This is a genomic window from Anaerococcus sp. Marseille-P3625 (assembly GCF_900232825.1).
Classification (GTDB): Bacteria; Bacillota; Clostridia; order Tissierellales; family Peptoniphilaceae; genus Anaerococcus.
In genome coordinates this window covers 1-115,343 of sequence record NZ_OCTP01000010.1, presented here as the reverse complement: position 1 = coordinate 115,343, position 115,343 = coordinate 1, and the positions used below count along the sequence as shown (strand labels likewise).

Annotated in this window: 105 protein-coding genes, 1 tRNA gene, 2 rRNA genes and 2 pseudogenes; 3 read left to right on the top strand and 107 right to left on the bottom strand. The window is 30.1% G+C overall.

All coding sequences use genetic code 11. The features are described 5' to 3' along the window. Nucleotides 1-183: 183 nt before the first annotated feature. From CS884_RS01865 to murB, 35 genes and pseudogenes are all read right to left on the bottom strand, one after another. Nucleotides 184-1,890, bottom strand: a complete 1,707-nt coding sequence (locus CS884_RS01865) for a DNA topoisomerase 3 (protein WP_099320397.1) — start codon at nucleotides 1,888-1,890, stop codon at nucleotides 184-186. A gap of 69 nt (nucleotides 1,891-1,959) precedes the next feature. After that, nucleotides 1,960-2,100, bottom strand: coding sequence for a hypothetical protein (locus CS884_RS10565; protein WP_170111634.1), 141 nt, complete (start codon nucleotides 2,098-2,100; stop codon nucleotides 1,960-1,962). A gap of 216 nt (nucleotides 2,101-2,316) precedes the next feature. After that, a complete protein-coding gene (locus CS884_RS01860; RefSeq protein ID WP_099320396.1) occupies nucleotides 2,317-3,195 on the bottom strand; it encodes a CD1107 family mobile element protein in 879 nt (292 codons plus the stop codon). Nucleotides 3,196-3,210: 15 nt separating this feature from the next. Beyond that, a complete protein-coding gene (locus CS884_RS01855; protein WP_099320395.1) occupies nucleotides 3,211-5,565 on the bottom strand; it encodes a leucine-rich repeat protein in 2,355 nt (784 codons plus the stop codon). Further along, a complete protein-coding gene (locus tag CS884_RS01850; RefSeq protein ID WP_099320394.1) occupies nucleotides 5,562-5,819 on the bottom strand; it encodes a hypothetical protein in 258 nt (85 codons plus the stop codon). The genes CS884_RS01855 and CS884_RS01850 overlap by 4 nt, the downstream gene beginning before the upstream one ends. Before the next feature lie 19 nt (nucleotides 5,820-5,838). Next, nucleotides 5,839-8,802, bottom strand: coding sequence for a C40 family peptidase (locus tag CS884_RS01845; RefSeq protein WP_099320393.1), 2,964 nt, complete (start codon nucleotides 8,800-8,802; stop codon nucleotides 5,839-5,841). Nucleotides 8,803-8,811: 9 nt separating this feature from the next. Continuing rightward, nucleotides 8,812-9,777 carry a site-specific DNA-methyltransferase gene (locus CS884_RS01840; protein ID WP_099320392.1) on the bottom strand — a complete coding sequence of 322 codons (966 nt, stop codon included), beginning with the start codon at nucleotides 9,775-9,777 and terminating at the stop codon, nucleotides 8,812-8,814. Then, complete coding sequence (locus CS884_RS01835; protein ID WP_099320391.1) at nucleotides 9,749-12,244, bottom strand: VirB4-like conjugal transfer ATPase, CD1110 family; 2,496 nt, start codon at nucleotides 12,242-12,244, stop codon at nucleotides 9,749-9,751. The genes CS884_RS01840 and CS884_RS01835 overlap by 29 nt, the downstream gene beginning before the upstream one ends. Then, nucleotides 12,241-12,579: a PrgI family protein gene (locus tag CS884_RS01830; protein ID WP_002838958.1), complete on the bottom strand. Its 339-nt coding sequence runs from the start codon at nucleotides 12,577-12,579 to the stop codon at nucleotides 12,241-12,243. Before CS884_RS01830 ends, CS884_RS01835 begins: the two co-directional genes overlap by 4 nt. Then, nucleotides 12,579-12,836: a hypothetical protein gene (locus CS884_RS01825; protein WP_099320390.1), complete on the bottom strand. Its 258-nt coding sequence runs from the start codon at nucleotides 12,834-12,836 to the stop codon at nucleotides 12,579-12,581. The genes CS884_RS01830 and CS884_RS01825 overlap by 1 nt, the downstream gene beginning before the upstream one ends. A 17-nt stretch (nucleotides 12,837-12,853) precedes the next feature. Then, nucleotides 12,854-13,717, bottom strand: coding sequence for a VirB6/TrbL-like conjugal transfer protein, CD1112 family (locus CS884_RS01820; RefSeq protein ID WP_099320389.1), 864 nt, complete (start codon nucleotides 13,715-13,717; stop codon nucleotides 12,854-12,856). A gap of 1 nt (nucleotide 13,718) precedes the next feature. Continuing rightward, nucleotides 13,719-13,817 (bottom strand): annotated as a pseudogene (locus tag CS884_RS01815) (Maff2 family mobile element protein); the annotation flags it as partial. Nucleotides 13,818-13,973: 156 nt separating this feature from the next. Next, a complete protein-coding gene (ltrA, locus tag CS884_RS01810; RefSeq protein ID WP_099320160.1) occupies nucleotides 13,974-15,833 on the bottom strand; it encodes a group II intron reverse transcriptase/maturase in 1,860 nt (619 codons plus the stop codon). Nucleotides 15,834-16,553: 720 nt separating this feature from the next. Next, nucleotides 16,554-16,682, bottom strand: a pseudogene (locus tag CS884_RS01805) (Maff2 family mobile element protein); the annotation flags it as partial. Further along, nucleotides 16,683-17,006, bottom strand: coding sequence for a single-stranded DNA-binding protein (locus tag CS884_RS01800; RefSeq protein WP_099320388.1), 324 nt, complete (start codon nucleotides 17,004-17,006; stop codon nucleotides 16,683-16,685). A gap of 191 nt (nucleotides 17,007-17,197) precedes the next feature. Next, nucleotides 17,198-18,061 carry an Abi family protein gene (locus CS884_RS01795; RefSeq protein WP_099320387.1) on the bottom strand — a complete coding sequence of 288 codons (864 nt, stop codon included), beginning with the start codon at nucleotides 18,059-18,061 and terminating at the stop codon, nucleotides 17,198-17,200. 151 nt (nucleotides 18,062-18,212) lie between these two features. After that, nucleotides 18,213-20,015, bottom strand: a complete 1,803-nt coding sequence (locus CS884_RS01790; protein ID WP_099320386.1) for a VirD4-like conjugal transfer protein, CD1115 family — start codon at nucleotides 20,013-20,015, stop codon at nucleotides 18,213-18,215. 44 nt (nucleotides 20,016-20,059) lie between these two features. Next, nucleotides 20,060-20,263: a hypothetical protein gene (locus CS884_RS01785; RefSeq protein WP_019107276.1), complete on the bottom strand. Its 204-nt coding sequence runs from the start codon at nucleotides 20,261-20,263 to the stop codon at nucleotides 20,060-20,062. 188 nt (nucleotides 20,264-20,451) lie between these two features. Further along, nucleotides 20,452-20,943 (bottom strand): PcfB family protein, encoded by a 492-nt coding sequence (locus CS884_RS01780; RefSeq protein ID WP_004837287.1) that lies wholly within the window; start codon nucleotides 20,941-20,943, stop codon nucleotides 20,452-20,454. 14 nt (nucleotides 20,944-20,957) lie between these two features. Next, nucleotides 20,958-21,815 carry an ATP-binding protein gene (locus CS884_RS01775; RefSeq protein ID WP_099320385.1) on the bottom strand — a complete coding sequence of 286 codons (858 nt, stop codon included), beginning with the start codon at nucleotides 21,813-21,815 and terminating at the stop codon, nucleotides 20,958-20,960. A gap of 14 nt (nucleotides 21,816-21,829) precedes the next feature. Continuing rightward, the gene (locus CS884_RS01770) at nucleotides 21,830-22,804 is read right to left on the bottom strand and encodes a replication initiator protein A (RefSeq protein ID WP_099320384.1); all 975 of its coding nucleotides are present in this window, start codon (nucleotides 22,802-22,804) and stop codon (nucleotides 21,830-21,832) included. 86 nt (nucleotides 22,805-22,890) lie between these two features. Further along, entirely contained in the window at nucleotides 22,891-23,181 is a 291-nt protein-coding gene (locus tag CS884_RS01765) for a CD1845 family protein (protein WP_008901366.1), read from the bottom strand. A gap of 43 nt (nucleotides 23,182-23,224) precedes the next feature. Next, nucleotides 23,225-23,473 carry a hypothetical protein gene (locus CS884_RS01760; RefSeq protein ID WP_099320383.1) on the bottom strand — a complete coding sequence of 83 codons (249 nt, stop codon included), beginning with the start codon at nucleotides 23,471-23,473 and terminating at the stop codon, nucleotides 23,225-23,227. A gap of 88 nt (nucleotides 23,474-23,561) precedes the next feature. Then, nucleotides 23,562-24,434 (bottom strand): sensor histidine kinase KdpD, encoded by an 873-nt coding sequence (locus CS884_RS01755; RefSeq protein WP_099320382.1) that lies wholly within the window; start codon nucleotides 24,432-24,434, stop codon nucleotides 23,562-23,564. Continuing rightward, the gene (locus CS884_RS01750) at nucleotides 24,422-25,075 is read right to left on the bottom strand and encodes a response regulator transcription factor (protein ID WP_099320381.1); all 654 of its coding nucleotides are present in this window, start codon (nucleotides 25,073-25,075) and stop codon (nucleotides 24,422-24,424) included. Before CS884_RS01750 ends, CS884_RS01755 begins: the two co-directional genes overlap by 13 nt. A gap of 145 nt (nucleotides 25,076-25,220) precedes the next feature. After that, complete coding sequence (locus CS884_RS10765; RefSeq protein WP_257875725.1) at nucleotides 25,221-25,910, bottom strand: hypothetical protein; 690 nt, start codon at nucleotides 25,908-25,910, stop codon at nucleotides 25,221-25,223. Nucleotides 25,911-25,925: 15 nt separating this feature from the next. Further along, nucleotides 25,926-26,228 (bottom strand): hypothetical protein, encoded by a 303-nt coding sequence (locus CS884_RS10760; RefSeq protein WP_257875724.1) that lies wholly within the window; start codon nucleotides 26,226-26,228, stop codon nucleotides 25,926-25,928. 63 nt (nucleotides 26,229-26,291) lie between these two features. Continuing rightward, nucleotides 26,292-27,539 (bottom strand): 23S rRNA (uracil(1939)-C(5))-methyltransferase RlmD, encoded by a 1,248-nt coding sequence (rlmD, locus tag CS884_RS01735; protein ID WP_099320379.1) that lies wholly within the window; start codon nucleotides 27,537-27,539, stop codon nucleotides 26,292-26,294. Next, nucleotides 27,539-29,317 (bottom strand): pyruvate kinase, encoded by a 1,779-nt coding sequence (gene pyk / locus CS884_RS01730; protein WP_099320378.1) that lies wholly within the window; start codon nucleotides 29,315-29,317, stop codon nucleotides 27,539-27,541. Before pyk ends, rlmD begins: the two co-directional genes overlap by 1 nt. An 11-nt stretch (nucleotides 29,318-29,328) precedes the next feature. Then, entirely contained in the window at nucleotides 29,329-30,288 is a 960-nt protein-coding gene (gene pfkA / locus CS884_RS01725) for a 6-phosphofructokinase (protein WP_099320377.1), read from the bottom strand. Nucleotides 30,289-30,297: 9 nt separating this feature from the next. Beyond that, the gene (locus CS884_RS01720; protein WP_099320376.1) at nucleotides 30,298-33,750 is read right to left on the bottom strand and encodes a DNA polymerase III subunit alpha; all 3,453 of its coding nucleotides are present in this window, start codon (nucleotides 33,748-33,750) and stop codon (nucleotides 30,298-30,300) included. Nucleotides 33,751-33,765: 15 nt separating this feature from the next. Then, on the bottom strand, nucleotides 33,766-34,662 hold the full coding sequence (gene whiA, locus CS884_RS01715) for a DNA-binding protein WhiA (protein ID WP_099320375.1): 897 nt from the start codon (nucleotides 34,660-34,662) through the stop codon (nucleotides 33,766-33,768). 8 nt (nucleotides 34,663-34,670) lie between these two features. Beyond that, entirely contained in the window at nucleotides 34,671-35,387 is a 717-nt protein-coding gene (locus CS884_RS01710) for a tyrosine-protein phosphatase (RefSeq protein WP_099320374.1), read from the bottom strand. A gap of 1 nt (nucleotide 35,388) precedes the next feature. Then, on the bottom strand, nucleotides 35,389-36,237 hold the full coding sequence (gene rapZ, locus CS884_RS01705; protein ID WP_099320373.1) for an RNase adapter RapZ: 849 nt from the start codon (nucleotides 36,235-36,237) through the stop codon (nucleotides 35,389-35,391). Next, entirely contained in the window at nucleotides 36,237-37,139 is a 903-nt protein-coding gene (gene murB, locus CS884_RS01700) for a UDP-N-acetylmuramate dehydrogenase (RefSeq protein WP_099320372.1), read from the bottom strand. Before murB ends, rapZ begins: the two co-directional genes overlap by 1 nt. A 263-nt stretch (nucleotides 37,140-37,402) precedes the next feature. On the opposite strand from murB, the gene rpmB reads away from it, so the two are divergent. Next, on the top strand, nucleotides 37,403-37,591 hold the full coding sequence (gene rpmB / locus CS884_RS01695) for a 50S ribosomal protein L28 (protein WP_099320371.1): 189 nt from the start codon (nucleotides 37,403-37,405) through the stop codon (nucleotides 37,589-37,591). Between the two features lie 109 nt (nucleotides 37,592-37,700). On the opposite strand, the gene rpe is transcribed toward rpmB, so the two are convergent. The 55 genes from rpe to nadE all read right to left on the bottom strand — a co-directional run bounded on the left by rpe (nucleotide 37,701) and on the right by nadE (nucleotide 95,370). After that, nucleotides 37,701-38,363, bottom strand: coding sequence for a ribulose-phosphate 3-epimerase (gene rpe, locus CS884_RS01690; protein ID WP_099320370.1), 663 nt, complete (start codon nucleotides 38,361-38,363; stop codon nucleotides 37,701-37,703). Continuing rightward, entirely contained in the window at nucleotides 38,357-39,226 is an 870-nt protein-coding gene (gene rsgA / locus CS884_RS01685) for a ribosome small subunit-dependent GTPase A (protein ID WP_099320369.1), read from the bottom strand. The genes rpe and rsgA overlap by 7 nt, the downstream gene beginning before the upstream one ends. Further along, the gene (gene pknB, locus CS884_RS01680) at nucleotides 39,223-41,184 is read right to left on the bottom strand and encodes a Stk1 family PASTA domain-containing Ser/Thr kinase (protein ID WP_099320368.1); all 1,962 of its coding nucleotides are present in this window, start codon (nucleotides 41,182-41,184) and stop codon (nucleotides 39,223-39,225) included. The genes rsgA and pknB overlap by 4 nt, the downstream gene beginning before the upstream one ends. Before the next feature lie 9 nt (nucleotides 41,185-41,193). Continuing rightward, nucleotides 41,194-41,916 carry a Stp1/IreP family PP2C-type Ser/Thr phosphatase gene (locus tag CS884_RS01675; RefSeq protein WP_099320367.1) on the bottom strand — a complete coding sequence of 241 codons (723 nt, stop codon included), beginning with the start codon at nucleotides 41,914-41,916 and terminating at the stop codon, nucleotides 41,194-41,196. Between the two features lie 2 nt (nucleotides 41,917-41,918). Beyond that, nucleotides 41,919-42,944 carry a 23S rRNA (adenine(2503)-C(2))-methyltransferase RlmN gene (gene rlmN / locus CS884_RS01670; protein ID WP_099320366.1) on the bottom strand — a complete coding sequence of 342 codons (1,026 nt, stop codon included), beginning with the start codon at nucleotides 42,942-42,944 and terminating at the stop codon, nucleotides 41,919-41,921. A 1-nt stretch (nucleotide 42,945) separates the two neighbouring features. Next, a complete protein-coding gene (gene rsmB, locus CS884_RS01665; RefSeq protein WP_099320365.1) occupies nucleotides 42,946-44,229 on the bottom strand; it encodes a 16S rRNA (cytosine(967)-C(5))-methyltransferase RsmB in 1,284 nt (427 codons plus the stop codon). Then, complete coding sequence (gene fmt, locus CS884_RS01660) at nucleotides 44,226-45,155, bottom strand: methionyl-tRNA formyltransferase (protein ID WP_099320364.1); 930 nt, start codon at nucleotides 45,153-45,155, stop codon at nucleotides 44,226-44,228. Before fmt ends, rsmB begins: the two co-directional genes overlap by 4 nt. Next, complete coding sequence (gene def, locus CS884_RS01655) at nucleotides 45,148-45,624, bottom strand: peptide deformylase (protein WP_099320363.1); 477 nt, start codon at nucleotides 45,622-45,624, stop codon at nucleotides 45,148-45,150. Before def ends, fmt begins: the two co-directional genes overlap by 8 nt. Nucleotides 45,625-45,666: 42 nt before the next feature. Then, nucleotides 45,667-49,128, bottom strand: a complete 3,462-nt coding sequence (smc, locus tag CS884_RS01650) for a chromosome segregation protein SMC (protein ID WP_257875754.1) — start codon at nucleotides 49,126-49,128, stop codon at nucleotides 45,667-45,669. A gap of 47 nt (nucleotides 49,129-49,175) precedes the next feature. Further along, on the bottom strand, nucleotides 49,176-50,261 hold the full coding sequence (locus CS884_RS01645) for an elongator complex protein 3 (RefSeq protein WP_099320361.1): 1,086 nt from the start codon (nucleotides 50,259-50,261) through the stop codon (nucleotides 49,176-49,178). Continuing rightward, a complete protein-coding gene (rnc, locus tag CS884_RS01640; RefSeq protein WP_099320360.1) occupies nucleotides 50,254-50,967 on the bottom strand; it encodes a ribonuclease III in 714 nt (237 codons plus the stop codon). Before rnc ends, CS884_RS01645 begins: the two co-directional genes overlap by 8 nt. Continuing rightward, the gene (locus CS884_RS01635) at nucleotides 50,967-51,191 is read right to left on the bottom strand and encodes an acyl carrier protein (protein ID WP_099320359.1); all 225 of its coding nucleotides are present in this window, start codon (nucleotides 51,189-51,191) and stop codon (nucleotides 50,967-50,969) included. The genes rnc and CS884_RS01635 overlap by 1 nt, the downstream gene beginning before the upstream one ends. After that, on the bottom strand, nucleotides 51,184-52,164 hold the full coding sequence (gene plsX, locus CS884_RS01630) for a phosphate acyltransferase PlsX (RefSeq protein WP_099320358.1): 981 nt from the start codon (nucleotides 52,162-52,164) through the stop codon (nucleotides 51,184-51,186). The genes CS884_RS01635 and plsX overlap by 8 nt, the downstream gene beginning before the upstream one ends. A 44-nt stretch (nucleotides 52,165-52,208) precedes the next feature. Beyond that, the gene (gene rpmF, locus CS884_RS01625) at nucleotides 52,209-52,388 is read right to left on the bottom strand and encodes a 50S ribosomal protein L32 (RefSeq protein ID WP_099320357.1); all 180 of its coding nucleotides are present in this window, start codon (nucleotides 52,386-52,388) and stop codon (nucleotides 52,209-52,211) included. A 72-nt stretch (nucleotides 52,389-52,460) separates the two neighbouring features. Then, complete coding sequence (locus tag CS884_RS01620; RefSeq protein WP_099320356.1) at nucleotides 52,461-53,651, bottom strand: acetate/propionate family kinase; 1,191 nt, start codon at nucleotides 53,649-53,651, stop codon at nucleotides 52,461-52,463. A gap of 60 nt (nucleotides 53,652-53,711) precedes the next feature. Then, the gene (locus CS884_RS01615; protein WP_099320355.1) at nucleotides 53,712-54,257 is read right to left on the bottom strand and encodes a hypothetical protein; all 546 of its coding nucleotides are present in this window, start codon (nucleotides 54,255-54,257) and stop codon (nucleotides 53,712-53,714) included. Further along, nucleotides 54,254-54,745, bottom strand: coding sequence for a prepilin-type N-terminal cleavage/methylation domain-containing protein (locus tag CS884_RS01610; RefSeq protein ID WP_099320354.1), 492 nt, complete (start codon nucleotides 54,743-54,745; stop codon nucleotides 54,254-54,256). Before CS884_RS01610 ends, CS884_RS01615 begins: the two co-directional genes overlap by 4 nt. After that, on the bottom strand, nucleotides 54,717-55,082 hold the full coding sequence (comGE, locus tag CS884_RS01605) for a competence type IV pilus minor pilin ComGE (protein ID WP_099320353.1): 366 nt from the start codon (nucleotides 55,080-55,082) through the stop codon (nucleotides 54,717-54,719). Before comGE ends, CS884_RS01610 begins: the two co-directional genes overlap by 29 nt. Continuing rightward, complete coding sequence (locus tag CS884_RS01600; RefSeq protein ID WP_099320352.1) at nucleotides 55,057-55,509, bottom strand: prepilin-type N-terminal cleavage/methylation domain-containing protein; 453 nt, start codon at nucleotides 55,507-55,509, stop codon at nucleotides 55,057-55,059. The genes comGE and CS884_RS01600 overlap by 26 nt, the downstream gene beginning before the upstream one ends. Beyond that, a complete protein-coding gene (locus tag CS884_RS01595; protein ID WP_180753284.1) occupies nucleotides 55,506-56,222 on the bottom strand; it encodes an A24 family peptidase in 717 nt (238 codons plus the stop codon). Before CS884_RS01595 ends, CS884_RS01600 begins: the two co-directional genes overlap by 4 nt. Next, a complete protein-coding gene (locus CS884_RS01590) occupies nucleotides 56,212-56,595 on the bottom strand; it encodes a type II secretion system protein (RefSeq protein WP_099320350.1) in 384 nt (127 codons plus the stop codon). Before CS884_RS01590 ends, CS884_RS01595 begins: the two co-directional genes overlap by 11 nt. Nucleotides 56,596-56,603: 8 nt before the next feature. After that, the gene (locus CS884_RS01585) at nucleotides 56,604-57,701 is read right to left on the bottom strand and encodes a type II secretion system F family protein (RefSeq protein WP_099320349.1); all 1,098 of its coding nucleotides are present in this window, start codon (nucleotides 57,699-57,701) and stop codon (nucleotides 56,604-56,606) included. Nucleotides 57,702-57,703: 2 nt separating this feature from the next. After that, nucleotides 57,704-58,264: a ribosome recycling factor gene (gene frr / locus CS884_RS01580; RefSeq protein ID WP_099320348.1), complete on the bottom strand. Its 561-nt coding sequence runs from the start codon at nucleotides 58,262-58,264 to the stop codon at nucleotides 57,704-57,706. Next, nucleotides 58,264-58,980 (bottom strand): UMP kinase, encoded by a 717-nt coding sequence (gene pyrH, locus CS884_RS01575; RefSeq protein WP_099320347.1) that lies wholly within the window; start codon nucleotides 58,978-58,980, stop codon nucleotides 58,264-58,266. The genes frr and pyrH overlap by 1 nt, the downstream gene beginning before the upstream one ends. A 220-nt stretch (nucleotides 58,981-59,200) precedes the next feature. Beyond that, the gene (gene recA / locus CS884_RS01570) at nucleotides 59,201-60,274 is read right to left on the bottom strand and encodes a recombinase RecA (RefSeq protein WP_099320346.1); all 1,074 of its coding nucleotides are present in this window, start codon (nucleotides 60,272-60,274) and stop codon (nucleotides 59,201-59,203) included. A gap of 9 nt (nucleotides 60,275-60,283) precedes the next feature. Continuing rightward, nucleotides 60,284-60,814, bottom strand: coding sequence for a CDP-diacylglycerol--glycerol-3-phosphate 3-phosphatidyltransferase (gene pgsA, locus CS884_RS01565; RefSeq protein WP_099320345.1), 531 nt, complete (start codon nucleotides 60,812-60,814; stop codon nucleotides 60,284-60,286). Beyond that, nucleotides 60,811-63,123, bottom strand: a complete 2,313-nt coding sequence (locus CS884_RS01560) for a DNA translocase FtsK (protein ID WP_099320344.1) — start codon at nucleotides 63,121-63,123, stop codon at nucleotides 60,811-60,813. Before CS884_RS01560 ends, pgsA begins: the two co-directional genes overlap by 4 nt. Before the next feature lie 96 nt (nucleotides 63,124-63,219). Continuing rightward, a complete protein-coding gene (locus CS884_RS01555) occupies nucleotides 63,220-64,323 on the bottom strand; it encodes an ABC transporter permease (protein ID WP_099320343.1) in 1,104 nt (367 codons plus the stop codon). Next, complete coding sequence (locus CS884_RS01550) at nucleotides 64,310-65,407, bottom strand: ABC transporter permease (protein WP_099320342.1); 1,098 nt, start codon at nucleotides 65,405-65,407, stop codon at nucleotides 64,310-64,312. The genes CS884_RS01555 and CS884_RS01550 overlap by 14 nt, the downstream gene beginning before the upstream one ends. 1 nt (nucleotide 65,408) lies before the next feature. Then, nucleotides 65,409-66,347 carry an ABC transporter ATP-binding protein gene (locus tag CS884_RS01545; RefSeq protein ID WP_099320341.1) on the bottom strand — a complete coding sequence of 313 codons (939 nt, stop codon included), beginning with the start codon at nucleotides 66,345-66,347 and terminating at the stop codon, nucleotides 65,409-65,411. 147 nt (nucleotides 66,348-66,494) lie between these two features. Continuing rightward, on the bottom strand, nucleotides 66,495-68,660 hold the full coding sequence (pnp, locus tag CS884_RS01540; protein WP_099320340.1) for a polyribonucleotide nucleotidyltransferase: 2,166 nt from the start codon (nucleotides 68,658-68,660) through the stop codon (nucleotides 66,495-66,497). A gap of 43 nt (nucleotides 68,661-68,703) precedes the next feature. Next, nucleotides 68,704-68,970 carry a 30S ribosomal protein S15 gene (rpsO, locus tag CS884_RS01535; protein WP_099320339.1) on the bottom strand — a complete coding sequence of 89 codons (267 nt, stop codon included), beginning with the start codon at nucleotides 68,968-68,970 and terminating at the stop codon, nucleotides 68,704-68,706. Nucleotides 68,971-69,077: 107 nt separating this feature from the next. Further along, nucleotides 69,078-70,016, bottom strand: a complete 939-nt coding sequence (locus CS884_RS01530; protein ID WP_099320338.1) for a bifunctional riboflavin kinase/FAD synthetase — start codon at nucleotides 70,014-70,016, stop codon at nucleotides 69,078-69,080. Continuing rightward, nucleotides 70,006-70,890: a tRNA pseudouridine(55) synthase TruB gene (truB, locus tag CS884_RS01525; protein ID WP_099320337.1), complete on the bottom strand. Its 885-nt coding sequence runs from the start codon at nucleotides 70,888-70,890 to the stop codon at nucleotides 70,006-70,008. The genes CS884_RS01530 and truB overlap by 11 nt, the downstream gene beginning before the upstream one ends. Then, nucleotides 70,883-71,845: a bifunctional oligoribonuclease/PAP phosphatase NrnA gene (locus CS884_RS01520; RefSeq protein WP_099320336.1), complete on the bottom strand. Its 963-nt coding sequence runs from the start codon at nucleotides 71,843-71,845 to the stop codon at nucleotides 70,883-70,885. The genes truB and CS884_RS01520 overlap by 8 nt, the downstream gene beginning before the upstream one ends. Continuing rightward, entirely contained in the window at nucleotides 71,835-72,218 is a 384-nt protein-coding gene (gene rbfA, locus CS884_RS01515) for a 30S ribosome-binding factor RbfA (protein ID WP_099320335.1), read from the bottom strand. Before rbfA ends, CS884_RS01520 begins: the two co-directional genes overlap by 11 nt. Beyond that, nucleotides 72,218-74,476, bottom strand: coding sequence for a translation initiation factor IF-2 (gene infB / locus CS884_RS01510; RefSeq protein WP_099320334.1), 2,259 nt, complete (start codon nucleotides 74,474-74,476; stop codon nucleotides 72,218-72,220). The genes rbfA and infB overlap by 1 nt, the downstream gene beginning before the upstream one ends. 10 nt (nucleotides 74,477-74,486) lie before the next feature. Continuing rightward, nucleotides 74,487-74,753 (bottom strand): RNase P modulator RnpM, encoded by a 267-nt coding sequence (gene rnpM / locus CS884_RS01505; RefSeq protein WP_099320333.1) that lies wholly within the window; start codon nucleotides 74,751-74,753, stop codon nucleotides 74,487-74,489. After that, nucleotides 74,754-75,956, bottom strand: a complete 1,203-nt coding sequence (gene nusA, locus CS884_RS01500) for a transcription termination factor NusA (RefSeq protein WP_099320332.1) — start codon at nucleotides 75,954-75,956, stop codon at nucleotides 74,754-74,756. 9 nt (nucleotides 75,957-75,965) lie between these two features. Next, entirely contained in the window at nucleotides 75,966-76,415 is a 450-nt protein-coding gene (gene rimP / locus CS884_RS01495) for a ribosome maturation factor RimP (protein ID WP_099320331.1), read from the bottom strand. 130 nt (nucleotides 76,416-76,545) lie between these two features. After that, complete coding sequence (locus tag CS884_RS01490) at nucleotides 76,546-77,190, bottom strand: ABC transporter ATP-binding protein (protein ID WP_099320330.1); 645 nt, start codon at nucleotides 77,188-77,190, stop codon at nucleotides 76,546-76,548. 8 nt (nucleotides 77,191-77,198) lie between these two features. Next, nucleotides 77,199-79,424, bottom strand: coding sequence for a hypothetical protein (locus tag CS884_RS01485; RefSeq protein ID WP_099320329.1), 2,226 nt, complete (start codon nucleotides 79,422-79,424; stop codon nucleotides 77,199-77,201). 115 nt (nucleotides 79,425-79,539) lie between these two features. Then, complete coding sequence (locus tag CS884_RS01480; protein WP_099320328.1) at nucleotides 79,540-83,640, bottom strand: PolC-type DNA polymerase III; 4,101 nt, start codon at nucleotides 83,638-83,640, stop codon at nucleotides 79,540-79,542. Beyond that, complete coding sequence (gene ispG, locus CS884_RS01475; protein ID WP_099320327.1) at nucleotides 83,630-84,691, bottom strand: flavodoxin-dependent (E)-4-hydroxy-3-methylbut-2-enyl-diphosphate synthase; 1,062 nt, start codon at nucleotides 84,689-84,691, stop codon at nucleotides 83,630-83,632. The genes CS884_RS01480 and ispG overlap by 11 nt, the downstream gene beginning before the upstream one ends. Before the next feature lie 9 nt (nucleotides 84,692-84,700). Continuing rightward, nucleotides 84,701-85,714: an RIP metalloprotease RseP gene (gene rseP / locus CS884_RS01470; RefSeq protein ID WP_099320326.1), complete on the bottom strand. Its 1,014-nt coding sequence runs from the start codon at nucleotides 85,712-85,714 to the stop codon at nucleotides 84,701-84,703. Between the two features lie 9 nt (nucleotides 85,715-85,723). After that, nucleotides 85,724-86,500, bottom strand: a complete 777-nt coding sequence (locus tag CS884_RS01465; RefSeq protein ID WP_099320325.1) for a phosphatidate cytidylyltransferase — start codon at nucleotides 86,498-86,500, stop codon at nucleotides 85,724-85,726. Next, entirely contained in the window at nucleotides 86,497-87,195 is a 699-nt protein-coding gene (locus CS884_RS01460; protein WP_099320324.1) for an isoprenyl transferase, read from the bottom strand. The genes CS884_RS01465 and CS884_RS01460 overlap by 4 nt, the downstream gene beginning before the upstream one ends. Nucleotides 87,196-87,456: 261 nt before the next feature. Continuing rightward, a complete protein-coding gene (locus CS884_RS01455) occupies nucleotides 87,457-88,638 on the bottom strand; it encodes a GspE/PulE family protein (protein ID WP_099320323.1) in 1,182 nt (393 codons plus the stop codon). Beyond that, entirely contained in the window at nucleotides 88,638-90,167 is a 1,530-nt protein-coding gene (locus CS884_RS01450; RefSeq protein WP_099320322.1) for a YifB family Mg chelatase-like AAA ATPase, read from the bottom strand. The genes CS884_RS01455 and CS884_RS01450 overlap by 1 nt, the downstream gene beginning before the upstream one ends. Before the next feature lies 1 nt (nucleotide 90,168). Next, nucleotides 90,169-91,068, bottom strand: coding sequence for an RluA family pseudouridine synthase (locus CS884_RS01445; RefSeq protein ID WP_099320321.1), 900 nt, complete (start codon nucleotides 91,066-91,068; stop codon nucleotides 90,169-90,171). 116 nt (nucleotides 91,069-91,184) lie between these two features. Then, a complete protein-coding gene (locus tag CS884_RS01440) occupies nucleotides 91,185-91,916 on the bottom strand; it encodes a hypothetical protein (protein ID WP_099320320.1) in 732 nt (243 codons plus the stop codon). Nucleotides 91,917-92,089: 173 nt separating this feature from the next. Beyond that, nucleotides 92,090-92,638: a GNAT family N-acetyltransferase gene (locus CS884_RS01435; RefSeq protein WP_099320319.1), complete on the bottom strand. Its 549-nt coding sequence runs from the start codon at nucleotides 92,636-92,638 to the stop codon at nucleotides 92,090-92,092. 62 nt (nucleotides 92,639-92,700) lie between these two features. Then, nucleotides 92,701-92,774: transfer RNA gene (locus CS884_RS01430), tRNA-Arg, on the bottom strand. Beyond that, on the bottom strand, nucleotides 92,760-93,566 hold the full coding sequence (locus CS884_RS01425; RefSeq protein WP_099320318.1) for a metallophosphoesterase: 807 nt from the start codon (nucleotides 93,564-93,566) through the stop codon (nucleotides 92,760-92,762). The genes CS884_RS01430 and CS884_RS01425 overlap by 15 nt, the downstream gene beginning before the upstream one ends. Continuing rightward, on the bottom strand, nucleotides 93,559-95,370 hold the full coding sequence (gene nadE / locus CS884_RS01420; protein ID WP_099320317.1) for an NAD(+) synthase: 1,812 nt from the start codon (nucleotides 95,368-95,370) through the stop codon (nucleotides 93,559-93,561). The genes CS884_RS01425 and nadE overlap by 8 nt, the downstream gene beginning before the upstream one ends. A 136-nt stretch (nucleotides 95,371-95,506) precedes the next feature. On the opposite strand from nadE, the gene CS884_RS01415 reads away from it, so the two are divergent. Then, complete coding sequence (locus tag CS884_RS01415; RefSeq protein ID WP_099320316.1) at nucleotides 95,507-96,721, top strand: FprA family A-type flavoprotein; 1,215 nt, start codon at nucleotides 95,507-95,509, stop codon at nucleotides 96,719-96,721. Between the two features lie 127 nt (nucleotides 96,722-96,848). On the opposite strand, the gene CS884_RS01410 is transcribed toward CS884_RS01415, so the two are convergent. From CS884_RS01410 to CS884_RS01370, 9 genes are all read right to left on the bottom strand, one after another. After that, nucleotides 96,849-98,213, bottom strand: a complete 1,365-nt coding sequence (locus CS884_RS01410; protein WP_308216798.1) for an aldehyde dehydrogenase family protein — start codon at nucleotides 98,211-98,213, stop codon at nucleotides 96,849-96,851. 44 nt (nucleotides 98,214-98,257) lie between these two features. Continuing rightward, nucleotides 98,258-99,466: a MalY/PatB family protein gene (locus tag CS884_RS01405; protein WP_099320314.1), complete on the bottom strand. Its 1,209-nt coding sequence runs from the start codon at nucleotides 99,464-99,466 to the stop codon at nucleotides 98,258-98,260. 68 nt (nucleotides 99,467-99,534) lie between these two features. Beyond that, nucleotides 99,535-99,906 (bottom strand): RidA family protein, encoded by a 372-nt coding sequence (locus tag CS884_RS01400; RefSeq protein WP_099320313.1) that lies wholly within the window; start codon nucleotides 99,904-99,906, stop codon nucleotides 99,535-99,537. A 44-nt stretch (nucleotides 99,907-99,950) separates the two neighbouring features. Further along, nucleotides 99,951-100,958: a D-alanyl-D-alanine carboxypeptidase family protein gene (locus CS884_RS01395; protein WP_099320312.1), complete on the bottom strand. Its 1,008-nt coding sequence runs from the start codon at nucleotides 100,956-100,958 to the stop codon at nucleotides 99,951-99,953. A 244-nt stretch (nucleotides 100,959-101,202) separates the two neighbouring features. Beyond that, nucleotides 101,203-103,383, bottom strand: coding sequence for an RNA degradosome polyphosphate kinase (locus tag CS884_RS01390; RefSeq protein WP_099320311.1), 2,181 nt, complete (start codon nucleotides 103,381-103,383; stop codon nucleotides 101,203-101,205). Nucleotides 103,384-103,388: 5 nt separating this feature from the next. Then, nucleotides 103,389-104,297, bottom strand: coding sequence for a rod shape-determining protein (locus CS884_RS01385; RefSeq protein ID WP_099320310.1), 909 nt, complete (start codon nucleotides 104,295-104,297; stop codon nucleotides 103,389-103,391). Then, nucleotides 104,298-105,047 (bottom strand): glutamate racemase, encoded by a 750-nt coding sequence (gene murI, locus CS884_RS01380; RefSeq protein ID WP_099320309.1) that lies wholly within the window; start codon nucleotides 105,045-105,047, stop codon nucleotides 104,298-104,300. Next, on the bottom strand, nucleotides 105,040-105,876 hold the full coding sequence (ispE, locus tag CS884_RS01375; RefSeq protein ID WP_099320308.1) for a 4-(cytidine 5'-diphospho)-2-C-methyl-D-erythritol kinase: 837 nt from the start codon (nucleotides 105,874-105,876) through the stop codon (nucleotides 105,040-105,042). The genes murI and ispE overlap by 8 nt, the downstream gene beginning before the upstream one ends. 303 nt (nucleotides 105,877-106,179) lie before the next feature. Then, the gene (locus CS884_RS01370) at nucleotides 106,180-107,880 is read right to left on the bottom strand and encodes an FIVAR domain-containing protein (protein ID WP_099320307.1); all 1,701 of its coding nucleotides are present in this window, start codon (nucleotides 107,878-107,880) and stop codon (nucleotides 106,180-106,182) included. A gap of 175 nt (nucleotides 107,881-108,055) precedes the next feature. On the opposite strand from CS884_RS01370, the gene CS884_RS01365 reads away from it, so the two are divergent. Beyond that, nucleotides 108,056-108,883, top strand: a complete 828-nt coding sequence (locus CS884_RS01365) for an exodeoxyribonuclease III (RefSeq protein ID WP_099320306.1) — start codon at nucleotides 108,056-108,058, stop codon at nucleotides 108,881-108,883. A gap of 54 nt (nucleotides 108,884-108,937) precedes the next feature. On the opposite strand, the gene CS884_RS01360 is transcribed toward CS884_RS01365, so the two are convergent. From CS884_RS01360 to CS884_RS01325, 8 genes are all read right to left on the bottom strand, one after another. Continuing rightward, nucleotides 108,938-110,032 (bottom strand): hypothetical protein, encoded by a 1,095-nt coding sequence (locus tag CS884_RS01360; RefSeq protein ID WP_099320305.1) that lies wholly within the window; start codon nucleotides 110,030-110,032, stop codon nucleotides 108,938-108,940. Nucleotides 110,033-110,173: 141 nt separating this feature from the next. Further along, nucleotides 110,174-111,277 (bottom strand): tRNA 2-thiouridine(34) synthase MnmA, encoded by a 1,104-nt coding sequence (mnmA, locus tag CS884_RS01355; RefSeq protein ID WP_099320304.1) that lies wholly within the window; start codon nucleotides 111,275-111,277, stop codon nucleotides 110,174-110,176. Next, on the bottom strand, nucleotides 111,267-112,340 hold the full coding sequence (locus CS884_RS01350) for a cysteine desulfurase family protein (RefSeq protein ID WP_099320303.1): 1,074 nt from the start codon (nucleotides 112,338-112,340) through the stop codon (nucleotides 111,267-111,269). The genes mnmA and CS884_RS01350 overlap by 11 nt, the downstream gene beginning before the upstream one ends. 193 nt (nucleotides 112,341-112,533) lie before the next feature. Further along, a complete protein-coding gene (locus CS884_RS01345; protein WP_099320302.1) occupies nucleotides 112,534-112,758 on the bottom strand; it encodes a YdbC family protein in 225 nt (74 codons plus the stop codon). A gap of 8 nt (nucleotides 112,759-112,766) precedes the next feature. Beyond that, entirely contained in the window at nucleotides 112,767-113,882 is a 1,116-nt protein-coding gene (locus tag CS884_RS01340) for a GH25 family lysozyme (protein ID WP_099320301.1), read from the bottom strand. Between the two features lie 109 nt (nucleotides 113,883-113,991). Continuing rightward, entirely contained in the window at nucleotides 113,992-114,747 is a 756-nt protein-coding gene (locus CS884_RS01335) for a hypothetical protein (RefSeq protein ID WP_099320300.1), read from the bottom strand. Between the two features lie 123 nt (nucleotides 114,748-114,870). Next, nucleotides 114,871-114,987 (bottom strand): 5S ribosomal RNA (gene rrf / locus CS884_RS01330). A 247-nt stretch (nucleotides 114,988-115,234) separates the two neighbouring features. Next, nucleotides 115,235-115,343 (bottom strand): 23S ribosomal RNA (locus CS884_RS01325); the annotation flags it as partial.

The window sequence follows — 115,343 nt, the reverse complement described above, 5'->3', positions numbered from 1 at the left end:
TTCCACCTTTAACGGTAGCGGGACACCATCTTTATCTGATAAGAGTATAACGTATATTTATAGTTATGTCAAATCAGTAAATTTCCTAATTGCTATTCTTTTATCATTTAATTATACCCTATTTCTTTCAAAAATCACTCCTTTCTTCATTCCTATAACCGTATTCAATTTTTTATAATTAATTTACTTATAATATTTACATATAGTATTTTTTATTTCTTCTTCAATTTCTTTTAAAAAATTCTCTTTATATTCCTTACCCTTTGCTATATCACTTAATCTCATTTCCCATTTTGCTGTTGTCTTTGGAGATTTAAACTCATCTATAACTATAGTCACTAGGTTTAATCCCTTTCTAGTTGATATTAGATTTTTCTTTTCTCTTTTTATATAACCTTTGTATATCAAATTTTCTATTATTCCCGCTCTTGTAGCAGGAGTACCAAGTCCTTTTCTCTCAACTTCAACATCATTAACTAATTCATCATTCCCAGCTATTTCCATTGCTTTTAAGAGTGTGTCTTCAGTGAAGTGTTTAGGTGGATTTGTATACTTCTCTTTTATATCTTTATTTTCAATATATAAAAAATCTCCTATTTTTACATCAGGAAGTTGTATATCTTCTTTCTTCTTTGATTTATATTCTTCTAAATATTTTGTAAATCCTTCTTCAGCAATTATTTTATAAGTGTTTATAAATTCAAACCCGTCAAATTCAGCCACTATCTTTGTTGTATTTTCTACAAGAGGATATCCAAAACTTGCATAGAGTTTATTTGTTATAAGTCTATATACTTTGGCTTCACTTTCCGGAAGATCTGAAATATCCTTATTTAACGAACTTATCGTTGGAATTATTGCATGATGATCTGTAACTTTTTCAGTATTAAAAACAACCTTAATTCTTTCTGTATCAAAATCATTTTTCCCTATAATATTATTTACAGTGCTTTCTATCATGTCTACTGTCAAATATCTTGAATCTGTTCGTGGATAGGTAATATACTTCTTTTCATACAGGCTTTGGGCATAATCTAGGGTTTGTTTTGCACTGTATCCAAAATACTTATTACATTCTCTTTGAAGTGTTGTTAGATCAAAGGGCAGATTAGGCTTTGTAATCTTTTCTTTTTTAATTACATCGGTTATTTCAATTTTTTCTCCGATTAAATTTTTAAGCTGCTCTGCCACTATCTTGTCATCAATTCTATCTGTCGACAGTGTAAATCCATTCATAGAAATCTCCACTGTATAATATTTTTCTTTTTTAAAACTATTTATCTCATCATCTCTATTCACAATCATTGATAAAGTTGGTGTTTGTACTCTGCCTACACTATAATTTTCATTATATAGACAGGAGTAAAGTCTACTTATGTTCATTCCAACAAGCCAATCAGCTATGGCACGAGCTTTAGCTGAATCAAAAAGATTATCATAATTACTTCCATCTTTTAAGTTGCTAAATCCTTCTTTTATGGAAGAGTCTTCCATTGAGGAAATCCAAAGACGTTTCATTTTCTTCTTACAATTTGCCATCATATATACAAGTCTAAAGATAGCTTCTCCTTCTCTACCAGCATCACAAGCATTAATAATGGTGTCAACTTCATTACTATTCATTAGTCTTTTAAGAATATTAAACTGTTTTTTAGTTGTCTTCGTTACCTCATACTTGTATTCTTTTGGGATAATAGGTAAATCTTCAATTCTCCACTTCTTATATCTTTCATCATACACATCAGGATTTGCCATTTGTACTAAATGTCCAACACACCATGAAACAATGTATCCATCCCCCTCATAATATCCATTATTTCTATTTTTTGCTCCTATAACTTTTGCTATTGATGCTGCAACACTTGGTTTTTCTGCGATTACTAATTTCATTTTTCCTCCTTTAATTTTTTAATAAAAAAATGAGAGATTAAATTTTCAATCCCTCATCTTTTTATAGCTCTACTGATTTTTTATTTTTTCTATAATATTTATTCCATTATCTATTACATCTTCAAACTTTATGTCTCTAGCATAAAGATTTTTCTTCGAATAAGAATTCCATCTGTATAAAAAAGCTTGATCCGTTTTTAGCATTCTCATTAAACTTATGATTTTATCTATATCAAATTCTTAATTATACAATCAATCATTTCAACTTAGCTTTACTTATATATTAAGTTTGTGCTGTCGTTTTGTTCATCGTTTTTTATTAAAGTTCCAGAATTCTAATTGTACTTTTCTATCATATGTTTATAAATTTACACGATAATTGAGTTTATTGTTGTCCTTAATCTACTGCTTAAATCATTGAGAAGATTAAAATTCATCTTCATCTGGAATAATTTCTGTATCTTCCTTATCTTCAAGATCATAATCCTCCCCTTCAGATTCATAATCATCTTCTAATTCATTATAATCTTGCTCATCTTCAAAACTTGCTTCTTCATTTTTTTTATAGATTTTGAAGTAATATCCTGCACCCATTACACCAACAATAATTAAACCCATAAATAAATAAAGTCCTACCCCTGATTTCTTTTCTTCTTTCTCCTCTTTCTTCGGTTTTTCCTCCACCGGTTCTTCTTTTTTCACTACTTCTTCTTTTGGCTTTACTTCACTTTCTCCTTCAATCATATTTAGTAGATCTTGTTCTCCAACTTCTGTTAGTAATTGTACATTTTCTTGATTTTCCGAATGATCTACAATGAGGTGCATAGTTTTTCCACTCTTTGTTTGAAAGGTTAAAAATTGTCTAACATCTATTGGATTTTCCTTTTTTTCATCTCTTGATGTTTGATCTTCTACTTTCGGTGTAATATCCTGTCCATTTTTATCTACATTTTCTATAACTGTTCCTCTTGCCTTATTTTCTTTTGTAGCTAATGGATTAATTGCTTTAATATTGCCACCTTTAACAAGTTTAGATGGCTTTTCTTTTTTATCTACTTGCTCATTTTTTATGTTATTTTCTTGTATTTTCGGCACTTCCTGATAAGGAATTTTTTGACTCTCATTAGATGGTTCATATATATCTTCATCAAATAAGCTTTCTAATTCTTTACTTTTTTCTGGCAAATAAATATCATTTGACTGATTTTTTATTTCATTATCATTGCTCTTAGCTATGGATATGCTTGGCATACTTAATAGTAAAAGGAGTAGCACTAAGGCTACCCCTAATCTTTTTTTCTTCATAGTTATCTCCTTTTCTTACTTTATATTCTTAAAGACATAAACTGCCTTTCTGCTATTATCCCATTCTATACTTTGATCTTTTTCATCTCTTATATCCCCACAGCTTGCATTAAAAGCTTTAGCTATATTGGAAATAGATGCGTGAATTCTTCCATTTATAATTACAGGTTTAGTGTCAGAATGATAAATGTTTCCTTGACTATCTTTCATAACACCAGTATCTATATTTAATCTTAGAGTTTTTTTAGGTAAGGCTGTATTTTCTTTATTTGAAAAAATAGCCTCTCTCTTACTATCATCATATTCTACATTAAACCCAAGAGTATAGGCTGCATATCTAACAGGTAGCATAATGCGATTATCCTTAATATATGCTTTTACATCCATATACACAGTAGTTTTCTTTCCATCTTTTATAATGTTATAGAAGTTTTTGTCTACTTGAAAAACTGCAAATTCTTTTTCATCTTTAACTTGTTTTTTGTTTTGTTGTTCCTCTTGCTTTTTCATCTTATTAAGATCAAATTGATTTAGGATATTTTTGTCATCAGCTTTTAAAAGTTCGTCCCACTTTTTGTCTTGAGATTTCTTATCTTCTTTCTTCTCTTTATTTTCTTTTTGAAGTTTTAGAAGTTCATCTAATTTTTTAGATAAGTCTTGGTTTAGGTTTTTGTCTTTTTCATCTTTAGCTTGTTTTTCAAGTTCTTCTTTCGATTTTTTATTTGCTTCCTCGATTAACTTCTTTGCTTCTTCGATTTTCTTATCTAATTCTTCTTTTAGCTTTTTAATTTCTTCTTCAGAAGCTTTTTGTTTTTCTTCTAGTCCTTTAATCTTATCTTCTAATTCTTTTTTTGTATTTTCAGAAGATTCTTTTAAACTATCAATAGTCTTTTGAAGCTCTTCAATTTTTTTACAGCATTCTGACTTAGAATTTTCTGTCTCTTTCTTTTTAGACTCAAGGTCTTTTATCTTAGTATCTTTTTCATCAAGAGCTTTTTCTAAGTCCTTAATTCTATTGTCTTTATCTTCAATTTCTTTAGTCTTCTTTGCAAGTTCCCCTTCTAAAGACTCGAGCTTTTCTTGCATTTCTTTAATTTTATTTTCGTTTTTATCGGTCTTTTCTTTCTCGACTTCTAACTCCCATTTTGTAGATGAATAATCTTCTTTTAGTTTTGCATTTTCATCTTGTAATCTTTTTAATTCATCTTTAAGCTGAGTAATTTCTGCTATTAGTTCATCATTGTTAGAATTTTTAAGTTCCTCAATTTCTTTATTCAATTGAGCAATCTTATTATCTTTATTTCTAATCTCTTCTTCTAGCTTAGCTTTTTCTTGTTTTAGTTTCTCTCCATTATCTTTGCAAGATTCTAACTTTTCCTTTAACTCATCTATCTTTGATTGGTCTTCTTGTTTTTTATCATTTAAATCTTTGATCTGATTTTCTAAATCCTTAATGTTTTTAGTTAAATCATCAATCTTATTGTCCTTTTCATCAATATCTTGTCCTGTTAAATCTGTTTGAGTATCAACGGAATATTTATTTGGATTGTATATAGTCATCTTTCCTTGATACATATCATTGTTATAATCAAATTCAAGTTCTACACTATCTACATTCTTATCAAAGACAAACTCTCCATTTTCATAACTTAATCCATTAGGAATAGATTTAAATCCTTGATTTCCGTTGAAACCAAAATGATTTTCGTAAAATGGATTTTGTTTTGGTCTATATTCAACTTCTTGATTATGGAATACTCCCTTACTGTTAATATTTGGATTGCCTAAAACTTTTATAGTGTGCAATTTATTTCTCGAAAAAGCATACTGTTCAATTGTCTTCACAGACTTCGGTATAGTTATTTCTTGGAGGTTATTTCTTTCAAAAGCATTATGTTCAATATTTACCAAAGTATCAGGTAAAGTCACTTCTCTAAGTCCACAATTGAAAAATGCTAAACCACCAAGATAAGTTAGACTATTTGATAGTTTTACCTCGTCTATACTTGCATCGTAAAAGGCAGCATAGCCTAAATGCTTAACAGAATCAGGAATAATTACTTTATCCCAATGTTTGCCACGTCCAAATTCTCTTTTATATCTAAGTTCATCGTTTGAATGACTTAAAGAATAATTTCCATTTATAGACTTCGTTCCTTCAGGAAATACTAGAACATTTGTCTTTTCTTTCTTTTCTAAGCCTTTATCACTAAAAGCAATTATATTTCCCTCAGAGGAATACATAAAATCATCTTCCGTCCATTCTACCTTAGCATCTGTATTTGCATATACAGGACTTACAGCCACTATATTCACTAGACTTACAAGTAGCATTATCACAGCTAAAATTCCACTGGTTATTTTTTTCATAAATTTTCCTCACTTTCATTTGTATCTTTTCTTTTAAGTTCTTGTCTTTCTCTATTTTCTTCTTCCTTATTTTTTCTAACAATAAATAAAAATTCATCAAGAGATATTTTTCGACTTCGAAATTCCTTGATGACCTCTAAATTTTCTATTTCTTCTTGTTCCTCTGCTAATAACTGAAGTTCTATTTCAATTTCTTCTTTTTTCTTTCTTAAATTCTTCTGTTTTTCTATGTTTCTATTTAATTTTTTATTCATAGATTTTTACTCCTTCCCCTTATTTTGGTCTACCAAAGGAATAAAAGTGATTTTTCCAATATCTTGAGTTTATACTGGTATATTGGATAGGATCTCCTGCATGGAGCATCATTCCATTTCCGGCATATATCCCTACGTGAGAAATTGGCGTACCCGAATTATATGTGCCTTTAAAGAAAATAATATCACCGGGTTTTGCCTCGCTTGGAGATATTGGATTACAATAATTTTTATAAATAAGCCAAGCTGTAGTTCTTGGCATTCTCTTTACACCAGACTTTGTAAATGACCAACATACAAAACCTGAACAGTCAAAGTTAGATGGTCCACTTGCTCCAAACACATATCTTTTACCTATATGTTTTTCTGCTTCATTAAATAAGGCTTTGGCAGTTTCAGAATCAAAAGCAAGACCGGGATTTCCAAAGTTTGGATTGTCTATAATCTCTCCCAAGTTCCCATAGCTTGATCCAAAATATCCACTCATATTTCCCTGACTCTCAAGTAAAGCTAAATAATGAGCCATATTTGTTTCATAGTTTGCAAATTCTTCTCTTGCTATTTCATCAATACTTTTCTTTTTTATAGTTAATGTTAGAATTCTATAGGTATATGGATTTCCTTCACTGTCATATTTTGTAATAGACTTTGAAGTATATTTTTTCTCATACATTTGATTAAATAGTTTTTTTAATTCCTTTTGTATCTCTTCAGCTGACTTAATCTCTCCATATCTTGCTGTTAAATAGCTAAAAAGCTCGTGTAGATCATGACCGACAGAATCTCCTTTTATATGATATTCATCATAATTTGGATAATTTTCTTTAATACTATCTATTTCATCTTGTAATGCATATTCATAACTTGTAAATTCATTATTAATATCCATTAAAACTTCTTCTTTTGATAGATAGCTTGTAGCTATAACATTACTTGTTAATCCTGAAGTAAGACTGCCAACATTGCTAATTCCTTGAAATAGCATAAAAAAAAGTCCTAAAATACAAAGGGCAATTAAAATTTGCTTATATCCTTTGTTTTTTAAAACTTCCAATGTTTTCTTTCCAATATTAGCGAAAGATTTCTTTATTCTATTTACTAAACCTTCCCCGTGTTTCTTCCTAAAATCTCTCTGAAACTTCTTTTTCATAAAAAATCGATTCAATTTATTAGAGTTTTGATAAGCTTTAGTCTTCTTCAATTCTTCAAAATTTCTTTGAAAGAGAAGTTTACTTTCTTTCTTATAAATTTTTCCTTCTAAAGATTTTATTTTTCTTTGAGTTTTTAAAGGTTTTTTTCTTCTAAAATGGCTAATTTCTCTACCTACAACTTCGGTAGTTCTACTAAGCTTATAAGCAGCGTTAACGCCTGCATTATCATCTTTCCCACTATATAGATAGTTTGCCGTCATAGCACTCGCAAAAGTAATAGGTTTTTCTAAACCCGCTTTTTTTGACTTTTTCTTATCCTTAATTAACTCTTTTTCCTTTTTATTCTTTTTCTCATATAGTTTTGATATTTTATCTTCCTTTTTATAAAACTTATCTTTTTCACTTTTGTTATCTTTTTTAGAATGGAATTTAGTTTTATTTTTTGTATCTACCTTATTTTCTTCAGATACATTTTTAGAATCCTGTACTTCTTTTTTTGTCCTGGTGTATTCTTTCTTTGGATCAAAGTTGCTTTTCTTTATAGTATTATCAAAAGCGTCTTTTATTTGTCTTTTCTTTCCCTTGTTTTTATTAGAAATGCCACTATGATTTAAATCAAGTTCATCTACTTCAAGATTCTCATTTTTTATTACGTTTTTTTCCTGTTTGAAGATTTCTTTTTTCGTGCCTATTTTTTCTTGATTCTTTTTATTTATATTATATTTATCTTTATTTTTTTCAGATTCACTTTTAAATCCTTCAGATAGGCTATCCTGTCTAAATTTCCCACTAGAAACCCTACCCATTAGCATATTTTTTTCTTCTGAATTTCTAACTTTGCCTTTGAAATATTTGCTATTTTGTTTTTTATTAGTATTCAGGTCTTGAATTATTTTTTTATCTTCTTCATTTGCCTTATATGATAGATCTTTTCTTCTAAACTTCCCATTTAAAGATTTTAATTCTGCTTTTTCCCCTTTATCCTTAAACTGACTTTGAGATTGATAATGTTTTTTAAAGGTGTTTTTTTGAAAGCTTTCTTTCCCTTTCTTACCAAGAATAGAATAACCATCCCAATTTTTTCTTTGCACATCAGAAGATGGTAAATACTTATAGTCATCTCTTGTATCCCTATAGGATACATTGCTATCACTAAAGTTCATGTCATAGCGATCTATGACACCATCATTATCTGAGTCCTGTGATAATGGATCATATGTTGAACTTACCTCTCTATTAAAATTCTTATCTTCTTTTCTAAATCTCCTTATTTTTTTCTCTGGCACATCATTAAAACTTTCACTCTCAACGTTTTTCTTCCATTTTAAATTACTATTCCCCTTGCAATTTTTTTGAGGAGAAATGCTACTTTTTATATTAGAGTTAGTTGAAATTACTCCATCATTAAAATCTTCTTTAAAATTACTTAGCCTATATTCTGTTTCTTGCCCGTGATATTCACCATATCTACTTTCCTCATTTTCTTCCATTTTTCTATGCTGCCGTTGCGAATATTCCGGCTGATATTCATTATGATATGAGGCTTCTGCAAGTTTTTCCTCATGGATTTTTCTTTGTCTTCTTTCTCTATTTGGCTTTTCTTTTTCTTTGAATAAATTCTGACTATTTTCTTGCAAATGATCTGAGTAATATTTAGAGTTTTCAACATTATTGTCTATGTTGTTCCTGCTTTTTACTTTATTTATTTCTTTTTTTGAAAAATCTGATGGTCTCTCTGTATTACTGAATTTTTCATTACTTTCTTCTTTCTTTTCTGATATAAGCTTGGTCTTTGGTACATCTCTTGGGTTTACTTTCCCTTTCTTTTTCATATACACCTCCTATTTAATATTTTTCTCAATCCTTTCTTTAGCTATTTGACAGTAATCTTTGTTTATGTCGATTCCAATATATTCTCTGTCCATCCTAATAGCTACCATTCCAACAGTTCCTGAACCCATAAAGGGATCAAGAATCAAGCCTTTTTTAGGACATCCTGCTTTTATACAAAGTTCTACCAGTTTTGGTGGAAATACCGCATAGTGTTTTCCTTTAAATGCACTGGTGTTAATAGTCCAAATATCTCTATTGTTTCTAAACTTAGGGACATTATCTCCTATATATTCTCCATACTCTCTTGCTTCATTTATGCTCTGTATTTTAGCTCCTGTACCTTCTTGTAAATACTTATTATTTTTTCCTCTTGCCCTCATATATCTTTTCTTGCTTATTTCTTTTATTGGTTCTTTCATAGCGTCAAAGTTATAGAAATACTTTCTTGCTTTTGATAGTAGGAAGATATGTTCATAAGACCTTGATGGTCTATCTCTACAAGACTCAGGCATGGCATTTTCCTTATGCCAAATAATATCGCTTCGTAAATACCAACCGTCCTCTCTTAATTTTAAAGCTAGTTGCCAAGGTATCCCCATTAAGTCTTTTGCCTTGTAGCCACTGAGTTTTTCTGTAATAGACTCTTTTTGACCACTTCTTCCTTCTATGTTTTTAGGATCTTTATATTCTTTTTTGCTTCTTGTCCCTGCATAAGAATCTCCAATAACTACCCAAAGTGTTCCTTCTTTTTTTAATACTCTTTTTACTTCTCTAAAGACTTCAATTAATTTATTTAAATATTCCTCCGGACTTTCTTCTCTTCCAATTTGTCCTTCTGCTTTATAATCTCTAAGTCCATAATATGGAGGAGATGTAATACAGCAATCAAATGTTTTGTCTGGAAATTCCTTTAGAGCAGAAATTGCATCTAAATTAATAATATAGTTAGTTTTTAACTTCTCTCTGTCTATCAATTTCTATCCCTTCCTTTAATTCTTCTGGTTTAGTTGTCATTAACTTATACAATTTTGTATCTTTAGGAAATCTATCTACAAAAGGTACTATTGTGTTTCCGTAGAATAGTAATCCCTCTCCCTCATTGGAATTTGTGACGTAGGATAACTGATAAAGAGATATATTTAACTTGTTCGCTAAAATTTCCCTATCACCACTAGCTTGATTAAGCATTAAGATAAAATCAGTGTTATCAAATATATTTTCTATTTCGGGACTGGCTAAAAGGTCCTTTACATTTTGTGTTAATCCTGTTGGAATCCCGCCCCATTTTCTAAATCTCTTCCAAATTTCTATGGAATATGAGGCTGTTTGTTCTTCTCTTAAAAGCAAATGGAATTCGTCACAGTAATATCTGGTTTCCTTCTTATTTCTATTAATAGTTACTCTATTCCACACTTGATCTTGAACAATTAACATACCTATTTTTCTAAGTTGCTTTCCTAATTCCTTAATGTCATAACAAAGAATTCTATTTCCTGTATCTACATTAGTCCTATGGTTAAATACATTGAGGCTGCCTTTGACATAAATTTCCATTTCTACCGCTAATTTTTTCCCTACATTTTCTTCTTGTTTTAATAGTAAATTATATAAATCTTCTAAAATTGGCATATTTTCAGAAATGGGATTGTCGAAGTAATCCTTATATAATATTGGAAGACATCTATCAATTACTGAAGTTTCTTCTGCACTTAACCCTTCCTTTCCTACTACAAGTTCAAACAGTGAAAGAATAAAGTCAGACTTTAAAGATAAGGGATTGTCTTCATCGGCATAGTCTACATTTATATCCAACGGGTTTATATAATCCTTACTTGTTGGCGATATTTTTATAACTTCTCCACCTAGTGCCTTAGTTAAATTTCCATACTCACCTTCCGGATCACAGATAATGATGTCATCTTGTGTAATTAAAAAAGCATTGGTAATTTCTCTTTTAGCCGAAAAAGATTTACCACTACCAGGCGTTCCAAGTATTAAACCGTTTGGATTCTTTAAAAGCTTTCTATCTGTCATAATGATGTTACGACTTAAAGCATTTAATCCGTAGTATAAGCTCTCTCCTTCTAAGCACAACTCTTCTGTTGTAAAAGGAATAAAGACTGCTGTAGAGCTAGTTGTAAGTCCTCTTTTTATTTCGATTTCATTTTTCCCAAGTGGTAGGGAGGAAATTAGCCCTTGTTCCTGTCTATAGTTAAGATTTTTCAATACACAATTATGCCTACCTGCTATTGAATTTAGTTGAAAGATTATATTACTCAATTTCTTTCTACTTTTTTCCATATTTGTAAACAAAATAGTTATGACAAACATTCTCTCATTATGATTTTGAAGTTCTACTAACAGTTTCTTAGCATCATTACCGTAGGTAATTAAATCGCTTGGAAGAATATCAATGTCATATCCTGATCTTATAGCCTTCTTATTTTCTTCAATTTTCATTTTATCCAAGTCCGTTATTTTTCTTTTAATCATCTTTATAGCTTCTGTTTGATCAATGGAATTTATATGAAATGTTACAATCATATTTTCTTCAACCCCTAAAAATTCTGATAATAATCTATCTGATAATTCAGGTGCTAGAATTTGTAGAAAGTTTACTTCTCCAAAGTATTCTCCAATTTTAAATTGATTGTTAGATGAAAAGTTAAATGATGCTGGTACTATATAATCCTTAGTAGATAGTCCACTATATTTTAGGTCTTCAAAGGAAAAAACAAAATTCTTATTCGGATTTAATATATCGTGAATAACCTTTAACCTTTCATATCCACTTAATACATAAGCTTTTACTCCCATCTGCTTAAAGTTATTTAATATATCCATTTCCATTCTTTCAAGTCTTGTAGTTGCCTCTTTTAAATCTTGTGCTTGTAAGCTAAAGGTGATATACATATATTTAGTAAGTCCATTATTTCCTTTTTGACTCTGATTTTTTAGCATTTCCCTGTACTCTTTTCGTATTTCATTATATGAATCGTTTCTATCCGGAACATTGATATTTTTTTCTACTTCTTCATTTTTTCCTATGCGATTAATATATGAAAGTTCTATATCAACACTTGGATCAAAATAGTTTAAAAAACTTGAAAATTCATTAAATATACTTTCCTTATCTTCTTCTGTTGAAAGCTGGTAGTTAATATCTAAAAAACGTATCATTTTATTAAATTTGTTCTTCTCAACTTGGCAAATCCCATTTCTCAACATTCTTAAATAAGGGATTGTTTCCTGAACGCTCTTTTTCTTCTTCCCACCAAAAAAGGAAAGCTTCTTTTTGGGCTTCCCTTTTTCTTTAGAAATATTTGCTTTTTTTATCTTTTTTTGACTTATACTAATGCTTTTTAAATCTTCTTTTTGTTTTTTTAAATTTCTTTTTTCTTGATTTAATTTTTTCTGTTGTTTTTTCTGTATTTGATTCATTTACTCCTTTCCTTTCTTTGTTTCTTTATATCATAAATACATTCTGTCTTGTATATCCTTATACTTGTCTGTCTTTTCTTATCTATAATATACTTTAAATATTTTTCAAAATAGATCCCGTCCTTTTCATAAAGAGTTGCAAATATTATAGGAAAAGACACACCTATCATAATTAACATAGATAGGTCATTAGGAAGCACTTTTTTTACCATTAAATATACTGGAAAGCCTATTAGACCTGCAATTGTAAATCCAATTAATTGTCTTTTTGTTAGATTTAGAGCTACCTTTGTTTTTACTTTTGTTAAGTCCTTTGGGACATTTACATAAGCCATTATTCTAAACCCTCTAAGTAAAAGCCATATATATCTTCTCTGTTCAGATCTTCTAATGATTTCCCCATATTCACTGCTATTTCTAAGACTTTTTCATTCGTTTCTTCTCTATTATCTAAAACTTCCAATGCTTTTCTTATAATCATTCTATTTTGTATTTCTCTTGTAATATATCCCCCTATTAAAAGTATTGGGAGTCCTATTGTTCCAAGTGTTTTTAAATTAATTTTTTTGTCCTTTTTTCTTCTAATTTTCATCATCTTCTCCTTTTTTATTAATGAGCATTTAAAATTGATTTTGCAATACTTCCTGATTTCATCATAGTTATACCAAGTATTAATGTGTATCCTAGTAATTCAAAAATACTTTTGTGTATGTCTGATATATTTAAAGCCTTAACAAGTACGGCATAAATTCCTACGCATATAAGCAAGAATAAACCTTGCAAGCCAAGTGCGAAGAGCCCTCTTATATAGTTTGTTCCAATACTTCCCCATTCTTTATTACCCATTGTGGCAAAAGGTATGGCGCAAACTGAAGTATAAATATATATTTCTATCATCCTGCCGTATAGAATAACTGTAATGAGTATTGATATCCCTTGAATTATCATCTTTACAATTGATGTCTCTAGTACTATAGTCATTAATTTTCCTATTGACTCTCCTTTTAGGCTATCTACCATATTAGCTATATCACCTGGAGAAACTTTTGCACTAGCATTTGCCACACCTGCTGCCTTTCCTATTAAATTCTGTGCCACATCAAATACTGCCATAGAAAAGTCAAAAGCATGAGATACAAGCCATACTGCTATCCACATTTTTATCATATATTTAAAAAAATCAAAGGTATCTGTGTCATGCATATTATTTTTGTTCATTACCATTTGAATTAATTCAATACATAGTACAGCCGTTATGATAAGACCTGCTATGGGAAGTATAACATTTTCTGAAATAGACTTTATGAAGTGAAAAACCTCCGAGTTCCATCCACTCGGAGTCTTTCCTACCTCATTTGCTATCGTTGATACTTTGTCATTTATATCAAGGAGCATTCCGCTTAAATTTTCCTTGATCATATCAATAAGTATCTCCGAAAAAAACTCTTTGATCTTATCTACTATATTAAACATTTTATTTTAACACGTTTGCTAATAGCGGTATTAGTTTTAAACCTATGAGTACAATTCCCCCTCCAGCCATAAGCTGCTTAATACCTTGAGATTTAGCACCAGATTGCGATAGGTAAGCCTACAGTTTCAGTGTTTCCAGCTTTTCCCCCGCTTAGCACCGTGCATGCGACTTTCACCGCACACGGCGCCCCATCGCAAGAAAGATTTTCACGTTTTAATTAAGATTTACACACTTCTCAACAACTAGTTATTTCTTTTAAATGGTTGGCAATCCTATCATTTTTCTGAGTTCATTACATTTCTCAATTTGCTTACCTGTTAAGGCAAGTTCTTTTACATATTTTAGAATTGTATCTTCTTTTGTTGCATGGATTAGTATATGCACTTTTTCTGTTACAAGAATTAGATTGCTGTACTTGTCTGTACCACCTTTTTCAAGTGGTAGTTTATGGTGGCAATGTATATCACTTGGTGTTAATTTATTCCCTGTTACAAAACATCTTCCATATTGAGCTGCAAAGAGCGAAATCCTATTGTCTGCATACTCTATACTCTTATCAAGTACAGGGTGTTTCATTAACCAAACAAGAGTGTCTATATCAATTTGTAGATTTTTATGAATTAAAGATCTACCCTCTACAGTGTACTTGTTTATATCTTTTTTCTTGTGTTTTGCGTCCTTAGTTTGGATATACCCCACTGGAATTAATGGGCGTCCGTTAAGGAAGCGAAGTTGTTTACTTTTTCCATACTTATCTTTGATAAATCCTTTATTTAATGTCCCATTGGTCTTTAAGTCAAGCCTGTTGTTCATTTGCTTTTTAATGTGAAAGGCTATTTTAGCAAAGTCTATACTCACATTTGTTGCTATTTGGTAATAATTATGCAAGCCTGAAACAGTAGCATTATACCTAGCTATTGCTTTGTACTGCTCTTTCTCATTTGCAGGTCTCTTTATATCCGCAACACATTTAGAAATATTTTCTTTTGCATTTTTCAGTGCCTTATCACTTATATGCGACTGTACAACAAACTTTTTGCCTTTTGGTTTAACCTTAAGCTTGAAGCCTAAGAACTCCGAGTACCTTTGTTTTAGATTTGTTATTTTAGATTTTTCTTCACTTACATTTAGTTTTAATCTGTCTTGCAACCATTTTGTAACTGCCTGATAGGTTCTTTTTGCATCGTAGTAATTACGGCAAAATATCTTGAAATCATCGGCATACCTTACAATGTATATTTCTTTTAGGTTGCTTGTTCTTAAAGCTCTGTAGGTATGGCTTTTTATCTCTGTTCCTTGACTGTTCGTTCTCTGTTTATATGGATAATGCGTGGGCATTGTCAGCCATTGAGAAGAAACCCACCAATCTAATTCGTTCAAGACTACATTAGATAGTAGCGGTGATAATATACCGCCTTGTGGTGTTCCCTTTGTTGGTGTAATTACCTTTTTATCGGGCATAACTATGTCTGCTTTCAGCATTTCCTTAATGATACAAAGTAGCTTTTTGTCTTGGATACCCAAATTCCAAAGTTGCCTTATGAGCTTTGCATGATATACATTGTCGAAAAATCCTTGTATATCAATATCAACTACATAGTGTAAGTGCTGTATCTGCATTAGTCTCGCACATTCTGCAATAGCGTGTTCCGTACTCCTGTTAGGTCGAAACCCATAGGAGCTGTCATGAAACTTGGCTTCACATATTGGCTCTAAAATTTGTAAAATACATTGTTGTACAATTCTGTCTACAATAGTCGGTATTCCTAAAGGTCTTATTTTCCCATTAGGCTTTAGTATCTCCACTCTCTTTACAGGGCGTGGTTTATACCAATGAAACTGTTTTTGTATGAGAGAAATGTATTCTTCTTCATTTAGCCTTGATAGATGTTTTATTGTTCTTCCATCTACTCCTGCTGTGTGACTGCCTTTATTTCCTTTTATACTTCGATAGGCTAGTTTTATATTTTCTCTTGAAGTTATTAACCCCATTAAATTTGAAAATACTTTATCCTCACTGCTATCTTTATATAGATTATCAAGGACTTCTTGCAAGTCATAATATTCCGTATAACGGATTTTATTTTGTTTTAATCTTTGTTTCGAAGTGGACACAGGCACCATCTCCTTTCGGATTTGATTTTCTTTGTCATACTCGAAGCTGTGTTTATCTTAATTTCAGTTCTTGTTCTTTCTTGTGACTAGTGGCTATCCCTCCACGAGCTTATTATTCTCGCTTCATAGGTACTATGCCACCACTTTCACCAAGATAAAAAATAGTTATATGATCTTTTTCTTATCATTTTCCCATTTAACACTTCACTAGCATTAGACTGCTTCCATGTTCTTGGTTTACCACGTTCCAACAATCCTATCATTGAATACGTTTAGGTTCTTCCTCTAAGCCTGTGTTTAGCTCTCGCCTTATCGCCTGTAACGATATATGGACTTTCATAACAACCATTCTTACTAATCCACAAACACACCATCTTTGATGGTAATTGCCGTTAGACAAATTCAAACGTCTAGACTTGTACATTCGGAAGTGCGTCAGTGTTTTGGTATACACATTCTCACCATGCGTATTCGACACCCGGCATATAGGTAGCACCATTTACCTCTAAACAGGTTTCGTATAACTATATAGCTATTTACGGCTACTCTCTGCCGACTTCACCGAGCTTTTGACAATAAATTAGTCTAATATTTATTGCCAATCGGAGTATCAGTGTAGGCATTTTAGGGCGTTACTCCATCGTTCTACCTATCAGATTGTTAGTTCTCCTAAGTTTCGAACTTTATGTCCTTCGACTTAGTGCATAAGCTTTTCACTTATGAACGTGTCGCACGGTTGTCATTCCCATAACCTTCCATCAGGTTGATAACACCCCATGCTCCAAGCCCTGCACCAATTGCTGTAACTAATATTTTTAATACATTTACTGCTTGTGTAAAAAATTCCATTTATATTTCCTCCTCTTTTTCTTCTTTTTTAATTTTATTTATGTGCTTTACGATAAAATTTTTAAATGTCTTGTCTTCTTTTTTTGTTTCCTTAAAATATCCAAAAATATGGATGTATTCTCCACTTTTAAATTCCTTCACACTTTTTGCCTTTTCCCCGTAGAGATTACAGTAGATATATTCTTTTTTAGCCTTTCCTTCTTCTTTGTTCTTTCTAACTATTGTGAAATTAGCTACCTCTTTTTCTCCTTCCTTTGTATCTATTGCAGTTGTTTTTATTTCTCCTACTAGATTTCCATTAATATTTAGCATTTCTCTTTCCATTTGTTCTATCTCCTTTATTCCATAAAAAAAGCGATAGTTTTCTCTATCGCTTCTACTTCTAATTCATTAATATTTCATTTTTCTCTGTATCTTATTTTTTCGGCTCATCTCGTATATATTTCATTCTTCCTCCTTTGGGCATAAAAAAACACCGAAATGTTTTTTTTCGGTGTAAATTTCTCTATTTAATTTTATGGTTTTAGTAATTCTTTCCAGTTTTCTATAAAGCCAACATGTCTTAATTCAATATTTTCATATCTTGCTATTAGTTCTGTTAGATCATGATAAAATTTTTTGTAATTTTCTTCTTCAGAAACTATTTTAAGATTTACTAATGTAGCAAATATTGTGTTGTTTGAAATATTCTTTTTTAAATATTCTTTATATAGCTTTGGTGATTTTGTAAGCTTTGCTCCATATAGCCTGCCATAATGGGCACATATATTTCTTATATAGGCAAAGTTTTCTATCCAAGATTCAAAGTAATGGTAGTCTGTATGAAAGACTTTTGCAATTTTACTTTTATCTTCATTTTTCATATTCTTATACATTTTAGATAAAGTTCCAAAACTTGCTACTTCTATCACTGCATAGAGTGGAATTTCTCCACCTTCATAATTGTCTTTAAAGTTTTTTATAAATGGTGAGCGTCTATTTCTTTTAACTTCCCTTGCTAATTCTTCTAGTACCCTTTCTTGTTCCTTTTGTTTCTCAAAATTATCCATATCTTTATATGAAAAGTTCCCATATCTTAAAGAAAAATAGTTTGTGATAACTGCTCTTAAAGAAACTTCAATATGTTCTATTATTTCAAATATAAGCTGTCTAAGTTCTCTATCAAATTTATATAAACTTACAATATCTTCAAAACTTGTTCCTGATATATATCTTCCATCTTTTTTTAATGTGATACTATAAGCTTTAATCAGCCTATAATAGGATATTCTTCCAAGAATTTTCTTAGCATAAGTTTTATCTTCTACTAAAAGTCCTAAGTCTATTAAGTTTTTTACTTGATTTTCTATACTAATCGGTTCTTGATGAATTTTTTTCATTTTTTCTCCTAAAATCAAATGACCCGACTTGGTCCGCATTGTTAAGAGGCGTGTCGGGTACTGTTGAAATTATTATATGTTATAAAATATTTTTTGTCAAGTATTTCCTTTTAATCTTTCCTAAATATCTATCTTACTTCTAATTTTAAATTTATTCATCTAATATTTCAACTACCATACTCTCTTTTAACTTAACCTCATCTTTTCTCTGCAGGTATTTCTCTATGTCAAATATATTTCTCTTATCATAATCTTCCAATAACTTGTAATTCTTATGCTTTGTAATATCAAATTTATCAGATAAGAAAGGTCTTACTCCTCTTAGTTGGTATATACACTTACCACCATCCATTACAGTTATTTCATCTTGACTCATAAGTTCCTTACCGGTTTTTTGATAATTTAGCCCAAAACTCTTTTGATTTGATCTTGTTTCTGATGTGTTATATAGGTCTATGGTTTCTTTGCCTAGGCTTTCAGATAATTCTTTTAATGTTGTTCTTTCTTTGCCCCCTAAAAATAATGTAGAATCACAATTGCCAACTATGGTATCGGCATTATCTTTATAGATACTTTTTAGTTGTGATTGTGCCTGTAATATTATACAAGCTGATATTTCTCTACTTCTAATAGTTGCTATCAGCTTTTCAAATTTAGGAATTAAGCCGATATTTGCGAATTCATCAAGTAGGCATCTCACATGAACAGGAAGTCTTCCGCCATATTCATCATCTGCTTTATCACATAATAGATTAAATAATTGTGAGTACATTATTGATACTACAAAGTTAAATGTATCATCTGTATCCGATATTATTACGAATAAAGCTGTTTTCTTTTCTCCAAGTGTATCAAGCTCCAGTTCATCTTCTTTCATAAGATCTCTTAGTTCTTCGATATCAAATGGAGCAAGCCTTGCTCCACAGGATATAAGGATTGATTTGGCAGTTTTTCCTGCTGCAAGTTTGTATTTCTTGTATTGTTTTACTGCGAAATGATTTGGCTTTTCTTTTTCTAATGCTTCAAACATATAGTCTACTGCATTTTTAAAATTTTCATCTTCTTCTCTTACCTCACTTGCATCTATCATAGCAAGTAAAGTTGTAAAGTTCTGTTCTTCTTTAGGAGCTTCATACCAGATATATCCTATAAGTGCTGTGTAATAGAGTTTTTCAGCTTTCACCCAAAAATCCTCAGTTGATTTTTCTCCTTCTCCCTTAGTATTTGCAATTATTGTTTGTACTAATTTCAAAATATCTTTTTCACTTTTCAAGTATGCAAAGGGATTATATCTCATGGATTTTTTAAAGTTTATTGTGTTTAGTATTTTTATCTCATATCCATTTCTTTCCAACATTTTCCCACATTCCAAGACTAATGTTCCTTTTGGATCGGTTACTACATATGAAGAGTGCATTTGCATGAGATTTGGCTTTACAAAAAACCTTGTTTTACCACTACCAGAACCTCCAATTACCAATACATTTTTATTTCTCGCATATTTTGGATTTTTAGGTCTATTGTTCATGGTAAGTCTTTCAGTTTGAGTTAATAGCACATTGTTTTCAAACTTCTTGTCAATGTATGGCTCAATGTCTTTTTCATTTCCCCATCTTGCCGACCCATATTCTCTGCCCTCTCTAAACTTTTTTGCATTTTTCTTTTTCTGTATAAGGATTAACTTAATAACTACTGATAGAATTAGACTGGGTATCAGGTTTTTTATTTTTAATGATGGAATATATTTTAAAGTATCTATTTGACTAAAAGCTACTAGAATTCTATCTATTATATCTCCTCCTACATAAGAGTTGACATGGCTTGCAAAGATATTTCCTAAATAAAAAAATAAGAGGTAAGGAAGATTTTCTAATACAAATTTCTTCTTATCTCTTATCTTAAAAACATTTTTTATATCTTTTATTATTTCATTTAGTATTTTCGAATTAATCACTTCCTCTCCATAAAAAAGAGTAGATTTCTCTACCCATTAGTATCTTATTTATCTTTTTTATATCTTATTACTGGAACTTGTTTTATTTTTTTACCTATCTTTTTTCTTTCCAAGACAAAAATCATATTTTCATTTCTTTTAAAATATCCTAAATCTTTATGATAGCTTATACCACACTTACAATGTAGTAGGCCTATAAATTGTTGTTTCATCTTTCTTTTACATTTTGGGCAAATATTTTTCTTCATTTCATACACTTATACTTTACTTTCAAAGGTAGCTTTTAGTTTCTTTCCTAATGCTTCTGCTCTCATTTTTTATCTATAGATAAGAGAAATTCTTCTACTGGATGATTCCCTTCTTCTTTTTCATAGTATTCAACAATAAAGCTATTCATGCCTTCTCATCATATATATTATATATCCAAGTGCTTTTATTATAAACTTTGTTCCTGATGTTTATGTTTAACCTTATCTCTGTCAATAGTATCTTTGACTTTATCCTTGAAGTTATTAAGCCTTTCTATTAAAGATTTTCTTTTTCTTGACTTATCTTTAGTAAATTTCTGGACTGTTTTTTTAAAAGCTTGTTCCATTACTTTTATATCTTTTGCTTGAAAAAAGATAATGTTGTTTCCATTTTCTAAATCTTTCTTTATGGAAAATTTAACCCCATATCTTTTTAATTCTTTTTTCAATGCTTTTAAGTCTATATCATTTAATTCTAAGGTTTCTACTTTACCTTTTTTTACAAGGTCTTTTACTTTTACTTTTTTAAATTTTTCTAAGGGTCTTGAATGTTCTGTCTGCGCTTTATGTTTATTTATTTCTAATATTTTCTTCATCAAATTTATAACTTGCTTGGCTGTAACTATCCCCGCTTTTTTTACTATGGCTATTGTTCTGCTATTTATATCATCATTTTGCATTCACTCACCTACTTTCATTCTTTTTTTAATATTTCATAGGCTAATTTTGATTTCTCCTTCATTTTTTCTATTCTTCTATTTTCTCCTGTAAATATAATGGGACTGCATATTTCAAGTATCCTTGAGTAAATTCTTTTATCTTTTATAGTTTCAGGATTAGTTAAAGCTGATATATTTAAGTTTGTTGTTATAATTAGAGGTTTCCCACTTCTATATCTACTATCTATTATGTTAAAGATATGCTCAGCTGCAAAATTTGTATCTCTTTCCATTCCAAAATCATCAATAATTAATAGTTCCTTTCGATTTAGATTGTTTATATACTTACTTTTATCAATCTCAAAGTTAGTCATATCATTTAAAATTACAGAAAAATTTGTCATTTTGACTGATATTTCTTTTTCTAGTAAAGCATTTGCTATGGCACTTGCAAAATAAGTTTTTCCACAACCAACATTTCCTGTAAGAATTAGGCCTATATTGTTTTCATATATTTCATCAAATTTTTCAACATAGTTTTTTGCTACTCTTTCATGCTCACTATCTTTGTCCATATTTTTAAAATTCCAATTTAATAGGATAGGATCAGAAAAACACTCTTTTTTTAAGTGTTCAATTTTTAGAAGTCTTTTATTTTCTTTTCTTTTTTCTTCCTCTAATTTTTGTCTTTCTTTTTTACATTGACATAAAATACCAACTTTTTTTATTTCTCCAAAGAAGTCTATTTCTTTTTCAATTGGTGTTTTACATTTTGCACAATATTTTAATCCTGTTTCTTGATCTATATAACTCCTATTTTCTTCATCTTTTGATGGACTATTTGTTTCTGCATTTTTTATTTTCTGTTCTAAGATTTCTTTTATTAATTCCATATACGCCTCTCCTATCAAGTATTTAAAAATTCTCTCCAAATATCCTCATCGTTACTATAGTCATAGTTTTCTCTTTTCTGATCTTCTCTCTTTATGACTTCTATGTTTCTAATACTTTCATCTGCATTGTATAAGAGAGTCAGTAGATAGGCATTAATGTTTCTAATATCCTTTGGAGCATTTTCTCTTAGGTATTTCAAAACATAGTCTATGTGTTTATAGTTAAGGCTTAGAAATTTTTCTTTAAAATTTTCATTGGATATATGCCTCCCTCCTATTTTAATGTTTGTAAAGCTAGTTAAGGCTTTTACAAGTACATTTATCATCACATTTACTTGCTTCTTTTCTTCTATTCTTACTTTTTCAAAGGTTTCATAAGATATATTCTTTTTTATAGTTTCTTTTAATTCCTCCTCCAAAGTTTTTTTTGATTTTTCTCCTAGCTTTTCTAAGGGGGATATGGGGGTGATATTATTAAAATCAGTATTATTAGTTTCAGTATTATTAATATTAGTATTATTAGAGTCCTCTTTTGAAACTTCTTGAGATTTATTTTCTAAACTTCCTGAAGTTTGTTTTTTAAACTTCTTGAGGTTTGCTTTTGAAACTTCTGTAGTTTTATTATTTTCTGTGTAAATAAAGTTCTTTACATAGAGTAAATTTGGCTTTCCAAGTCCTAACCTCTTTTTTTCTAATAATCCTATTTCTTCAATTTCTTTCATTACTTTGACCGATTTATTTCTCCCCCAATTTAATACTTCCATAATTTCTTCTATGGTATAGATGATGTATACCTTGTTTTCTTCATCTAACCATTTATTCTTAATTGACAAGCTCATTCTATCGAGTAGAATTCCATAAAGAATTTTTGCTTCTACGGATAGTTTTTTAAAATTTAAGTCGGTAAATAAAGTTTTGGGAATCCTAAAAAATGAATATTGTTCTGCTTCATTGCCATAATAGTATTCAAATTTAACTATTTCTTTCATCATAACCCCCTTTCTTTTCATATAAAAAGAGATAGCTTTGATTTTGCTATCTCTTTTTCATCGTTTTAATCTATTTATTTTTATATTTAAATTGCTTTTATTCTTTCATTCACCCCTTCTATCACTTCTATAATAAAATATCCTAGCACTGGTAAACCATAAGGACTAAAAAGATATGCTAGTATAATTGCCTCTATAGCAAGTGCTTTTTCTCCATGATAAACAGATCCTAAAAATCCCATAATAGCGATAAATGAAATCAGTTTGAAAAATATTGTGCTGAGACCTAATACAAACGTTAAAAATAGAGTGATGATACTTAACGCTATACTAATAGGAAACAATATGATTTTGAAAAAAACTCTAAATATTATCATATTCTCTTCAATCCTTATTACTTATGTTTTCTTTTCTTTTTTGTTAATTTAATAAAAAAGATGACAGACTTAATCCTAAATCGTCTTGTTTAAAAGTTTTGTGGAAGCCTTTAAACTTTGATTTTAATGGATTTATTGTATCTGTCATCATTATATCACTGTCCCCAGATCCGCTTGCTCCAATTATAGAAATAAATTCTCCCTTTTTTACTTCGAAAGATACTCCATCAAGAGCTCTCGCTTCCACATCATTTGTTTTATAATATCTTTTTAAATTTTCTACTTTTAACATATCTATCACCTCTTTACATTTAATATAACATTCACATCTTACAAAGTGCTTACAAGACTTCTTACAGTTTTGTAAGAAAAAAGACTTCTCATAAGGGGAAGTCCACTGAAAATTTTATTCTATTTTCGTTCAAAGATGCCTTTATATTTCCACCATGTTTATCTATAATTTCTCTGGCTATAAATAGACCTAAACCCAAACCGTCCTTTGAAACTGAATTTTTTCCTCTATAAAATCTTTCAAATATCTTTGGCAAAGTTTCTTCTGATAAGTCTTGGTACTCATTTTCTATGTCTAAATTATAGTTTAGGTAAGATTTATAAACTAAAACATTAATAGTAGAACCATTTGGCGAGTATTTTATAGCATTATCTACAAGATTGTGGATAGCTTCTTTAAGCCATCTTTCGTCCAAATTGAAAATTAAGTCTTCGTCTTTTAAATTTATGCTTATACATTTTTGATCTAATATTACTTTAAATTCTCTCAAAACATCTTCTACTATATTTTTTAAATTTGCTGGATGTTTTTGTAAGGAAATAATATCGGATTCAAGCCTAGAGGATTTTACCAGGTTTTGAATTAAAAATTCTAGCTTATTAAGTTCATACTTTATAATTTCAAGATACTCATCTTTCGGATCATCTTCTAAAAGACTAATGTATAGAGAAAGATTGGTTATTGGCGTCTTGGTTTGGTGTGATATATCTGCTATTAAATCTTTTGTTTTGCTTTTTTCTGAATTTATTTTCGCTTCTTTTACTTGGCTTGCGTATAAAAATTTAATGAGCTTTGATTTTATTTTAGATAATTCCTTTTCATCAAATTCGGTAATTTCTAAATTTCCATCCAAAGCCTTATCAATATAGTCTGAGAGTTCACGCATTTCATTTCTCAAGACAATATATTTATATAGAATAATTCCAATTATAAGAACTAAAAGACCTATTAAAAATTCCATTTATATCCAACTCCAAAGACTGTTTCTATTGGGTCATAGGGTTTTAATTTATTTCTTATTCTAGAAATGTTGACACTCAGTGTATTTTGATCAATAAATTCATCATCTATTCCCCAAATAAAATCAAAAAGTAGTTCCTTAGTAATAACTTGAGACTTATTTTTTATCAGATAGTATAAAATTTTTGTCTCTGTCCTTGTGAGATCTATGTTTTTATTATCTACATGGAAAATATTTTCATTGAAATTAAAGTCTAGACCATCTTTCTTATAAATATTTAAATCACTAGACACTATTTTTTCAAAGGCTCTTTTTATCTTTGCTTCTAGGATTCCTAAAGAAAAAGGCTTGGTTAAATAATCATCTGCACCTAAATTTATGGCTGAAATGATATATGCTTCAAGATCTATTGCTGATAAAACTATAATAGGAATAGATGAAGTTTCTCTAGTGTATTTTATTATTTCAAGACCATCTCCATCTGGTAAGTTCATATCAAGTAAAATCAAATCCGCATCATCAATAAAATTTTTAGCTTCACTAATTGTGTTTACAGAAAAAATTTCATATTCTTTATTTAAGGCTATGGAAAGTCCTTTATTTAAATTTTTGTTATCTTCAATTATTAATATCTTTTTCAATGAAATGCTCTCCCTCAGTTACAACCCTAATTATAGCAGGATAAAATCATTATATTAAAATAACCATTCAATTAACTAAATACATAGATATGAAATTGGTCAATAACTTAACAACTGCCATAAATTTATTTTCTAATGATCTCAATTACAACCAAATAAAGTCATATATTAAATCACAATTATCCATAAACCATTCATACCAAGATATAGGTTTTTTTGATACTATTCTATTTGAATATTCATATTCTATGAATTTAATTAAAGTGAGACGAACATTATATATAATATCTTCATAATTATTCATATGAATCTCATTAAAATCCCACCATAAACTCTTAGCAGGGTGAGCACCAAAATCGCATCTTAAATCATATATATAATCTAAGTATTTAATATTTAAATCGTTAATATATAAAACTTCCTTAAGAAGGATATGCATATCTTTTCTTTTTTTTGTAGGTAACTTCTCTTTTATTTTTATAAACTGAATTATTATATCAATACAATTATCTAGACAAATAATTGCCTCTTCTTCAAATAAATTAGTAATTAATCCTAAAGATTTAGAATAGTAGAAAATAGCCCTATTTACGTAAGGATCAAGTGCATTAATTTTACTCATTATATAAACAAACATTTTATAATTAGTATTAAGATTATTATGTTTTCTATTTATACCATCAGTAAATTTCTTATAATCTTCATCTATATTATAGTGACCGTATCTAAACATTGATTGTCCCATAAATGAGCTTGATATACCATATACTAATGCTAATGCTCCAATAATATTAATAATATAGCTTCTATAAACATATTCATTTGAAAAATACATATAATCAGATATGAGTTAAGAAATATATCTATTTGAAGATATATTCCTCCACCCTTTAGACCAATCGGGTGATATTAATCCTACTATAAGCTCGTTTTCATAAAAATCATATTTGCAAGATATATCTTCTGATATATAATTAAAACCTATTGTTTCATCACAGCTTAAATCTCTAATCATCATGAGCCTATTCCCTTCCATATCTTTTAATATTAAAGGTATTTTATTTAAAGAATTTTTAAGTTCCTGCATATTAATATCACTATTTTGTTTTATCACGTTATTTATAAATTTATTTTTAAATTCTAAAAAGCTCATTAATATCCTTTAGTTAATATATAATTTACCAGTTATTTAGTTTTGTAAAATTTAAACTAAATCTCATTTTGACATCAATACGACACTCTCCACATGCATTGTTTGAGGGAACATATCCACTGCTTTAATTTTCTTTAGCACATATCCCCTATCCATAAATCTTTTGATATCTCTTGCTAGTGTTTGTGGGTTGCAGGATATGTAGACTATTTTTTGTATTTTTGAGTCTGTTATTGCTTTTATTAGGTCTTTGTCTAGGCCCGCTCTTGGAGGATCTAATGTTATGGCGTCTATTTTTTCATTTTTTATGAATTTTTCGTCTATGTATTTGGCGTTTTTGGCTAGGAATTTATAATTTTTAAGTCCATTTCTTTTTGCATTTTCATTTGCATCTTTGATGGCATTTTTATTTATTTCAACGCCTATTACATGATCGCCATTTATGGCAATTGAACTTGTTGCCGATCCACAATAAAGATCTAGGATTTTTTGATTTTCTCCTAGAAATTCTTTGGCTAGGGAGTACAAATTTTCTATTTGAAAGTCATTTACTTGATAAAAATCAAGGGCGCTTATTTTAAAATTTTTGCCTAAGATATTATATTCTAAGTATCCATTGCCAGAAATTACTATAAGTTTTTTCCCGTCTATTAAATTAATTTTGTATTTACCATCCGAGTAATTTTCTTTTATATAATTTAAGCTTTCTTGGTCAAATTTTCCTTGCAAATTTAGTAAAATATCGCTATTATTTGATCTTATTGTGATTTCATCAATTTTTGCAGATGAGTTTAGATTTATATCTCTAGATATTTTTGTGATTTCTGATAAATTATTGGATATTAATTCGTTTGCTATTAGACAATTTTTTATTGCTACATATTGATCTGAGTAGTTTTTAAGGTAGTTTAGATTGCCATTTTCGTCTACTTTTAAGCGAATTTTATTTCTGTAATGAAATTCTTTGGATTCCATTATTTCTAAATCTGAAATTTCGATTTTCGCAGATTTTTTTAAAGCATTTTTGATTAGATTTTTCTTTAATTCTATTTGCTTTTGATAATTGATATCCATTATAGAACAACCTCCACATTCATCAAAATATGGACATGGAGGTTTTCTATAATATTGACTTTGTATTTTTGTTTGAATTTTTCTAGCTTCCAAATAATTTTTCTTAAAAGCTATAATTTCAGCATCGAGAACTTCGCCGAAGATGGCATTTTCTATAAATATAGTTTTGCCATCTTTTTTGCCAACTCCTCTGCCATCTTGGATTATATCAATTATCTTGATATCTTTTATTATCATTAGATAACTTTTGTTTCTCCTTTATAAATAACTCCGCCGATTGGATCTACTGTTATGATTTCGCCATTTTTTACAAGATTTCTTATATTAAAGGCACCTACTACAGCAGGAATTCCAAAATGAACCGCTGATATTGCTGTATGGCTTGTTAGTCCTGCTTCTTCTGTGACTAAAGCGCTAGCTTTTTCTATAAATTCTGTAATATCTGAATCGGTGAATTTAGCTACAATTATATCGCCTTCTTCAAATATTTCTTCAAGTTCTTTTTTAGTTGATGCAAGGCAAACTTTTCCTGATACAGACTTTGTACCAATTCCTGTACCACTTGTTATTATATCTCCTATAACATGAACTTTTATCAAGTTTGAATTTCCAGATATGCCCAAAGGAATTCCTGCAGTTACTACTGTTAGATCTCCCTCATTAACATATTTGCCATTAATAGCTCCAAATATTGCACGTTCAATTAGCTCATCAGTTTCTTTAGCTTCTTGGATGACTACTGGATATACTCCCCAAACAACTGATAATTGACGAGCGACTTTTTCTGTAGTTGTTGCTGCTACAATGTTTGTCTTTGGTTTAAATTTTGATAAAACTCTTGAAGTGTTACCAGAAGATGTGCAAGAAATGATAGCTTTTGCATCTAATTCTTTGGCTATATCACAAGTATTTTTTGCTATTGCATTGGTAATATTGTTTAAAGTTGAAATATCAGTTTCGTAAACATTTTTATTAAAATCATCTGACAATTCTGTAGTTATACAGATATTTCTCATAGTTTTTACTGCTTCAACTGGATATTTTCCTCCTGCTGTTTCTCCTGAAAGCATTACGCAGTCGGTTCCATCTATTATAGCATTTGCCACATCTGTTGTTTCGGCACGAGTTGGTCTAGGATTTCTTATCATAGAATCGAGCATTTGAGTAGCAGTAATTACTGGTTTTGCAGCCATATTTACTTTTCTTATAACATCTTTTTGAACCATAGGTATTAGTTCAGTTTTTATTTCAACTCCCAAATCACCACGGGCAACCATTATTCCATCACTTGCTTCGATAATTTCATCAAGATTGTCCACTCCTTCTTGAGATTCTATTTTTGAGATAATCTTGATATTTTCACCACCATGATCTTCAAGTACACGTCTAATATCATAAACATCTTCTTTTTTGCGGACAAAGGATGCAGCAATGAAATCTACATCATTTTCAATACCAAATTTTATATCGTCAACATCTTTTGGTGTAATTGATGGAAGATTTGTTTTTGAACCTGGTAAATTAACTCCCTTATGATTTGAAAGAATGCCATTGTTTAAAGCCTTACAAATCACCTCAGTTCCATCTTTTATTTCTGTTACTTCAAGTTGAACTAAACCATCATCTATATAAATAATAGATCCAACTTCTACATCATTTGGTAAACCCTTATATGATACGGAAACGATGCTGGAATTTCCAATAATATCTCTTGTAGTGAGGGTAAAAATATCATTTGGTTTTAGGTAAACTTCGTCAACATCAAAATTTCCAGTTCTAATTTCTGGACCTTTGGTATCAAGCATGATTGCAACAGGCACATCTAATTTGCGTCTTACTTTTCTAATAGTTTTTATTTTTTCTAAATGTTCCTCGTGAGTTCCATGAGAAAAGTTTAGTCTTGCTACATTCATTCCATTTTTGATAAGTTCTTCAAGAATTTCTGGTTTTTCTGAAGAAGGGCCTATGGTACATACTATCTTTGTTTTCTTTAAATGTTCTGGTAATTGATTCATTCTAACTCCTTTTATTTTGAAAGGTTATTTGCTAATTCGTACAAATTTTCATTAAATTGGGATTTACTACTAACAGCCTCGTCGATAGTAACATCAATTAGTTTACCATTGACAAAACCTATTGCAATGTTTGTTTTTTCCTCCAGTAAGAGTTCTACTGCATGAGCGCCCATTGTTGATCCTAAAAGTCTATCAACTGCTGAAGGAGAGCCACCTCTTTGAACATGTCCTAAAACTGTAACTTTTGTTTCGATTCCAGTTTTTTCTTCAAGTTCTCTTGCTATGGAATAAGCATCGCCAACACCTTCTGCTAGGGTAATTAAATGGTGTAATTTTCCTCTTTTTCTACCATGTTCCATCTTTTCTATTATTTCATCAATTGAAAATTCATGTTCTGGAACAATTATAGATTCGCTTCCACCTGCAAGACCTGAAAATAAAGCAAGGTCCCCACAATTTCTACCCATAACTTCTACAACAACCGCACGGCCATGGGAACTTGATGTATCACGAAGTTTTCCTATGGCATCACTTACAGTTTCTATTGCTGTAAAAAATCCTATGGTGTAATCTGTATAACCCATATCATTGTCGATTGTTCCTGGGATTCCTATAGTTTTTATTCCTAAATCTGATAGAGCCTTAGCTCCCTTGTAAGAGCCATCTCCACCAATTACAATCAACCCTTCTATGCCGTAATCAGTAAGGATTTGAGCTGCTCTTTCTTGTCCTTCTTTTTCCTTAAATTCACTGCTTCTTGCTGTTCCCAAAATCGTTCCACCCTTATGGATGATATCTGCCACAGATGAAACATTCATCTCGTAAATATCACCTTTCATAAGTCCATCAAAACCATTTCTGATGCCCTTTATTCTCATTCCATTATTTAAAGCAGTTCTAACAGCTGCTCTTATGGCAGAGTTCATACCAGGGGCATCGCCACCGCTTGTTAAAATACCAATTGTTTTCATACTTACTCCTTAATTTAACTTAACATTTTCTTTTCCTAAAAATTTAATAAAATTTTCTAACTTTTCTTCACTTGTGTCAACCCACAATTTCTCATCTAATTTTACTGTTTTTTTCTTATCTGCAAAATATATTACAACTGGAGTCTTTCCCAAGTTTTTCTTAATCATTTCCTTTAAATCATTATACTTATCAAAATTAATTTTTATATATAGAATTTTTAATTGCATTTTTTCTATATCAAAAATTTCTGATGCAAGTAATTTTATATCATTTTCATCTACTTGCAATCTTCCTTTGACAAGAACTAGCTTATCTTCCTCTACAAGATTTCTAAATTTTCTATAAGTTTCAGGGAAAATTATCATCTCTATATTACCATACAAATCTTCTAGATTAGCAAATGACATAAGCTCACGTTTTTTTGTCATTATTTCTGATTTATTTGTGATAATTCCTGCCATACTAACAAATTTATTATCTAATCTTGCCAATTCAGTTTCTGTAAGTTCATCTTTAAAATTTGTTTGATAAGTTACTAAATCTTTAAGTCTATCGCCAGCATCGCTTAAAGTATGATCTGTTATATAAAACCCTAAAACATCTTTTTCAAGAGATAATTTTATATTTTTAGGGTATTCATTAATTTTAGGCATATTTATATCATCTACTGACTCTTCGCTACTAACTGCTAAATCCAAAAGATTTATCTGACCTTTAAGATTTATCTTTTGGCCTTCGTGGATATTTGCCATGGCAGATTCGTAAATTGCCATCAATCTACTTCTATAATAACCCATGCTATCAAAAGCTCCAGCCTTTATAAGCGACTCTAAGCCCTTTTTGTTTAAAGCTCTGCTATCGTATTGTTCAATTCTTTCTAGAAAATCCTTGAAATTTTTAAATTTCCCATCTTTTTCTCTAGTATTTACTATGGCAGTTATAAAATTGCTGCCTAAATTTTTTATAGCCGAAAGACCAAAAATTATTTTTTTGTTTTTTACATGGAAATTATTATATGACCTATTTACATCTGGTGCAATTATTTCAATTCCCAATTCTTTTGCTTCGCTTATGTAGGCATATAATTTAGAAGAACTATCCATCACAGAAGATATCAAATTTGCCATATATTCTTCTTTGAAATAATATTTCAAATATGCCGTTTGAACTGCAACCAAAGAATATGCTGCTGAGTGTGATTTATTGAAAGCGTATTTGGCAAAAGAAATCATCTCATCATAAATTTTGTTGGCATTTTCTCTGTTTACACCATTTCTAATACATCCTAGTATTAGAACAATTCCATTTTCATCAACTTTGCCATTGACAAAAATTTCCCTATTTGCCTGCATGACATCCATCTTTTTCTTGCTCATAGCTCTTCTAAGATTGTCTGCTTCTCCTAGAGAAAATCCTCCCAATTGTTGAACAATCTGCATAACTTGCTCTTGGTAAACTATTATTCCGTAGGTGACTTTTAAAATTGGTTCAAGTTTTTTGTCAATATATTTTATATCATTTGGATTATTTTTATTGTGGATATAAGTTGGGATTTGATCCATTGGCCCTGGTCTAAAAAGGGAATTTGCCGCAACTAAATCGTCAAAAACTGTGGGTTTTAGATTTTTTAGGAAATTTCTCATTCCTGATGATTCAAATTGAAATAAGCCTATTGTTTTTGCCTTATTGAATTGATTGATGATATTTGGATCATTTTCATCGATTTTGTCTATATCGATCTTAATGCCACGATTATTCTTAACATCTTTTATAGTATCTTTGATAACTGTAAGGTTTCTTAGACTAAGAAAATCCATTTTTAATAGTCCTAATTCCTCAATTTCTATCATGTTAAATTGAGTTACAACTTGATCGTTGGATAAAGCCAAAGGAACTATATCCGTTAAAATTTCCTTACTCATCACAACTCCTGCCGCATGGATAGAAGTATGGCGAGGTAAGGCTTCGATTTTTCTTGCAGTATCAATTAATCTTTTGGATTGGACATCATTTTCATAGGCTTGCCTAAACTTATCTGATTCCTCCAAAGCTCTATCAAGGGTCATATTTATAACTTGTGGGACAAGCTTAGCTATCTTGTCAACCTTGCCGTAGGAAATATCCAAAACTCTTCCTACATCTCTAATGGCATTCCTTGCTTGCATTCTACCAAAAGTTACAATTTGAGAAACATGATCTCTGCCATAAAGCTCATTTACATATTCTACAACTTCATCACGCCTTACATAATCAAAGTCTATGTCTATATCGGGCATAGAAACTCTTTCTGGATTTAGAAACCTCTCAAATATTAGATTATATTTCAGTGGATCAATTTGTGTAATATCTAGGGCGTAAGAAATTAAAGAACCTGCTGCAGATCCACGACCTGGACCTACTGCTATGTCATTATCTTTGGCGTATTTTACAAAATCCCAAACTATTAAAAAATAATCCACATAGCCCATATTATTTATTACAGTAATTTCTTTTTCGGCTCTTTTTCTAATATCTTCTGTTATTTTCTCGTATTTTTTTTCAAGACCATCATTTACAAGCCTTATTAAATATTCTAAATTTGTGGTGTTTGCTGGAAGTTTTGAAAAAAAAGGAAGGTGTGGATGGTGAAATTCTATTTCAACATTGCACATATCCGCTATTTTTTGGGTATTTTCAATTGCTCTATCATAATCCTTAAAAATCGCAGCCATTTCTTGAGGGGATTTTAGATAAAATTCATCGCAAGGCATCTTCATCCTATTTTCATCTTTTAAAAGGGCGCCTGTTTGAATGCAAAGCAAAACATCTTGATAATAGGCATCTTCCCTATTTATGTAATGGACATCATTTGTTGCCACAAGCTCAATTGCTAAGTCTTTATGAATCTTATTTAAAGTTTCGTTTACTTTGATTTGCTCTTTAATCCCGTGATTTTGCAATTCCAAATAATAATTTTCTTTACCAAAAACTTCTAGGTATTTTTCTGCTGTCTGATATGCTCCTTTGATATCATTTTCAATAATTTTTTGATTTACTTGCCCATTTAGACAAGCACTTAAGGCTATTAGTCCCTTGGAATATTTCTTTATAAATTCAAAATCAACTCTTGGTTTATAATAAAATCCCTTGACATAGGCTTCAGAAACTATTTTTAGTAAATTTTTGTAACCTTCGTTATTTTTTGCAAGCAAAATCAGATGATAATATTTTTTATTTGTTGGATCTTTTATAAGATGATCTTTTTCTGATACATAAACTTCGCAGCCGATAATTGGCTTGATGCCTTTTTCCTTAGCTTTTTTGTAAAATTCTATAACTCCATACATTTGTCCATGGTCAGTTATAGCCAAAGAATCCATGCCCAATTCTTTGCACTTATCTAGAAGGAGATTTATTCTGGAAAATCCATCTAAAAGCGAATATTCAGTATGTACATGTAAATGCGTAAATTTATTTTCCATTTTTTCTCCTAAATTTTAATCCAAATCTTCAGCCATTTTTATAAATTTTTGTAGTCTATAGTTTACTTTTGATTTACTCATTGGTGGATTAAGCATTTGACCAAGTTCTTCTATTGATGTGTAAGGATTATCAACTCTTAATTCTGCAAGCTCTTGCAATTCTTTTGATAGAGATTTTAGTTTATCATTTTTATCAAGTAGTTTTATAGCAGCAACTTGCTTAAGCGAAGCTTTGACTGTTCTATCGATGTTGGCCTTGTCAAAATTTGTTTGTCTATTTATATCATTTCTTATAGATTTCATAGCTCTGACATCTTCAAGTTCAAATAAAGATTTATTTGCACCAATAATTGCCAAAAAATCCGAAATTTTATCGCTATCTTTCAAATAAATTACATAAGATTCCTTTTTATCATTGATCCTTGGCATAAGTTCAAAAATTTCCATTAATGATTTTATAAGCTCTGCTTCCTTTAAAGAATTTGCAGTAATTTCAAGATTATATCCTCTCATAGGATCATTAATCGAACCTTTTATAATAAAAGCAATTTTAAGTAATGATTTTATATGGTCCAAAGAAACATCGTCTAAATCACAATCCTTATTAAAAAAGAAATTTCTAGACTCATTTATTAAGTCATCTGAAATGCTCGATTCTTCGATAATTATCGTAAATAACCTATCTTTTTGCTTATCCTTAATTTCAAAAATAGGTGAATAATCGTAGACTTCTTTGATTAAATTATAAATGTATCTTGCAAGATTATTTGATTCAGTTTTAAAAAGGACAGCAAAAATATTCTTTGATATTCTTATTGAAGCTAAATATTGAAATATTGACAATAATTCAGCTTTTTCATTTATGGGTTCTTTTTTTAAAACTTCTTTTTTGCATCTTTTTGAAAAAGACATCTAATCACCTAGCTTAATAATTTTCTCTTTAGTTTTTCTATGATTTCCTTATCTACTCCTGCATAGGCTAGATAAGCTTCGAAGCTTTCGTATTTTCTGATCAAATATTCATAGGCTTCTTTCATATTGTAAGGACTAGTTATTCTAAAGACAGAATAGGGTTCATTTTCATCATATCTTTCTACATATCCTAAATATGCCGAAGAAATTTCATAATCTGCTATGATATCAGATCTTGAAACATTGGCAAGACCTAATAGTATCATAGAAATTATTCCCGTCCTATCTTTGCCTTCTTGGCAATGAAATAAGCTTATACCATTATCTTGGCTTAGAACTTCCATTATTTCTCTAATTTTTTTATAATTATCTATCAAAGTCCTGTAAGTTGATCCAATGGAAATTTCTCTATTGATAATTTGTCGTATTTCTTTTTCTCTAAGGCCCTTATCTGGAGCTAATGATATCTGATGGTAATCAAAATTTGCCTGTAATTTTTTATAACTTTGGCTTTCAAAAGGTATTTCACTTTCTCTTCTTAAATCGATTAAAGATTTTACTCCATAATCTTTTAAAAATTTTATATCACAATCTTTGGCATCATCAAGAGTAGCTGTCCTTAGAAATTTCCCCCAACTAGTGACTTTACCATCTAAGGTAGGAAATCCTCCCAGGTCTCTAGCATTTTTTATATTTACTATTGCTAATCTTCTACAAAACTGCATTCTACCACTTATCCCTATCTCTGTGTTTTTTTATTAATATATAATCGCTGTCTTTCATTAACTCATACATACTTTCGACCATATAAACCGATCTGTGTTTGCCGCCAGTGCAAGCAAAAGCAATGGTTAGAGTATTCTTTCCTTGTTTTTCAAATTCTGGAATCAAAGTTTTTAAAAGCTCATATACCATTTTCTTAAATTTATTTGTTATTTCAAAACTATCAAGGTATTTTTTTAACTTATCATCTTTGCCATTTAGTTTTTTTAAATCTTCAATATAATAAGGGTTCGGCAAAAATCTCATATCAAAGACATAATCAAAATTTTCGCTTATGCCATTTTTGTATCCAAAAGATATGAGATTTATAATCATCTTTTTGCTTTTTGTTGTTAGATCTTCGATGACTTTTTTTAGCTCTTTGCTTGTGTAATCGCTGCTGTCGATGAATCTATCGGAAATTTTTCTTATTTCTTTTAATAATTCTTTTTCCTTTAATATTCCATCTGCCACACTACCATATTCTCCCAAAGGATGAGGCCTTCTATGTTCGTTGTATCTTTTTAAGATCACACTATCATTGCAATATAGATAAATAATTTCTGTATCAGGATTTAATTCTTTTAAGCTTTCAAGTGAACTTTTCAAATCACTATCTATATTGTGCGACCTAAAATCTATTACCGCCGCCATTTTTTCAATTGGTTTTTCTTGAATTTTATTGAGTTCTATTAATTTTTTTACAAGATAAGCTGGGCAATTGTCCATGGCATAATAACCCATGTCTTCAAAGGCTCTTAGAGCTGTGGTTTTCCCAGATCCACTTAAGCCAGTAATTATTCTAAGCTTCATTACTTTTCCCCAATTAATTTGACCTCACGTTCTAATTTAAAACCAGTTTTCTCATAAACAATATTTGCTACATGATCGATAAATTTTAACATCTCTTCACTTGTTGCATTGCCTTTATTTATAATAAAGCCACAATGTTTTTGGCTTACCGCGCAATCGCCAACAGCATATCCACGTAGTCCACACTCATCAATTAGTTTTGAAGCATAAGAGCCCTCTGGTCTTTTAAAAGTAGAACCAGCAGATTTTTTATCTAAAGGCTGTTTAGAGGCTCTTCTGTTAGTATAGTCTTCGTATTTTGCTTTTGCTTCATTATTCTCATCATAGGTTAAATTAAAAGTTGCTGAAGAAACTATCAAATTATCGTCAAATATTTTTGAATGTCTATAAGAAAAATTCATCTGATCATTAGTAAAATTATATTCATTTCCAAAGTAATCAAAGGCATTGACGCTTAGACAAAGATCTTTTATCTCTTTTCCATAAGCTCCAGCATTCATTGCCACAGCTCCTCCAACTGATCCTGGAATCCCGGATATTTCTTCCATACCCGTTAGAAAATTTTCTATGGCAAATAGGGCTGCAGAATTTAATTTACATCCAGCATAGGCAGTTAATTTATTTCCATCTACACTTATAAAGTCGTAGTTATCTGCTAATAATAAGACGCATCCTCTAATTCCTTTGTCTGTAACTAAGAGATTTGACCCTCTACCTATAACTGTTGTTGGAATATTATTTTTATGATTAAATTGTAATAAGTTTTGTAATTGTTCTTTGCTTTTGACTTTGACTAAAACATCACTTGGTCCGCCAATGCCCCAAGTTGTGTAATCTTTTAGCAATTGATTAAAAAGGATTTCTCCAAAATCCTCATCTTTATATAATGATTTATAATCCATCTTACCTCCTAGATTTAATATTATTAAATCTTAGTTCTTCCTATTAATTATACCGTAATTGTTCGATTTTGTTGTATAATTTAAGCAAAATGTTTGATAATAATTTTTATTTTTTTATTTCACGATTGACTTATTAGTTATTATTTTAATTATTGGGAAATTTTATAAATGAATTTTTAATATATCAGTTTAAAAATTTGTAATTTACCAAAAGATTTGGTAAAATAATAAAGATTAATCGTAAAAAGCTAGGAGGTGTTTAAATGGCAAAAGTATGTGATGTATGTGGAAAAGGTACAAAAGCTGGAAAAACTATTACTTTCTCCCATAGAAATATTAACAGAACCTTTAAACCAAATGTGCATAAAATTAGAGCTATTGTAGATGGAACTCCAAAAACAATCAACGTATGTACTAAATGTTTAAAATCTGGAAGAGTTGAAAAAGCATAACAAAATGCTTTTTTTAATTTAAGGACTTGAGTAAAAATCATTTTACTAAAGTCCTTTTTTTATTGTAAATTTTAAATGCTATTCAAATTTGACAAGAAAAAAAGCCACTTTATAGTGACTTTTGTTTAAAAATTTGATAATAATTATTTATTTGACTTTTTATATCTTTAGCAAATACATCTGATCCTGCAACAATTATATCTGCTCCAGCATCAATGACTTTATTTACATTTGTAGTTTTGATGCCACCATCAACTTCAATTTTTACATCTAAATTATTGTCATCAATGTATTTTCTAAAAAATTTAATTTTTTCTAAAGAATCTTCCATAAAACTTTGACCGCCAAAACCAGGCTCAACGCTCATTATCAATATCAAATCGATTTTATCAATAAAGGAAAGCATGGATTCTTTATCTGTTTTTGGTTTAAAGGTTAGACCTGCTTTCATGCCAGATTTATTTATAAGATCTAAAGTTTCTCCCAAATTTTTGCAAGCTTCATAGTGAACTGTTAATCTGTCTGCTCCTGCTTTTTTGAATTCTTCAATATATCTTATAGGTTCTTCTATCATCAAATGCGTATCCAAAAAATAATTGCAATTTTTTCTTAGATCGTTTATAACTTTAAAGCCAAATGAGATATTTGGAACAAATATTCCATCCATTACATCGACGTGCAAGATTTTTAAATCCGTCCCATAAGTATTTTCTATATCTGATTTTAAATCATAGAAATTACAAGATAATATTGAAGGTGCCAATTCTACCATCTGTTTTCTCTCCTTTTTTTTATATCGTTAAATAACAAAATATAATTCTTGTAGCGACTTTCAGAAATTTTTCCATCTTTAAGTTCTTCTTTGACTTTGCAGGATGGTTCATTTATGTGATTGCAATTGTTAAATTTGCAAGCTTTATTTCTCATTTCTACAAAGAAATTTTTTAAATCATTTTCATCTGTAATAAAGTCAAAATCAAAGCTATCAAATCCTGGTGTGTCAAAGATAAAAGTCTTATCGTCTATGGCAAAAATTTCCGTATGCCTAGTTGTATTTTTGCCTCTTTTGGATTTTTCTGAAATTTCTCCAATTTCTATGTCTTTATCCATAAGATTTGAAAGAAAAGTGCTTTTTCCTACACCAGAAGATCCAGTTACTGCTGAGGTTTTATTTTGGAGAATATTTTTAATGCTCTCTTTTGGCAAATCATTATAATTATCAATGGCTAAGACTTTATAGCCAATATTTTCATAAGTTTTTGCCAAATTTTGAGCTTTATTTTCTTTATCTAAATCTATTTTTGAAATTATTATAACCACTTCTATATTTTTATATTCGCACATGGCAAGATATTTATCCAAATTGAACAAATTTAGGGGTGGATTATTTATCGTGACAAAAAGTAAAATTTGATCGATATTAGAAATATTCGGTCTTTTTATCTCGTTTTTCCTTGGAAGAATTTCTGTTATATAGGCATTTTCTTCATTTTGCATTTCAAATATAACTTCATCACCTACCAAAGGTTTGATGCCCTTGACCCTAAAATTCCCACGAGCTTTTGCTAAATATGTCTTATCATCATTTTTTACAAAATATAACTCTTTTTGTGATTTTATTATTTTCCCTCTCATTGATTTACACTATAAACCCCATAAGATTGTCCATCAACCACAACTTCAAGACTTGCTCCAAGATTTGCTTTTAGATTTAAGCTTAAAACCCCGCCGTTATTTTCAACATCAGCTTTTGTCATAGTTTGATTTATAAGACTTTCTGATCTTTGGCCATTTACAATATCATAAACCACAACGTTAAATTCATCTTTTGGATCTGTGATTGTTACTTTTAGCTCAACATTTCTAAGCCTATTATTTTCATTTGTTTGTATTTTTTCAGATCCTAGACTGATATTTATATCTATCTGTGAATCTTTGGCAACTTGAGTTCCACTTGCTATTGATTGGTTCATAACAAGTCCTTTTTGGGTGCTTTCACTATTATAATAATTTACATTTCTTAGCTTTAACCCTGCTTCATCTATCATTGCTCTTGCACTTGACTCGCTTTGGCCTAAAAGGTTTGGAACTTCAATTGTTTCTACTCTTTTATCTAAACCAGAGCTTACAACAACATCTACTTCCGTTCCTGATTGAATATTTTTATTGGCTCTTGGATCTTGACTTATTATCAAATCTCTTTCTACACTATCGCTTTTTTGACTACTAGATCTGCCAAGTTTAAGGCCTGCTTCTTTTAAAACTTCTTCAGCTTGAGAAATCGTCATATTTCTAAGATCTGGAACTTCAACTTCTCTGCCACCACTTATGACTAGATTTACTTGGCTACCTCTTTCAACTTTGGTATTTGGATTAGGATCTTGGCTCATAACTTTGCCAATTTCATATTCGTCACTTTCTTCTGTCATTGATATATTTGCTCTAAGACCTTTTCTTGCCAATTCATCAAAGGCTTGTGATTTATCAAGATTTAAAACTGTTGGAACTTCAACCATATTTTTGTTGGTTCTATTTCTCAAAAAATAAACTGCACCAATTAGCAATAAAGCTAAAATAAATAGTGGCCAAATTTTAAAATTAGAATTCTTAACCTTTTTTGTCTTTTTGTTATCAGATTTTGAAACATATACTACTTCTTTTTCTTCGTCATCTTCTTTTTGATTTTCGTATGGGCTACTAATAGTAGCTTCACTTGGAACAACTATTGGTATTTTTGCTGTATCATTAAAATCTTCATATTCGTCAACGTAGTTTTCGTCATTTAAGGCATCAATCAAGTCTTTGGCATTTAAAAATCTCTCTTGAGGCTCTTTATTTAAGAGTTTCATTATTATTGAGTTTAATTTGTTAGATAGATTTGGGTTTAAGTCCTTTGGAGGTGTAGGCTTATCTTGTATATGCATCAAGGCTATTCCTACAGAATTATCTGCTTCAAATGGAACATGGCCAGTTGCCATTTCATACATTACAGCTCCCAAGGAATATAAATCGCTTCTTTCATCTACAATATTTCCCTTGGCTTGTTCAGGAGATATGTAATGAACAGTTCCCAAAATAGAGCTTGTATAAGTAATTGTCGCATTTGAAGAAACTCTAGCTATTCCAAAATCCGTTACCTTTAATAGGCCATACTTATCTATTAAAATATTATGTGGTTTGATATCTCTATGAATTATGCCAGCTTGGTGGGCTGTCTTTAGAGCCTGGGCAATTTGAATTGAATAATCTGTTATTTCCTCATTAGATAGTTTGCCTTTTTCTACTATAAAATCTTTTAATGTTTGACCATCTACATATTCCATAACTATGTAATAAATTCTTTGGCCCTTGTATAAATCTTCTCCAATATCAAATACATTTACTATATTTACATGAGATAATTTGGCTGCTGATTGAGCTTCTATATTAAATTTTTTCAAAAATTCATCATCTTCTGCATATTGATCTTTGAGGATTTTGATAGCTACAAATCTATCTAAAAGCCTATCTTTGGCCTTATAAACTTTTGCCATTCCTCCAACGCCAATTTGCTCAATAATTTCATATCTTTGATCTAAAATTATATTTTCCATATTTCCCTCTTATATCCTAATGGTGGTTACAGTCACATTGTCACGTCCACCATTACATATTGCAGCTTCCACTAAATATTTTGAGATATCATAAACATCATCGTATTCTTTGATTATTTTTTTTATCTCTTCTGCACTTAGTTCGTTGGTCAAACCATCTGTTACTAAAAATACAAGGTCATCTTTATGATAATCCATTGATTTATTATCGGCTCTTACATCCAAAGATACTCCAACTGCCCTTGTAACAGCTGCTTTATTTGAAAAATTTTCTGCCTCTTCTTCATTTAAAACTCCACTATTTAATAGTTCATTTACCAAAGAATGGTCTTTTGTAAGTTGTTGTAAATTATCATCTCTAAAAAGATAAATCCTAGAATCTCCTATGTGGGAGATGTGAATTTTATTTTCTATGTAATCAATGCAAAGGCAAACAACAGTTGTTCCCATCTTTTCTTGTTTTTCTTTGGAAACTTTAACAACTTCACTATTGGCAAAAATAATTGCTTCTTCTTGAAGATCACTTACGCTTGAATAATCTTTGATATTTGCATCTTTTATAAAATTTGTAAAACTTTCAACGGTTAAAGAACTTGCAAGTTCTCCATCGCTATGACCACCCATTCCATCAGCAACTATGAAAAAATCATAATTATCGATGGAGACATTCCCATATGAATCTTCATTTGTTTCTCTAACTTTTCCGATATTAGAAATTGTGCTAAATTTCATAATCACCTCGCATAATTATTTCTTAGCTGCCCACAGCTAGCATTTATATCTTCGCCCATTGAATATCTTATAGTCGCATTTATGCCATTTTTTGTAAGTTTATCCCTAAATTCATTTATTATTTTCTTCTTTGTTTTCCCATGGTCAAATTCTTTTATTGGATTTAGAGGTATGAGATTAATATGGGCGTTTTTTCCCTTTAGAAGTTTTGTAAGACTATCTAAATCTTCATCAGTGTTATTAACTCCATCAATTACAACATACTCATAAGAAACTCTTCTTTTTGTTTTATCCAGATAATAATCACAAGCTTTGATTAGCTCTTTGATGGAATATTTTTTTGCTATTGGCATAAATTTTTGTCTTTTCGAATCAATCGCATAGTGCAAGCTTACTGCCAAATTCACATCCAAATTGCTATTTGCAAGCTCATAAATTTTATCGCAAAGTCCAGATGTGGAAAGAGTTATGGATCTATGAGATAAATTTCTACCTTTTTCATCTGTGATAATTTCAAGAAATCTCTTAATGTTTGAAAAGTTATCGAGAGGTTCGCCAATGCCCATTATAACAATATTGTTAATATTTCCATTTAATCTTTCTAGCTCATAAACTTCTTCTATAAGCTCTGAAGCTGTCATATTTCTTTGAAGACCATTTTTTGTAGAAGCGCAAAATTTACAAGCCATCCTACATCCAACTTGAGAAGAAATACAAATAGTTTTTCTGTCCTTATATTGCATAAAAACAGCTTCTATAATATTTTTATCATCAAGCTCTAGCAAATACTTTTTTGTTTGATCTAATTTTGATTCAAAAACTTCAAGCTTTCTAACCTTATCTATGGCGTAGTTTTCACTTAGTTTATTTCTCAAATCAATTGGCAAATCAGTCATCAAATTAAAATCATTAATCTTATTAACATGAATTTGCCTAAAAACTTGTTTGGCTCTAAATTTTGGATAGGCATTTTCTACAAAGATTTGCTCTAATTCTTCAATTTTTTTATCGTTTAAAGTTTCTTTCATACTATATCTTCTTAAATTTACTTATAAAAAATCCATCTGTATGGTCAATAAAATTTGTAAATTCCAAATATTTCTTGCCATCAATTGGAACAACTTCTAAATCTTCTTTATTTTTTAGATAATTAAAATTTTCGATATTTTCAATCTTTCCTATGGTACAAGTTGAATAGATCATATATCCGCCCTTTTTTAAGTACTGCAGAGAATTTTCTAAAATTTGCCTTTGCAAAAGCGAAAGATTTTTTATATCTTCTATAGTTCTATTATATCGTATTTCTGGTTTTCTTCCTATAACTCCAAGACCTGAGCATGGTGCATCTACAAGTATATAATCAAATTTTTCTTTTAATTTTTCCTGATAAATACTTGCGTCAAAACTAGTTAATTCAATATTTTTTAGCGATAATCTATCAATATTTTCTTTGATTAGGCTTAGTTTATCAGCCAATAAATCATTTGCCAAAACTTTACTATTATTATTTACATATTCTCCAATATAGGAAGTTTTTGTTCCCGGAGCTGCGCAAATATCTAAAATATTCGAATTTTCTTTTGGATCTAAAACTTCAATAGCCTTCATTGAAGCTTCTTGTTGAATGGTAAATAATCCTTCCTTAAATTCTTTGCTATTTGCCAAGCCAGAAGGATTTAAAATTATCAGTGCATTTTTTGAAATATTACTTTCTTTTACTATAAAAGACTTAGCTTCCAACAATTTTTTTAGGTCGGAAACATTTGTTTTTAAATTATTTACTCTAATGCTTATCAATTGCTCTGAATTTACATATCTTAGGAAATTTTTAGTATATTCTATTCCGTAGTTTTCAAAAATGTAATTTGTTATTTCTTCTGGCATCGAATATTTAATTGATAATGATTTTAGGTCATCACTTTCTTTGATTTTTGCAATTTCTTTTTCATCTCTTATAAAATTTCTAAGAATTGCATTTACAAAGCCAGCAGATCTAGGATTTATTTCTTTGGTCAGATTTACAAGCTCATTAACAATAGCATAATCCTTAGTGTTTAAAAAATGTATATCATAAAAGCCAATTTCAAGAATTATCAAAGTTTTTTTGTGGATTTTTTTAAGTCTAACACTTGAAAGTTTCCTAATCATATAATCTAAATATATTTTATTTTCTAAAACACCGTAGATAATTTTCGTTAGGAAACTTAAATTGTCGGCGTAATTTGCGTATTTATTAATTTGATCATTGGATTTTTTGTTAGAATTTAAAACTTCATCTAATATATTAAGACTTAATTTATAATCGTTTTTCAAAGATAAATTCCTTTTTTAAAGTCGTTGCCCAAGAAAAATACACTAGTTTCCATTGGCTTTTTGCCTGGAAATTGCAATTTATTTATTTTTATTGCACAATCTCCAGTTCCTATGATAATATTATTTTTTCTATCAGCCTCATAAACATAACCTGGATTTGCCTTATATGAATCTAGTATTTCTGCTTCTAAGACTTTTACATTTATCCCTTCGTATTCAAAAAATGCCGTTGGATAATCAATCAAGGCTCTTATTTGATTATAAATTTCAAAACTTGTTTTGTTCCAATCAATTTTTCCCATTTCTTTGCTAATTTTTGTTGTATATGTGGCAAGACTATCATCTTGTTTGATTCTATTTTTATAGATATTATCAAAATCTAACAAAGTTTTTAAAATTGCCTTTGATCCAAGGTCGGACATTTTTTCTTCAAGTTGGTAGTAATTGAAATCACTAGGAATTTCGACTTCATCTTGAATTAATATATCGCCAGAATCCATTCCTTTTTCTATAAGCATAGTTGTAGGAGCCGTTTTTTTATCTCCATTTAATAGAGTAAATTGCATTGGACTTGCTCCCCTATATTTTGGAAGTAGGGATGGATGTAAATTAATTATCCTATCTTTAAATTTTTCTAAGAGCAAATTGCCTATGATTTGTCCAAATGCAACCACAACTATAAAATCGATTTCAAGTCTTTCTAAATATTCCACAAATTCTTTAGTATTTACAGAATCAGGGTTTGAAACTTCTATATTATTTTCTAAAGCGTACTTTTTTACAGCTGTTGGTGTTAGTTTATTTCTAGATCTTTTTTTATCTTTTGATGTCACTACCAACTTTAGATTTATATTTTCATTATTATAAAGAACATCCAAAGTCTGCACAGCAAACTTTGGATTGCCCATAAAACATATATTAAGCATTTATAACTTCGCTTTTAACCTCTTCTATAGATTTATCTCTAAATAAAATACCATCTAAATGGTCGATTTCATGAGAAAGGATAACTGCTGGAAATCCATGAGCATCCCAAATTTTCTCTTGGCCATTTTCATCTAAATATTTTACTTTTACATGTTCAGCTCTTTTTACTGTTGCATTAAAATTAGGAATAGAAAGACAGCCTTCAATTCCTATTTGTTCTCCATCCGCTTCGATAATTTCAGGATTAACCAACTTTACAAGGCCTGTTTCTTCATCATGGGGATCAACAACAATAATTCTCTTTAATATTCCTACTTGAGGGGCTGCAAGACCAACGCCTTCAGCTTTGTACATAGTTTCTGCCATATCATCAAGTAATATTTTTATTCTATCTGTAATCTTAGGAACTTTCTTAGATACTTTTCTAAGTATCGGATCTCCTTCGACTCTAATATTTCTTATTGCCATATAGTCTCCTTTAATAATATTTTACTTTTTATCAAAGATGTTTCAATTTTTGTCAAAGTCAAGCGAATAAATCTTACTTACTCCTTGATCATCTATGGTTATGCCATGAATTTTTTCTGCCAATTGCATAGTTGTTTGCCTATGAGTTATCATTATAAATTGAGAATTTTTGGCAAGCATTTTTAGATACTCAATGTATCTTTTTATATTTGTTTCATCAAGAGCAGCATCAATTTCATCTAAAATTGCAAATGGTGCTGGATTTGTCTCAAATATCGCAAAAAGCAAAGCTACTGCTGTTAGAGATTTTTCTCCTCCGGATAAAAGTGAAATTGTCTTTAAAGATTTTGACGGAGGTCTTGCAATTATATCGATTCCCGCATTTAGAGCATCGTCGCTATCAAGTTTTAGGCTTGCATTTCCTCCCATAAACAAAATTTTAAATATCTTCTGAAAGTTTTCATTTATTATTTTGAAATTTTTGACGAATTCATCTTTCATTTCACTTTCAAGAGATTTTATCATCTCTTCAATATTAGCTTTTGACTTTTTTAAATCACTTACTTGCCTATCTACAAAATCAAAATCTTCTTTTGAACTTCTATAATTTTCCAGTGAATCAGCAGTAAAATACCCAATCTTGTTAATTTCTTTTTGAAGATTTATTAAGTCGGTCTTATTTACCTTAATAATTTCCTCATCTTTGTATTTTTCTTCTAATTCATCAATATTATTAGTTAAAAATGGTTCAATTTCATCTAACAAATTTTCGTAATCTTTGCTATAAGTTTCTAATTTATAGTCGTTTTTTACCTTGTCCAAATTAATTTGTGAAAGCTCATCCTCGTTTATTTTAAGTTCATCTAGTAAATCTTTGTTATTTTTTTTGGCTTTTTCATAAACTAATTTTTTCTCAGATAAATTTGCATTTAATTTTTCTAAATCGATTTTAGAACTTTCTAAACTACTTGCAATTTTTTCATTTTCAAAATGGATATCTTCTATTAATTTTTTATTTTCTTCTCTTATCTTTTCTTCTATTTTTTGACTATTATTAATATTGTTAATATCATCTTTTATTTTGCCGATGGTATTATTTAGCATATTAATATCTCTATTAGCTATTTCCAAGTCATTTTTTTCTTTGATAAGATTTTTATCCAAGTCAGTTTTTTCTTGACTTAAATTTTCCAAAGAATTATTTATTTCTAGTAAATTTTTATTATACTTATCTTTTTCTTGGTATAATAAGTTGATTTCGCCTTGATCTATTTGAGAACTTTTTTCTTCTAATTTATCAGTTAATTCATTTTTTTGTCCTAGGATATTTTCTACTTTGTAGTTTAAATTTGAAATATTATTGGTAAATTTACTTATTTCTTCTTTGTTTTTATAAAATTTGCTGTTGATTTTTTCTAGAGAATCTTCATTTTCTAACTTTTTATCTTTGATTATTTTTAGTTTACTTTCAATAGCAATTCTTTCTCTTTTTAGACTTACTACTTCATCTTTGCTATCTTCTAACTTTTTATTTCTATTAATAATTGAATTTTGATTTTTTTTATTTTTATTTGAACCAGAGGCCATTGAACCCCAGGCATTTATAATATCCAAATCAAGTGTGATAATCCTATAGCTCTTAATTTTTTTTGATAGGCTTGTCGCATCATCGATATTTTTTACAACTACCGTTGATCCCAAAAAATGATTTATTATATTTGATAATCTATTCTCATAATCTACCAGTTCATAGGCCATGGCTATTACTTCTTTGTGATTTGGTTTTTCTTTTTTGCTAGCAAATATAGAATCTATTGGCAAAAAAGTTACCTGACCTAAATGATTTTGGTTGATAAATTTAATTAAATCACGGGTTTCATCTTTTGTTCTACTAACTACATTTTGTAGGGCATTGCCTAAAAGTTTATCTAGTATATCTTCGTAGCCACTTTTGATGGTGATAAGATTTGCAAGTGTATCTTCATAAAGATTATTAAGATTATTGGCCTTAGTTTTATTTAAAAATTCGCTAACTGAATAAAAATATCCCTCATTTTTATCTATGAGATTTTTATTGAATTTATAATCATTTATAGCAACTTTTAGATTAATTTCGTTTTTGCTAAGGGCATTTTCGCAATCTTTGACATCTTCATCATTTGTTTTAAGGTCTTGATCTAATTTGAAAATTCTTTGGCTTAATGATTCATTAATATTTACAAGTTCAATTTTTTTCTTGCTTAAATCGTTAATTTGTCCATTAATTTCATCTAAAATCTCATTTAATTTTTCAAGTTTTAAAAGATTTTCTTCTTTTTCTTTGCTAAATTTTTCATCTAAAATTTCTTTAGTCTTGATATTGATTTCATAATCATAAATTTTTGGATTAATTAAATCAAGTTTATCATTAATATCTTTTGATTTTACTTTTAAAGATTCTATATCCTCATTTATCTTTAGTAATTGATTTTCGTTTTCTTTGATATTTTTAGATAAAATATCTCTGTAAGAATTTTTCTCAGATAAATTTTCTTTTTCTTTTTCTAGCTGAGCTTCTAAGTTTGAAAGTTTATTAGTATTTTGATCATTACTTTGGCTTAGTCTATCAAAATCTTTTTGTGTATAGGAAAGCTTTTGCTTATTTAAATCTATTTTATTTTTATTTTTTTCTATTTCTCTTTCTTTAATTTTTATAAAATTTTCTAAATCTTCTATTGATTTTTGGCTCTTTTCGTTTGTTTGATTAAAAGGAGCAAGTTTTTCTCTTGTTTCTTCAATAAGAGCGGTTTTCGCCAGGATTTTTTTATCAAAATCTTCTGAAAGATTTTTTGTTTTTGAAATTTGATCTTTTAATTTTATTGATTTGTTTGAAAAATAATTGTAGGATTTGAAATTTAAGTCTTCGCTTAATTTAGCCCACTGATTGTAATTATCTGCCTCATTTTTCAGTTTTTCTAGATCTTTTTCCTTATAGGATCTCTCATATTCAATAAGCTCCAAATCTTCACTTACTTTTATAAGCTTCTTACTTGCCTCATCTCTTCTATATTTGTGCTTGGCAATTCCACTTGCTTCTTCAAATATAGCTCTTCTTTCTAAATTTGATGAGCTTATTATTTCATCAATCCTGCCCTGGCCAATTAGGGTGTAACCTTCTTTGCCAATTCCAGTATCTAAAAAAAGTTCCTTTACATCTTTAAGTCTAACTTTTTTGCCATTTATTTTGTATTCATTTTCTCCATCCCTATAAATTCTCCTGCCTATTACCACTTTGTCATAAGCTATATCTAAAACTTTGTCGAAATTTGAAAATGTAAGATTAACTTCTGCTAAGTTTAGAGGATTTTTGTTCTCACTTCCTTGAAAAATCACATCATTCATCTTGCCACCACGAAGTGATTTGGCAGATTGTTCGCCCAAAACCCACCTTATGGCATCAGAAATGTTTGATTTGCCAGAACCATTTGGTCCAACTATAGCAGTTATTTGATTGTCAAAAGTTATTGTTGTTTTTTCTGCAAAGGATTTGAATCCTTTTAGCTCAATTTTTTCTAATCTAATAGTAAATCACCACCATAGTTTTCTTCTACATAAGAATTTATAAAATTATCTATATCAAAATCAATTTTATTTCCTGCAAAGGATAAATATTTTTCATCATTTATGGATTGAAATTTGATATTTATTCCATATTTTTTATAAAAATATGTTTTGTTAGCTTTTTTATTGCCTGCTATCAAAGAAATATCTTGATCTTTACAGGCTATAAGTATTTCATCTGAGATTTTATATTCTTCTATCAAAAATTCTATATATTTCTTGTAAATATTTGCCTCGACCAATTGCCTAATGGCTGGATGAAAAGGTCCTGCTATTACGTCTTTGCCGTAGTTGATATTTTCTGTCGGTTGTAAACCAATTCTAATTATTGGAATTTTTGCATATTTGTATAAAATTGCAAGCTCACTTGCTATTTCAACACCACTATCAAGACTAAGTGGCTCATAAATACCAGCCTTATAAAGATTAGAAAGTTTGGTATCTTTTATAACAAGAGTTGGATAAATCCTAACCATATCAGGTTTTAATTTTATAGACTTGATAGCCGTGTCAATTGACTTTTCAAAAGTATCCTCAAATAATCCTGGCATTATTTGATGGCCAAGAGAAAAACCATATTCTTTTATTAATTTTGATGCATAAATACTATCATCAACACTATGCCCTCTGTCATTGTTATCCAAAACTTCTTGATCAAGCGATTGAATGCCAAGTTCGATAATGTCGACAGAATATTTTTTTAATAAATCAAGAATTGAATTATTTATATAATCAGGTCTAGTTGAAAGTCTGATTCTATCAATAATTCCCTTCTTCTTGTATTGGCCAGCAATTTCTAAATATCCAACCATTACTTCTTCGCTAAGTCCTGTAAATGATCCACCAAAAAAAGCAATCTCTTTTAGCTTATCCTCATCTTTAAAATATGATAAGTTTTTTTCAATTTCCAATCTAAGCTTATTTTTATCCATGGTATCTTTGTAATTGGTAATTTTGATCTGATTACAAAAGGCACAATCGTGAGGGCAACCCAAAAAAGGTATAAATATTGGAATTATATATTCTTTTTTAGACATTTTTTATGACCTCAAGTGCGTTTTTTGCAGCATCTTGTTGGGCATTTTTCTTATTTTTGCCAAGGCCTAGGGCTAAAACTTTTTTACCATCTTTTACTGCCATGGTAAAAGTTTTATCATGTTCAGGTCCCTTTTCATCTACCAATTCATAATTTAGAGCCTTTTTGCCATGAGAATTGTAATATTCTTGAAGTTTAGTCTTGTAATCATTAAAGATACTCTCATCTTCTATTACTTCAAGAGCCTCATCTTTAAATCTTTCTATTATAAATTTAAATAGAAATTCGTAGGAAGAGTCCAAGTAAATTGCTGCACAAACAGCTTCAAATGTATCAGCTTTTACGTGTTTTTTTAGTTTTCCACCTTGTTTTTTTTCACCTTTACCGAATCTTAGATATTTTGTTAGATCAAATTTTTCGCAAGCTTTTGCAAAAGAATCTGTACAAACTAGTCTTGATCTAGTTTTTGTAAGCCAACCTTCTGGTTTGTTGCTGTAATGGGTAAATAAAACTTCGCTTACTATCATATCTAAAATACTATCTCCAAGAAATTCCAATCTTTCATTGCTCAAAGATTGTTTTCTTGACTCGTTGATATAAGAAGAATGAGTAAAGGCTACATCTATCAATTTTTTGTCATTGAAAGTGTAGCCGATCTTTCCTTCAAATTCACTAATTTGTTTAAGTCTATCTTTTGATAATTCCATCAATTTTTGCTTTCTATTAGCTCGGCTATATCGCCTAGGGTTTCAATTTCATCAAGTTCATCTTCAGCAAATTCGATATTGTATTTTTCTTCTAATAGCATTATGAAATCTAACATATCAATTGAATCAATATCAAGGTCAGATAATTTTGTATTCATTTGCACATCTGATAAATCAATATCTAAATTTTCATTTGCTAATTGTATTAATTCATCTCTAATCATTTAATTCTCCTTCAATTTTACTTATTACATCCTTGTCTATATAATCCATTAGTCCCAAAATTCCATTGGCAAAGGCTGTTTCATTGGCATTGCCATGAGCCTTGTATACATAGGATTTTACCCCTAATAAAGGTGCTCCACCAACTTCATCAGCACTAAATTTCTCTGTTAGCTTTTTTAGGTCGTTTTTTATTAAGGCTCCAGCAATTTTGTTTTTGCTAGATTTGTATAGTATATTTTTTAATTCTTTTCCAAATAATTTTAAAACACCTTCTGCAGTTTTAAGTGCAATATTTCCATCAAAACCATCTGCAAGAATAATATTGCTTTTTGATGTAAATAGATCTCTGGATTCGATATTGCCGATGAAATTTAGGTCAGATTCTTTTAAAAGTCCGTAAGTTTCTTTTGTAAGCTTATTGCCTTTATGTTCTTCAAGACCAACATTTAATAGTGAAATCTTTGGATTATCAACATTCATTACATTTTCCAAGAAAACTTTGCCCATCAAGGCAAATTCATAAAGCATCTCCGCTTTGCAATCCATATTTGCTCCAGAATCCATCAACAAAGTAATTTCGTCTGTAAGTGAAGGTAAGCTTACTGCAAGACATGCTCTTTTTATCCCCTTAATTCTTCCTCCAATAAATAGACCACCAGCTAATAATCCTCCAGTTGATCCAGCTGAAATAAGTCCGTCATAGCCTTCTTCTTTTAATTTGTTATAGGCTAGGACAATTGAGGCGTCTTTTTTGCCTCTTATAGCTCTTACAGGATCTTCATTATTTGATATAAAATTATCTGTATGGATTATTTCATAATCAGAGATCCTTGAATTTATATATTCTTTAATATTTTCTTCATTTCCAACAAATACTGGGGTGAATTTTCTTTTTTCTAAGGCTTTTATAGCTCCATCAATTGTTATCTTATATCCAGCATCTGCTCCAAATGTATCAATTAGTATTTTCATAAGTCCTCTTTTAGGTACTAAAAAAGATAGTGTAAAACACTATCTTATTGTTCGTCAAATATTGCTTGGCCTTTGTATTCTCCACAGTTTGGGCAAACTCTGTGTTGAAGCTTTGGCTCATGACAATTTGGACACTCAACAAAATTTGATCTATTCAAAGTATAAGCTGAGGCTCTTCTTTTATTTTTTCTTGTTTTTGATGTTCTTCTCTTTGGTACTGCCATCCTTACACCTCCTCTTATCAGTTTTAGCAATCTTTAACATTATATATTCTATATCAAATATTGTCAAGGAAATTATTTAACTAAATTTTGTGTATCTCTTGCAATCATCAACTCTTCGTTTGTAGCAACAACCATAACTTTAACTTTTGAATCCTCGGTTGAAATTATATGTTCACCACCACGAACTTTGTTAGCTTCTTTATCAATTTTTATACCAAATTGTTCAAAGCCTTTCATCATTTCTTCTCTAAGTTCTATTGAGTTTTCTCCGATTCCACCTGTAAATACTATGGCATCGCATCTTTCAATTTCTGCCATATATCCAGCTATATATCTTTTTGCACGAGTTGTAAACATATCTAGGGCATATTGAGCTCTTTGGTTGCCATTATTAGCAGCTTCTTCTAGATCTCTAAAGTCAGAGCTTACTCCAGATACCCCAAGAACTCCAGATTTTTTGTTTAAAAGATCATTCATTTGTGAAGGAGATAAATTTTCTTTTTCTTCAATATATGTTACAACTGTTGGATCCAAATCTCCTGATCTTGTTCCCATTACAAGTCCTTCAAGTGGAGTAAGTCCCATTGTTGTATCAAAAGATTTTCCTTCTTTGACAGCTGTGATTGATGAACCATTTCCTAAGTGAGCTGAAATTATATTTGTTTGGCTTAAATCTTTGCCTAAAAGATCAGCTGCTCTTTTTGTTATATAATTGTGGCTTGTTCCATGGAAACCGTATTTTCTAATTGCTTCTTGTTCATAGTATTTGTAGTCGATTCCATAAAGGAAAGTTTTTGCTGGCATTGTTTGATGGAAAGCTGTATCAAATACTGCAACATTTGGCACATTTGGAAGTAATTCTTCACAAGCTTTAAGGCCCATTAAGTTTGCAGGATTGTGAAGTGGAGCAAATTTTGCTGCTTCATTTATAGCTTCTTTAACTTCATCGTCAATTAGGGCAGATTTTGTCATTTTTTCTCCACCATGAACGAATCTATGTCCAACAGCATCGATTTCATCTAGGCTTGATAAAACACCATTTTCACTATCTACAAGGGCATCAAAAACGTGTCCTACAGCTTGGGTATGATTTTCCATTGGCTCTTCTATTATAAATTCATCGCCATTTTTCTTTTGAACAAGACGACTTCCTTCAATGCCAATTCTTTCAACAAGTCCTTTTACCAAAACTTCTTCATTTTCCATATCAAATAATTGATATTTTAGTGATGAAGATCCACAATTAATTACTAAAATTTTCATTTAAACTCCTTTTTATTTGACTTTCTATATCTATTATACCAAAACTTTTTATATAAAAAACTAATATGTGCGTCTAAAAGCAATTTCTATTTTATAATCATCCTCTATTTCGCTATTTTCTAAAACTTTAAAGTAGATTTCTGATAATGCAGAACTATTTCCCACTTTAATCCAACTATCGTTACTCAGCATATAAAGTTTTTTAATCTTCTGACTATCAATTCTATCTACAAATGTCAATTTGATATTATATAATTCATCATCATAGATTATTGATCTATCAATTCCTAAATGTTCGTAAGGATCAATAATTTCTTTGCAAGGTATTATTTCTCTAGTATATTTATATGGTTCATAATTATCAATAGATATTTTTGATTTTCCAATATTTTTATAATCTTCTTTAATCAATTCATTAATTTTATCATGATTATTTTCTAGGTAAATATTTATTATAGATTCCGCTAAATATTGCGCTTTTTTCTTATTATATAGATCTTTTGAATACTCACTTGTACTTATATTTTGCTGGTATAAAAAATTTAACGTTAAACTAAGAATAAGTAAAATCATCAGAGTAACTATAGAAATAAATCCTTTTTTCATAATCTATCACCCACATAAATGATGCTTTCATACCTATCGCTTGCACTATCATCATTTAAAATAATATGCACTGATTTTTTGTTAGGATTATAATTTAAATATAAATTTTGGCATATTCCAATTTTTATCCAAGCACCTTTCTCACTTTTGTTAGATAAATTATCGTGATATTCCTCAAGATAGTTAGTTCCTTCTCGATTTTTTATTCTAAATTTACTAGATATTATTTCTCCTGAATCACTAACCACGTAAGCTTTTAGATTATTTTCTTCATTTCCTTCAATAATTTCAAGACTATAGGCAGATCTAACAATATTTTCTATGTAAAGCATACAAAAAGTTGATTCTTTATATGTAATTTCTTCTTCAAAACTATTATCGATTGACTTAAAACTAATAGAAAATATTGATGTAATAACAATTGCGATTATACTTACTATCGCAAGGCTCGCCAAAAGTTCAATTAGAGTAAAGCCATTTTTCTTCATTAACTACCTCAATTAGGTCAAGTTTATAATCTTTATATTTAACCTCAATTTTATCTAAATTTTCTCCATAGTAACTTCTGATAATATCTATTTCATAACCATTATAATTTTTTATTGAGTGTCCATATTCCTTATCATTTGTATCTTTAGATTTTTCGTTTTCTATAGCACTTTCTAGAGCATAAATTATTTTGCTAGTTTCTTTTTCTTTTTTGGACGCCGTCATAAGATTATTTATAGATGGTAATAGCATTGCTGCAATCAATGCAAAAAATCCTAAGGTAACAATAGTTTCAATAAGTGTAAATCCTTTATTGTTTTTCTCTAATTCTAGCATGTCCACCTCCTACAATAACTACTAATTCGTAATTTTTCGTATTACCAGATTTATCACTAACATTAATGCTTACAGTGCCAGGATAAGTTACACTTCCATTTGAATTAAATTCTATCAAATTACCGTCATTGCTAGTTGAAAAATGTAAGAAAGTAATATAATCTAGTTGCCTATAAATCTTATCTTCAATAAATGTATCATGGATTTTTACAATGTAACTATCTTTTCCAAATTTTATATATGTAGTTTGTCCTGTTGCAATTGCCTTCATTTTAGCATAGTCTACATCATTAATAAGTGTTTGGAGTTCCATATTTGCCTTTATTTTATCAATAACATTAAATCTAATGCTTGCAATTCCAATAATGATTGACATTATAAATAAAACTACTATTAATTCTAATAAAGTAAAACCCTTCTTTTTCATGAAAATATCCTTAATTTTACCATGACGATTAAAAAAGCTAGAAAAATATATATGCAAAAGGGAATTTTGATTTTCATATTTCTATTTTTAATCCCAATAATTATGCCAAAAATTGCCCCAAGCCATATGGAGTAGAGAATAAAATATATAATTTCAATATTTTCTATAAATAAAAATAAGACAAGATAAAAATATATATCGCCATTTCCAAGACTTTTGTCAAAAATTTTATAAATTACAAAGTAAATTACGCTAAAGGCAAGACTTATAAGAATAAAATCAAAATCAAATTTTAGGTATAAAAATCGATATACCAATCCTATAAGTTCCAAAATTCCAACCTGATTTAGGTAAATATCAAAGCTTTTTAGATCAATTATGGCTATAACTAAGGATAAATATAGGGCAGATATCAATAAAATCGATCTTAACAAATTATTTGCATCAAAAAATAAAAGTCCAATAATTCCACAAGTTATTTCCATGATGAAATTGTCGATAGGAATTTTTTTCTTACAATAATTGCATCTTCCTTTTAATAGGAGAAAACTTATTAGGGGAATTTTCTCCCAAATTTTTAGCCTATGATTGCAAAAATCACAATGACTTGGTGGATAGATTATGCTTTCATTTTTAATTTTTCTACTTATAAAACAATTGCAAAAAGAGCCAAAAATGGCTCCTAGGGCAAATATAAAAATATTAATTAACACTTTTTTTATCTGGTTTTGTTTGTATTTGTATTTCGTTAGGTTTTACATCAATTTTATCTTTTGTAATAGTTACAATATAGGAATCGCCAGAAACATCAGCGCCAGCAGGAATTTCCGGCCATTTTTCAACGTAGTTATTATCCTTTTGATTATCTTTTGTCCATGTGATAGTAGTATTAGAATCGTTTATCTCACTTTGCCTTAAAATAGCTGCCGACTTTAGCATTTGCACATTGGCATTATGAGCTGTATTTGCAGCTTTTTTTCTAGCAGTATTATATCTAGGGATAGCAATTGCTGCCAAAACTCCAATAATTGCAATAACAATTACAAGTTCAATTAATGTAAATCCTTTTTTCTTTTTATTTTTCATAATCTCTCCTATAGACCGATGGTATTTATAGAATCAAATATTGGTATGGCGATAGCAAAAACCACAAAACCAACCAATATACTCATTATAATTACCATCACAGGCTCAGCCAAAGCCGCTAATTTTTTTAATTTGTATATGTAATCATTAGAAAAATACTCGCTCGATTTTTTAAGAGTTTCTAGCAAATTTCCGCTATTTTCTCCAATTTCAACCATAGATTTAAACAAAGAAGAGAAAATATCTTTGTTAGAAATACTTTTTGACAAAGTCTTTCCTTGATTTATTTCATTTGTAATATTTCTAATATTTTCTTTTATGTATTCATTTTTGAAAGACTTTTCTATCATAAATAAGCTTTTTTTGATCTCAATGTCTCCAGATCTAAGTATGTAAAGTAGCCTTGATACTTGATATTCCAATTTTGTTTGCCTTAATTTCTTAAAAGCTAAAAATTTATGGGCAAATTCATCCAATTTTTGCTTACTTTGCTTATCTTTTCTAAGTATTAATAAAGAAAGTGCAAAAATTATCAAAAAGAGTACTATCAAAAATCCATAATTTTTGATAAAGTTTGAAATATCAATTAAAGCTCTTGTCGCTATTGGTAATTGTTGACCATTTTTCTCAAATACATTTTGGAAGGTAGGCAAAACGAAATTTACAACTATAGCTACGATCAAAATCATTACAAATAAAAGAATAATAGGATAAGCCATGGCTTGTTTGATAATCGATTTGTTTTTGCTCTCTTCATTTATGTAAAAAGATAGTTCGTCAAGTATTTTTGCAAAATTTCCACTTTCTTCCCCACTTTTGATAAAAGCAACGACCATTGGATTAAAATAATTTTCATTACTTGAAAAAGCTTGGTCTATGGTCAAGCCTCTTTCTAAATCTATATTTATTTTATCTAGGGCAAGGCTTAATTTTTTGTCAATTTGCTGGTTTTCTATTATTTTTAGAGCTTTATCAAGGCCTGTGCCTGAGCTAATTAAAATAGATAATTGCTTTAAAAATAAGGAAATTATCCTACCATCGATCCTGGCAGGAATAATATCCTTATTGAGTATTGATTTTATTTTATCTATATTTAATGATTTCACTTTTATACAGAAAGAAGCTCTTTGTTTTTCTTCTCAGCGAAAGTTTCTATCTCCTTTATATATTTATCAGTGATTTTTTGAAGGTCATCTTCTAATGAAAATCTATCATCTTCTGTAATTATGTCAGCTTTTTCACTTTTTTTGACTTCATCCATAGCATCACGTCTTTTATTTCTTATAGAAATTTTTGCTTCTTCTGCATATTTATTAACTTCTTTTGTATATTCCTTACGTCTTTCTTCTGTTAGAATTGGAAATGGAAGTCTTATTACTTCTCCATCATTTTGTGGATTGATGCCTATATTTGCTTTATTGATAGCGTTTTCTATAGGTGCGATATTTTTTCTATCCCATGGCTTAATTACTAATAATCTAGCTTCAGGAATAGATATTGTTGCAGCTTGATTAATTGGTGTGTCAACTCCAAAATAATTAAAAGTTATGCCATCTAAGATAGCATCAGTAGCTCTACCAGCTTTAATAGTTGCAATTCTATCATCAAAAGATGAAACTGCTTCTTGCATTTCTTTTTCAGCGAATTTTTTAATTTGATCGTAATTCATTAAAATTTCTCCTTTACAATTGTTCCTATTGGTTTTTCATCTTTAAATATTCTAACCAAGTTTTCTGGATCGTCAATTCCAAAAGCTATAAGTGGCATGCTATTGTCCATAGCAAGGCTTGAAGCTGTAGTGTCCATAATTTTGATTTCTTTTTGTAAAATTTCTTTATAAGTCAATTTGTCATACTTAATAGCATCATCATAGACATTTGGATCTTTATCATAGATGCCATCTGTACCAGTTTTTCCTAGCAAAATAACATCAGCATTGATTTCTAAAGCTCTTAGACTTGCTGTTGTATCAGTTGAAAAATATGGAAGGCCAGTTCCAGCAGAAAAGATAACGATTCTTCCTTTTTCAAGATGTCTTACGGCTCTTCTTCTAATATAAGGTTCTGCAACTTCTGTCATTGAAATGGCAGTCATTAGTCTTGTTTCAAGTCCCATTTCTTCTAATGTACCTTGAATTCTAAGTCCATTCATAACAGTTCCAAGCATTCCTATATTATCAGAACTTGCTCTATCTATAAAGTTTCCACTTCTACCACGCCAAAAGTTTCCACCGCCTACAACTATTGCTATTTCAACTCCTAGCATATAAGTTTCCTTTATTGCTATGCAAATTTTTTCTATCACTTCATCATCAAAACCAAAGCCTTTGGATCCAGCAAGTGCTTCACCACTTAGTTTTAATACAATTCTTTTAAATTTTTGCAAAATCCCCTCCTACTTACTATAAATTATAACCTATTTTGAAAATTTTTAACAGATTAATTAAGCATTTACAATTTTAATTTTATCAAATTATATAATAGTAAAATAAATCGCAGATTTCTCATAAATATTATCATATTTTTATATATATATATATTGCTGTTTTAAATTTTCAAATGAATTAAAAAACTGAAGTTTATTTTTTATAAACTCCAGTTTCATTTTACTCGTCATCAGAGCTTTTTATCTCTTCTTCTTCATCATCAGTTGCTGAATGGATAGCACTTGGATCTTCTGTTAATTTTGCTCTAATTTTTGCTTCAATTTCATTCATAATATCTGTATTTTCTTCTAGGTAGGTTTTTACTTTTTCTCTTCCTTGACCTAGTTTTTCATCTCCATAAGAAAACCAGCTTCCAGCTTTTTCTATGATTCCTTCTTCTACTGCTGTATCTAGGATAATTCCGGATTTTGAAATTCCTTGACCATACATTATGTCAAATTCAACAACTTTAAATGGTGGTGCAACTTTATTTTTTACAATTTTTACTCTTGTACGTGAACCTATGGAATTATCACCTTCTGTTATGGTTTTAATTCTTCTTATATCAAGTCTTACTGAAGAATAAAATTTTAGGGCACGTCCACCTGTCGTAGTTTCTGGAGAACCATATGATACTCCAACCTTATCTCTTAGTTGGTTTATGAATAAAACAGTTGTGTTTGTTTTTGAAATAGAACCTGTTAGTCTTCTTAGAGCTTGACTCATAAGCCTTGCTTGAAGTCCTACATGACTTGCTCCCATTTCTCCTTCTATTTCAGCTTTTGGCACAAGGGCTGCAACAGAGTCAATAACTATTAAGTCTACTGCTTGAGAGCGAACTAAATGCTCTGCTATATCCAAACCTTGCTCTCCAGTATCTGGTTGAGATAAGATTAGATTATCTATATCAACTCCAAGATTTCTTGCGTATTCTGCATCCATAGCGTGTTCTGCATCTATAAAAGCACAAGTATTGCCTTCTTTTTGATCTTCAGCTATTATGTGTAGAGCAAGTGTTGTTTTACCAGAAGATTCTGGACCATAAACTTCTATTACTCTTCCTCTTGGTATTCCACCAACTCCAAGTGCTAAATCTAAATTTATAGCTCCTGTTGGAATTGCGGAAACTGAAATATGAGGTCTATCGCCCATTTTCATTATTGCCCCTTTGCCATATTTTTTTTCTATGGCTGTAAAGGCTTGATCTAAGGCTTTTTGTTTATCATCTGTTAAATTTTTTTCTTTTTTTGCCACATTTATCTCCTATATATTTTCTAAGTCCAAAACTTGTTTATTTTTAATTATATAATCTGCGCCTGAAATTATTGTAAGTACTACTGCAAGATAAAATACGTAGATACCTACACTATTTAATGTACTATTATTTAATAAAAGTAAAACCAAGGCTATCATTTGGCTGGTTGTTTTTAATTTGCCCCATTTACTTGCTGCAATTGTTATACCTTGGTCAGCTGCAAGAGTTCTAAAACCTGTAATTGCAAGTTCACGAGCGATTATTACTATAACTGCCCATGATGGTAAAGTCTTATCTCCTACCAAAGCTACAAAAGCTGCTATAGTCAAAAGTTTATCTACTAAAGGATCTACAAATTTACCAAAGGTTGTTACAATATTACGGCTTCTTGCAAGATGTCCATCAACTGCATCGGTTAAAGATGCAATGATAAAAATTAATGCTGCAACATTATAAGTTCTGCCACAACTATAAAACAATACCAAAAAAACGGGTATTAAAACCAATCTTATCAAAGTAACTTTATTTGCTATATTCATCTTTTTCCTCCTTCGAAATAACTTCTATCTACCAAAACTTTGCGAGGTTTGCTTCCTTCGTATGGGCCTACAAGACCCTTTGCTTCCAGTTGATCGATGATTCTTCCAGCTCTAGCATAACCAATTCTAAGCTTTCTTTGTAAGAGTGAAACTGATGCTGTATTTTCATCTATTATGATTTGTATAGCTTCATCTAAGAGTTCATCTTCATCATCAATTTCTTTTACTTTTGAATTTTCCTCAACCGTTTCAATTGCCTCTTTATTATAAGACGCTTCCTTATCTTCTTTGATGTATTGTACAACTTTCAAAACTTCTTTATCAGAAATAAAGGCTCCTTGAATTCTAAGTGGTCTCATAGAATCGCTTGATTGGTAAAGCATATCGCCCTTGCCCAATAACTTTTCTGCACCTGCTTGATCGAGAATTGTTCTTGAGTCGGTTTGACTTGTAACTGCAAAGGATATTCTTGATGGAATGTTGGCCTTAATAGTACCTGTTACAACATCTACTGTTGGTCTTTGAGTTGCTATTACCAAATGTATTCCACAAGCACGAGATTTTTGTGCTAAACGCATTATATAATCTTCAACCTCACTTGCAGCAGTCATCATAAGGTCGGCAAGCTCGTCAATAATTACGACAATATAAGGCAAATTCTCCATGGATTCATCAAATTTAGCTTTTTCTTTATAGCCTTTGATATCTCTTACATGATATTTTTGAAAAGCCTTGTATCTTTTTTCCATTTCGCCAATTGCCCAAAATAGTGAAGAGCTGGCTTTTTTGGGATCTGTAATTACTGGCATTATTAGATGTGGAATACCATTATAAATTGATAATTCCACAACTTTTGGATCGATCATTAAAAGTTTTACTTCTTCTGGAGAATGTTTGTAGAGTATACTCATTATTATTGTGTTTATACAAACGGATTTTCCTGAGCCTGTTGCTCCTGATACCAAAAGATGGGGCATTTTTTCTATGGCTGAAACAATTGGATCACCTGCTATGGATTTACCCATGGCAAAGGGAATTTCACTTTTGGAATTGATAAAATCAGCACTTGAAATAATTTCCTTAAAGCCAACAACTTCCTTGCTGCGATTCGGAACTTCTATTCCCACATGACTTTTGCCAGGAATTGGCGCAAGTATTCTAATCCCACTTGTCGCCAAAGAAAGCGCCAAATCATCTGATAAATTTAAGATTCTTGAAACTTTTACACCTCGTTGAGGTTTTATTTCATAGCAAGTTACAGTTGGTCCAACGTCTATTTGAACAACTTTTGCTAAAATCCCAAAACTTTCAAGAGTTTCTTCAATAGACTTTGCCTTGTTTTTTATTTCATCCCTATCGACAACCCCCTCATTTGATCTGTCAGTTAATAAATTGCTAGTAGGATAGTTGTAAGAGTCGAAATCTTTTTTTGTTGCTTGATCTATATCTTTTATTTCTATTTGCTTAGACTTATAATCTTTGATATCTATTTCATTTTTTGAGTCATCATTCAAATCTAACATTGGAACTGGTTTAAAAATATTGATATCATCAAAATCATCCTCGTCAAATATATCTTTTTTATCCTTGTTGCTTTCTCCAATAATTTGATCTAAATTTATTTTGTCATCTTCTATAGTTTTTGGTTTTTCACTAGATTTTTCTTTTTTGGATTCTTTTTCTCTTCTTTTTTGCTTTTTCTTATCGGAAAATGTTTTGATTTTATTTACAATTAATATTATAAAATCTCTCAATTTTATTAAAAATTGCCTGTAAGTTATTGGACTAATACCAACAACGAACAAAAATAAACTTATCCAAAATAGAATCTTTACTCCTAAAGTTCCAATGAAACTTACCAGATAAAATGATAAGAATCCTCCGACAATGCCTCCACCTTCGCTAGCATGAACCCTATTATAATCGATTGTCCATCCCAAATCATATCTTACAAATTCTTTAGATAGGTAGGCAAACATTATAAGTATAAAAAAATATAGCAATAAAAATTCTTTAATATTAGGAAGATATCTATCTCTGTATGCAAATAAAAAGCTTATGAAAATAACTACTGGTATTATTAGGCTATATTTGCCAAAAGCCGTCGTAAAGCCACCACTAATGGCAAGACCAAGCTTTCCAGTATTTGCTGATAATATAAAGATAAATAAGAAAATTGATAAAGCCATCATTATAAGCGATAAAACGTTAATGTCAAAGACAAATTGTCTTTTCTTATTTTTCATATTCTTAGGAGGTTTCCCCGTTGATTTTTTCCTTACTCTGTTGTTGTTTTTACTATTTGTCATATACCCCTCCTTATAAATTATATATTATCCAGGCGAAAAAAGAAACCTTTAAAGAAAAAAGCAGCCAGATCTTCCAGCTGCTCTTTAAAAATCATATTAAGCTTTTTCCAAATTAGGCTTAGTTATAATCGTAAGTATTATGAAAACAATGGAAAATCCGAATAATACTAAGCTATTCATATTAAAAAATGAATAATCACTTTTACTCATGATGTCTTTTATATTTGAAATATAATAAAAGGCTGGAAATATTTTTCCTAATTTTATGGCAAAGTCACCCAAAAGTTCTTGAGGAACAAATATTCCTGTAAGAAATGACGATCCCAATGAAAATACGTTCATAATTCCTGTTATGGTATTTTCATTTTTTGCAAGTTTTGAAACAAGTACGGCAAAGCAAACTATGGTGGCTGTAAAAAGGAGAGCATTTGCCATCATTTGTACAATTTGTCTAGAAAAAGAAAAATCTTTAAAATAGAAACAATACAGCAAAACATATATTAACCATATTGCAAAGCCAGATACTATATGCCCTAAAATCAACTGAAAATCCTGGGTAGATTTTTTCATTGGTGAAATTAAATTTCTCTTTTTTGTTTGGTCTTTATTATAAGTTAGGTTAATAGTTCCAACTATAAGTATTATCTGACTCATAATAATATAGGCCATAATTTGGAAATAATACGGACTATCTTTCTTGTAATTTTTGCTAAAGCTGTTAACTTTTACATCGATATTTTTCTTAAAATTATCTTCTGTATTTTTTATTGCTTCGCTTGTGGAAAATCCTGCTTTCTCAAAAGTTTCGATCTGATTAAGAAAAGAATCTAAATCATTTTTTGCAAAAATTGTGTATGAGTCATTGTAAACTTCTTTAAATTTTAAGTTTCGATTTTTTTCAAAATCCTTCGGTATATTTATAGCGCAGACTATCTCTTCAAAAAATAACTTGTCATCAAGCAAGTCTTCATCTACATCAACTAAAGTATGGTTTTCGTCAATAAAATTTACCACAGCCTTTGAGATTTCAGTATTAGACTCATCTTTCACGTATATAGGTAATCTTGTTGATGTATATTTATTTATTGGATCGCCAGATTCTGCAAATATGAACATAAATATGAAAAATATTATTGTATAAATTATTAACGATTTCTTGTGACTTTTTAGTATTTTAAAATAATTTTTAAAGACTATCATATTGCTTACCTCGAGTAAATATATAAGTTAAGAGCACAAATACTATGGTCACTCCTATTAGCCAAATAAGGTTGTTGTAGTATCTATCCAAATTATCGTAATAATACAAGGAATATATTCCATCGCTGATTAAGGCTACTGGATTAAGTTTATTAATCAAAGGAGCTTTTTCAGAAATAATTATTTTAATTTGAGCAACCATCATACCAGCTAAAAAAGACAATAGTAAAGATATACCTAAACCAATACCTAGTTTTGTTTCAATATTTGCCTTGTTGCAAGAACCTATTACCATACCAAGACTAACTCCTGTAAGAGAACCTATAGCAACAATTAATAATAATTGGGGTAATTTATTTGAAAAATCCACACCCAAAACCTTATTAAAAATCACCATTGTAAAAAGTGCAATACAAAAGTTTAATAAAAATCCAACACACATTGATGACAAAAGACTTATCTTTTTGTTTAGTGGTGATATGGCATTTCTTTTTGCTATGGTGGTCAAATTTGCTTCATATTGGAAAATTATAGAAAGTCCCCAAGCATATCCATAAATAATTTGAAAACCAATTAGTGCAAAGAAAAATGTCATCGTAGGATCCATGTCTTTATTTGGATTTCCACTTTCTATATGCGTCTTATCGGCAAAAAGATTTGAAAGATCAGTAGTGGGGTCTTTTTCCATAATGGTTCGTACCATATTCTCATTCATATTATAATATTTAAGAATATTTACAAGAATACTTTCTCTGACACCATTTTTCTTTAAAATGACCTTATCTTTTTTATCTATGTAGGCGCTAATATCATCTTGATCTAAGATTTTCTCATCCTTTGCTGGCAATGGATTAAGTAAGTCCTCATCTTTCATTTGATCGGTAAAATTTTTGAAATACTCATCATCAAGCAAGCTTTCATTTACCCCAACTTTAATTGCTTCAAAATTATTGGAATCCTTAACATTGCCTAAAGCAAGTTTAAAAAACACTCCCAAAACTAGAGGAAAGATTAGAGCCCAAAAAATCATTGCTTTTTGGCGCAAAAATACTTTTAATGTCTTTTTAAATTCATGAAAAAACATATTAATCCCTCAATTCTTTGCCCGTTAATGATAAAAATACGTCATTTAAAGAAGGAGATTCGCTTGATAGGCTATCATAGCTTATGGAATTTTCATTTAAGATATTTATAAGTTTTATCAAATTATCCTTTCCATGAGTAAAACTTAAATGGTAAAATTCGTCCTTTTTTTCTATATCTATTAGGCTATCGATAGCTCTAATTTTTTCTATAACATCTTCATTTGTAATTTCACTAGCAAATGAAACTTTCTCATTAACTTCAATTAAATCCTTTAAGCTCTCAGAAGTTCCTTTGGCTATAACTTTTCCCCTATCGATTATAACTATGTCATCGCAAAGTTCTTCAACTTCATCCATATAATGTGATGTATAAATTACCGTTGCGCCCTTTTTGTTTAATTTTTTTATGCCTTCCAAAATATTATTTCTTGATTGGGGATCAACTGCAACAGTTGGTTCATCAAATATTATGATTTCTGGTTTGTGAGCTATGCCGCAAGCTATATTTAATCTTCTTAAAAGTCCACCAGAAAGTTCTTTTGGCTTAAATTTTAAGAAATCATTAAGACCTACAAGATCAATCGTTTCATCGATTAGCTCTTTTCTCTTGTTTTTATCTTTTATGTAAAGGCCGCAAAAATAATCTATATTTTCATAGACATTTAATTCATCATAAACCCCTACATCTTGAAAAACTACACCGATTTTTTCCTTGATATCGTAAGATTCTGGAGTCATCTCCTTACCATAAATCTTGATAGATCCACTATCTTTACTAAGTAAGGCAAGCATACAATTTATAGTTGTAGATTTTCCTGAACCGTTAGGGCCTAGTAAACCTAAAATTTTTCCTTTTTTTACATCTAAATCTAAATTATCAACAGCTTTTAGTTTTTTATAAGATTTAACAAGTCCTCTAACTTCAATTATATTTTCCATAGGCTCCTCCTAGTAAAATTATAGCATGATTTTTTGCAATATTTTAAACTTAACAAAAATTTTACAAGAACTTAAAGATACTTTAATATAAGCTTTCAAATAAAAAAAATCGATAAGAAATTTATATTCTTACCGACTTATTTTTTATTAATCGTGTTTTCTTGGATCTTCATCTGCTGGCCAAGCTTCTTGTTTCTTGCTTCTTTTATTGTCCTTGAAATCTTCTTTATCTTTATTTTCTATAAGAGCTTTTCTTGATAGGTTTATTCTTCCTTGTCTGTCAATTTCTGTAACTTTTACTGTCACTTCATCTCCAATTTTTAGGACATCTTCAACTTTATCAACTCTCTTATGATCGATTTGTGAAATGTGTAATAAACCCTCTTTGCCAATTGCAATTTCTACAAAAGCTCCAAAATTCATTATTCTTGTAACTTTACCTGTATAGATATCACCAGCTTTTGGATCAGTTACGATTGATTTTATCATTTCGATTGCTCTTTTACCACTAGCTCCGTCAGTTGATGCAACTGTTATATGACCATTATCTTCTGTATCTATTGTTACTCCAGTTTCATCGATGATTTTGTTAATTGTCTTTCCGCCAGAACCAATTACATCGCGAACTTTTTCTGGATCTATGTCTATGGTAAATAATCTTGGTGCATATTCTGATATATCAGCTCTGGGTGCTTTTATGGTATTTTCTATCAAATCTAGGATTTGCATTCTAGCTTCTTTGGCATTTGCTAAAGATTCTTGTAAAATCTCACGGCTAATACCAGAAATTTTCATATCCATTTGTAGGGCTGTGATTCCATCACGAGTTCCTGCAACTTTGAAATCCATATCTCCCAAATGATCTTCAAGGCCTTGAATATCTGTAAGTATAGAAATTGAATTTTCTTCTTTTATAAGACCCATGGCAATTCCTGCTACTGGTTTTTTGATTGGAACTCCTGCATCCATAAGTGATAAGGTTGAGCCACAAATTGATGCTTGGGAACTTGAACCATTTGAAGATAATACTTCAGATACAACTCTTATTGTGTATGGGAAGTCACTTTCATCTGGCAATACTGGAATTAAAGCTCTTTCTGCAAGACGACCATGGCCAATTTCTCTTCTTCCTGGAGCTCTTAAAGGTTTGATATCTCCAACTGAAAATGGTGGGAAATTATATTGATGCATATATCTTTTTGTAATTTCTTTTCTGTTTAAGCCATCAATTACTTGTACATCTGCTGGTGAGCCTAAGGTTACTACTGATAAAACTTGAGTTTGACCCCTTTTAAATAAACCTGAACCGTGAACTCTTGGTAGGGTTCCTACTTCAGCTGAAAGTGGTCTAATTTCTTTCATAGCTCTGCCATCTGGTCTAATTTTATCAATTGAAATCATACGACGAACTTCTTTTTTCATTATATCATCTATAACTCTGTGAATTTCATCTTCGCTTTCTGGATATTCTTCTAAGAATTTTTCCCTAGCTTGATTTTCTATATTAGTAATTGCATCTTCTCTTTGCATCTTATCAGTTGTTCTAATGGAATTTTTCACATCTTCTTGATATTCTGCTATGATTTTTTCTTCAAGCTCTGATGGGACTATGACTTCAACAAGATTTTTTTCCTTGCCAATTTCATCTATTATGCTTTGAGTAAATTCGCAAATATGACCTATTTCTTCATGAGCTAAAAGCATAGCTTCAAGCATTTGCTCTTCTGTAAGTTCATTTGCTCCAGCTTCAACCATATTTATAGCATCTTTGCTTCCTGCAACTGTAAGATCTAGTTTTGAATTTTCTCTTTCTTTTTCATTTGGATTAATAATAAATTTACCATCTACAAATCCCACAGAAACTGCAGCAACCGGTCCGTAAAAAGGTATATCTGATATTCCAAGAGCAATGCTTGCACCAATTGTTGATAGGCAATCTGGAAGATTATCTTCATCCATTGACAAAACTGTTGCTATAACTTGGACATCGTTGTAATAATTTTCAGGGAAAAGTGGACGAAGTGGTCTATCCATTTGACGGGATATCAATGTCGCTTCATCACTTGCCTTGCCCTCTCTTTTCAAAAATCCTCCAGGGATTTTGCCTACAGCATATAACTTTTCTTGAAAATCACAAATAAGTGGGAAAAAGTCTATTCCCTCTCTTGGTTTTTCGCTTGCCACTGCTGTTACTAAAAGTGATGTATCTCCACTTCTAATATAACATTCTCCATTAGCTTGTTCTGCAAATTTTCCTATAGTTACGTCAAGATTAAATCCATGACTGGAACTATACTTATAATTTTTTTCCATAATTTCTCCCTAAAAAATAAGGCGGGTGAATCCCCGCCAATAATTAACCTCTTATTCCTACTCTTTCGATAATTGATCTATATCTGTCGATATTTCTATCTTTTAAGTAGTTTAGTAATCCTCTTCTACGTCTAATCATTTTGAAAAGTCCTCTTCTTGATGAGTGATCTTTTGGATTAGCTTTTAAGTGCTCAGTTAATTCTTTGATTCTATAGCTTAATATAGCTATTTGTACTTCTGGAGAACCTGTGTCTCCTTCTTCTAATTGATATTCTTTGATTAATTCTTGTTTCTTTTCTGTAGTTAACATAACTTCCTCCTAATTAACATTTGCCTTAGGCCTTGTAAAAGTCGAGGTTTCAATCACCAAGCCTAGGTACCTAAGTTATTATACCAATAAAAAAGCATTTGTAAAGTTTACAAATACTTATTTTTTATACGTTCATAGGCCATTTTTTTATCTTTATTCATTTGATTTATTAATTCATCTACGCTATTAAATTTAAAATCTCCTCTGAAAAATTCCAAAAACTCAATTGAAATATTTTCGCCATAGATATTTTCATTAAAATCCAATATATATGTTTCTATTTTTCTTTCCTTGTTTTCAAAAGTAGGGTTTGTTCCAATATTTGTCAATGCAAAGTATTTTTTGCCTCTAACATTTGCCTGTGTTAGGTAAACTCCATCAATAGGAATTAGGTAATTATAGGATAATTTCAAATTAGCTGTTGGAAAATTCATATTTCTACCTCTTTGGTGGCCATAAATTACACTGCCTCTAATTTGATAAGGCCTTGCCAGATAGCTATTTGCTTTTTCGATATTTCCAGCTTTTATAAATTCTCTTATGGATCTTGATGAAATTTTTGTGCCATTATCGTAAGCAAATTCTATAACTTCTGTTTTGATATCAAATATATCTTCATAAGATTTTAAGGTATCGACATTTCCCTTGGCATTTTTGCCAAAATGATAATCATCGCCTACTACAACTATCTTAGTATTAAGCTTTTTATATAGAATTTCTTCTACAAATTCTCTTGGCGAAAGTGATCTAAATTTTTCGTTAAATTTGATTATGCAAAAATTATCGATGCCCATATTAGATAAGATTTCAATTTTATCATCAAGGCTTGTAAGATATTCATCTTGATCTTTTAAGGTTTTTCTAGTATTTTCTTTAAATAGCAAGACTGATGGATTTAGCTTATACTTTTTTGAAATTTCTATGTTTTTTTTCATAAGTTTTTGATGGCCCTTGTGGATTCCATCAAAATTTCCAAGTGATACTACTTTGGGGCTTACATCAGTTAGTCCCTTATCAAGGTCAATTACTTTTATATTATTTCTCATAAAATACTTTCTCCATTTTTAGAAAATACTGATTGTTACTTTTAAAATTTTTACCAAGACCAATAAATTCATCTTCAACATAGACCCTTAATAAATCGTCCGAATAAATTTTATCAATTCTCATGGTCATTCCATTTGTCGCTTGTCTGAGGTAAGATTTATCCAAAATTATTTCTTTATAAGCTTTTAGGGCAAAATCTACTGGCTTTATCTTTTTAATTATTTCTTCTTTGTCAATATTTAGCAAATCTTCTGATTTTATGGAATTTTCTATATGAAAATCTCCAACTTTGCTGCGAATTAGGCTATTTACATAGGCAAAAGAACCAAGACTTTCTCCTAAATCATCGATTAAGGTTCTAATGTAGGTTCCCTTTGAGCAAGTTATTTTAAAAGTTGCTTGGGGAAAGGAAAAATCTTTCAGAGTGAAATCGTAAATTGTAACGATTCTTTCTTTTCTTTGGACTTCTATGCCTTTTCTTGCCAAATCGTACATTTTTTCGCCATTTATTTTTATGGCTGAATACATGGGTGGAATTTGCCTTATTTGCCCTTTAAATTCCAGCATTTTTTCTAACAAGGTATTTTTATCAAAAACCACTTGGGATTGGTTAATAATTTTGCCAGAATAATCTAAAGTATCGGTTTTTTTGCCAAAAATTGCTTCAGTGATGTATTCTTTTTTCTCATCCATCAAAAAATCTGAAACTCTTGTGGCCTTGCCTATGACTATTGGCAAAACTCCACTAGCTTCCAAATCAAGCGTGCCAGTATGTCCTACTTTTTTTGTATCGAGAGATTTTTTAACCAAACTTACACACTTATTTGATGATATTCCTTTTTCTTTATTTATATTTAAAATTCCACTAATCATCTATATTTTTTAGTATTTCCAAGGCTTTTTGCTTAGCTTTTTCTAAATTTTCTTCAAATATCGAAAATCCACTTGCTCTAATGTGACCACCGCCTCCGTTTTCACGAGCTGTTTTGGAAACATCTACATCTTTTGAGCGTAGTGAGATTTTATATTCATTTTCTCCATATTCTTTCAAAAGCATTGATATTTCAATTCCTTCTAGATCTCGAAGAGCATTTACCACATTTTCTGCATCTCCCATTTGAACTTTGTGTTTTTCTACAAGTGCAATACTTGCTAGGGAGAAAACTTTATCGTCAAAAAATTCAGCATTTGAAATCATTTCATTTTCAAATTTCATCACATTTATTGGCTTTGATTGGTAAAGATTTTTGTAAACAAATTGCATATCAGCGCCTTTTGTTGAAAGTTTACCTGCAATATTAAAGGTATTTTCGCTTACATCGGCATACATAAATCTTCCAGTATCTGTAACTATGCCAGCAAATAATAAGGTAGCTGTTATTTCATCTAATGGAAAATCTAATCTATCAATTATTTCATAGACTAGCTCGCAAGTAGCTGGTGAGTCATCAACTATTATGTTTAAATCAGATTGGATTTTTCCTCCAACGTGGTGGTCAATAACTGCTGTTTTTTTAGAATTTTCTGCTATGGAAACAGCCTTTCCTATCCTATTTAGCTCTGAGCAATCCAAGATCAAAAATAAATCATAAGAATCTTTATAATCCTTTGAATAGTATTTAAGATCAGGCAAAAATTTAAGATAATTGTCTATCTCATCATGGCCAATGACATCACATTTTTTGCCATAATTTCTTAGAGATCTTGCAAACGCTAATGTTGAGCCTATATTATCCCCGTCAGGATTTACGTGAGAAGCTATAGCTATTGTTTCTGCCTGATCTATTAATTCTTTTAATTTTAATAATTTTTCATTATTAATTTTCATCTTCTCTATGAGACCTTTCGTCTTTTTCGATTGTTTCTGCTATTAGTTTATCCATGTATGCACCATATTCTATGGATTTATCAAGTTTAAAACGAAATTCTGGCATTGACCTTAGTCTCATACGATCTCCTATTAGCATCTTGATATAACCTTTGGCTTGATTTATGGCATCCATTACATCATCTTTTTTATCTTTATCTCCAAGGACTGATATATAACAATCTGCATAAGATAGGTCGTTTGTAACATTGACTTCTGTTACCGAAATACTTGCTATGTCAGAAAGTCTTGGATCGTTTAAGTCATCACGAATTATTTTGGATAATTCCTTCTGAACTTCTGCTCCAATTCTTTCAGTTCTAATTTTTTTCATTATATTCTCTCTTTTTCAACTATCTCGTAGGCTTCCATCTCATCTCCTACTTTGATATCATTAAATCTATTTAGTCCAATTCCGCCCTCATAGCCTGAAGCTAATTCTTTGGCATCATCTTTAAATCTTTTCATTGATGAAATATCGCCATCAAATATCACTACATTATCTCTAAGTAGTCTGATTTTTGCTCTTCTTGGAATTGTTCCATTTGTTACCATAACTCCTGCTATGGTTCCTACTGATGGAACTTTGAAAGTATCACGAACTTCAGCACGACCTAAAATTTCTTCGCTAAATTCTGGATCTAGCATTCCCTTAATAGCTTTTTCTACATCTTCAATTGCTTCGTATATAACACTGTAGGTTCTAATTTCAATGTTATTATCTTTAGCTCTTTCCATTGCTCCTTGGGTTGGACGAACGTTAAAGCCTATAATTATTGCATTTGAAGCTTGAGCTAATAATACATCTGATTCTGTAATTCCACCTACAGCTCCAGCTACTACTGTTACTTTGACCTCATCGTTTGAAAGTTTGATTAATGATTGGCTTACAGCATCAACTGTTCCTTTAACATCTGTTTTTACTATTATATTTAGATCTTTTAGTTTCCCTTCAGTTGCTTCTCCAGAAAGTTCTTCAAGACTTGCACCTCTTGCCATAAGTCTTTCTTCTCTTTTTTGTTCGCTAGCTTTTGCTGCATAAGAACGAGCTATTTTTTCATCTTCAACTGCAAATAATTTATCTCCAGCTTCTGCAACATCGGATAAGCCTAAAATTTGAACTGGGATTGAAGGACCAGCTTCTTTGATTTGTTCACCTTTTGAGTCAAACATTGCACGGATTCTTCCTGAAGATGATCCAGTTAGAACATAATCTCCTTCATGCAAAGTTCCTTTTTGTACTAGAACTGTTGCAACTGGACCACGAGCTTTATCTAATTGCGCCTCAATTATTAGTCCTACTGCATTTCTATTAGGATTTGCCTTTAGCTCTTTCATTTCTGCTACTAATAAGACCATTTCTAATAGCTCGTCAATTCCTTGACCAGTTTTGGCAGATACATTTACTGTAATTGTATCTCCACCCCAATCTTCAGATACTAGTCCATATTCCATTAATTCTTGTTTTACTCTATTAGGATCAGCTTCTTCCTTATCACATTTATTTACTGCTACGACTATTGGAATATTTGCTGCTTTTGCATGGTTTATTGCTTCGACAGTTTGAGGCATAACTCCATCATCTGCTGCTACTACAAGGATTGCTATATCTGTAGATTGAGCTCCTCTCATTCTCATTTCTGTAAATGCCTCGTGTCCTGGTGTATCAAGAAATGTTATAGCCCCTGCATCTAGATTTACGCAATAAGCTCCTATATGTTGAGTTATTCCGCCAGCTTCACCTCTTGTGACATGGCTATCTCTTATGCGATCGAGTATTGAAGTTTTACCGTGATCAACATGGCCCATTACTGAAACAACTGGTGCTCTTGTTATAAGATCACTTTCTTTATCTTCGTAATCAAGATCTATCTCTTGCTCTTCAACGGCTGAATATTCTTGCTCTAAGCTAATTTCCTTACCAAAATCCATGGCTATTAATTCAGCTTGTTCAAAATCTATCGGATCATTTAATCCTGCCATTATCCCTAATTGAATAAGTTTTCCAATTATTGCGTTGGCACTTTCACCAATTTTTTCTGCAAATTGGCCTACGTTTATGACTTCTGGTATTTCTATTTTTGAATTTTTATCTTTGTTGTTGTTATTTGACTGATTGATAGTTTTTGATCCTCTTGATTTCTTAGTTTTTTTCTTCCTATTTTTCTTAACCTTGTTAAAGTCTTCATTTAAAAAACTTTTTGTTTGGTCAGATTTTTTCTGTTTAGTAATCTTATTTGATTTTGTAAATTTTTCTTTGGTTATGACAAGTTCATCGTCATAATCATCTATTTCATCTACAACATCTCTTAAATCTTGTATTTTCTTTTTATTTTTCATACTCGGTTTATTGGTTTTTTTCTCGCTATTATGGCTTTTTTCTAGCTCTTTGTTAGCTTTTTCATTTTTCTTATTCTTTTTTTCTTTTTCTTCTTTGAAATATTCATTGATTATTTCTAAATCTTCGCCACTTACATTTGACATATGAGATTTGATATCAAGCCCAAACTCCTCATTTAGAAATTTAACCATTTCTTTAGCTGGCATTTCATGTTCTTTTGCTAGTTCGTACACTCTCATTTTGTTAGCCATATTCTACCCCTTACTTTATTTCATAAGCTTCTATCTCCTCATAAAGTTTGTCATCAATCTTTTGTTTGAATACTCGATTAAGCTTATTATTCTTCTTAACTTCTTCAAGACAAGCCTTGTTTTTGCAAATATAGGCTCCTCTACCGTTAAGTTTTCCTGTTTCATCTATTACAATTCCAAGCTCCTTATTGTCTACTATTCTAAGGAGATCTTTTTTGTCATAAAGCTTCCCACAAGCAATACATTTTCTTTGTGGAATCTTTTTTATTTTTGCCATTTATTCTAATTCCTCTAAATCATGGTCTTCGTTTACTTCTTCGTTATCCAAAATACTCTCATCAGTATTTGCTACTTTAAATTCATCTTCGGATAATATTTCTTCTTTATCTTTGCTATCAGAATTTTCTACTAATCCAAGTAGTTGGTCGATTTCATCTTTACTCATCTTATCAAAATCTTCTTTTGATTTTATGTCTATTTTCCAACCGGTTAATCTTGCAGCAAGCCTTGCATTTTGGCCTTCTTTTCCTATAGCTAGGGAAAGTTGATATTCATTTACTACTACTAGTGATTGTTTTTTGTTTTCATTTACCAAAACTTCTACTATATCTGCTGGTGAAAGAGCATTTGAAATGAATTTTTTAATGTCTTTGTCATAGTTTATTATGTCTATTTTTTCATTTTGTAATTCTTCTACTATAGAATTTACACGAATACCTTTATATCCTATGCAAGCTCCAACAGCGTCTATGCCATCATCATTTGAAAATACGGCTATTTTTGTCCTGCTTCCAGCTTCTCTTGCTATGGAATATATTTCGATGATTCCATCTGTGATTTCTGGAACTTCAAGTTCAAAAAGTCTTGTTACTAGATTTTCGCTTGCACGTGAAAGAATAATTTGAGGTTCTTTTGAGGAACTTCTTACATCTTTTATAAGAAATTTCATTCTTTCATTTGCTATATATTTTTCGCCTGCAACTTGCTCTTTTACTGGAACAACTCCTTCAATTTTGTCAAGATTTACATAAACATTGAATTTATCTTCTCTTTGGATTGTTCCTGTTATCATTTCATTTTCTCTATCTACGTATTCACCATAGACAGAATCTCTTTGTGCATCTCTAATTTTTTGGATTACAATATTTCTTGCAGTTTGAGCTGCTACTCTACCGAAATTTTTAGGGGCAATTTTTATTCTTGCCACATCTCCAATTTCTAGATTTTTATCAATTTCTTTAGCATCTTTTAAAGAAATCTCATTTACTCTATTATCCACGTTCTCAACAACATCTTTTAGGGCAAATACTTCTATATTTCCAGTTTCTTTATCTATAACTACATCCACATTTTCTGCGTTGTCGTAGTTTTTTTGATAACTTTTAACTAGAGCCTTTTCAAGGGCATCAAGTATTATTTCTTTATCGATGTTTTTTTCCTTCTCTAGCTCGTCTAGGGCTAGCATGAAATCTTCATTCATCAATTCTCCTTAAAAAACAATTTCAATGTTTATTTGCTTAATTTCTTCTCTTGGCACTGATTTTTTTTCTTCATTTGATTTTTCTAGGCTAAAAAGTAAATCATCATCGTTAATTTCTTCGATATGTCCTAAAAAACTATTCCCATTTTTTAGCTTAACTTTTAGTAATTCCTTGTAATTTCTAATCAAATCTCTGTCAGTTTTTAGTGGTCTTGACAAATCTTGACTTGATACCTCCAGATAGTAGCTAGATTTGATTAAATCAAGCTCGTCAAGTTTCTCATCAATGAAATTACTTACTTTTTCACAATCTTCAATAGTTATTCCATCTTCATCATAGATATAAAAAGTTAGGATTTTCCCATCCTTTCCACCCTTAAATTCTATGTCGCAAAGTTCATATCCAAGTGTATTTATATCTTCTTCAAAGCTTTCTTTAAGTTTATTAATTAAATCCATCTTACCATCCCTTGCTAATACAATATAAAAGAGCGGAAAATCTCCCACTCTTTTAACTAAATTTATTATACTTGTCTTTTTTTAACAATTCAATTGAAATCTCAAGAACTTTTTGAATTTTAACCTCATTTTACTTGTCAATGTCGATTATCCTATCGCAATTATTTGCTAATTTCATATCGTGGCTTACAATTATTATGGTTTTATCGTAAAGATCTCTTAAACTTAAAAGTAATTTAAAGACTTCATCGCTCATTTTTGGATCAAGGGATCCTGTTGGTTCATCTGCCAATATCAAATCTCCAGGCTTTAATACGCATCTTGCTATGGCAACTCTTTGGGCTTCTCCACCGGATATGGTATTAATTTTTTGATCTAACAAATCTAAGATTTCTAGTTTTTCTAAAATCTTTTTTATATCCTTATCTTTTTCTTCTTTGGATTTTTTAACATATTCCATGGCAATTAAAAGATTATCCTTTACACTTTTTGAGCTAACAAGAGCGTTTGTTTGAAATACATAGTTTATTTCATTTCTTCTTATAAGGGTTGCTTCTTTGCTATTAATATTTGGAAGTGGTTTTTCTTTTAGTAAAATTTCTCCGCTATCGTATTCTTCTAAAAGTCCAATCATATTTAATAAGGTTGATTTGCCAGAACCACTTTTGCCAACTATGGCAAGGATCTCGTTTTTTTCTAGGTCTAAAGAAAAGTTGTCGATTATTTTTTTCTTGCCAAATGATTTTGATATATTTTTTATTTGTAAATGTTTCATACATGCTCCTATTTCAAAAATTCTACTAACAGATTAAATTGATCTCTTTTTGTTAGTTTTATCATAAATATAATTTGCATAGCTCCAATTATTAGAGCTAGGATTAAGCCAAAAATAGATTGGCATATTAGGGCTACCGATAAATTTATCAAGCTTGCAATAATTATTACCAGCCAAAGTGGCTTATAGATTTTTTTGTTGTCATAGCCTAGGAATTTTTTGATATTTACTTCTTCTAAATAAATTTCCCTATAAAGATTTATCAATGTAAGTAATATCAATATGCACATAGCAGAAAATAGCATGGCGATTAATACAAAAGTTCCGATACTTTGGGCAAGACTTTTTATCATTCCAGTAATAAGATCTTTAATCTTTACAAATTCTGGCATATTATCGTCTAAATTAAATTTTTTGTAATATTCTTTATTTATATACTTATCGTAAGCTTCTTGATTTAGCTTAATTGTTGAATTAGTTTCGCCTCCTCCTAGCAAGGACTTAGCCTCAAAATAAAGGATATTTTCTGGAGTGATTAATGAAATAACAGCTTCATTAGTCTTTAGAGGAAATTTATCCTCATATCTATCGTCATCTTTATCAGTTGGAAAGGCAAAATATTCTCTGTCGTTTTCATAAGTAAAGAATTTTGCTCCTTTTATTTTAGGGAAGTCATAGGAATCTTTGTCGGCATATTCTTGATTTTTCTTTATATCATCTACGGTAAAATATTTTTCTAATTGGTTTTTTTGATCTTTTGTAAAAGTTTTTGGGATTAAATATACACGATATCCATTTTCGGCAAAATCCGTCATCTGATTTGTAATTTCTATTCCCATATCTTCGCTAATATAATTTTTATCTGCCTTAAATTCTACAAAGGAGAAATTTGGCGGATATTTATAAACATTTTCCTTTTTAAATATTTCATAATTTTCTCCCCTATAAAATTCAGTGTGAATAGTTTTTACTCCTTCTTTGCCAGCAATTGATTTATAAAAATCTATAAAATCATTGTCTATTGTTGGAGTTTCACCATTTTGAGGATTCATATAGTCATTACCAATATTAAACGTTGTATTTACATAATAATCAGAAACTTCTTCCCAGCTATTTTTCGTTTCTATTTGATTAACTAGCTCTGCTACTGACTTATCAATTCCTGATAAAGATAAGAAGCTTGTTGAAACATTTACCAAAATATACAAAAATATTCCAAAAGCAAGTAGTCCTTTTTTGCTAATTCTTCCATGCATGGCAGCAATTGGTTTAACCGTCCTTAGTATCAAAGAAACCAAAAATTCAAAAATCAAAAACAAAATTAAATTTAAAAGTCCTGCCAGTAGGAAAATTCCATAGTATTTCAGACTTTTAAAGCTTCCCATACACAAAATAAATCCGTAAGGAATAAACAAAATCGGTAAAATGTAGGCGATTTTATTAAAAGGTCCATAAATACTTTTTATGTATTCGCCCTTTGACCAGCCTTGAAGCAGATAAACTCCCATATCTTCTAATTTAGAAACTGTAATAATTATTAGCATGGCCAAAATAACAAGACTAACTACAAGATATATTCCAATAAATGATAAAGGAATATTTTCGCCCATTGTTACCATGCCACCAGTTTGATTTTTGATATCATCTATAGATTTTCCAGTAATTTCTGAAATTTTCTCGTAAAATTCTTTGACATCATCATCAGTTAATCCAATAGCCTTATATTTTCCGTTAAAGCCTTGGAGTCTACCCATTCCAATTAGATTTATAAAGGCGTAAGAATCTCCCATAATAAATTTTGGAGTCTTCTCAATCATTTCATAATCGCTATTTAATAATCCTATCGTTCCACCATCTTCTTTTAATTTTTTAAAGCTTTGATCGCTTGCATATTTTTGGTTCAAAAACGATAAATTTAGATCAGCTTTTCTTCCTTCATAGTCTCCGCTAATGTAAGTTACGTGCACTAATTTTTTGCCCGCATAATCATAATCATCTTTTTGCTTTAAGAAAATAGCATTTTTTTCTGATAAAAATCGCTCCAAATAGTCTCCAACAGCCTTATTTTTATCAAATTCTATATTATTTAAAGAAATCTCCTTATATTCTTTGGCAATATTAGAAAAATTTTCTTTATATTTATAATCAAGATAAAAACTTGTCAAAATTGCAAAAACTATAGATTGAATGATTAATAATGTAATTATCAGACCTTTTCTTTTATCTTTTTCCATAATTTGCTCCTAATTTTAATTTATATATGTTATATGTATAATATAACACCAATTATAATGAAAGTCAATATTCAAATAAAAAAAACTACTAATATTTAATTAGTAGTTTAATTTATTAAAAGAGTCCATCAAATAAACTCATTTGATTTTCTTCTCCCATACCATCTATGATGCCGAAAGTTTTTAAAGCTTCCATGGCATTTTTGTTTAGCGAAGTTCTTTGATTTAAGTCTTCGACTGATATAAATTCACTTTTTTCTCTTTCATTTACTATATCAATTGCCATTGCTTCTGAAACATTATCTACTGCTGATAAAGGTGGCAAAATATAGCCTTTTTTGTCGCTTAGGATGAATTTTCTGCTATCTGATTTGTACAAATCGGCCTTGTCAATTTGTATATCTCTTGCATACATTTCTTCAGCAACTTCTAGAACTTTTCTAATATTTTCATCACGAGCAGTAAGATCAAATCTGTCTTTGTAGCTATTGAGCGCGCTTTGGATAGATTGAAGTCCGTTTATTATTATAGAATAGACAAAGTCATTAACTTTTGTGTTAAAATATGTTGCATAAAACGCTTCTGGATAATAAACTTTGTAATAAGCTATACGATAACTCATTAGACAATATGCAACTGCATGAGCTTTCGGGAAAAGATATTTTATCTTTAGACATGATTCTATATACCATTCTGGCACTCCATTTTCTCTCATATAATCAAGCTGTTCTTCTGATAGAGATCTGCCTTTTCTCACTATTTCCATTATTTGGAAAGATTTTTTCTTATCAAGACCTTTTTGGATAAGAGAGTTCATAATATCATCACGAGTTGAGATAATTTCATCAAAGTCTGCAGTATGGCTTGTTATCAAATCTTTTGCGTTATTATTCCAAACGTCAGTTCCGTGGGATAGACCAGAAATGCGGGTCATTTCTGAAAATTTCCTCGGATAAGTTTCTTTAAGCATTCCTCTTACAAAATTTGTTCCAAATTCTGGTATGCCCAAAGTTCCTATCTCGTTATTTGAGAAATCATGCTTTATATTTAGCTCTTTAGTGCTTGAAAATATGTCCATAACTTTTGGATCGCCCATTTTAATTTTTAAAGGATCAGTTCCTGTTAAATCTTGCAAGGCACGAATTATACTTGGAACGTCGTGGCCTAGAAGGTCAAGTTTTAACAAAGTTTCATGCATCATATTGTAGGTAAAATGTGTTGTTTTTATATCTCCATTTGGGTCATCTGCTGGATATTGGATAGGCGTTATGTCAAAAATATCTATGTCATTTGGCACTATTATAAGTCCTCCAGGATGCTGACCTGTGGTTCTTTTTACATCCTTTAGACCTCTTTGAAGTTTTCTTATTTGAGCGTTGGTAAATTCTTCCTTGTATTCTTCGCTATATTTTTTTATATAACCAAAGGCCGTATTATCTTGGATAGCTCCAATTGTTCCAGCTCTAAAAACTTTTCCTTCTCCAAATAATTCTTCGGTATATTTATGAATTGTAGGTTGATATTCTCCTGCAAAATTAAGATCTATATCTGGTTCCTTATCTCCCTCAAAACCTAAGAAAACTTCAAATGGAATGTTGTGACCATCTTTATTTAGTGGACTTCCGCATTTAGGACAAGTTTTATCAGGATAATCAATTCCAGCTCCCAATCTATCTTCTTCAAAAAATTCGCTGTATTTACATTTTGGGCAAACGTAATGAGGAGATAAAGGATTTACTTCAGTAATTCCAGCCATAGTTGCTGCAAAAGATGAGCCTACAGAACCTCTCGATCCAACCAAATATCCATCTTCATTGGATTTGCCAACTAATTTTTTTGCGATGATATATAAAACTGCATAACCATTGGAAATAATAGAGTTTAGTTCTTTTTCTAATCTTTCTTCTACAATTTTTGGCAGAGGATCTCCATAAATTTCCCTTGCCTTATTAAAGCAAGTTTCCCTAAGTTTTTCTTCAGAGCCTTCAATTTTGGGTGGGAAAGTTCCAGGTGGGATTGGCCTTATGTCCTTGATAGATCCTGCGATTTTTTTAGGGTTGTCGATGACAATCTCTTTTGCCAAATCATCATCCAAATAAGAAAATCCTTCAAGCATTTCTTTGGTAGTTCTTAGATAATATAAAGGCTTATTTTCGTGGTATCTAAAGTATTGACCCTTATGTAAGATATTTCTAAGCATGTAATCTTCCGCTTTTAAGTATCTTACTCCTCCAGTTGCCACAGCTAATTTGCCGCTATTTTTAGCTAAACTTATTATTTTTTTATTTATATCTTTTACTTGTTCAAAATTTCTCATATGAGCTTTGCTAACTTCATCGGCAAATATTCCCAAAGGCTCGACTTGGAAAAAGTCAAAAAATTCTACAAGCTCTTCGATTTTTCTTCTTGGATAATCATTTAATAAATATGAAAATAAAATCCCTTCATGGCCTCCACTTCCTATAAGTAAGCCTTCTCTAAATTCTTTAAGAAGAGAAATAGGAGTTCTTGCTTCTTTGTCAAAGTTTTCCATCCTTGATTTTGAAATAAGTTTGTAGAGGTTTTTTAAACCGATTTCATCTTTAGCAAAAACTATAGCAGAAAAATTCTCATGTTTTGCCTTTGGATAATTCGTAGAAAAACTATTAATATTAGAAAGATTAATTCCATCTTTTACGATCATCTTAAACATTTTTATAAAGATTTGACCTGTAGCTCTTGCATCATCGCTTGCTCTGTGATGGTTAAAGGCTGGAATATTTAATTTTCTGGCGATTTTATCAAGAGAAAATCTACTCATGTCTTCAAATAAAGAACGAGCCATAGGCAAAGTATCCATATATATTGGTTTAAATTCTATTCCTAAATTGTGGGCATTTTCTCTTACAAAACCAATATCAAAGTCAGAATTTTGTCCAACTAAAATTGTATCTTTTGCAAAATCTAAAAATCTCGGCAAAGCTTGGTCAATTTTTGCCTTATCCATAACCATTTCGTTAGTTATGCCAGTTAATTCTGTAACTTTTTCTGGAATTAATTTTTCTGGATTTACTAATTCATTAAAAGTTTCTGTAATCTCTCCGTTTTTTATTCTAACAGCACCAATTTCTGTGATCTTGTCAGCAAATCTTGATAAACCAGTAGTTTCTAAGTCGAAAACAACAAATTCTTGATCTTTGATGTCATTAATTTCAGGGACTTCTTTTTCTGATAAATTAGTTAAAATTCTTAGTTCATCTTCTACCAAAAGCAATTCTGCTCCAGGAAGCATTTTTTTGCCGGTTTTTTTGATAGCTTCATATAAATCTGGCAATCCTTGCAAAGTTTCGGTATCAGTAATTCCAATAGCTTCCCAATCCCAATCTTTTAATACATTTACGATATCAACATTATCGACAAAACCATCTAAGTTGGTCATTTTGCTATGAAGTTGAAGTTCAATTCTTTTTTCATCGGCCGTGTCAATTTTTTTGCTTAGTTGAGCTTCTTCTAAGGAATTTATGGTAAAAATCTCATCATGAGCATAATCATCGTAATTAAGAACTCCTTGAACTTTTACTCCAATTCCCTCTTTAAGATTTTTTAGCTTGAAATTTGTTTTTTCACTTGCAAAAATCTTACAACTTATGGCATCAGTTTCATCTTCAAGGTCAAAAGTGTAGATAAAAGAATGATTTTTGGTTTCAAAGACATCAAGGGCAAAAACTTTTCCTATAAGTACAACTCCTAGACCTTTTTTATCATAAATATCTGATATTGAAATTACATCGTCTTTGATTTTTCTGCCAAATTTAAGAGTTTCTTTTTTGCAATCTTCTTTTTTTTCTTCTGGTTTTTTTTTGTTAATGGCTATACTTATCCTATTTAATAAATCTTCTTCTTTGCTTGCTAAGAAGTTTTGATAAGTATCTTCCTTAGGAGAAATTTCCTTGTCATTTTCCTTGCTTTTTTCATCGCCATCAGAATTTTTAGCTGAATTTAAGTTAATTTCTTCTTTTTCTTTATTTGAAATATTATTTTCTTCACTTTTATAATCGATCATTAATGTCAAATAAGAAAAATAAGCTTCTAGATTTTTTATAAGCTCATCATCAAGATTTTCATTTGTTGATTCTATTGCTAATTTAAGCTCGTTTTTATTTTTATTATAAATAGCAGAGCTTATAAAATATTCATTTTCCTTTATTTCAATAAATTTACATAAATCAATTTTCATTTAGATTGCTTTCTTTTAATACATCTACAAGCGTATCGACAATTTCTTCTTCTTTTACTTTTTTTATGGTCTTGCCATCTTTAAACAAGAATCCCATACCATTTGCAGCAGATATCCCATAATCCGCTTCTTTTGATTCCCCTGGACCGTTGACTGGACAGCCCATTATTGCAACTTTTGCATTTATTTTTAGGTCTTCGGTCTTTTTTTCAACTTCTTCTACGATTTTTTCCAAATCTACACTTGTTCTAGAGCAAGTTGGACAAGAAACTATATCAAGTCCATCGCTTCTTAAATTTAGGGCTTTTAGTATTGCCTTTGCAGCTTTTACTTCTTCTATTGGATCTCCTGTTATAGAAACTCTTATGGTATCTCCAACTCCATCTTTTAACAAAGATCCAATTCCTATTGAGGATTTGACTAAAGCTTGGTACAAAGGTCCAGCTTCTGTTACTCCCAAATGCAAAGGATAATCGCAAAGAGCTGATAATTTCCTGTAAGCGTCGATCATGGTATTTACATCAGAAGATTTTACGGAAATTTTGATATCGTAAAAGTCCATATCTTCCAAGATTTTTATCTCTTCCATAGCACTTGCCACAAGGCTATCTGCATTTACTCCATGAAATTTATCGATTATTTCTTTGGAAATCGACCCGGAATTAACTCCGATTCTTATTGGAATATTTTTATCTTTGCAAGCTTCTACTATTTTTTTTACCTTATCAGAAGAGCCGATGTTTCCAGGATTATATCTTAAACAATCGCAGCCATTTTCTACTGCTGCCAAAGCTAATTTATAATCAAATTGTATATCTGCCACAAAAGGAAGATTTGTCATCTCTTTTATCTTTGAAATTGCTTTAGCATCATCCATGTCATTTATGGCAGATCTTGATATATCACAGCCCGCTTTTTCTAAGTCGTTGATTTGTTTTACAACATTTTCTATATCGCTTGTCTTAAATGTTGTCATTGATTGGATAGAAATAGGAGAGTTAGCTCCAATTCCAACATCTCCTACAAAAATTTGTCTAGTTTTTTTTCTCATTACATCTCCTTAAAAAAGTGTAAAAACATCTTTTATTGTAACTAATAATATTAGGCTTAAAAGTATTACAAAACCAACAATAGTTACTTTTTCTTCGATTTTCTTATTAACTTTCTTCTTTGTAATCATCTCATAAAGGTTTGTCACAAGTTTTGAACCATCCAAAGCTGGAAACGGTATTAGGTTAAAAACTCCAAGGTTAACACTGATATATGCCAAGAAATACAAGAGATTCATTAGTCCATTATTGGCTTGATTTCCTATTTCTTTTACAACTCCAACTGGCCCACTTAAAGCCTTAACTGATAATTTTCCTGTAAATAAATTACCTAAAATAGCAAAAATCATTTTTACATTCTTGTTCATTTCCTTAAAGCCAAGGCCTATAGATTCAAAAAATCCCACATCTCTTAGCTTAGAACTTACACCAAGAAAGGCTGTATTTTTTTCAAAATAAGGTTTTATGGTAAAAGATTTTTCCTCATCATTTCTTTTTACTAAAACTTCTACAGGCAAATCCTTGTCGTTTTCTTCATAAAACTTAGCCAAGACTTTTGAAATATCGGCAAATTCAGAAATATTTTCATCATTTACTTTAAGTATTTGATCGCCAATTTCAATACCTGCTTCTTTTGCCTTTGAATTTTCAGAAAATCCTCCAACTTTTGTGCTTGCAGTTCCTGTATTAAAAATAACTACAGAAAAAATAATTGCTGCTAATAATAAATTCATAAAAGGTCCTGCAAGGATCGTTAGAAATCTTCTAGAAGCTGGCGCATTGTCATAACTTCTAGGATCTGATGAAGATTCATCTTCTCCTTCCATGGCACAATAGCCTCCGATTGGCAAGATCCTTAGAGAATATAAGGTTTCCCCTTTTTCTTTTGAATAAATCGCAGGTCCCATGCCAACTGCAAATTCATTTACTTTTATTCCTGATAATTTCGCCACTATAAAATGCCCGAACTCGTGGATTGTCACCAAAAGTAAGAACATAATTATGGCTATAATAACTGTTTTCATTTAAACTCCTTAAATAATGGAAAAAAGATATAAAAGTGGCGCTATGAAAATCATTGAATCAAATCTATCCATAATCCCACCATGACCTGGTATTAGGTCGCCAAAATCTTTTATTCCAGTTTGTCTTTTTATATAGGATGCTATCAAATCTCCAATTTCTGATAAAAAAGATCCTACAATTGAAAATACAATAACATATATTAATTCTATATTAAGTGAAGAATATTTCACATAAATACAATTTAAAATAACTGCTCCCAAAATTCCACCAACAGCACCTTCAATAGTTTTATTTGGGCTAATATGAGCGATTGATTTTACTTTGTGTTTGCCGATAGTAGATCCTACAAGATAGGCAAAAGTATCAGATCCCCAACTGGTTAGATACAAAAGCCATACATATCTATCATCAACTATTCTTATAATATTTCCCATAAGCACTGGGACATACATTAAGATAAATAAGCTTGTAAAAACATCTTCTATGGTGTTTTTGGTATTAAAAATCATATAAACCAAAACCAAAAATATTGAGAAAATAATGGCAAGTGTATAAATTTCTGTATTTAGAAGATAAGCTCCAGAAATAATAAGCAAATCGCATACCATTAGAAGTCCCCAAGGAGGAAATATTCCTTTTTTATTAAAAGCATTGGCCATTTCTTTAATAGCAATCAAAGAAAATATAGCAACACCCAAACTAAGAGTATTGTGACCAAAGAAGGTAATTACAAGCATAATAAAAAGTATAATTACCCCGCCAAAAGTTCTAAGCAAAAGATTCATTTGATATCTCCAAATCTTCTATTTCTTTTTTTGTAAGCTTCTATCGCCTTGTCAAATTCATCACTTGTAAAATCTGGCCATAGGCAATCGGTAAAATAAAGCTCACTATAAGCTATTTGATAAATCAAGAAATTTGAAATTCTTAGCTCTCCACCAGGTCTAATCAACAAATCTGGATCTGGAATATTCTTAGTATAAAGATTTTCTTTTATCAAATCTTCTGTAATTTCAAAGCTTTCATATCCCTTATCTATAATAGATTTTACTGCATGAACGATTTCAGCTCGTCCACCATAATTTAGGGCTATATTTATAAATAAAGATTTATTGTTTTTTGTTTTATCCAAAGCAAGTTTGCAGGCTTTTTTAGTTGGGCTTGGTAAAGCTTCTAAATCTCCTAAGAAATTTAACTTGCAGTCATTATCCATAAGCTCAGCAAGTTTTTTTTCGACAAAGCTTATCAAAAGCTTCATCAAATAATCAACCTCGCTTGCTGGTCTTTTCCAATTTTCAGTAGAAAAAGCATACAAGGTTAAATATTTAACCCCGCAATTTTTGGCATGAATTGCTATATCAACCACATTTTCTGCTCCACGCTTGTGACCAAAAGTTCTAGGCATGCCCTTATTTTTTGCCCAGCGACCATTGCCATCTAATATTATTGCCACATGCTTAGGTATATTTTTATCTTCCATAATTTCCCCAAAATAAAAAATCTAAGCATATTATACCATTTTTTGAAATTACTTATAATAAATCAAAAAAAAGAGCAGAAATTTCTGCCCAAAAATTTTAACTAATTCCAATTTTGTTTAGAATTTTTCCAATCATCGTAAAAAAATTTAATATAGATAAGCACAACGAATATGCCAAGAACTATGCCCATAACATTTGCAATAATTGATCTTTTTTAATAAAAAATCACCTCTAGTAATTTAAATAAATATTAATTTTCCTTATATCTGATCATAGATCACTCTCATCACTTCTTCAAAGCTTGTTCTTCCATCAAAAACTTTGCTAAGTCCGTTATAAGCCATGGTTTTAAATTGATTTTTTTCTGCGTAAGTATTTAGACTTACCAAGTCGATTTTTCCTTCTCTTATAAGATCGCGAAATTCATCTGTTATTAAAAAAACTTCCTCTATTGCTTCTCTACCCTTGTAACCGTCCATACAATTTGGACATCCCTTTGGTCTATAAATTTTTGTATCTCTTGGAATATCCACGTATTTTCTAGCTATTTGATATTCCAAGTCTGTCATTGTATCTTCTTTTTTGCAAGAGCAAAGTTTTCTTACTAGCCTTTGACTTGCTAGTGCATTTATGGCTGAAGATAAGAGATAATCAGCAATTCCCAAGTCCTTTAACCTAATTATTGATGATAGAGCATTATTGGTATGTAAAGTTGTAAGAACCAGATGTCCAGTAATTGCAGCTCTTATAGCTATTTGAGCAGTTTCTTTATCTCTTATTTCTCCAACCATAATTATGTCTGGATCTTGGCGAAGAATCGACCTAAGTGCATTAGCAAAAGTAAAATCGATTTTTTCGTTGATATTTATTTGATTTATCCCACAAATATTGTATTCAACTGGATCTTCAATGGTAATTATATTGTCATAATCATTATTTAGTTTATTTAAAAGTGCATAAAGAGAAGTAGATTTTCCAGAGCCTGTTGGTCCAGAAAAAATTATCATACCAGACTTATTTTTTATGGCTTTTTGCAAAATTTCTTTGGAAGTTTCAGAAAACCCCAACAAATTTGCTCTTTTTTCAAAAGAAAAGACGCTTAAAACTCTTATTACAAGCTTTTCTCCATTTATTGTACCAATTGAGGAAACTCTGAAATCTATCATGTCAAAGCCTTTAAGCTTTAGACTTTGATCTTGAGGTCTTCTATGCTCAGCTATATCCATATTTGCCATTAATTTAATCTTTGTTATGAGCATTTGATAATTTTCTTTGTTAATTCTTAAAATCTCATCCAATCTCCCATCAATTCTTAGTCTAATCCTTGCATAAGATTCTTCTGGTTCAATATGAATGTCACTTGCATCATTTGATAGAGCATAATCTATTAAATCATATACAAATTTATCGATATTTTTACGAATTTCTCTTTGATCTAGCATTAATTACTCCAATATTTCCCATCAAGCGACCTATATCTTACTGCTTCTAAAAGATGTTTTTCGCTGATATCCTTGGCCTGATCAAGGTCGGCAATAGTCCTTGCCATTTTTAAAATTTTGTTAAAACTTCTTACAGAAAAATTGTATTTGTTAAAGGCAAGTTTTGCTAGCTTTTCAACTTCTGGACTTAGTTTTATGTATTTTTTCATCAAAGCTGTGCTAAGCTCTGAATTTGTATTTATCTTTTCGTTTTTATAGCGATCTTTTTGAATTTTTCTTGCCATTTCCACTTCTTTTTTCAATTCATCAGATGATTTTGAATAGGAAGTATCTTTTAAATCCTCATATTTTACTGGAGCAACTTCTATATGAATATCAATTCTATCCAATATAGGCGCAGAAATCTTATTTAGATAACGTCTAATCTCATTTTGTGAACAAGTACATTCTTTTAAGGGATTGCCAAAATTGCCACAAGGACATGGGTTCATTGCAGCTATTAAAATAAAATCTGAAGGATATTTTAGACTTGCTTGAGCTCTGGAAATATTTATCTCGTGATTTTCTATCGGCTCTCTTAAAGATTCTATGGTTTTTTTATCAAATTCTGGAAATTCATCCAAAAATAAAACTCCCCTATGAGCTAAGGAAATTTCTCCAGGCTTTGGAATTGAATGACCGCCTCCTATTAGTGCAACTTCGCTTGCGCTGTGGTGAGGTGATCTAAAGGGTCTTTGATTTACAAGTTTGCCCCTATCTAATAAGCCCATTATCGAATAAATTTTGGTGACCTCTACTTTTTCATCAAAACTCATATCAGGTAAAATCGTCGGCAGATGTTTTGCAGAAAAAGTTTTGCCAGATCCAGGAGGCCCAATCATCAATAGATTGTGGTTGCCAGCTGCTGCTATTTGCAAGGCTCTTTTTAGGCTTTCCTGACCTTTTATGTCCTTAAAGTCATAATCATAGTGAATATCATCGTCGATTTTTGATAAATCTAGTTTATGAGGGATAAGGTCTTTTTCTTTGTTTAAAAAACTTACAATATCGTTTAAATTTTTGAAAGGATAAATTTCAACATCGTTGATTATTGCGCATTCGTCCTTGCTTTCATCTGCGATAATAAATTTTCTAAAACCAAGCTCTCTCATAGCTATAACCATAGCTAAAGCTCCTCTAATTGGGGCGATTCTACCATCTAAGGCCAATTCTCCTAAGAATATATATTCATCGTGATCGTAATTTATAACTCCCATTGAGGATAAAAGCGAAATTGCAATTGGCAAATCTAATTGAGTTCCTTCTTTTTTTAGATCTGCTGGTGAGAGATTGACTGTAATTCTACCAAGGGGAAATTTATAACCTGAGTTGACAATAGCAACCCTAACTCTTTCTTTGGATTCTTTTATTGATGAATCTGGCAAACCAACTATCAAAAAAGCCGGCAAGCCAGATGTTATATCGCTTTCAACTTCTACAAGATTTCCCGTAAGTCCAAGTAGACTACAGGTGTTTGATTTAGAATACATATTATTCTCCAATTCCTAAAATATTTTGATATTTTAAAAAGCTATCGTGAGCTTTTGCACTATAAGAAACTTCTTTTCCATCTTTGTCTGTAAAAGCAAGTTTTATGCAATGAAGCAATTGATGGTCTAGATTAAAATTGTGCTTGACATTTCCATAAACTGGATCACCCAATAAAGGATGATTTAAATAAGTCATGTGAACTCTTATCTGATGAGTGCGCCCTGTTATAAGGTGAATTTTCACCAAGGAATAGCCATCCACTTCTTTTAAAACTTCATATTCGGAAATTGCAATTCGGCCAGATTTACTAACCGCCATTTTTCTGCGGTTATTTTTATCCCTATCCATAAAAGTTTCTATTCTTCCAGATTTTTTGTCAAAATTTCCAAAAACTATAGCCAAATATTCTTTGTAAACTTGTCTTCTTTCAAAAAGATCTTTAAGATACTTATATGATTCATTATTTTTTGCAATAACCATAAGCCCTGTCGTATCTTTATCAAGTCTGTGGACTATGCCAGGCCTATCATCTCCACCAATATGAGATAGCCCCTCATAGCCATATTTATATAGTAGGCCATTTACCAAAGTTCCACTTACAATATTTCCTGCAGGGTGGACAATGACATTAGTATTTTTATCGATAATTGCATAGTCGTCATTTTCATAAACGACTTTAATATCCATAGGTTCAGGCTTTATTTCTACAACTTCAAAAAGCTCATCATCTATATCAATCTCATCTGCTTCTTCCAATTTGTAAGAAGGCTTAATATTTTTATTATTTACTTTTATTTTATTATCTTTGATAAAATTTTTTATTTTTTCACGAGGAATTTCTTCAAATTCATCCGAAATATATTTATCAACTCTAATTTTTTCATATGCTTTAAGTTTCATAATATAATTATAGCAGTTAGTAAAAAGTCTTTCCAATATTTGTATATCTTAGGCTTATTTATTAAAAATTACAAGAAAAAAGACTGCATAATTATTCGCAGTCTAATTCTAATCTATTACTTTTCTTTTTTTCTTAAAAACGCAAAGCCAGCTGTTGTTGAAAATAAGGTTATTATGCTAGCTATTTGAGAAGATATTCCTGTTTTGGCATTTTCACCTGCTATTACCGTTTTTGGTATTGCTGTTTTTATAATATCTTTCTTGCTTGTTTTTGTCTGAACTTTTTTAACTTGTGCTTTTGTTTTTAATACATTCTTATTTTTATAATTTTTATTTGTGAGTTTTTGTGTTTTAGGAGATTTTTCTTCTTTAGTCTTATTTTCATCAGAAGATTTGCTTTCAATACTTTTTTCTTCAACAGATTCTGTAGTATTTTTTTCTTCTGTTTCATTTTCTAATGCATCAGAAGTTTCATGATTATCAGCTTCTTCTTTATCATTTTTTCCCGATTTTACTTCTCCATTTTTTATATTATCTTTAGTTTCTTCCTCTAAATTCTTAGACTCTTTTTTCATTAATGTCCCATCTTCTGAGTAATTTTTAAGAAAATTTATTCCAAGAATTTCGTTTAATTCTTCTTTTAGATCTTCATTATAGTGAACTTGATTAACTTCTAGATTTATTTCATCACTTGCAAAAGCTTCTTTAGGCAAAAATGAAAAAGAGTAAAAAACTGCTAAGGAAATTACGCAAATTGAAAGTTTTTTGACCTTATATTTTCTTTTTCCTTTTAATATTGATGACTTTTTTTCATTAAAATAACTTGTGCTTTTATTTTCGCTTTTCATAAGCTTTCCTTCCTTTATATATACGTCGATATTTTTTCTAAGTTGATTAAGCTTAATTTCTTAATTCTTCTTATATTATAACATAAATAATTAAAATATTTTCAAGTGATTTTCTAAGCTTTATTAATTCACTATAATATTTATGTATTTTTATTCAATAAAGCATTGATTCATTATCTGCTTTTAGAATTTAATTTGCTAGCAAGATTGCAAAAATCATCTTTCCTTAATTCATAAAAAACTACAGAATTTAGCTTTCCTAATTGATCTTTGTAAGAATTGTAAGAAATGGATTTTTCTTTAAAACCTAGCTTTTCATAAACATGCTGGGCTCTTTTGTTAACTAAATTTGTATCTAGAGTAATAATTCTTGCACCCATTTTAAATAACTGATCAATAAATAGGCTTAAAATAATTCTTCCCAAACCCTTATCTTGATATTGAAATTCACATATTTTTATTCCTATGTCATAAACAAAATCACCTTGATATTTATAATTCATCTCTCCTATTGGCAAATTTTTATATTCTATAATTAGAGTTCTTTTTTTCTCATCACTATCATTTAAAAGTTGCTTTGAAATTTTTTCTGCACTTGTATTTAATCCCAAAGGAAAACCAGCATGAGCCATAACTTTGCCATCATTCCACCGTTTAGCCAATTGGTTTGAATCATCTGGATTTGCATTTCTGATATTTATGTCTAGGTATTTTATATCCAAAATTCTATCTCCTTTAAAAATTATTATATGATTTTTGGATAATCATACGTATTTATAAAAATTGGCACGCCAGGAGGGAATCGAACCCCCATCTTTGGCTTCGGACACCTTTATTTTGCCATTAAACTACTGGCGCAAGTATGATATTACTATACTGGATTTGATCTAAAAATCTTAGTGGCAAAAATGTGTTTCCAAGACCGCTATCGATATGGATGGTCGAATTTTTGTAAGTGTAAACTCCCTTGTCATAATTTGGCAAAAATCCCTCACCAGGACTAATAAGTCCCCCGATTATTGGAAATCTTACTTGCCCGCCATGAGTGTGACCAGAAAATACAAAATCAATATTCTCCTTATAATTTTCTCTGAAGTTTTTGGAAAAATGTGTTAATAAAATATTTATAGAATTTTCATTTCCTTGGTAATTTTCATAGGAAAAGTTAAACATACTTGTTCCATAAAGATAGATTTTTTGGCCTGAAACTTCTAAATACTTCCCATCATTGTTTAAATATTTGATCCCAAGTTTTTCCATTTCTTTTATAAATAAATCAAGTTTTGGGCCAGCTTCTTCGTGATTGCCGGTAATATAAAAAGTTTTTTTCTTTAATTTTGAAAGATTTTTCAAAAAATAAAGTGACCTTTCAATCTTCCTATCTTCTCCATAATCTAGAATATCTCCAGTAAGAACTATAAAATCCGGATCAAATTTTTTCATTTTTTCCATAACTTCGTCTAAATTTTTAAGAGCATTGGAATGAAAGTCAGAAATTTGCGTAATTTTTATTGGACTTAAAATTTTTGGATTTTTTAGGATAACTTTATTTTCCTTGGCGACAAAACATTGATTATCTATATATAAAGCTAGACTTAGGCCAGCTAACGCTAGTCCAAGTCCGATTTTCTTTTTTGTATTTTTATTCATCTAATTCCTCTATATAAGATTTATAGGTCATATCTGATGGAATTTTAAATCCAGCTCTTGGACTAAAACTTCTACCTGTTATATTTGCTCCATCTACAGTAGCAGATCGTTTAAATTGACTAGTAGTGAATCTTTTAAAATATGAAATTAACCATTTTTTAATTGTATCCAAGTCATATTTGTCCGAAAAAGCGCTATAAGCATCTTCTAAAATTTCTTTTGCACTTAAATGATAAGTCAAATGTTCATAGATAAAAAAGTCTATTAATTCATAAGGACCTATTATATCTTCTGTTTTTTGGCTAATTTGATCCTTACTTTCATTTATTAATTCTGGAGAAACTGGAGTATCGATAATATCCATCAAAACTTCTTTTAGTTTTATATTTTCGGTGTCATTTGCAATGGCTTCTATGATATATCTAATTTCTGTTTTCATCAAACTTGCATTTAATGAATAATTACTCATATGATCTCCATTGTAGGTTGCAAAGCCTTGCATATTTTCAGATAAATCGCCAGTTCCAATTACAATTCCATTTCCCATATTGGCAAGATCAAAAAGTACTTGAGTCCTCTCTCTTGCTTGAGCGTTTTCATAAGCACTGTCAGCTGTCACTCCATCATGACCAATATCTCTTAGGTGAATTTTGACAGCCTCGCTAATATCTATTTCCTTTAAAGTTAGACCAAGAGATTCGCAAAGTTTGTAAGCGTTAGATTTGGTCCTATGGCTTGTTCCAAAAGCTGGCATAGTATAACAGTGGATTGCTTTAAAGTCCATATTTTCTTTTTTAAATGCATGGACTATGGTAAGTAGTGCCATCGTTGAATCTAAGCCGCCAGAAATTCCTATAAATACATCTTTTATGCCGATATGATTCATTCGGCTTAATAATCCACTTGTCCCAATTTCTAATACATCATTTATATATTGATCTCTTTTTTCATAGACAGGTAAATAAGGGAATTTTTCTTTTTTTTCTATTGGATTATCAAATTTTTTATAAAATAAACTTTCTTCATCAATTTCAAGGCTAAATCTTCCCACATAATCAACTTCTTTATTGTTTGAGCTTTTGATTATTTCCCCATCATTTGCAATTATGTTTAAGCCAGAATAAACAAAATCTGTTGAGCTTTCTCCTAGGCCTTGAGATGTGTGGATGTAGGTTAAATCTTTTGACAAAAACTCAACTGCCTTTATAATTTTTTCATCATTTAGGGCAAATTTAGGATCTGCTGAAGGATGAAGAATTATTTGCCTTGAAAATTCTGCTTTTTCTTTATAGCTTAAGCTTCTAGGAATTGGCAAAAGTTCATCTTCGCCAATTGTAATTCCTATAGGCAATTGATTGATGGTTGCCCAGCTAGGATTAAAATCTGGCCAACTATCCAAAATATTTATGATTACATCATCTTCTAAATCATTGGCAAAAACATTTTTTTCTAGGATTGATAAATTTTTCTTTGTATAAATATATAATAGTTCGCCAGCTAAAATTAAGGCAATTGAATTATATAATTTGTTATTGTAAGAAAAAGGAAATCCCAAAGTAAATATTATTTTATAATCTTTTGAAAATTCCAACAATTCTATAAGCGCTTTTTCGCATGAGTCTACAAGATCTAAATATCCATCATATAAACTTGCTCCAGTAAGGCTTAGTTCTGGCAAAGATAAGATATCAACCTTATCTTGGTCGGCTTTTTTTATTATTTCTTTTATAGTTTCTTTATTTTTATTTACATCTCCAAGAGCAACTTTAAAGTTAGTTGATCTGATTTTTAAATTCTTTTTCAAATTCTCACCTCTTAAGATGATTTTACCACAAATATTTTAAGGCGCTTTTATTTGAAATAAAGTTAACAAAAATCTTTAATATAAATAGCTAATGAAGTATAATAAATAAAGATACGAATTGACTTAGGGAGGAAAAATGAACAATATTAGAGAAATTACCGATAATGTTTTTTATGTAGGTGTTAACGATCGTCGCATAGATAGATTTGAAAATATGTTTCCACTTACAAAAGGCGTGGCTTACAACTCATATTTAATTAAGGATAAAAAAAATGTTTTGCTAGATAGCGTTGAAGCTGCCTTTACCAGAGCTTATTTAGAAAATATTGAAAAAGCCCTTGACGGTGAAGATCTTGACTACCTAGTAGTTCACCATATGGAACCAGATCATTGCAGAAATATTGACTTTGTTTTGAATAAATATCCAAATGCAAAATTTGTTGGCAATGCAAAAACTTTTAAATTTTATGAACAATTTTACAATGATGCTTTCAAAGATAGATATTATGAAGTAAAAGAAGGCGATGAAATAGATCTAGGCAAGCACAAGCTTAAATTTGTCTTTGCTCCTATGGTTCACTGGCCAGAGGTTATGATGAGCTATGAATCAACCGATAAATTATTATTTACAGCTGATGCTTTTGGAGCCTTTAATACAATTGATGGACATTTAAAAGCAAAAAATATTATCCACAGAGGAAATTGGTTAGATGAAGCTCGTAGATATTATGTTAATATAGTTGGAAAATTTGGCAATCAAGTTCAAGCTCTATTTAAAAAAGTTCACGATTTGGAAGTTAATGCGATTTTGCCACTCCATGGTCCAGTTTATGATGATAAAGATTCAATTGATTTTATCATGGAAAAATATAATAAATGGTCAACTTTTACTCCGGAGGAAAAAGGTGTAGTTATTGTTTTTGCAAGTATGTATGGTGATACAGAGCAAGCTTGTGACATCTTAGCTAAAGAATTGGATGAACTTGGAGTAAATGAAGAAATAGAAATTTATGATGTTTCAAATACAGACCTTTCATATATAATTTCTGCTTGTCACAAATATTCCCATGCAGTTTTCGCACCAATAAATTATAATTCTGGTTTATATTATAAAATGGGAGCTTTCTTAGAAGAATTAGTTGGTACAGGTTATAAAAATAGACACGTAGCTTTTCTAAATAACTGGTCTTGGGGCGGAACAAGCCTTAAAGTTTCAAAAGAACTTTTGGAAACTGGCAAACACACCTATATTGGTGAAGATGTTTTAATTAATTCATCTGTTAAAGATCAACAAGTCGAAGAAATCAAAAACTTGGCCAAGGCTATAAAAGAAGATTTAGATAGAATGTAGGAAAAGATTATTCATAAAGTCAATAGTCCACAGATTGTAAAATTTGTGGATTTTTTGTTTATGAATCTAAAATGAATTAATATAAAAAAATCTTTGATAAAATTTCCTTATCAAAGATCTTTTTGTTTTATAATTTTTTTAATAACTTTACTTTAGAATTTTTATATGGTGGATATTTAATTTTATTATCAAAATTATCTGATGCAATCATAATGGATTTTTTATTAGAGAAATTTGTAAATCCTGAATATCCATGATATCCCCCCTGACCGCTATATCCAACTCCGCCAAATTCTAGATTTGGATTTGAAACTACCATCAAGGTATCATTTACCATTCCATTACCAAATTCCATATTATACATAACTTTTTCTTTGATTCTATCATCTTTGGTAAATAGGTAAAAGGCAAGTGGTTTGGCAAGTCTTTTTATTTTATATAAAATTTCATTGAGATTTTCGTAGGTAATTATTGGAAATATCGGTCCGAAGATTTCTTCTTCCATAAGTTTGTTATCAAAATCTACATTATCTATTATGGTTGGAGCAAGTTTTCTTTTTTGTAAATTATAGGATCCACCAAAAATTACATCTTGACCTTCTATTAAATCTAGAAGTCTTTTTAGATGATCTTGATTTATTATCTTAGGATAATCTTCGCAAGCTAAAGGATCATTTCCATAAAAATTAATCAAATTTTCTTCAAGCTTTCTAATAAATTTATCTTTAATAGCTGCATGAACTAATATATAATCTGGAGATACACAAGTTTGACCTGCATTTACAGTATTGCCCCAAGCAATTGATCTTGCCGCCAAATTGATATTAGCATCCTTTTCAACTATAACTGGAGATTTTCCTCCTAATTCCAAAGTCACTTTTGAAAGATTTTTGCTGGCTTTTTCCATAATTATTTTACCAACTTTGCTTCCACCAGTGTAAAATATGTGATCATATTTATAAGAAAGTAATTCATCATAAGTCACTTCTTCATTATCCACTACATGAATATAGGAATTTTTAAAATTGCTATTTAGCATTTCTCTTATGACTTTTGAAGTAGTTTTAGACTTTCTGCTTGTTTTTAAAATTACAGTATTTCCAGCAGCTACAGCTTCAACTAAAGGGTCGATAGCAAGTGAAAAAGGATAATTCCATGGAGATAAAATTAATGTTACTCCAAGTGGTTCATAAAGTGTGTATGATTTTGCTGGCATAGAAAAAATAGGGGTTTTTTCATGGATTGGACTCATCCACTTATCTAAATTTTTTATGGCCAAATCTATTTCACCATAGACCATCATTAGCTCTGTCGAATAAGCTTCAAAATTAGACTTTCCCAAATCATTTTTTAAGGCTTGCAAAATAATTTCTTCGTATCTTTTGATTATCGCTTTTAATTTATATAGATTATCTTTTCTAAAATCTTTTGTTTTTGTCTGACCAGCATAAAAATATTCTCTTTGATTATCAACTATTTTCCCTAAATTCATCATACACTCCTTATGAATAATTATTAGCTAAACAAAGGCAATAATTATTTGTTGTTTTTATTTTTTAAAGCCTCTGCCATCTTTTCTAAACCAGTTTCTAGATAAGACTTTGGACAAGCCAAATTAATTCTAACCATTCTATTTGCATCGCTAACAAAAGCCTTATCAGCTTCGATAATTACTCCAGCTTCTTTGGCAAAAAATTCTTCTAGATTTTCATCATAGGAAAAATATTCTTTGAAATCTACCCAAGCTAAATAAGTTGTTTCTGCTTTTGTAACAATAGCCTTAGAAATATTTTTATCAAAAAATTCATAAAGAAATTCAAAGTTTTTATCCAAATAAGAATTTAAAGCCTTTAGCCAAAATCCGCCTTTGCTATAAGCTGCAATTATTGCTTCATGGCTTAAAGGATTAACTTTGTTATTATTATAGAAATTCCATTTTTTTAGTAAATTTTTGTTTCTAATTAGAATACATGATTCAGCTAAACCAGCTATATTAAATGATTTAGAAGCTGACATACAAGTTATTAGCTTATCGTAAGTTGCCATAACTTTACCCAAAGGAATATGAGCTATGGTTTCTTTTCTTCTTAGGTCGCAATGAATTTCATCAGAAATAACAAAAATATCATGTTTTTCTATTAAATCTTTTAATTTAGCAAGTTCATCATTTGTCCACGCTCTGCCAGTAGGATTATGAGGATTACAAAAGATAAATAAGCTCACATCATCTCTTGCCATTTTTTTATCCAAATCATCAAAATCTAGGGAGTAATTTCCTTTATCATCTTTAAGAAGAGGGCTTGTGATAAATTCTTTGCCATTAAGCTTTGCGGCATTGGCAAATTGGCTATAAGAAGGACTATTAATTAATACTTTTTCACCATCTTTTAAAATATAGCCTACTAATTTTATTAAGGCATCGACAACTCCATTTGATAATACTAACTCATCTTTTTGGAAAGTAAAATCATATCTTTCTTTGCACCATTTGCTTAAAGCGTCATAAAGTCTTGTATCATTATTTACAGTATAGCCAAAAATTTTCTTTGCAATTCTTTCTTCCAAAGCTTCTCTTATTTCTGGCGCAACTGCAAATTCCATATCTGCTATCCAAAATTGAATAAGCTCTTCATCCTTAAAAGGTAATTTTATTTGTGAATCGTGAAAGACACCTTCTTTGTAAGCTTCAAATTTTTTGGCATTTGTATTAGATCTGTCAATTATTTGATCAAAATTATAATCCATAAATCCCCCCCCTTGCTATAATTAAAAAAGCGGCAATGAAGAAATTCACTGCCGATAATTTATTTTTCTTATAAGCTTGCTATAGCTTCGATTTCTAAAACTCCACCTTTTGGCAAAGCTCCTACTTGTATAGCAGATCTTGCTGGTTTGTGGTCGGTAAAATATTGACCATAAACTTCATTTACTGCTGCAAAATCATTAATATCAGCTAAAAATACTGTGCATTTAATAACTTTATCCATGCTTGTTCCAGCTTCTTCTAGTATAGCTTTTATATTTTCAAGAGCTTGTTTACTAGCTGCTTTTATTTCTGTTACTAATTCACCAGTTTCTGGATTTAGTGGTAGTTGACCAGATGTAAATACTAAATTGTCAGTAACAATTGCTTGAACGTATGGTCCTATTGCAGCTGGTGCTTTTTTTGTGTTAATTTCTTTCATTTTAACTCCTTAAAATTTTATTTATCCAAAATTTAAAATTTTATTTAATAAATTTTTAGATACTCCTCTAAAGTTAGATCATTCTCATAGATTTCTTTTGCATTTGCAACTCCAACAAATCTAAAATGCCAAGAGTAAGCAACGTGTTTTGTTTTATCTTCTTTGCCAGATGGATATCTTTCAATAAATCCATACTTGTAGGCATTTTCGCTTAACCATTTGTATTCAGCAGTTTTTTCAAATTTGTCGTTATATTTGGTTCCTTCTGTAAAGAAATCAAAGGCACAACCAAGTTGATGTTCATTGCATCCAGGCACTGTACTTTCTATTTCTCCAGCTTCATACATCTTTCTTTCAAGATCATAAGATCTATAATCAGATGCAATTTTTATATCAAGACCTTCTCTTTCCATGTCTTGTCGCATGGTTTCAAAAGCTCTTTTTGCTGTCTTATCTACCCCTGGATCAAAATCTTCAGGTAATGGATATTCTTCGTTAACATAAACTAATCCATTTATTATTTTTATTTGCTTGTCATTATTTAGTTTGGATAGACCAAATTTATTTACATAATAATAGGCATCATTAATTTTGATTTTTGTAAAGCCATTTTCTGTGCCGTAGCTTGCTACATAAGTTCCTTCTTTGATAAATTTTTCTGTTTTTGAATAATCATTCGGATACTGGTAGGCATATTGAGTTTTTGTGCATAGTAGATATTCTTTTAAATTCTCGTCATACATATCATCAGTAACTTGTAAATTCTTATCTACCTTTGCATCATCAAAACCTATTTGAGTTGCTATATGATCATCTGTCTCACTAATATTTTCATGAGCTTCTTCGATTATATTGTTTATACTTCCCGATGCTTGTCTATATTCAACTGGCCTTTCAATTTGAAATTGATCCTTAGGATTATTAAAACCGAAATGGAATATTCCTGCTATAGCTAAGGCTGCCAAAACACTTCTACTTAAAATTTTTTTGTTTCTTGCTTTTCTTCTGCGTTCGTTTTTTCTCTTTTTTTCTCTGATACCTATATTAGACATATAAAATTCCTATTCATTTATTTCAATTGTTGTTCTGTATTTTTATATCAGTAAGTCTGTGGGAAACAAGTGAATAATTATTATAAAATATATCTCAATTTTATTTTCAATAATTGCTTTACTTGCTATTTACATTATAACATTATTTGATAAAGAATACTAGTGCTTTTTTGGCTAAAATCTAACATTTTTACAAAAAAAACAGCCTAAAAGGCTATTTTTTTTAATATTATTATATTTTGTATTATTTTTTGAAAAAATCTAATAATTTTTGGAAGAAATTTTTCTTAATTTCCTTAGAGTTATTATCTGTTTTCAATCTACTATCTCTTCTTACAGTTACTTTTTTCACCAATTCTTTATCCTTTGATTCTATCTCGTGTTTTTTTGCTAAATTTATTAATTTTTCCTGAGCATTTATATTGTTAATATTTTGAACTTTTGTGTAAGTGCCATTTGCTAATAATTTTCTAATTTTCACATCATCTGATAGCATTATGTCCATATAATTTAAAATTCTTTGCTTAATCTCAGAATCGTAAACTGGCAAAGCTACTTCCATCCTGTTTCTTATATTTCTTGTCATGAAATCTGCAGATGATATAAATAACTTACAATCTTCTCCTTGGCCAAACTGATAAACTCTAGAATGTTCTAGAAATCTTCCAACGATTTGATAAATGTTTATATTTTCAGTTTTATTTTTTACATTTGGCAATATACAACAAATTCCTCTTACAAGCATATCGATTTTTACTCCCTCTTTTGAAGCGGTGGATAATTTATCGATTATTCTTCTATCAGATATGGAATTTACTTTTATTCTAATGTAGCCGTTGGCAGAGTTTTTTTGATTTTCAATTTGCTCATCTATTAGCTTTGCCAATCCTTCTTGCATGCTTTTTGGACTTACCATAAGATTTGAGTATTCGCCTTCAAGATTTCCTAGAGCAATATTGTCAAATAATTCTTTGGCGTCTTGTCCAATTGCACCACTTGCAGTCATTAAAGAAAAATCTGTATATAATTTTGCTGTTTTTTCGTTGTAATTTCCAGTTGCAGCCTGAGTTATATAGTTTATATTTCCATCTTTGTCTACTCTTGTGATTAAGCAAACTTTAGAATGAGTTTTGTAATCATCAAAACCATAAAGGATTTTACAACCCGCTTCTTCTAATTTTGATGACCAGAAAATATTGTTATCTTCATCAAATCTTGCTCTTAATTCCATTAAAGCTGTTACATCTTTTCCATTTTCGCTTGCTTTTATCAAAGCCTTGGCAATTTCGCTATCATGAGCGATTCTGTATAAGGTTATTTTTATAGATACTACTGAATCATCACAAGCTGCTTCGTTTAACAGTCTAATTACAGGTTCCATTGACTCGTATGGGAAGGATAGGAAAATATCTTTTTTGTTGATTTGATCTATCATTTTCTCTTTGGTGTTTACCATTGGAGAATTTGTTGGAGAAAATGGATCATAGGAGTATTTTTTAACTATATTTCCTGGCAAATCTCCCAATAGGGAAAAGATAAATCCTGCTTGCATAAGCGACTTATTTACGAAAATATTTTTCTTATCCAATTTAAATTGTTCCATCAAAAATTCAATTGATTGATCATCTAAATCAGAATCAACTTCAAGTCTAACTGGTTGCAATCTTTTTCTTTTTTTAAGCTGCTTTCCCATATATTCTCTAAAGTCTTGATCCATTTCATAATCATCAGCATCATAATCAATATCTGTATTTCTTGTAAGTGAGAGTAAGTATTCTTTTTCAACTTTATAACCATCAAATACTTGATAACCATATTCTTTTATAATATCTTCTATGAAAACAAAAGATGTATCGTTTATTTTTAGGTATCTTTTTATCTTATCTGGAACGTTGATTAATCCGATTTCTTTGCTAACTTCATCTTTGATTTTTCTTAGAGAAAAGAACATTGTTAAAGCTAGATTTGGTAGTCTTGGGAAAGGATGAACTCTATCAATTATTTGAAAATTTAATATGGGTTCAATTTTACTTTTGAAATAGAATTCAACATTTTTCTTATCTTTTTCGCTTAATTCGGAAACTTTTAATAAATTGATTCCATTTACTTTCAATTCATCGACAATTTGATCAAAAACTTGGTCTTTTTTTCTATATAAGTCCAAACATTCTCTTAGAATTGCATCAATTTGTTCTTCACTTGTCATGCCTGACTTGTTATCTACGGGTTTCTGTTTTAATTTTCTGAAATGAGTAAGACTTCCTACTCTAACCATGAAAAATTCTTCTAAATTTGTATCAAATATAGAAAAAAATTTTAATCTTTCAAGGACTGGAACATCCTTGTCACTGGCTTCTTCCAAAACTCTTTGGTTAAATTTTAGCCATGATAATTCTCGATTTTGCGTAAAAGATATGTCATTCATTCTTCTTATTTATTCCTTTCTATTAGTTTGTTATATACATAACCTTCTCTTACACCAGTTTGACTTACGCTTATTTCTTTACATGAAAAATATTTTGAAATTCTGTTTAAAATTGCCATTCCTGGAAGAAGTGTATGGACTCTGTCAGGTTTTATTTCAAGAATCAAATCCAAAATTTCTCTTGGTTCTTTCTCTATTATTTCTTTTAACATTTGGCAAAATTTGTTGCTTTGCATGGTAGTATTGTAGGGATCTAGCTTGTAGTATTCGTTATAAAATAATAGACTTGCTCTGGCAGATCCACCTACTGCACACAATAGATCATGACCTTCTCTATAAACTTTTTTCTTTTCTAGTAAAGATTTTATTTCTTCATCAATTAATTTTTTCTCATCTTTATTCATAAATAAGCCATTTACAAAATCGTTAAAGCCTGAAAGTGACCCAATAGAAATGGAACTTGATTTTATAACTTTGCTTTGATCGATTATGACAATTTCAGATGAGCCACCGCCTATGTCTGTAAGAACTCCTCTTGTAACTCCTACAGAAGAACTTGCTCCAATAAAGGCAAATTTTGCTTCTTCTTCTTCGCTTAATATTTCTATATCAAGATCTAATTTATCCTTAACAATTTTAAGAATTTCCACTCTATTTGTAGCATCTCTTATAGTAGCAGTTGCAAAAGGATGAAGCTCGTCAATATCACCAAAATGATCCACAACAGTTTTAAATTTCTTTAATACGCTCAAAAGCCTCTCGATACCCTTATCGCTTAAAGCTCCATTTTTTACATAAGATCTAAGGGATGCTTGTTCTTTTTCATTAAAAAGATTTAAAACTTCTTCACCATTTACCTTGTATACTGAAAGTCTAACAGTATTTGAACCTATATCTATAACTGCATATATCATTTATAACTCCTTAATTAACAACTGGTAATCTCTATCAATTACCATATCTATCATATTTTTCGTATTATTATCAATTTTACTCATAATTATTTTTATCTTGCTCGAAGAATTTTCATTCCTATTTAAAATATAAGCAAAATGATTGGCTGGATTAATTATATTAGCCTTATAAGTTAAATTTTTTCTTATCGAATCTTCTATAATCGGATAATGAGTGCAAGCAAGAATAATATTTGCTATTTTTCTCTCATTGGCAATTTCTAAATATTCTTTTAAAATCTCATCAAGCTCATCTCCAGAAATTATCCCATTTTCAATAAAATCTACTAACTTAACTGCAGCTATTTCATAAACCTTAGATCCTGTCAATTTTTCTATATTATTTTTATAAAAATGACTATCTATAGTTTTTTTAGTCCCAAGCACTAAAAAATCTCCGGCAAAATTTTTTGCACCAATTAGACCACCATCTGTAATTGGATAAAATTTTTTCTTGTACTTTTCAGTTAGAAATTTAGTAGATGTAATAGACATGGTATTGCAAGCAATTACATAATAATCTATATTAAAATTTTCCAAATAATTTACAATTTGGTCAGAAAATTCTATTATTTGCTTTTCATCTCTATTTCCATAAGGGGCTCTTAAACTATCGCCAAAATAAAAATAATTTGCATTTTTTTGCTTTATTAATTCTTTTAGAACAGTAAGTCCTCCCAGTCCTGAATCAAAAATGCCTATATTAGTCATTAATAAATTCCACCTTTTCTACAAAATCATACTTATCTTTAAGTTTTAAATAAGCATTGTTAAGCTTAATATCATCAGTAAAAATCCCAAAAATGCTTGCTCCACTTCCTGAAACAAGAGCATTTAAAGCTTTATGATTTATTAGCTCATTTTTAATTTCAGATAAGTGAGGAAAAAGTCTAAAAACCTCATCTTCCATGACATTTTTAAATTCTTTTATGACTTTCTCATCTCCTTTTTCTAATCTTTTTATTATATTATCATTATCTATTATTCCATAATCTGAAAGATTCTTGTAAATATCCTTTGAAGAAATTTTTGTCCCATCATTAATTAAGAGAGCTTTCATTTGTAAATTATTAGTAAAAGGACTAATAATTTCGCCAATTCCCCTTGCTCTTGCTGGTGACTTAGTTAAGAAAAAACTTATGTCAGCTCCTAGTTTTTTTGCAAGATCTTTTTTGAAATCTAAAGACAAATTTAGATCCCAAAGCTCATCTAAAGCTTTTATCATTTCAGCTGCGTCAGTAGATCCACCTGCAAGTCCCGCAGCAATAGGAATATTTTTTGATAGCCTCAGGTCAATTCCTGGATTGTCTGTCCTATCTTTTAATAGATCCCAGACCTTGTAAATTAAATTTTCTTCTAAGGGGCAAATATTTTCTATATTTGATGAATAGTTAAATTCTCCTGTAGAATTTTTACTTATTAACAACTCATCAAATATATTAATCTTTGTCATGATGCTATCAATTTCGTGGTAACCATCATCTCTTTTATACAAAGAATCTAAAGTTAGATTTATTTTTGCGTAACATTTTCTTATCATTGTAACCTCAATATAAATTATAACAAAAATACATAAATTTTAATAGAAAAATCTGTTAATTTCAAATATTTAACATAAGTTTTACCATCTCATTACAAAGTTATAATATTTGATTATTCCATAAAGATAAAAATATAAACCATCATTTAATCTAATTAATTTTGAAACAATTAATGGTTTTCTAAGAAAAATTTTAATATTTTTATTTAAATTTCCCAAAAAAATCAGAGATAGGAATCCTATCTCTGATAGTAAACTTAATTATATTATTTTGTCAATTGACTTTTAAATACTCAAAGTTTTTTATTTTTTCTTTTTTAGTGCTAAGCCTGCACCTGCCATTACAAGTACTAATGGAGCTACTGGGAATATTCCTGTTTTTGGATTACCAAAGCCAATTAGTTTCTTTGCTTTTTTATTTTTAACTTCTTTTTTGATTACTTTCTTTTCTATTTTTGTAATTTGACCCATTTGATAAGGGACTTCATCTGGATCGACCTTGCCCATGGTTACCATAAAATGATCACCAACTTTGGCATTTTTATCTCCCAAGTTATCAAAATTAGTTGTAAATTCCTTGTCTTTGTATTCTATATCTCTTAGACGAGCTTTTTTTCCACTCTTATCAAAAATTTCGCTTAGTACAAATTCACGAGTTATTACTCCTGATTTTTCTTTTAGTCCACTTATTGAATCATTTAATTCTTTTGTAGCCTTATCTACTTCTTCTTGACTTAGATTAGATTTTTTTACTAGAGCTTTGGCATTTTCAAAAGCATTTTGGAATCTTTCAACGCTTTTTTTGGTATAGCTTCCATCTCCAATAAGGATATTATCTGCTTTTTCAATTGCTTTGTTAAGCTCTTCTAAATTTGTCTTAGTTTCTTTCTTTATCCATTTTTCTATTTTTTTGATATCGTCAAATGTTTTATCATAAACATCGTTAAAAGTTATCAGATATCTATCTCCGATTTTTGGATATTTATCTTTTAATTCATCTAAACTTAATAGATAAATATTACCAGTCGCTTTGATATCTTTTAGATTTGCGTCCTTGCCATCTTTACTTTCAGTAATATCTACAAGTTCAAATTCTCTTGTTACAATATTTTCCTTGACACTATCAAAAGTTTTAGTAACTTCAAAAATTTTGCCAAATTGTGCTGGAATTGATTTTGTTGCCGTACCATCCCAGGTTATTTTATATCTATTGCCAATTTTTGCACTGTCATCTTTTAAATCTTTTACTTCGATTAAAAATAGATTTGCTTTATTTCCAACTTCAAAAATTGTTGCAGCTTTATTTTCTTTGCCTATTTCAGAAATTTCAAATTCCAAAGTGGTTTTTTCTTCATTTTCTTCTTCGTTTAATTTGTCAACCCTATAAATCGTACCAAATTGAGCTGGATAGGATTCAAGTGTTATTCCATCCCAATAAATTCTATATTTATCTCCAACTTTTACATTTTCATCTCTTAAGTTATCGCTTGATAAAGAATATAGGTTTTTGTCATTAGCTATTTCTGCTATAATTACAGAAAATCCTGATTCTTTATCGCCCTTTACTTCTTTTGCTATAAAATCCATCTTTTCAATATTGGCAGGTAGCTTTGAAATATCCATATTAGTTGGTTTTTCATATTTTTTTACCAATTTAAGATCTTCTTTTTTAATTTCTTTGCCATCTAGATCAGAAAGAGTTTTTTTGCTTGTGATTTCATATTGATCATGGATTGCTAGGTCATCTTCAAAGAAAGATTTATCAAGTGTTAAATTGGTATCTTTATCTAGTTCTACAAAAATTACTGCGTCATTTTTCTTTTCCCCTTGATAAAGTAAAGTAACTTCCTTATCTTTGATTTTTATTACTTCATAAATATATTTATGAGTTTCTTCTTTTTGTTGATTTGTTGAAGCAACATTATTTTCTTTTGCATAAGCATTGTTTCCAATCGAAAGAATAAATGCCATACTAAGACCCAAGGCTAAAACTTTTTTGTTCATAATATCCTCCTTAACTCTTTCTTACAAGTATTATACCCTGCTATGACAAAATTTATACAAATTTTGATGAAAAATCCATAATTTCTACATAATTTTATGGCAAAGAAAGACTTAGCTTGAATTTATTTATAAAAATTTTATAGTTATTATAAAGAGTATTTTAAAGGAGATTAATTTGAAATTTATTTCGTGGAATATAGATTCGCTTAACGCTGCCCTTACCAGCGATTCAAATAGGGCTATTATGACTCGTGATGTCATAAAAACAATAATAGATGAAAATCCAGATATTATAGCTATACAAGAAACCAAAATTCCTCAAACAGGCCTAAACAAAAAACATAAGGCAAAACTTGAAGAATTTTTCCCAGCTTACGATTACGTCCATGTTACAAGCAGAGAAGGCGCTCGCAAATCCTATGCGGGTTGTATGACTCTCTATAAAAAAGATTTAAAGTGCATGGAAAGTTTTCCAGAAATCGATGCACCTGATACTATGGACCTTGAAGGAAGAATTGTAACTTTAGAATTTGAAGATTTTTATTTTAACCAAGTCTATACACCAAATGCTGGTAATGAGCTAAAAAGATTAAACCTTAGACAAATATGGGATGAGAAATTTGCACAATATCTTTCAACTTTGGATAAAAATAAGCCAGTAATATCAGCTGGAGATTTTAACGTGGCTCATAGAGAAATTGACCTTGCTCATCCAGACAATAATCATTTTTCAGCAGGTTTTACCGATGAAGAAAGACAAGGATTTACAAATCTTTTGGCAAAAGGTTTTATCGATACATTTAGATATGTAAATGGAGATGTTAAAGATAAATACACCTGGTGGGCTCAAAGAGTAAAGACAAGCAAGATTAACAACTCTGGCTGGAGGATAGATTATTTTCTAGTAAGTGAAAGAATCAAAGATAAAATAAAAAGATCTGATATGATAGATTCTGGAGATCGCCAAGATCATACCCCAATAGTTTTGGAAATTGAAATCTAATATTTTTCATTTTAAAATCAAAAAACTAGCTAGATTTTTCTAGCTAGTCTTTTTTTAATTATTCTTACTTTTCTTGTAAGCTACTGCTGATGAGATTAATAATCCTAATGGTAGAAGCATTGATTCTACGCCAGTTTTAGGGTTTTTGTTTGCAGTTTTTGCTTTTTCATTGGTTTTTTGTTCTGGCTTTTTGTTATCTTTGTTATCTTTTGAGTTTTTCTTATTTTCTATGTTGTCTTTATTGTTGTTTTTGTTCTTTTCTTCTGGTTTTTTATTTTCAGGAGCTTTTGCTTCTTTTACCTTTTCAATTTTAGTGATTTTTGCAAATTGAGCAGGATCGCTTGTTAGAATTTCATCAGAGTGAGTGATTTTATATTTATCTCCAACTTTGACCTCATCTTTAAATTCTTTTTTAGCTACTGTATATAGGTCTTCACTATTTTCCATAAGTTCAGAGCCATCTTCCTTACTGTAGTAAGAAAGTGTTACTCCTTGTTCATTTACTTCTTTAACTTTATAAATATTTGTAATTGTTGCAGTTTCTTTAATTTTTTCTTCAATTTTTTCTACATCGTAAATTTTGTTAAAGATTGCAGGATTTGAAGTCATCACTACATCGTTATGAGTAATATTATATTTTTCTCCAACTTTAACTTCGCCTTTGAAATATTTTTTCTCAACCATGTATTTTTCTGATTCAGATCCAATTTTTTCTACAATTACTCCTTGTTCATTAACTTCTTTTACTAAGTATTGGTCTGTAATTTTTTCTTCCGGAAGTTTTTCATCTTCTTTTTTTACTTCTTTAATTTCGTAAATTTTTGAAAATTGAGCTGGATTTGACATCATGATATTTCCATCACTTGTAATGTCTAATTCTTTACCTTTTTCTAGTTTTATCTTATCAAATTTATTTTTTTCTACTTGATAAAGGTCGTCGTCGAAGCCTTTTTTGTTAAGAATTACATAATCATCTTTAATTTCTTTTACAACGTAGGTTTCTGTGACTTTTTCATCTTTTTTGCTTGATATTTCTTCTATTTTTGTTTCTTTTTTTGCGTCATCTTTTACATCATCTGCCATTACTTGGCTTAAATTTGTCATAGCTAATGCTAGGACAAGGCTTGTTATTACTAATTTTTTATTCATAATATCCTCCTATATGATATATTAGCAAAGAGGATGTTAAATTTGTATAAATTTTGTTGAAAAAAAACTATATAATAATTATTTTTTTAATTTTTTTATTGGCAAATAATTATCATATAGTTTTTACTTGTTTTTATTTTATTAAACTTTTAGTTTCTTTTCACCATTATAAACTTCATCAATAATAGCAGAGCCTAGGCAAATTTCTCCTTGGTAAAAAACTGCTGCTTGACCTGGAGTTACTGCTTTTGTTGGGTCGTATGTTACTTCAACATGATCTTTGTCAAGAATTTTTACTTTTGCATTTATATCTTTTTGTCTATATCTAAATTTCGCGGTACAGATAAATTCTTTTGGAAGTTTTTTCTTGCTAAAGGTTGAAAATTCGCTTGCTAATAGCCTATTTGAAAATAATAATGGATTATTTGCTCCTTGGCAGACAATAAGTTCGTTTTTGTCTAAATCTTTGCCACAAACAAACCAAGCTTCTCCATCTCCACCTATGCCAAGTCCTCTTCTTTGGCCGATTGTGTGATACATCAATCCATCGTGTTTGCCCAAAATATCTCTCTTTGTATCTACAATATTTCCAGGCTTGGCTGGTAAATAATTGGATAAAAATTCGTTGAAATTTCTTTCTCCTATAAAACAAATGCCTGTAGAATCTTTCTTATCAGCTGTTGCTAGCTTGTATTTGTGGGCAATATCCCTTACTTCAGATTTTTGAAGATTTCCAACTGGAAATAGAACATCTTTGATTTGTTCTTGCGATAATTGGCTTAAAAAATATGTCTGATCTTTGTTATTATCAAGACCTCTAAGCATTATAGTTTCATCCGTTGATCTATCAACTCTTGCATAATGACCAGTTGCTATATAATCTGCTCCCAATTTTTTAGCATAAGCTAAAAAGGCCTTAAATTTAATTTCCTTATTGCACATTATATCAGGATTAGGAGTTCTGCCTTTTTTGTATTCATCCAAAAAATAAGTAAATACTCTATCGTAATATTCTTTTTCAAAGTTTATTGCATAATAAGGAATTCCTATTTGATTGGCAATTTTCACAGCATCTTCGTAGTCTTCTTCTGCTGTACAAACTCCATTTTCGTCTGTTTCATCCCAATTTTTCATAAAAATTCCAACAACGTCATAGCCTTCTTCTTTTAGCAATAGAGCAGCCACAGATGAATCTACTCCGCCGCTAATACCGACTACAACTTTTGTATCTTTTTTATCCTTCATTATTTAATCCTTCCAAAACTTCTATGGCCTTATCGACTTCTTCTTTGGTATTTGTATAACCAAAAGAAAATCTTATAGAATGTCTTGCCCTATCTTCATCGTACATATTTGTTATGACATGGCTTGGCAAAAAACTTCCCGCTCTACAAGCAGAGCCGGCTGATGCACAAATTCCATGCATATCTAAATAAGTTAATAAAAAATCAGACTTATAATCTTTAAAATAAATATTTAAAATATGATCAGATGAATTTTCGATAGATCCATTAATCTGATAATTAATCTTTGATTTCTCAAGTTTTTCTATAAAATGTGTTTTAATTTCTCTTATTTTTTCTCTTTCTTTGATTGTCTTTGGAAAACTTTCTGCCATTGCATAAGCTCCAGCCACAAAAGAAGTTCCAGCTCTGCGATTTTTCTCTTGTTCGCCACCTTTTATAAAAGGATTAATATTTTTTCTACTATAAAGTATGCCAAAACCGTTTAAGCCACCAATTTTATGACCTGAAAGCGATAGAAAATCACACCCTATCTCATTTACATCAATGTCAAGATGTCCGTAAGCTTGGACTGCATCTACATGAAAGCAAATATCCTTATCTTTAAGGAATTCTCCAATTTCTTTTACTGGTTGAATAGCTCCGCTTTCATTATTGACATACATGATGCTAACAAGCTTTGTATCTTCCGTTAATTTATTTTTTAAATCCTCAAGTGAAATTATTCCATATTCATTAGCAGCTAAGAAAATTGAATTTTCTTTATCAATTGCCTTTAATATAGAATCGTGTTCTATTGCACTTGTAATAATTTTTGAATTTTTAAATTGACTTAAAACTGTGTTATTGCTTTCGCTTGCTCCTGATGTAAATATCACGTTCTTAGGATCTGCTCCTATTGATTGGGCGATTTTTTCTCTAGATTCTTCTAAGATTTTTTTGCTAGCTCTGCCTTTTGCGTGCAAGCTATCAGGATTTCCATCAAATTCTTCCTTATTTTCCCATATATATTTTAAAATTTCTTCTCTTTTTATTGCAGTTGCTGCATAATCAAAATAAATCATATTCACCTTCTATCTTGTCAAATTATACTATTTCTAAGCAGTTTATTCTATTATTTAAAAATTTTACAAAAAAAATAAGCTCTGGAAATTTCCAGAGACATATTTAAAAATCTATTTCTTTTTACTAGCCATAATCAAAAATTGCTAGTCGAAACTTCAGTCTTTTGCAAGGCTAAAAGCTTTCTTTAAACTATTAATTAAATTCCTCATCAGCTAGTATGTGCTTTAAAACTTCTGCTTCTTCTTTAGTAAGGGTAACCCCCTTGCTCATTCTACTATGATCTTCATTCCAATCACGAATATCATATTTTGGAGCTCTTTCATTCCAGCTAACAAGGTTAAGCTCTTTTGTCCAGCCTTTTGCATTTGTTGAAAGTACTCCCAAATTTTCTACTATTTCAAATTTTAACTCTGCCATTTTTCCTCCTATTTTTTTGCTAATAATAATCTATCATTTACAGCAGCTTGAATCACTTTATAATCGTAACCTGCATAAGTCAATCTTTTTTGTCTATTAGCTCCAACTCCCCATTTACCAGCTAATATTTCATCAATTAAAATATTTAGTGGTTTTCTAGATTTTCCTTTTATAATATGTGGATAATCTTTGTAGTGAACGCTCATATCGACATCGTATTTGTAGCCATCTACCCTACTTTGGTAGGAAAATTGCCAAGAATCAAAATCACTTGATTTATAATTTGCAAAGTCTTTTGAGCTAAGATCAGCCACCCAAAATTCATTGTTATTTCTTATATCTTTGGTCAAATACTTATCTGCAAACCAAGGATAAGAATAAATTCCAGCTACAAATCCATGTCTTTTCATTGTCATGATAAAAGCTTCAGCTGCTTCTGAAATCTCACCTTTACTTGCCTTTGCTTGTCTTTTGTCATCTTCAATATCAATATAAACAGGCATAGATACATTTTTATCTTTTATAACATCATAGACAAATTCCGCTTCTCTAATACCTTCAGCAGCATTAATCGCTCTTGAATAATGGTAAAATCCCAAAGGGACATTTCTTTTATTAAGTTCCTGGTAATGTTTTTCAACATACAAGTCTCTTCTTATTCTAAGAGTTTCTGCATCCATAATTGAAGTTCTAAGAATTGCTCCATCGATATCTTTGGCAAATTTGTCATAATTAATATGGCCAGGATTTTGATGTTCAGAAATATCTACAACTCTCTTATAAACAGGACTTTTTGAATAAAGTGGAGATGGAGAAACATCTTTGATTTCTTCTTTTTCTTCTTTTACAATTTTAATACCACCATCGGGAGTTTCAACAATTCTCTCTTCAACCTTAACATCAGTAACTTTATAATCAGGAACAATATCCTTATTAGGATCTTGCTTATAATTTTTGATTCTTTCGTTTACTGCGCTTTTATCATAGTCTATATCGTATTTATCCAAAATTTCATCAAGATTGCTATCGTCATATTTTATAATATCGTCAGCATAGGAAATGCTTGGACAAATAAAACCTGCGACTAATCCTAACACAATTATATTTCTATAAAGCTTTTTCATAATCTACCTTTCTTATTGTATATCTTATATTTAAACTTTATTTTTAAAAATTTGCAAGTTTATAAGATTAATTTCTGAATTAATAAAAATTTTTCTAAAGTTAAATTCATTAATTTCTATTAGAATCTAAGGAATTGGGATCATACAAATTTTCAGTATATATAATATCCCCATATTTTTCCTTTAATTGAATCGCCATTGGTGGAGCATTGCTATTAGGATCTTTTAGATTAAGACCTAAATGATAACCACCATAAATTCCCATAATTCTCTTATCATCAAATTTTTCATATTCTCTAACAAAATTTTTAACCATCATATTTTCCCTATAATCATCATCATTTTCCATGTAAAATTTAAACCCCTGATTATTATTTTCTTTACAAATCTTGTACTCATAAGAGTCTAGCTTACCATTATTTCTAAGATACCTAAGGTAAGCATTACCAGTAGTCATATATTGATGGTCTACGTCAGTTCCATGAAAAATAGTCTCTGGACAATTTTCCTTAATTTTTTTAAAATGCTTTTTGTAATATGGATTATGAGCTAAAGTTCCTTTTAAATTATCATAAATAAAATCAAGAATTCTATCATCATCTTCTTTCATCCACATATTTAAAAACGCTGCACCTGCATAAGACTCTTCAATAAATAAATGCCTAAAACCATAATTCTTGTAATAATCACTCCAAATCTCAAATTCTCTATCCATAATCTCCTTTTCGCCATGCAACTCACCGTAAAGATAAATTTGATGTTTAGAATCAGGAAGTTTTGAGTTATTAGAGTTTTTAGCAATCAAAAAAACTAAAAATGCAAATATTGATAAAATAAATATGGATTTTTTCTTATTAAATTTCATTATTTGACACCTCATAAATAAACTAATCATAAATGACATTACTTACATTTTAATAGTTACAATATGAAAATGCAAACTGCAAAAAGGCACAAAAAAACTGATACTCATGTATCAGTTTAATTTGTTTAGCAGCTTCCTACTCTACCGGGAGGCTTCCCTCCGAGTACCATCGGCGTTGTTGGGCTTAACTTCTGTGTTCGGTATGGTTACAGGTGTATCCCCAGCGCTATCGCCACTATATTCATGACCCTAACCCAATTTACGAAGTAAATTGCTGGTAGGTCAGATGTCGAGCTGTTTCAAATCTTTGATTTGTCAAAGCTCCGACCTGTCAACTTTTAGTTTCGGTTTGGTTTTTGAACCTTTAAAACTGTTCGTAAGTTTCTACCAATCGCGCTTTGCGCTCTTGGGAAACTCGAAACGAGGTCCTTCCTTAAATTTTGCTGTGCAATATTTGGATAGGACTCTCAAATAGCAACCAATATTTCCAGTCAAGTTTTAATGGTTAGTATCCTTTAGCTTAATACATTACTGTACTTACACCTTGGACCTATCTAAGGTATTTTCTTTACCTTCTTTGAGAAATCTTATCTTGA

Bases quoted from the DNA above. Each gene is read 5' to 3' on its own strand.
- CS884_RS01865 (WP_099320397.1), bottom strand. From the start codon at position 1,890: ATGAAATTAGTAATCGCAGAAAAACCAAGTGTTGCAGCATCAATAGCA.
- CS884_RS10565 (WP_170111634.1), bottom strand. From the start codon at position 2,100: ATGAGAATGCTAAAAACGGATCAAGCTTTTTTATACAGATGGAATTCT.
- CS884_RS01860 (WP_099320396.1), bottom strand. From the start codon at position 3,195: ATGAAGAAAAAAAGATTAGGGGTAGCCTTAGTGCTACTCCTTTTACTA.
- CS884_RS01855 (WP_099320395.1), bottom strand. From the start codon at position 5,565: ATGAAAAAAATAACCAGTGGAATTTTAGCTGTGATAATGCTACTTGTA.
- CS884_RS01850 (WP_099320394.1), bottom strand. From the start codon at position 5,819: ATGAATAAAAAATTAAATAGAAACATAGAAAAACAGAAGAATTTAAGA.
- CS884_RS01845 (WP_099320393.1), bottom strand. From the start codon at position 8,802: ATGAAAAAGAAAGGGAAAGTAAACCCAAGAGATGTACCAAAGACCAAG.
- CS884_RS01835 (WP_099320391.1), bottom strand. From the start codon at position 12,244: ATGAATCAAATACAGAAAAAACAACAGAAAAAATTAAATCAAGAAAAA.
- CS884_RS01830 (WP_002838958.1), bottom strand. From the start codon at position 12,579: ATGGCTTATGTAAATGTCCCAAAGGACTTAACAAAAGTAAAAACAAAG.
- CS884_RS01825 (WP_099320390.1), bottom strand. From the start codon at position 12,836: ATGAAAATTAGAAGAAAAAAGGACAAAAAAATTAATTTAAAAACACTT.
- CS884_RS01820 (WP_099320389.1), bottom strand. From the start codon at position 13,717: ATGTTTAATATAGTAGATAAGATCAAAGAGTTTTTTTCGGAGATACTT.
- CS884_RS01800 (WP_099320388.1), bottom strand. From the start codon at position 17,006: ATGGAAAGAGAAATGCTAAATATTAATGGAAATCTAGTAGGAGAAATA.
- CS884_RS01795 (WP_099320387.1), bottom strand. From the start codon at position 18,061: ATGAAAAAAATTCATCAAGAACCGATTAGTATAGAAAATCAAGTAAAA.
- CS884_RS01785 (WP_019107276.1), bottom strand. From the start codon at position 20,263: ATGAAGAAAAATATTTGCCCAAAATGTAAAAGAAAGATGAAACAACAA.
- CS884_RS01780 (WP_004837287.1), bottom strand. From the start codon at position 20,943: ATGCAAAATGATGATATAAATAGCAGAACAATAGCCATAGTAAAAAAA.
- CS884_RS01775 (WP_099320385.1), bottom strand. From the start codon at position 21,815: ATGGAATTAATAAAAGAAATCTTAGAACAGAAAATAAAAAATGCAGAA.
- CS884_RS01770 (WP_099320384.1), bottom strand. From the start codon at position 22,804: ATGAAAGAAATAGTTAAATTTGAATACTATTATGGCAATGAAGCAGAA.
- CS884_RS01765 (WP_008901366.1), bottom strand. From the start codon at position 23,181: ATGATAATATTTAGAGTTTTTTTCAAAATCATATTGTTTCCTATTAGT.
- CS884_RS01760 (WP_099320383.1), bottom strand. From the start codon at position 23,473: ATGTTAAAAGTAGAAAATTTAAAAAGATATTATAAAACAAATGATGTG.
- CS884_RS01755 (WP_099320382.1), bottom strand. From the start codon at position 24,434: ATGGAATTTTTAATAGGTCTTTTAGTTCTTATAATTGGAATTATTCTA.
- CS884_RS10765 (WP_257875725.1), bottom strand. From the start codon at position 25,910: ATGTATTTTTCAAATGAATATGTTTATAGAAGCTATATTATTAATATT.
- CS884_RS10760 (WP_257875724.1), bottom strand. From the start codon at position 26,228: ATGAGCTTTTTAGAATTTAAAAATAAATTTATAAATAACGTGATAAAA.
- rlmD (WP_099320379.1), bottom strand. From the start codon at position 27,539: ATGATAATAAAAGATATCAAGATAATTGATATAATCCAAGATGGCAGA.
- pyk (WP_099320378.1), bottom strand. From the start codon at position 29,317: ATGAATCAATTACCAGAACATTTAAAGAAAACAAAGATAGTATGTACC.
- pfkA (WP_099320377.1), bottom strand. From the start codon at position 30,288: ATGAAAACAATTGGTATTTTAACAAGCGGTGGCGATGCCCCTGGTATG.
- CS884_RS01720 (WP_099320376.1), bottom strand. From the start codon at position 33,750: ATGGAAAATAAATTTACGCATTTACATGTACATACTGAATATTCGCTT.
- whiA (WP_099320375.1), bottom strand. From the start codon at position 34,662: ATGTCTTTTTCAAAAAGATGCAAAAAAGAAGTTTTAAAAAAAGAACCC.
- CS884_RS01710 (WP_099320374.1), bottom strand. From the start codon at position 35,387: ATGCAGTTTTGTAGAAGATTAGCAATAGTAAATATAAAAAATGCTAGA.
- rapZ (WP_099320373.1), bottom strand. From the start codon at position 36,237: ATGAAGCTTAGAATAATTACTGGCTTAAGTGGATCTGGGAAAACCACA.
- murB (WP_099320372.1), bottom strand. From the start codon at position 37,139: ATGGATTATAAATCATTATATAAAGATGAGGATTTTGGAGAAATCCTT.
- rpmB (WP_099320371.1), top strand. From the start codon at position 37,403: ATGGCAAAAGTATGTGATGTATGTGGAAAAGGTACAAAAGCTGGAAAA.
- rpe (WP_099320370.1), bottom strand. From the start codon at position 38,363: ATGGTAGAATTGGCACCTTCAATATTATCTTGTAATTTCTATGATTTA.
- rsgA (WP_099320369.1), bottom strand. From the start codon at position 39,226: ATGAGAGGGAAAATAATAAAATCACAAAAAGAGTTATATTTTGTAAAA.
- pknB (WP_099320368.1), bottom strand. From the start codon at position 41,184: ATGGAAAATATAATTTTAGATCAAAGATATGAAATTATTGAGCAAATT.
- CS884_RS01675 (WP_099320367.1), bottom strand. From the start codon at position 41,916: ATGAAATTTAGCACAATTTCTAATATCGGAAAAGTTAGAGAAACAAAT.
- rlmN (WP_099320366.1), bottom strand. From the start codon at position 42,944: ATGAAAGAAACTTTAAACGATAAAAAAATTGAAGAATTAGAGCAAATC.
- fmt (WP_099320364.1), bottom strand. From the start codon at position 45,155: ATGCTTAATATATGTTTTATGGGCAATCCAAAGTTTGCTGTGCAGACT.
- def (WP_099320363.1), bottom strand. From the start codon at position 45,624: ATGGCAATAAGAAATATTAGAGTCGAAGGAGATCCGATACTTAGAAAA.
- CS884_RS01645 (WP_099320361.1), bottom strand. From the start codon at position 50,261: ATGTCTAAAAAAGAATATATAATTCCAATATTTATACCTTTTTTGGGT.
- rnc (WP_099320360.1), bottom strand. From the start codon at position 50,967: ATGGAATTATCAAAAGATAGACTTAAACAAATTAGTGAATTTGAAGGA.
- CS884_RS01635 (WP_099320359.1), bottom strand. From the start codon at position 51,191: ATGATTAGAGATGAATTAATACAATTAGCAAATGAAAATTTAGATATT.
- plsX (WP_099320358.1), bottom strand. From the start codon at position 52,164: ATGAAAATACTAATTGATACATTTGGAGCAGATGCTGGATATAAGATA.
- rpmF (WP_099320357.1), bottom strand. From the start codon at position 52,388: ATGGCAGTACCAAAGAGAAGAACATCAAAAACAAGAAAAAATAAAAGA.
- CS884_RS01620 (WP_099320356.1), bottom strand. From the start codon at position 53,651: ATGAAAATTTTAGTAATTAATTGTGGATCTTCATCACTAAAATATCAA.
- CS884_RS01615 (WP_099320355.1), bottom strand. From the start codon at position 54,257: ATGAAAAAAGGATTTATTTCTATAGTTACTCTGATGATTTTACTTATT.
- CS884_RS01610 (WP_099320354.1), bottom strand. From the start codon at position 54,745: ATGAAGAAAAATGGCTTTACTCTAATTGAACTTTTGGCGAGCCTTGCG.
- comGE (WP_099320353.1), bottom strand. From the start codon at position 55,082: ATGCTAGAATTAGAGAAAAACAATAAAGGATTTACACTTATTGAAACT.
- CS884_RS01600 (WP_099320352.1), bottom strand. From the start codon at position 55,509: ATGAAAAAGAAGGGTTTTACTTTATTAGAATTAATAGTAGTTTTATTT.
- CS884_RS01590 (WP_099320350.1), bottom strand. From the start codon at position 56,595: ATGAAAAATAAAAAGAAAAAAGGATTTACATTAATTGAACTTGTAATT.
- frr (WP_099320348.1), bottom strand. From the start codon at position 58,264: ATGAATTACGATCAAATTAAAAAATTCGCTGAAAAAGAAATGCAAGAA.
- pgsA (WP_099320345.1), bottom strand. From the start codon at position 60,814: ATGAATATAGCAAATAAAGTTACTTTGATAAGATTGGTTTTAATACCC.
- CS884_RS01560 (WP_099320344.1), bottom strand. From the start codon at position 63,123: ATGACAAATAGTAAAAACAACAACAGAGTAAGGAAAAAATCAACGGGG.
- CS884_RS01555 (WP_099320343.1), bottom strand. From the start codon at position 64,323: ATGATAGTCTTTAAAAATTATTTTAAAATACTAAAAAGTCACAAGAAA.
- CS884_RS01550 (WP_099320342.1), bottom strand. From the start codon at position 65,407: ATGTTTTTTCATGAATTTAAAAAGACATTAAAAGTATTTTTGCGCCAA.
- CS884_RS01545 (WP_099320341.1), bottom strand. From the start codon at position 66,347: ATGGAAAATATAATTGAAGTTAGAGGACTTGTTAAATCTTATAAAAAA.
- pnp (WP_099320340.1), bottom strand. From the start codon at position 68,660: ATGGAAAAAAATTATAAGTATAGTTCCAGTCATGGATTTAATCTTGAC.
- rpsO (WP_099320339.1), bottom strand. From the start codon at position 68,970: ATGTTAACTACAGAAAAGAAACAAGAATTAATCAAAGAATATCAATTA.
- CS884_RS01530 (WP_099320338.1), bottom strand. From the start codon at position 70,016: ATGAGAAATAATATAAAAGTAATTGACCTTGATAAGGGACTAACTGAT.
- truB (WP_099320337.1), bottom strand. From the start codon at position 70,890: ATGATTAGTGGAATTTTAAATATAAATAAAGAAAAAGGAATATCATCA.
- CS884_RS01520 (WP_099320336.1), bottom strand. From the start codon at position 71,845: ATGAAAATTAATAATGAAAAATTATTAAAATTAAAAGAATTAATAGAT.
- rbfA (WP_099320335.1), bottom strand. From the start codon at position 72,218: ATGAAAAAAATTAGAACTGAAAGAATTGGAGCAGAAGTTCAGAAGGAA.
- infB (WP_099320334.1), bottom strand. From the start codon at position 74,476: ATGGCTAACAAAATGAGAGTGTACGAACTAGCAAAAGAACATGAAATG.
- rnpM (WP_099320333.1), bottom strand. From the start codon at position 74,753: ATGGCAAAAATAAAAAAGATTCCACAAAGAAAATGTATTGCTTGTGGG.
- nusA (WP_099320332.1), bottom strand. From the start codon at position 75,956: ATGAATGAAGATTTCATGCTAGCCCTAGACGAGCTAGAGAAGGAAAAA.
- rimP (WP_099320331.1), bottom strand. From the start codon at position 76,415: ATGGATTTAATTAATAAACTTAAAGAAAGCTTTGAAGAAGATATAAAT.
- CS884_RS01490 (WP_099320330.1), bottom strand. From the start codon at position 77,190: ATGAAACATTTACAAATAAAAAATATATCAAAATCATTTGGCAAGAAA.
- CS884_RS01485 (WP_099320329.1), bottom strand. From the start codon at position 79,424: ATGGAAAAAGATAAAAGAAAAGGTCTGATAATTACATTATTAATCATT.
- CS884_RS01480 (WP_099320328.1), bottom strand. From the start codon at position 83,640: ATGAAAATTGATTTATGTAAATTTATTGAAATAAAGGAAAATGAATAT.
- ispG (WP_099320327.1), bottom strand. From the start codon at position 84,691: ATGAGAAAAAAAACTAGACAAATTTTTGTAGGAGATGTTGGAATTGGA.
- rseP (WP_099320326.1), bottom strand. From the start codon at position 85,714: ATGAAAACAGTTATTATAGCCATAATTATGTTCTTACTTTTGGTGACA.
- CS884_RS01465 (WP_099320325.1), bottom strand. From the start codon at position 86,500: ATGAATCTTTTGCTTAGAACTTTTGGCGGGGTAATTATACTTTTTATT.
- CS884_RS01460 (WP_099320324.1), bottom strand. From the start codon at position 87,195: ATGGAAGATAAAAATATACCTAAGCATGTGGCAATAATATTAGATGGC.
- CS884_RS01455 (WP_099320323.1), bottom strand. From the start codon at position 88,638: ATGCTAGATCAAAGAGAAATTCGTAAAAATATCGATAAATTTGTATAT.
- CS884_RS01450 (WP_099320322.1), bottom strand. From the start codon at position 90,167: ATGTATTCTAAATCAAACACCTGTAGTCTACTTGGACTTACGGGAAAT.
- CS884_RS01445 (WP_099320321.1), bottom strand. From the start codon at position 91,068: ATGAAACTTAAAGCATATGAAAAAATTAGAGTTGATAAATATATTTCG.
- CS884_RS01440 (WP_099320320.1), bottom strand. From the start codon at position 91,916: ATGAAAAGCGAAAATAAAAGCACAAGTTATTTTAATGAAAAAAAGTCA.
- CS884_RS01425 (WP_099320318.1), bottom strand. From the start codon at position 93,566: ATGAATAAAAATACAAAAAAGAAAATCGGACTTGGACTAGCGTTAGCT.
- CS884_RS01415 (WP_099320316.1), top strand. From the start codon at position 95,507: ATGAACAATATTAGAGAAATTACCGATAATGTTTTTTATGTAGGTGTT.
- CS884_RS01410 (WP_308216798.1), bottom strand. From the start codon at position 98,213: ATGAATTTAGGGAAAATAGTTGATAATCAAAGAGAATATTTTTATGCT.
- CS884_RS01405 (WP_099320314.1), bottom strand. From the start codon at position 99,466: ATGGATTATAATTTTGATCAAATAATTGACAGATCTAATACAAATGCC.
- CS884_RS01400 (WP_099320313.1), bottom strand. From the start codon at position 99,906: ATGAAAGAAATTAACACAAAAAAAGCACCAGCTGCAATAGGACCATAC.
- CS884_RS01395 (WP_099320312.1), bottom strand. From the start codon at position 100,958: ATGTCTAATATAGGTATCAGAGAAAAAAAGAGAAAAAACGAACGCAGA.
- CS884_RS01390 (WP_099320311.1), bottom strand. From the start codon at position 103,383: ATGAATGACATATCTTTTACGCAAAATCGAGAATTATCATGGCTAAAA.
- CS884_RS01385 (WP_099320310.1), bottom strand. From the start codon at position 104,297: ATGATATATGCAGTTATAGATATAGGTTCAAATACTGTTAGACTTTCA.
- murI (WP_099320309.1), bottom strand. From the start codon at position 105,047: ATGACTAATATAGGCATTTTTGATTCAGGACTGGGAGGACTTACTGTT.
- ispE (WP_099320308.1), bottom strand. From the start codon at position 105,876: ATGATAAGAAAATGTTACGCAAAAATAAATCTAACTTTAGATTCTTTG.
- CS884_RS01370 (WP_099320307.1), bottom strand. From the start codon at position 107,880: ATGAACAAAAAAGTTTTAGCCTTGGGTCTTAGTATGGCATTTATTCTT.
- CS884_RS01360 (WP_099320305.1), bottom strand. From the start codon at position 110,032: ATGAATAAAAAATTAGTAATAACAAGCCTTGTCCTAGCATTAGCTATG.
- mnmA (WP_099320304.1), bottom strand. From the start codon at position 111,277: ATGAAGGATAAAAAAGATACAAAAGTTGTAGTCGGTATTAGCGGCGGA.
- CS884_RS01350 (WP_099320303.1), bottom strand. From the start codon at position 112,340: ATGATTTATTTTGATTATGCAGCAACTGCAATAAAAAGAGAAGAAATT.
- CS884_RS01345 (WP_099320302.1), bottom strand. From the start codon at position 112,758: ATGGCAGAGTTAAAATTTGAAATAGTAGAAAATTTGGGAGTACTTTCA.
- CS884_RS01340 (WP_099320301.1), bottom strand. From the start codon at position 113,882: ATGAAAAAGCTTTATAGAAATATAATTGTGTTAGGATTAGTCGCAGGT.
- CS884_RS01335 (WP_099320300.1), bottom strand. From the start codon at position 114,747: ATGAAATTTAATAAGAAAAAATCCATATTTATTTTATCAATATTTGCA.